121 protein-coding genes (2 of these 121 cut by a window edge) are annotated in these 108878 nt (G+C 60.3%); 43 read left to right on the top strand and 78 right to left on the bottom strand.

Annotated elements, in window-relative coordinates; translation table 11 throughout:
* Window positions 1–410, bottom strand: partial view of a nitroreductase family protein gene (locus ACGKZZ_RS02935; RefSeq protein ID WP_411222197.1) — the 5' portion only. The gene continues 280 nt to the left of window position 1, outside the view; 410 of the gene's 690 nt are visible here — the first part of the coding sequence; its start codon is at window positions 408–410; its stop codon lies off the left edge, out of view.
* Between the two features lie 263 nt (window positions 411–673).
* On the opposite strand from ACGKZZ_RS02935, the gene pnp reads away from it, so the two are divergent.
* Both pnp and ACGKZZ_RS02945 read left to right on the top strand, forming a co-directional pair.
* A complete protein-coding gene (gene pnp, locus ACGKZZ_RS02940) occupies window positions 674–2815 on the top strand; it encodes a polyribonucleotide nucleotidyltransferase (RefSeq protein ID WP_411221935.1) in 2142 nt (713 codons plus the stop codon).
* Between the two features lie 80 nt (window positions 2816–2895).
* Entirely contained in the window at window positions 2896–3435 is a 540-nt protein-coding gene (locus tag ACGKZZ_RS02945; RefSeq protein WP_411221936.1) for a CIA30 family protein, read from the top strand.
* Between the two features lie 178 nt (window positions 3436–3613).
* On the opposite strand, the gene ACGKZZ_RS02950 is transcribed toward ACGKZZ_RS02945, so the two are convergent.
* Entirely contained in the window at window positions 3614–4300 is a 687-nt protein-coding gene (locus ACGKZZ_RS02950) for a response regulator transcription factor (RefSeq protein ID WP_411221937.1), read from the bottom strand.
* A 160-nt stretch (window positions 4301–4460) separates the two neighbouring features.
* On the opposite strand from ACGKZZ_RS02950, the gene ribA reads away from it, so the two are divergent.
* From ribA to ACGKZZ_RS02970, 4 genes are read left to right on the top strand one after another with little or no spacing between them, the layout of a single operon-like run.
* Window positions 4461–5549, top strand: a complete 1089-nt coding sequence (gene ribA, locus ACGKZZ_RS02955; RefSeq protein WP_411222198.1) for a GTP cyclohydrolase II — start codon at window positions 4461–4463, stop codon at window positions 5547–5549.
* The gene (locus ACGKZZ_RS02960; RefSeq protein ID WP_411221938.1) at window positions 5546–6076 is read left to right on the top strand and encodes a L,D-transpeptidase family protein; all 531 of its coding nucleotides are present in this window, start codon (window positions 5546–5548) and stop codon (window positions 6074–6076) included. The genes ribA and ACGKZZ_RS02960 overlap by 4 nt, the downstream gene beginning before the upstream one ends.
* 1 nt (window position 6077) lies before the next feature.
* Window positions 6078–6659, top strand: a complete 582-nt coding sequence (locus tag ACGKZZ_RS02965; protein WP_411221939.1) for a uracil-DNA glycosylase family protein — start codon at window positions 6078–6080, stop codon at window positions 6657–6659.
* Entirely contained in the window at window positions 6656–7447 is a 792-nt protein-coding gene (locus ACGKZZ_RS02970; RefSeq protein ID WP_411221941.1) for an SseB family protein, read from the top strand. Before ACGKZZ_RS02965 ends, ACGKZZ_RS02970 begins: the two co-directional genes overlap by 4 nt.
* Window positions 7448–7480: 33 nt before the next feature.
* Here ACGKZZ_RS02970 and ACGKZZ_RS02975 read toward each other — a convergent pair whose 3' ends face one another.
* From ACGKZZ_RS02975 to ACGKZZ_RS03025, 11 genes are all read right to left on the bottom strand, one after another.
* The gene (locus tag ACGKZZ_RS02975) at window positions 7481–8482 is read right to left on the bottom strand and encodes a P1 family peptidase (protein ID WP_411221942.1); all 1002 of its coding nucleotides are present in this window, start codon (window positions 8480–8482) and stop codon (window positions 7481–7483) included.
* 67 nt (window positions 8483–8549) lie between these two features.
* Window positions 8550–9290 (bottom strand): SDR family oxidoreductase, encoded by a 741-nt coding sequence (locus tag ACGKZZ_RS02980; RefSeq protein ID WP_411221943.1) that lies wholly within the window; start codon window positions 9288–9290, stop codon window positions 8550–8552.
* Window positions 9291–9302: 12 nt separating this feature from the next.
* On the bottom strand, window positions 9303–10748 hold the full coding sequence (locus ACGKZZ_RS02985; RefSeq protein WP_411221944.1) for an aldehyde dehydrogenase family protein: 1446 nt from the start codon (window positions 10746–10748) through the stop codon (window positions 9303–9305).
* Window positions 10726–12339 carry an ABC transporter ATP-binding protein gene (locus tag ACGKZZ_RS02990; RefSeq protein ID WP_411221945.1) on the bottom strand — a complete coding sequence of 538 codons (1614 nt, stop codon included), beginning with the start codon at window positions 12337–12339 and terminating at the stop codon, window positions 10726–10728. The genes ACGKZZ_RS02985 and ACGKZZ_RS02990 overlap by 23 nt, the downstream gene beginning before the upstream one ends.
* A complete protein-coding gene (locus ACGKZZ_RS02995) occupies window positions 12336–13151 on the bottom strand; it encodes an ABC transporter permease (RefSeq protein WP_411221946.1) in 816 nt (271 codons plus the stop codon). Before ACGKZZ_RS02995 ends, ACGKZZ_RS02990 begins: the two co-directional genes overlap by 4 nt.
* Window positions 13148–14095 (bottom strand): ABC transporter permease, encoded by a 948-nt coding sequence (locus tag ACGKZZ_RS03000; RefSeq protein ID WP_411221947.1) that lies wholly within the window; start codon window positions 14093–14095, stop codon window positions 13148–13150. The genes ACGKZZ_RS02995 and ACGKZZ_RS03000 overlap by 4 nt, the downstream gene beginning before the upstream one ends.
* Before the next feature lie 85 nt (window positions 14096–14180).
* Window positions 14181–14471 carry a 4a-hydroxytetrahydrobiopterin dehydratase gene (locus ACGKZZ_RS03005; protein WP_411221948.1) on the bottom strand — a complete coding sequence of 97 codons (291 nt, stop codon included), beginning with the start codon at window positions 14469–14471 and terminating at the stop codon, window positions 14181–14183.
* Window positions 14468–15628: a GNAT family N-acetyltransferase gene (locus ACGKZZ_RS03010; protein WP_411221949.1), complete on the bottom strand. Its 1161-nt coding sequence runs from the start codon at window positions 15626–15628 to the stop codon at window positions 14468–14470. Before ACGKZZ_RS03010 ends, ACGKZZ_RS03005 begins: the two co-directional genes overlap by 4 nt.
* A gap of 85 nt (window positions 15629–15713) precedes the next feature.
* Window positions 15714–16469, bottom strand: a complete 756-nt coding sequence (locus tag ACGKZZ_RS03015) for a glycerophosphodiester phosphodiesterase family protein (RefSeq protein WP_411221951.1) — start codon at window positions 16467–16469, stop codon at window positions 15714–15716.
* A complete protein-coding gene (locus ACGKZZ_RS03020) occupies window positions 16466–16927 on the bottom strand; it encodes a RidA family protein (RefSeq protein WP_411221952.1) in 462 nt (153 codons plus the stop codon). Before ACGKZZ_RS03020 ends, ACGKZZ_RS03015 begins: the two co-directional genes overlap by 4 nt.
* A gap of 86 nt (window positions 16928–17013) precedes the next feature.
* The gene (locus ACGKZZ_RS03025; RefSeq protein ID WP_411221953.1) at window positions 17014–19197 is read right to left on the bottom strand and encodes a transglycosylase domain-containing protein; all 2184 of its coding nucleotides are present in this window, start codon (window positions 19195–19197) and stop codon (window positions 17014–17016) included.
* Between the two features lie 331 nt (window positions 19198–19528).
* Here ACGKZZ_RS03025 and ACGKZZ_RS03030 point away from each other — a divergent pair, with 331 nt between their 5' ends.
* Window positions 19529–20803, top strand: coding sequence for an ammonium transporter (locus ACGKZZ_RS03030; RefSeq protein ID WP_411222199.1), 1275 nt, complete (start codon window positions 19529–19531; stop codon window positions 20801–20803).
* A 35-nt stretch (window positions 20804–20838) separates the two neighbouring features.
* On the opposite strand, the gene mbfA is transcribed toward ACGKZZ_RS03030, so the two are convergent.
* Window positions 20839–21813: an iron exporter MbfA gene (mbfA, locus tag ACGKZZ_RS03035; RefSeq protein ID WP_411221954.1), complete on the bottom strand. Its 975-nt coding sequence runs from the start codon at window positions 21811–21813 to the stop codon at window positions 20839–20841.
* Window positions 21814–21980: 167 nt separating this feature from the next.
* On the opposite strand from mbfA, the gene ACGKZZ_RS03040 reads away from it, so the two are divergent.
* The 3 genes from ACGKZZ_RS03040 (at window position 21981) to zapE (ending at window position 25220) form a co-directional block, all read left to right on the top strand.
* Window positions 21981–23648, top strand: a complete 1668-nt coding sequence (locus tag ACGKZZ_RS03040) for a Y-family DNA polymerase (protein WP_411221955.1) — start codon at window positions 21981–21983, stop codon at window positions 23646–23648.
* Window positions 23649–23778: 130 nt separating this feature from the next.
* Complete coding sequence (locus ACGKZZ_RS03045) at window positions 23779–24120, top strand: DUF2794 domain-containing protein (RefSeq protein ID WP_411221956.1); 342 nt, start codon at window positions 23779–23781, stop codon at window positions 24118–24120.
* 41 nt (window positions 24121–24161) lie between these two features.
* Window positions 24162–25220 carry a cell division protein ZapE gene (gene zapE / locus ACGKZZ_RS03050; RefSeq protein WP_411221957.1) on the top strand — a complete coding sequence of 353 codons (1059 nt, stop codon included), beginning with the start codon at window positions 24162–24164 and terminating at the stop codon, window positions 25218–25220.
* 484 nt (window positions 25221–25704) lie between these two features.
* Here zapE and ACGKZZ_RS03055 read toward each other — a convergent pair whose 3' ends face one another.
* The 12 genes from ACGKZZ_RS03055 to ACGKZZ_RS03110 form a co-directional block, all read right to left on the bottom strand.
* A complete protein-coding gene (locus ACGKZZ_RS03055; protein ID WP_411222200.1) occupies window positions 25705–26943 on the bottom strand; it encodes a bifunctional folylpolyglutamate synthase/dihydrofolate synthase in 1239 nt (412 codons plus the stop codon).
* A 35-nt stretch (window positions 26944–26978) separates the two neighbouring features.
* On the bottom strand, window positions 26979–27905 hold the full coding sequence (gene accD, locus ACGKZZ_RS03060) for an acetyl-CoA carboxylase, carboxyltransferase subunit beta (protein WP_411221958.1): 927 nt from the start codon (window positions 27903–27905) through the stop codon (window positions 26979–26981).
* 66 nt (window positions 27906–27971) lie between these two features.
* Complete coding sequence (locus ACGKZZ_RS03065; protein WP_411221959.1) at window positions 27972–28886, bottom strand: DMT family transporter; 915 nt, start codon at window positions 28884–28886, stop codon at window positions 27972–27974.
* A gap of 66 nt (window positions 28887–28952) precedes the next feature.
* Window positions 28953–29330 (bottom strand): hypothetical protein, encoded by a 378-nt coding sequence (locus tag ACGKZZ_RS03070; RefSeq protein ID WP_411221960.1) that lies wholly within the window; start codon window positions 29328–29330, stop codon window positions 28953–28955.
* A 9-nt stretch (window positions 29331–29339) separates the two neighbouring features.
* Window positions 29340–30113: a DUF6478 family protein gene (locus tag ACGKZZ_RS03075; RefSeq protein ID WP_411221961.1), complete on the bottom strand. Its 774-nt coding sequence runs from the start codon at window positions 30111–30113 to the stop codon at window positions 29340–29342.
* A 60-nt stretch (window positions 30114–30173) separates the two neighbouring features.
* Entirely contained in the window at window positions 30174–30866 is a 693-nt protein-coding gene (locus tag ACGKZZ_RS03080; RefSeq protein ID WP_411221962.1) for a dihydroxy-acid dehydratase, read from the bottom strand.
* The gene (gene ilvD / locus ACGKZZ_RS03085; RefSeq protein WP_411221963.1) at window positions 30863–32626 is read right to left on the bottom strand and encodes a dihydroxy-acid dehydratase; all 1764 of its coding nucleotides are present in this window, start codon (window positions 32624–32626) and stop codon (window positions 30863–30865) included. The genes ACGKZZ_RS03080 and ilvD overlap by 4 nt, the downstream gene beginning before the upstream one ends.
* 78 nt (window positions 32627–32704) lie before the next feature.
* Window positions 32705–34027, bottom strand: a complete 1323-nt coding sequence (locus tag ACGKZZ_RS03090; protein WP_411221964.1) for an NAD(P)/FAD-dependent oxidoreductase — start codon at window positions 34025–34027, stop codon at window positions 32705–32707.
* Entirely contained in the window at window positions 34024–34842 is an 819-nt protein-coding gene (locus tag ACGKZZ_RS03095) for an ABC transporter permease (RefSeq protein WP_411221965.1), read from the bottom strand. Before ACGKZZ_RS03095 ends, ACGKZZ_RS03090 begins: the two co-directional genes overlap by 4 nt.
* Before the next feature lie 106 nt (window positions 34843–34948).
* Window positions 34949–35839, bottom strand: coding sequence for an ABC transporter permease subunit (locus ACGKZZ_RS03100; protein WP_411221966.1), 891 nt, complete (start codon window positions 35837–35839; stop codon window positions 34949–34951).
* Window positions 35840–36964: an ABC transporter ATP-binding protein gene (locus ACGKZZ_RS03105; RefSeq protein ID WP_411221967.1), complete on the bottom strand. Its 1125-nt coding sequence runs from the start codon at window positions 36962–36964 to the stop codon at window positions 35840–35842.
* A gap of 62 nt (window positions 36965–37026) precedes the next feature.
* Window positions 37027–38091, bottom strand: coding sequence for a polyamine ABC transporter substrate-binding protein (locus tag ACGKZZ_RS03110; RefSeq protein WP_411222201.1), 1065 nt, complete (start codon window positions 38089–38091; stop codon window positions 37027–37029).
* Window positions 38092–38291: 200 nt separating this feature from the next.
* On the opposite strand from ACGKZZ_RS03110, the gene ACGKZZ_RS03115 reads away from it, so the two are divergent.
* Window positions 38292–38963: a GntR family transcriptional regulator gene (locus ACGKZZ_RS03115; protein WP_411221968.1), complete on the top strand. Its 672-nt coding sequence runs from the start codon at window positions 38292–38294 to the stop codon at window positions 38961–38963.
* Between the two features lie 64 nt (window positions 38964–39027).
* Window positions 39028–40431 carry an aspartate aminotransferase family protein gene (locus tag ACGKZZ_RS03120; protein ID WP_411221969.1) on the top strand — a complete coding sequence of 468 codons (1404 nt, stop codon included), beginning with the start codon at window positions 39028–39030 and terminating at the stop codon, window positions 40429–40431.
* 43 nt (window positions 40432–40474) lie between these two features.
* Here the strand turns inward: ACGKZZ_RS03120 and ACGKZZ_RS03125 are convergent, their stop codons facing one another.
* From ACGKZZ_RS03125 to era, 7 genes are all read right to left on the bottom strand, one after another.
* Complete coding sequence (locus tag ACGKZZ_RS03125; RefSeq protein WP_411221970.1) at window positions 40475–41245, bottom strand: FCD domain-containing protein; 771 nt, start codon at window positions 41243–41245, stop codon at window positions 40475–40477.
* A 58-nt stretch (window positions 41246–41303) separates the two neighbouring features.
* Window positions 41304–41750 carry a molybdenum cofactor biosynthesis protein MoaE gene (locus ACGKZZ_RS03130; RefSeq protein ID WP_411221971.1) on the bottom strand — a complete coding sequence of 149 codons (447 nt, stop codon included), beginning with the start codon at window positions 41748–41750 and terminating at the stop codon, window positions 41304–41306.
* A 2-nt stretch (window positions 41751–41752) separates the two neighbouring features.
* Window positions 41753–41998 carry a molybdopterin converting factor subunit 1 gene (moaD, locus tag ACGKZZ_RS03135; protein ID WP_411221972.1) on the bottom strand — a complete coding sequence of 82 codons (246 nt, stop codon included), beginning with the start codon at window positions 41996–41998 and terminating at the stop codon, window positions 41753–41755.
* Between the two features lie 4 nt (window positions 41999–42002).
* A complete protein-coding gene (gene pgsA, locus ACGKZZ_RS03140; RefSeq protein WP_411221974.1) occupies window positions 42003–42662 on the bottom strand; it encodes a CDP-diacylglycerol--glycerol-3-phosphate 3-phosphatidyltransferase in 660 nt (219 codons plus the stop codon).
* A 108-nt stretch (window positions 42663–42770) separates the two neighbouring features.
* A complete protein-coding gene (gene recO, locus ACGKZZ_RS03145; RefSeq protein ID WP_411221975.1) occupies window positions 42771–43508 on the bottom strand; it encodes a DNA repair protein RecO in 738 nt (245 codons plus the stop codon).
* A gap of 9 nt (window positions 43509–43517) precedes the next feature.
* Window positions 43518–43850, bottom strand: a complete 333-nt coding sequence (locus ACGKZZ_RS03150) for a DUF1491 family protein (RefSeq protein WP_411221976.1) — start codon at window positions 43848–43850, stop codon at window positions 43518–43520.
* A gap of 39 nt (window positions 43851–43889) precedes the next feature.
* Window positions 43890–44795, bottom strand: a complete 906-nt coding sequence (era, locus tag ACGKZZ_RS03155) for a GTPase Era (protein ID WP_411221977.1) — start codon at window positions 44793–44795, stop codon at window positions 43890–43892.
* Window positions 44796–44953: 158 nt separating this feature from the next.
* Between era and ACGKZZ_RS03160 the strand changes: the two genes are divergently transcribed.
* On the top strand, window positions 44954–45787 hold the full coding sequence (locus ACGKZZ_RS03160) for an alpha/beta fold hydrolase (protein WP_411221978.1): 834 nt from the start codon (window positions 44954–44956) through the stop codon (window positions 45785–45787).
* 3 nt (window positions 45788–45790) lie between these two features.
* On the opposite strand, the gene ACGKZZ_RS03165 is transcribed toward ACGKZZ_RS03160, so the two are convergent.
* The 10 genes from ACGKZZ_RS03165 to folK form a co-directional block, all read right to left on the bottom strand.
* Window positions 45791–46666: a DMT family transporter gene (locus ACGKZZ_RS03165; protein WP_411221979.1), complete on the bottom strand. Its 876-nt coding sequence runs from the start codon at window positions 46664–46666 to the stop codon at window positions 45791–45793.
* Window positions 46663–47349: a ribonuclease III gene (gene rnc / locus ACGKZZ_RS03170; RefSeq protein ID WP_411221980.1), complete on the bottom strand. Its 687-nt coding sequence runs from the start codon at window positions 47347–47349 to the stop codon at window positions 46663–46665. Before rnc ends, ACGKZZ_RS03165 begins: the two co-directional genes overlap by 4 nt.
* The gene (gene lepB / locus ACGKZZ_RS03175; RefSeq protein ID WP_411221981.1) at window positions 47346–48182 is read right to left on the bottom strand and encodes a signal peptidase I; all 837 of its coding nucleotides are present in this window, start codon (window positions 48180–48182) and stop codon (window positions 47346–47348) included. The genes rnc and lepB overlap by 4 nt, the downstream gene beginning before the upstream one ends.
* Window positions 48183–48253: 71 nt before the next feature.
* Entirely contained in the window at window positions 48254–48652 is a 399-nt protein-coding gene (acpS, locus tag ACGKZZ_RS03180; RefSeq protein WP_411221982.1) for a holo-ACP synthase, read from the bottom strand.
* Window positions 48649–49104, bottom strand: a complete 456-nt coding sequence (locus ACGKZZ_RS03185; protein ID WP_411221983.1) for a hypothetical protein — start codon at window positions 49102–49104, stop codon at window positions 48649–48651. The genes acpS and ACGKZZ_RS03185 overlap by 4 nt, the downstream gene beginning before the upstream one ends.
* Entirely contained in the window at window positions 49101–49853 is a 753-nt protein-coding gene (locus tag ACGKZZ_RS03190) for a pyridoxine 5'-phosphate synthase (RefSeq protein WP_411221984.1), read from the bottom strand. The genes ACGKZZ_RS03185 and ACGKZZ_RS03190 overlap by 4 nt, the downstream gene beginning before the upstream one ends.
* Before the next feature lie 39 nt (window positions 49854–49892).
* Window positions 49893–50534: a DUF2062 domain-containing protein gene (locus ACGKZZ_RS03195; protein WP_411221985.1), complete on the bottom strand. Its 642-nt coding sequence runs from the start codon at window positions 50532–50534 to the stop codon at window positions 49893–49895.
* A gap of 20 nt (window positions 50535–50554) precedes the next feature.
* Complete coding sequence (locus ACGKZZ_RS03200) at window positions 50555–52693, bottom strand: RelA/SpoT family protein (protein ID WP_411221986.1); 2139 nt, start codon at window positions 52691–52693, stop codon at window positions 50555–50557.
* 39 nt (window positions 52694–52732) lie between these two features.
* Entirely contained in the window at window positions 52733–53086 is a 354-nt protein-coding gene (gene rpoZ, locus ACGKZZ_RS03205) for a DNA-directed RNA polymerase subunit omega (RefSeq protein WP_411221987.1), read from the bottom strand.
* A 76-nt stretch (window positions 53087–53162) separates the two neighbouring features.
* On the bottom strand, window positions 53163–53726 hold the full coding sequence (gene folK, locus ACGKZZ_RS03210) for a 2-amino-4-hydroxy-6-hydroxymethyldihydropteridine diphosphokinase (protein ID WP_411221988.1): 564 nt from the start codon (window positions 53724–53726) through the stop codon (window positions 53163–53165).
* Between the two features lie 153 nt (window positions 53727–53879).
* Here folK and ACGKZZ_RS03215 point away from each other — a divergent pair, with 153 nt between their 5' ends.
* Both ACGKZZ_RS03215 and ACGKZZ_RS03220 read left to right on the top strand, forming a co-directional pair.
* The gene (locus ACGKZZ_RS03215) at window positions 53880–54452 is read left to right on the top strand and encodes an NYN domain-containing protein (RefSeq protein ID WP_411221989.1); all 573 of its coding nucleotides are present in this window, start codon (window positions 53880–53882) and stop codon (window positions 54450–54452) included.
* 24 nt (window positions 54453–54476) lie between these two features.
* Window positions 54477–54914, top strand: a complete 438-nt coding sequence (locus ACGKZZ_RS03220) for a YqaA family protein (protein ID WP_411221990.1) — start codon at window positions 54477–54479, stop codon at window positions 54912–54914.
* On the opposite strand, the gene ACGKZZ_RS03225 is transcribed toward ACGKZZ_RS03220, so the two are convergent.
* On the bottom strand, window positions 54895–56148 hold the full coding sequence (locus tag ACGKZZ_RS03225; RefSeq protein ID WP_411221991.1) for an MFS transporter: 1254 nt from the start codon (window positions 56146–56148) through the stop codon (window positions 54895–54897). The two genes, ACGKZZ_RS03220 and ACGKZZ_RS03225, sit on opposite strands and share 20 nt — an antisense overlap.
* A gap of 64 nt (window positions 56149–56212) precedes the next feature.
* On the bottom strand, window positions 56213–56674 hold the full coding sequence (locus tag ACGKZZ_RS03230) for a c-type cytochrome (RefSeq protein ID WP_411221992.1): 462 nt from the start codon (window positions 56672–56674) through the stop codon (window positions 56213–56215).
* A 143-nt stretch (window positions 56675–56817) separates the two neighbouring features.
* Between ACGKZZ_RS03230 and ispH the strand changes: the two genes are divergently transcribed.
* Entirely contained in the window at window positions 56818–57768 is a 951-nt protein-coding gene (gene ispH / locus ACGKZZ_RS03235; RefSeq protein ID WP_411221993.1) for a 4-hydroxy-3-methylbut-2-enyl diphosphate reductase, read from the top strand.
* On the opposite strand, the gene ACGKZZ_RS03240 is transcribed toward ispH, so the two are convergent.
* Window positions 57765–59882 carry a DEAD/DEAH box helicase gene (locus tag ACGKZZ_RS03240; protein WP_411221994.1) on the bottom strand — a complete coding sequence of 706 codons (2118 nt, stop codon included), beginning with the start codon at window positions 59880–59882 and terminating at the stop codon, window positions 57765–57767. The genes ispH and ACGKZZ_RS03240 overlap by 4 nt on opposite strands.
* Before the next feature lie 109 nt (window positions 59883–59991).
* Here ACGKZZ_RS03240 and ACGKZZ_RS03245 point away from each other — a divergent pair, with 109 nt between their 5' ends.
* Genes ACGKZZ_RS03245 through ACGKZZ_RS03265 form a run of 5 tightly spaced genes read left to right on the top strand, consistent with a single transcriptional unit; the run spans window position 59992 to window position 62770 of the window.
* Window positions 59992–60606, top strand: a complete 615-nt coding sequence (locus ACGKZZ_RS03245) for a LysE family translocator (RefSeq protein ID WP_411221995.1) — start codon at window positions 59992–59994, stop codon at window positions 60604–60606.
* A 38-nt stretch (window positions 60607–60644) separates the two neighbouring features.
* On the top strand, window positions 60645–61097 hold the full coding sequence (locus tag ACGKZZ_RS03250) for a DUF3429 domain-containing protein (protein ID WP_411221997.1): 453 nt from the start codon (window positions 60645–60647) through the stop codon (window positions 61095–61097).
* Window positions 61094–61684 carry a class I SAM-dependent DNA methyltransferase gene (locus ACGKZZ_RS03255; RefSeq protein WP_411221999.1) on the top strand — a complete coding sequence of 197 codons (591 nt, stop codon included), beginning with the start codon at window positions 61094–61096 and terminating at the stop codon, window positions 61682–61684. The genes ACGKZZ_RS03250 and ACGKZZ_RS03255 overlap by 4 nt, the downstream gene beginning before the upstream one ends.
* On the top strand, window positions 61677–62150 hold the full coding sequence (gene rnhA / locus ACGKZZ_RS03260) for a ribonuclease HI (protein WP_411222000.1): 474 nt from the start codon (window positions 61677–61679) through the stop codon (window positions 62148–62150). Before ACGKZZ_RS03255 ends, rnhA begins: the two co-directional genes overlap by 8 nt.
* Window positions 62147–62770 carry a trimeric intracellular cation channel family protein gene (locus tag ACGKZZ_RS03265; protein ID WP_411222001.1) on the top strand — a complete coding sequence of 208 codons (624 nt, stop codon included), beginning with the start codon at window positions 62147–62149 and terminating at the stop codon, window positions 62768–62770. Before rnhA ends, ACGKZZ_RS03265 begins: the two co-directional genes overlap by 4 nt.
* 71 nt (window positions 62771–62841) lie before the next feature.
* Here ACGKZZ_RS03265 and ACGKZZ_RS03270 read toward each other — a convergent pair whose 3' ends face one another.
* Window positions 62842–64020: a MalY/PatB family protein gene (locus tag ACGKZZ_RS03270; RefSeq protein WP_411222002.1), complete on the bottom strand. Its 1179-nt coding sequence runs from the start codon at window positions 64018–64020 to the stop codon at window positions 62842–62844.
* Between the two features lie 109 nt (window positions 64021–64129).
* On the opposite strand from ACGKZZ_RS03270, the gene def (ACGKZZ_RS03275) reads away from it, so the two are divergent.
* From def (ACGKZZ_RS03275) to ACGKZZ_RS03290, 4 genes are read left to right on the top strand one after another with little or no spacing between them, the layout of a single operon-like run.
* On the top strand, window positions 64130–64648 hold the full coding sequence (def, locus tag ACGKZZ_RS03275) for a peptide deformylase (protein WP_411222003.1): 519 nt from the start codon (window positions 64130–64132) through the stop codon (window positions 64646–64648).
* Window positions 64645–65142 (top strand): peptide deformylase, encoded by a 498-nt coding sequence (gene def, locus ACGKZZ_RS03280; protein ID WP_411222004.1) that lies wholly within the window; start codon window positions 64645–64647, stop codon window positions 65140–65142. Before def (ACGKZZ_RS03275) ends, def (ACGKZZ_RS03280) begins: the two co-directional genes overlap by 4 nt.
* A gap of 2 nt (window positions 65143–65144) precedes the next feature.
* A complete protein-coding gene (gene fmt / locus ACGKZZ_RS03285; protein WP_411222005.1) occupies window positions 65145–66056 on the top strand; it encodes a methionyl-tRNA formyltransferase in 912 nt (303 codons plus the stop codon).
* A gap of 2 nt (window positions 66057–66058) precedes the next feature.
* A complete protein-coding gene (locus ACGKZZ_RS03290; protein WP_411222007.1) occupies window positions 66059–66319 on the top strand; it encodes a hypothetical protein in 261 nt (86 codons plus the stop codon).
* 40 nt (window positions 66320–66359) lie between these two features.
* Here ACGKZZ_RS03290 and ACGKZZ_RS03295 read toward each other — a convergent pair whose 3' ends face one another.
* A complete protein-coding gene (locus ACGKZZ_RS03295; protein WP_411222008.1) occupies window positions 66360–68006 on the bottom strand; it encodes a mechanosensitive ion channel family protein in 1647 nt (548 codons plus the stop codon).
* A 377-nt stretch (window positions 68007–68383) separates the two neighbouring features.
* Here ACGKZZ_RS03295 and ACGKZZ_RS03300 point away from each other — a divergent pair, with 377 nt between their 5' ends.
* On the top strand, window positions 68384–68575 hold the full coding sequence (locus tag ACGKZZ_RS03300) for a hypothetical protein (RefSeq protein ID WP_411222009.1): 192 nt from the start codon (window positions 68384–68386) through the stop codon (window positions 68573–68575).
* Window positions 68576–68741: 166 nt separating this feature from the next.
* Window positions 68742–69731 carry a glutathione S-transferase family protein gene (locus tag ACGKZZ_RS03305; protein WP_411222010.1) on the top strand — a complete coding sequence of 330 codons (990 nt, stop codon included), beginning with the start codon at window positions 68742–68744 and terminating at the stop codon, window positions 69729–69731.
* Here the strand turns inward: ACGKZZ_RS03305 and ACGKZZ_RS03310 are convergent.
* Together ACGKZZ_RS03310 and smc are read right to left on the bottom strand one after the other, a co-directional pair.
* On the bottom strand, window positions 69713–70075 hold the full coding sequence (locus tag ACGKZZ_RS03310; protein ID WP_411222011.1) for a response regulator: 363 nt from the start codon (window positions 70073–70075) through the stop codon (window positions 69713–69715). The genes ACGKZZ_RS03305 and ACGKZZ_RS03310 overlap by 19 nt on opposite strands.
* A 371-nt stretch (window positions 70076–70446) precedes the next feature.
* Entirely contained in the window at window positions 70447–73902 is a 3456-nt protein-coding gene (smc, locus tag ACGKZZ_RS03315; protein WP_411222012.1) for a chromosome segregation protein SMC, read from the bottom strand.
* 229 nt (window positions 73903–74131) lie between these two features.
* Between smc and ACGKZZ_RS03320 the strand changes: the two genes are divergently transcribed.
* Window positions 74132–75349 (top strand): TsoY family (seleno)protein, encoded by a 1218-nt coding sequence (locus tag ACGKZZ_RS03320; protein WP_411222013.1) that lies wholly within the window; start codon window positions 74132–74134, stop codon window positions 75347–75349.
* Between the two features lie 67 nt (window positions 75350–75416).
* Here the strand turns inward: ACGKZZ_RS03320 and ACGKZZ_RS03325 are convergent, their stop codons facing one another.
* The 14 genes from ACGKZZ_RS03325 to ffh form a co-directional block, all read right to left on the bottom strand.
* The gene (locus ACGKZZ_RS03325; protein WP_411222014.1) at window positions 75417–76226 is read right to left on the bottom strand and encodes a division plane positioning ATPase MipZ; all 810 of its coding nucleotides are present in this window, start codon (window positions 76224–76226) and stop codon (window positions 75417–75419) included.
* Window positions 76227–76393: 167 nt separating this feature from the next.
* Window positions 76394–76615 (bottom strand): 50S ribosomal protein L31, encoded by a 222-nt coding sequence (rpmE, locus tag ACGKZZ_RS03330; protein ID WP_411222015.1) that lies wholly within the window; start codon window positions 76613–76615, stop codon window positions 76394–76396.
* Between the two features lie 11 nt (window positions 76616–76626).
* Window positions 76627–77010: a 50S ribosomal protein L19 gene (gene rplS, locus ACGKZZ_RS03335; protein WP_411222016.1), complete on the bottom strand. Its 384-nt coding sequence runs from the start codon at window positions 77008–77010 to the stop codon at window positions 76627–76629.
* 277 nt (window positions 77011–77287) lie between these two features.
* Window positions 77288–78100 carry a tRNA (guanosine(37)-N1)-methyltransferase TrmD gene (gene trmD / locus ACGKZZ_RS03340; protein ID WP_411222017.1) on the bottom strand — a complete coding sequence of 271 codons (813 nt, stop codon included), beginning with the start codon at window positions 78098–78100 and terminating at the stop codon, window positions 77288–77290.
* Window positions 78101–78156: 56 nt separating this feature from the next.
* On the bottom strand, window positions 78157–78651 hold the full coding sequence (locus ACGKZZ_RS03345) for a hypothetical protein (RefSeq protein ID WP_411222018.1): 495 nt from the start codon (window positions 78649–78651) through the stop codon (window positions 78157–78159).
* 164 nt (window positions 78652–78815) lie between these two features.
* The gene (locus tag ACGKZZ_RS03350) at window positions 78816–79610 is read right to left on the bottom strand and encodes a hypothetical protein (protein ID WP_411222202.1); all 795 of its coding nucleotides are present in this window, start codon (window positions 79608–79610) and stop codon (window positions 78816–78818) included.
* 2 nt (window positions 79611–79612) lie between these two features.
* Window positions 79613–80119, bottom strand: coding sequence for a ribosome maturation factor RimM (rimM, locus tag ACGKZZ_RS03355; RefSeq protein ID WP_411222019.1), 507 nt, complete (start codon window positions 80117–80119; stop codon window positions 79613–79615).
* A gap of 76 nt (window positions 80120–80195) precedes the next feature.
* Window positions 80196–81017, bottom strand: a complete 822-nt coding sequence (locus tag ACGKZZ_RS03360) for a MipA/OmpV family protein (protein ID WP_411222020.1) — start codon at window positions 81015–81017, stop codon at window positions 80196–80198.
* Window positions 81018–81260: 243 nt separating this feature from the next.
* A complete protein-coding gene (gene rpsP / locus ACGKZZ_RS03365) occupies window positions 81261–81641 on the bottom strand; it encodes a 30S ribosomal protein S16 (protein WP_411222021.1) in 381 nt (126 codons plus the stop codon).
* A gap of 39 nt (window positions 81642–81680) precedes the next feature.
* Window positions 81681–81977 carry a chorismate mutase gene (locus ACGKZZ_RS03370; RefSeq protein ID WP_411222203.1) on the bottom strand — a complete coding sequence of 99 codons (297 nt, stop codon included), beginning with the start codon at window positions 81975–81977 and terminating at the stop codon, window positions 81681–81683.
* Window position 81978: 1 nt separating this feature from the next.
* Window positions 81979–82584: a GNAT family N-acetyltransferase gene (locus ACGKZZ_RS03375; protein WP_411222022.1), complete on the bottom strand. Its 606-nt coding sequence runs from the start codon at window positions 82582–82584 to the stop codon at window positions 81979–81981.
* Complete coding sequence (locus ACGKZZ_RS03380; RefSeq protein WP_411222023.1) at window positions 82584–83108, bottom strand: GNAT family N-acetyltransferase; 525 nt, start codon at window positions 83106–83108, stop codon at window positions 82584–82586. The genes ACGKZZ_RS03375 and ACGKZZ_RS03380 overlap by 1 nt, the downstream gene beginning before the upstream one ends.
* Complete coding sequence (locus ACGKZZ_RS03385) at window positions 83105–83677, bottom strand: GNAT family N-acetyltransferase (protein WP_411222024.1); 573 nt, start codon at window positions 83675–83677, stop codon at window positions 83105–83107. The genes ACGKZZ_RS03380 and ACGKZZ_RS03385 overlap by 4 nt, the downstream gene beginning before the upstream one ends.
* 76 nt (window positions 83678–83753) lie before the next feature.
* Window positions 83754–85250 (bottom strand): signal recognition particle protein, encoded by a 1497-nt coding sequence (ffh, locus tag ACGKZZ_RS03390; protein WP_411222025.1) that lies wholly within the window; start codon window positions 85248–85250, stop codon window positions 83754–83756.
* 329 nt (window positions 85251–85579) lie between these two features.
* Between ffh and ACGKZZ_RS03395 the strand changes: the two genes are divergently transcribed.
* Together ACGKZZ_RS03395 and ACGKZZ_RS03400 are read left to right on the top strand one after the other, a co-directional pair.
* Window positions 85580–86467: a LysR family transcriptional regulator gene (locus tag ACGKZZ_RS03395; protein WP_411222026.1), complete on the top strand. Its 888-nt coding sequence runs from the start codon at window positions 85580–85582 to the stop codon at window positions 86465–86467.
* Between the two features lies 1 nt (window position 86468).
* Window positions 86469–87413: a DMT family transporter gene (locus tag ACGKZZ_RS03400; RefSeq protein WP_411222027.1), complete on the top strand. Its 945-nt coding sequence runs from the start codon at window positions 86469–86471 to the stop codon at window positions 87411–87413.
* On the opposite strand, the gene ACGKZZ_RS03405 is transcribed toward ACGKZZ_RS03400, so the two are convergent.
* Complete coding sequence (locus ACGKZZ_RS03405) at window positions 87369–88358, bottom strand: TraB/GumN family protein (RefSeq protein WP_411222028.1); 990 nt, start codon at window positions 88356–88358, stop codon at window positions 87369–87371. The two genes, ACGKZZ_RS03400 and ACGKZZ_RS03405, sit on opposite strands and share 45 nt — an antisense overlap.
* Window positions 88359–88444: 86 nt before the next feature.
* Between ACGKZZ_RS03405 and ACGKZZ_RS03410 the strand changes: the two genes are divergently transcribed.
* From ACGKZZ_RS03410 to ACGKZZ_RS03430, 5 genes are all read left to right on the top strand, one after another.
* Window positions 88445–89110, top strand: a complete 666-nt coding sequence (locus ACGKZZ_RS03410; protein ID WP_411222029.1) for a DUF2161 domain-containing phosphodiesterase — start codon at window positions 88445–88447, stop codon at window positions 89108–89110.
* Between the two features lie 282 nt (window positions 89111–89392).
* Window positions 89393–89680 (top strand): co-chaperone GroES, encoded by a 288-nt coding sequence (locus ACGKZZ_RS03415; protein WP_411222030.1) that lies wholly within the window; start codon window positions 89393–89395, stop codon window positions 89678–89680.
* A 51-nt stretch (window positions 89681–89731) separates the two neighbouring features.
* The gene (groL, locus tag ACGKZZ_RS03420; protein WP_411222031.1) at window positions 89732–91375 is read left to right on the top strand and encodes a chaperonin GroEL; all 1644 of its coding nucleotides are present in this window, start codon (window positions 89732–89734) and stop codon (window positions 91373–91375) included.
* A gap of 139 nt (window positions 91376–91514) precedes the next feature.
* Window positions 91515–92294: an esterase/lipase family protein gene (locus ACGKZZ_RS03425; protein WP_411222032.1), complete on the top strand. Its 780-nt coding sequence runs from the start codon at window positions 91515–91517 to the stop codon at window positions 92292–92294.
* Complete coding sequence (locus tag ACGKZZ_RS03430) at window positions 92284–93432, top strand: alpha-D-ribose 1-methylphosphonate 5-triphosphate diphosphatase (RefSeq protein WP_411222033.1); 1149 nt, start codon at window positions 92284–92286, stop codon at window positions 93430–93432. Before ACGKZZ_RS03425 ends, ACGKZZ_RS03430 begins: the two co-directional genes overlap by 11 nt.
* A gap of 47 nt (window positions 93433–93479) precedes the next feature.
* On the opposite strand, the gene ACGKZZ_RS03435 is transcribed toward ACGKZZ_RS03430, so the two are convergent.
* The 3 genes from ACGKZZ_RS03435 to ACGKZZ_RS03445 all read right to left on the bottom strand — a co-directional run bounded on the left by ACGKZZ_RS03435 (window position 93480) and on the right by ACGKZZ_RS03445 (window position 95334).
* Window positions 93480–94550: a 5-(carboxyamino)imidazole ribonucleotide synthase gene (locus ACGKZZ_RS03435; RefSeq protein ID WP_411222034.1), complete on the bottom strand. Its 1071-nt coding sequence runs from the start codon at window positions 94548–94550 to the stop codon at window positions 93480–93482.
* Window positions 94547–95047 (bottom strand): 5-(carboxyamino)imidazole ribonucleotide mutase, encoded by a 501-nt coding sequence (gene purE / locus ACGKZZ_RS03440; RefSeq protein WP_411222035.1) that lies wholly within the window; start codon window positions 95045–95047, stop codon window positions 94547–94549. Before purE ends, ACGKZZ_RS03435 begins: the two co-directional genes overlap by 4 nt.
* 62 nt (window positions 95048–95109) lie before the next feature.
* Complete coding sequence (locus ACGKZZ_RS03445) at window positions 95110–95334, bottom strand: YdcH family protein (RefSeq protein ID WP_411222036.1); 225 nt, start codon at window positions 95332–95334, stop codon at window positions 95110–95112.
* A gap of 161 nt (window positions 95335–95495) precedes the next feature.
* Here ACGKZZ_RS03445 and ACGKZZ_RS03450 point away from each other — a divergent pair, with 161 nt between their 5' ends.
* Window positions 95496–95909: an Hsp20 family protein gene (locus ACGKZZ_RS03450; protein WP_411222037.1), complete on the top strand. Its 414-nt coding sequence runs from the start codon at window positions 95496–95498 to the stop codon at window positions 95907–95909.
* Window positions 95910–95912: 3 nt separating this feature from the next.
* The gene (locus tag ACGKZZ_RS03455; protein ID WP_411222038.1) at window positions 95913–96140 is read left to right on the top strand and encodes a DUF1150 family protein; all 228 of its coding nucleotides are present in this window, start codon (window positions 95913–95915) and stop codon (window positions 96138–96140) included.
* A gap of 72 nt (window positions 96141–96212) precedes the next feature.
* On the opposite strand, the gene gdhA is transcribed toward ACGKZZ_RS03455, so the two are convergent.
* From gdhA to trxB, 4 genes are all read right to left on the bottom strand, one after another.
* Window positions 96213–97553, bottom strand: a complete 1341-nt coding sequence (gene gdhA / locus ACGKZZ_RS03460) for an NADP-specific glutamate dehydrogenase (protein WP_411222039.1) — start codon at window positions 97551–97553, stop codon at window positions 96213–96215.
* A gap of 77 nt (window positions 97554–97630) precedes the next feature.
* The gene (locus ACGKZZ_RS03465) at window positions 97631–97753 is read right to left on the bottom strand and encodes a hypothetical protein (protein ID WP_411222040.1); all 123 of its coding nucleotides are present in this window, start codon (window positions 97751–97753) and stop codon (window positions 97631–97633) included.
* A 28-nt stretch (window positions 97754–97781) separates the two neighbouring features.
* Complete coding sequence (locus ACGKZZ_RS03470; RefSeq protein WP_411222041.1) at window positions 97782–99497, bottom strand: bifunctional sulfate adenylyltransferase/adenylylsulfate kinase; 1716 nt, start codon at window positions 99495–99497, stop codon at window positions 97782–97784.
* A 197-nt stretch (window positions 99498–99694) separates the two neighbouring features.
* A complete protein-coding gene (gene trxB / locus ACGKZZ_RS03475) occupies window positions 99695–100699 on the bottom strand; it encodes a thioredoxin-disulfide reductase (protein ID WP_411222042.1) in 1005 nt (334 codons plus the stop codon).
* A gap of 208 nt (window positions 100700–100907) precedes the next feature.
* Here trxB and ACGKZZ_RS03480 point away from each other — a divergent pair, with 208 nt between their 5' ends.
* Window positions 100908–101408 carry an Lrp/AsnC family transcriptional regulator gene (locus ACGKZZ_RS03480; protein ID WP_411222043.1) on the top strand — a complete coding sequence of 167 codons (501 nt, stop codon included), beginning with the start codon at window positions 100908–100910 and terminating at the stop codon, window positions 101406–101408.
* A 6-nt stretch (window positions 101409–101414) separates the two neighbouring features.
* Here the strand turns inward: ACGKZZ_RS03480 and ACGKZZ_RS03485 are convergent, their stop codons facing one another.
* The 5 genes from ACGKZZ_RS03485 to lgt all read right to left on the bottom strand — a co-directional run bounded on the left by ACGKZZ_RS03485 (window position 101415) and on the right by lgt (window position 105428).
* Window positions 101415–102194, bottom strand: coding sequence for a Hint domain-containing protein (locus ACGKZZ_RS03485; protein ID WP_411222044.1), 780 nt, complete (start codon window positions 102192–102194; stop codon window positions 101415–101417).
* Window positions 102195–102423: 229 nt separating this feature from the next.
* On the bottom strand, window positions 102424–102576 hold the full coding sequence (locus ACGKZZ_RS03490) for a hypothetical protein (protein WP_411222045.1): 153 nt from the start codon (window positions 102574–102576) through the stop codon (window positions 102424–102426).
* A gap of 142 nt (window positions 102577–102718) precedes the next feature.
* A complete protein-coding gene (gene pgeF, locus ACGKZZ_RS03495; RefSeq protein WP_411222046.1) occupies window positions 102719–103474 on the bottom strand; it encodes a peptidoglycan editing factor PgeF in 756 nt (251 codons plus the stop codon).
* Window positions 103471–104547 carry a class I SAM-dependent methyltransferase gene (locus ACGKZZ_RS03500; RefSeq protein ID WP_411222047.1) on the bottom strand — a complete coding sequence of 359 codons (1077 nt, stop codon included), beginning with the start codon at window positions 104545–104547 and terminating at the stop codon, window positions 103471–103473. The genes pgeF and ACGKZZ_RS03500 overlap by 4 nt, the downstream gene beginning before the upstream one ends.
* Window positions 104544–105428, bottom strand: coding sequence for a prolipoprotein diacylglyceryl transferase (gene lgt, locus ACGKZZ_RS03505; RefSeq protein ID WP_411222048.1), 885 nt, complete (start codon window positions 105426–105428; stop codon window positions 104544–104546). Before lgt ends, ACGKZZ_RS03500 begins: the two co-directional genes overlap by 4 nt.
* A gap of 94 nt (window positions 105429–105522) precedes the next feature.
* Between lgt and ACGKZZ_RS03510 the strand changes: the two genes are divergently transcribed.
* The 5 genes from ACGKZZ_RS03510 to ACGKZZ_RS03530 all read left to right on the top strand — a co-directional run bounded on the left by ACGKZZ_RS03510 (window position 105523) and on the right by ACGKZZ_RS03530 (window position 108721).
* Window positions 105523–105768 carry an accessory factor UbiK family protein gene (locus ACGKZZ_RS03510; protein ID WP_411222049.1) on the top strand — a complete coding sequence of 82 codons (246 nt, stop codon included), beginning with the start codon at window positions 105523–105525 and terminating at the stop codon, window positions 105766–105768.
* Window positions 105769–106090: 322 nt separating this feature from the next.
* On the top strand, window positions 106091–106591 hold the full coding sequence (locus ACGKZZ_RS03515) for a YbjN domain-containing protein (protein WP_411222050.1): 501 nt from the start codon (window positions 106091–106093) through the stop codon (window positions 106589–106591).
* A 36-nt stretch (window positions 106592–106627) separates the two neighbouring features.
* Window positions 106628–107443: a pyrroline-5-carboxylate reductase gene (proC, locus tag ACGKZZ_RS03520; RefSeq protein ID WP_411222051.1), complete on the top strand. Its 816-nt coding sequence runs from the start codon at window positions 106628–106630 to the stop codon at window positions 107441–107443.
* The gene (locus tag ACGKZZ_RS03525; RefSeq protein ID WP_411222052.1) at window positions 107436–107774 is read left to right on the top strand and encodes a tRNA-binding protein; all 339 of its coding nucleotides are present in this window, start codon (window positions 107436–107438) and stop codon (window positions 107772–107774) included. Before proC ends, ACGKZZ_RS03525 begins: the two co-directional genes overlap by 8 nt.
* Complete coding sequence (locus ACGKZZ_RS03530; protein WP_411222053.1) at window positions 107768–108721, top strand: 2-hydroxyacid dehydrogenase; 954 nt, start codon at window positions 107768–107770, stop codon at window positions 108719–108721. Before ACGKZZ_RS03525 ends, ACGKZZ_RS03530 begins: the two co-directional genes overlap by 7 nt.
* Here the strand turns inward: ACGKZZ_RS03530 and ACGKZZ_RS03535 are convergent.
* A protein-coding gene (locus tag ACGKZZ_RS03535) for a hypothetical protein (RefSeq protein WP_411222054.1) crosses the window boundary here: on the bottom strand, window positions 108712–108878 show its 3' portion. It continues 115 nt past the right edge of the window; the window shows 167 of its 282 coding nt (coding positions 116–282); the start codon falls outside the window, past its right edge — the gene reads right to left on this strand; its stop codon occupies window positions 108712–108714. The two genes, ACGKZZ_RS03530 and ACGKZZ_RS03535, sit on opposite strands and share 10 nt — an antisense overlap.

The raw sequence follows: 108878 nt of genomic DNA on the forward strand, positions 1-108878 counted from the left end.
CGCTGGGCGAAGACGACGATCAACCAAGCGGCATCGGTCAGATGCGGCTTATCGGCTGTCGTGCCGATCGGCTCAAGCGCCTTTAGCCATTCGTCACCGCCCCCACCGGCGTAGAATTTTTGCTCCTCTTCTTCGGCGGCTGCTCGGATTTGGGCCTTGATCGCCGGGTCCGAGATCGCCACGAAATGCCATGGCTGGTGATTGGCCCCCGACGGTGCGGTTCCGGCGGTGCGGATGCAATCTTCTATCACAACGCGGGGGACGGGGCGCTGTTCGTAATCACGCACCGAATGACGGGTTTTCATGTGTTCATAGAACGCTTTGGCCGCAGCGCGCATGGCAGCGTCGGTCAGGTCTGACCGGTCCGGCAGGTCAATGGCTTCATGTGCGATCTGGTCGCGTGCAAACATGGTGGTCCCTATCCTCGATAGTGCAATAAATGGCGTTGGTTTTTTCCTATCACGCAATGTTGCGGACAGGCGAGACGTGGTTTTACGACGCCAGAGTTTAACGTGGTTTCCAAAGCCGCCCAAATCCTGTAAGGCGCGTGCATCTGAGACGTGACGCTTCGATCCCGGCGCATGACAGGATGAAAGGGATCGGCGGCAATGGGGCCGCCATGTGATATCGGGAGACCCGGAGGGCCGGGAGTGCTCCCTAACAGGAAACGATGATGTTCAAAACGACAACGAAGACGATGCAGTGGGGCGAAGAGACGCTCACATTGGAAACGGGCAAGGTGGCCCGTCAGGCCGATGGCAGCGTGATCGCGACCCTCGGCGAAACCTCGGTGATGGCAAACGTGACGTTCGCCAAACAACCCAAGCCCGGTCAGGATTTCTTTCCGCTGACCGTGCACTATCAAGAGAAATACTATGCCGCCGGTAAGGTGCCGGGCGGTTTCTTCAAGCGCGAGGCGCGCCCCACCGAAAAGGAAACGCTGACCGCGCGTCTGATCGATCGACCGATCCGTCCGCTGTTCGTGCCGGGCTTCAAACACGAAGTTCTGGTCATGTGCACCGTTCTGTCGCACGATCTCGTCAACGACCCTGATGTTGTCGCCATGATCGCCGCGTCTGCCGCTTTGACCATTTCGGGCGCGCCCTTCATGGGGCCGATCGCATGCTGCCGTGTCGGGTATTCCGAAGGCGAATACATCCTCAACCCCGATGTCGAGGATATGGATCAGCTGCGCAACAACCCCGATCAGCGGCTTGATCTGGTTGTCGCGGGCACCAAAGACGCCGTGATGATGGTGGAATCCGAAGCCTACGAGCTGACCGAGGAAGAGATGCTCGGTGCGGTGACCTTCGCGCATGAGCAGATCCAGCCGGTGATCGACCTGATTATTTCGCTGGCAGAAGAAGCCGCGAAAGAGCCGTTCGATTTCCAGCCGCCGGATTACGCGATCCTCTATGCGGATGTGAAAAAGTATGGCGAAGACAAGGTTCGCGCGGCGTACGCGATCAATGACAAGCAGGAACGCACCGCAGCGGTGGCGCAGGCCAAGGCCGATATCAAGGATGCCCTGAACGAAGAGCAGCTTGAAGATCCGAACCTCGGTGCCGCACTCAAGAAGCTTGAGGCAGAAGTCCTGCGCGGCGACGTCGTCAAGAGCGGCAAGCGCATCGACGGCCGTGCCCTCAACGAAGTGCGCGATATCGTGTGCGAAACCGGTTTCCTGCCCAGGACACATGGCTCGGCACTGTTCACACGTGGTGAAACGCAAGGCCTCGTCGTGACCACTCTGGGCACCGGCGACGACGAGCAGATTATCGACGCGCTGCACGGCAATTACCGGTCGAACTTCCTGTTGCACTACAACTTCCCTCCCTATTCGGTTGGCGAAGCGGGTCGCGTGGGCCCTCCGGGACGTCGCGAGATCGGTCACGGCAAGCTGGCTTGGCGTGCCCTTCAGGCGGTTTTGCCGGCTGCAACGGATTTCCCTTACACCATCCGCGTCGTATCCGAGATCACTGAATCCAACGGATCCAGCTCGATGGCGTCGGTCTGCGGCGGGTCGCTGTCGATGATGGATGCGGGCGTTCCGCTGAAATCCGCGGTGGCCGGTGTTGCGATGGGTCTGATCCTCGAAGAAGATGGCTCTTACGCGGTTTTGACCGATATCCTTGGTGACGAAGACCATCTGGGCGATATGGATTTCAAGGTTGCGGGCACCGAAAACGGCATCACTTCCTTGCAGATGGACATCAAGGTCGCGGGCATCACACCCGAGATCATGAAAAAGGCGCTGGCTCAGGCGAAAGAGGGTCGGTTGCACATTCTTGGCGAGATGAACAAGGCGCTGACCGGTGCTGCGGACTTCTCGGTTCACGCGCCGCGCATCGAAACGATGCAGGTTCCAACCGACAAGATCCGTGAAGTCATCGGCTCGGGCGGCAAGGTGATCCGCGAGATCGTGGAAGTCTCGGGTGCCAAGGTCGACATCAATGATGACGGCATCATCAAGATCGCGTCCCCCAACGGCGAGGCCATCCAGAAAGCCTATGACATGATCTACTCGATCGTGGCAGAGCCAGAGGAAGGCCAGGTCTACAAGGGTAAAGTCGTGAAGATCGTCGATTTCGGCGCGTTCGTGAACTTCTTTGGCAAGCGTGACGGACTGGTCCATGTCAGCCAGATCGAGAACCGTCGCTTGAACCATCCGTCGGATGTGCTCAAGGAAGGTCAGGAAGTCTATGTGAAGCTTCTGGGCTTTGACGACCGTGGCAAGGTACGCCTTGCGATGAAGATGGTCGATCAGGCGACTGGCGAAGAAGTAGCGCCAGAGACCAAAAAAGAAGACGCCGAGTAAGGTTTTGCTCAGCGGTTGATCTCAAGGGTGTCCCGTCGGGGCACCCTTTTTTGTTTCTGGAGCAGCACTAGGTTTGGTGCATGAAACGGATTTTGGCGATTTTGATGGCGACATTCATGGCGGAGCAGGCGATGGCAGAGGTATTTGACGATTTCTCCGGCGAGGCAAAGGGCCGGTGGGATTTCGTGGCGGACGGCGTGATGGGGGGCGTATCCGATGGCGGAGCGACGATTTCCGGAGATGGGAAAGACGCTGTCCTGCACCTTACAGGTCAGGTCAGTACCGACAATAACGGTGGCTTCATTCAGGTGCGGCGGCGGTTTTCCGACGCGTGGCCGGAAGATGCCAAGGGCGTGTCCCTATCGGTGAAAGGCAACGGAGAGCGCTATTATGTGTTCTTGAAAACGCCTGACCTGTCCCGCGTTTGGTATTCGTATCGCGCGAGTTTTGTCGCCGGGAAAGACTGGACGCAGATACGGTTGCCTTTTGCCTCTTTCACTCCATCGCATGACAGCATGCCGCAATCCTTTTCACCTTCAGACGTCAACAGTATTGCAATCGTTGCCTATGGCGCGGACTTCGAGGCCGCGGTGTCTGTTGGAGAGATCAGGCTATACTGATCGGCGGTTTCCGCCGCGATTTGCGGCCTCTGTCAAAAAAAGACCCCGGAGCATTGTCCGGGGCCAAGTCCAACAGGGAGGTACATATGATGACCCGCATATGCGACGGGATTCCATGTGATCTTCGCTAAGGGTTTGTGTCCCCTGCATCTTTGATCTGGGTCAAAAACCCACCGTGTCAAGAGACCAGGCGATATCCACCGGATTCAGTCACCAACAGACGCGCGTTCGACGGGTCGGGTTCGATCTTTTGACGCAGACGGTAAATGTGGGTTTCGAGCGTATGGGTGGTGACACCCGCATTGTAACCCCAGACCTCGTGCAACAACGTATCGCGCGCGACCACACCGTCGGTTGAGCGGTAGAGGAATTTCAGAATATTCGTCTCTTTCTCGGTGAGGCGGATCTTCTTGTCGTCCTCGGTGATAAGCAGTTTCATCGACGGTTTGAAGGTGTAAGGCCCAAGCGTAAAGACGGCGTCCTCGGATTGCTCGTGCTGGCGCAACTGGGCGCGAATACGGGCCAGCAGGACGGGAAACTTGAACGGCTTGGTGACGTAATCGTTTGCGCCGGCATCCAAGCCCAGAATGGTGTCGGAATCCGAATCATGTCCGGTCAGCATGACAACCGGCGATTTGACACCTTGCTTGCGCATGAGGCGGCACAATTCGCGCCCGTCCGTGTCGGGAAGGCCGACATCGAGGATGACCAGATCGAAGAGCTGCTCTTTGACGCGCCCCATCGCGGCGGTGCCGCAATCGGCTTCGAACACTTCGAAATCTTCGGTCATCACCAATTGCTCGGCCAAGGCCTCTCGCAAATCGTCGTCGTCATCGACCAAAAGAATGTTTTTCAACTGTGCCATGCGGATCGTGCCTCCCTCGCTTTATCGTGACATGGTCCGTGCGTTGCACGGCGGCAAGAATTGCTGCAAGTGTCTCACGGCCTCGTGTATGCAGGGGGCAAATGTTTCATGATTTGGCACCTTTTGTTGCAATGGGGCCAGTGGAGAATTCATGTCGACCATGACGCTTGCTCCTGACATTACAGAACTTCTGGCGCGCGCGCGGGCGGATTTGCGCATGGGCGTGCCTGTCGTTCTGGGCGCGGCGACCGGGCTTTTGGTGCTGGCAACCGAAACCTTGAGCGCCCCGCGATTGAGCGCGCTGATGGCGTTGTCCGAAGAGGCCGATCTGGTTGTTACCGGTCGGCGGGCGGAAACGCTGAAGGCGCGCGCCTATGACGGCGATGTGGCGCGGGTGGCCTTGCCCAAGGATGCGACCGTTCGCTGGGTCCAGGCGCTTGCTGATCCGGCCGATGACTTGGCGCATCCAATGAAGGGACCGTTGACCACGCGCCGGGGCGGAGATGCCTCGCTGCACCGGATTGCGGTGACGCTGGCCAAATCGGCGCGGCTGTTGCCCGCGGTGATCGTCGTGCCGTTGGACGATCCGGCAGGGTTCGCGGCGGCGAACGGATTGACGTGCCTGAACGCCGGGGCGGTTCAATCGCGCATCGGAGCGTCTGTGATCTATGACGAGGTGGTGTCGGCGCGGGTGCCCTTGCGCGCCGCGCAGGACGCCCGCCTGCATGTGTTTCGACCCGAAGACGGATCGGAAGAGCACTACGCGATCGAGATCGGGCGACCAGACCGCGATGCACCGGTGTTGGCGCGGCTTCACTCCGCCTGTTTCACCGGTGATCTGCTGGGCAGCCTGAAGTGTGATTGCGGTCCACAACTGAATGCGGCTCTCGCCGCGATGGGCGCCGAAGGAGCGGGGGTTCTGCTCTACCTCAACCAAGAAGGACGCGGCATCGGGCTTGCGAACAAGATGCGCGCCTATGCGCTGCAAGATCAGGGCTTTGATACGGTCGAGGCCAATCACCGCCTCGGCTTTGAAGATGACGAACGGGATTTTCGCATCGGTTCTGATCTGTTGCGCAAGCTCGGGTTCACGTCGGTGCGGTTGATGACGAACAATCCGGCCAAGATGGCAATGATGTCCCGATGCGGTATCGACGTGACCGAGCGTGTGCCGCTCAAAGTCGGGGAAAATCCGCACAACACCGGATACCTGAAGACGAAAGCGCGCAAATCGGGGCATTTGTTGTGACGCCTGCCGATATGGTGCTGACGCATCGTGGAATCCGCTTCATGGGCAGGGACTGGCCTTGCACCATCGGACGTGGCGGTCTTTCTGCGGACAAACGTGAAGGCGACGGTGCTACGCCGGTGGGGACGCATCAGATCGTCGGAATGCTGTACCGCCCCGACCGCATGGCGCGTCCGGCGGATTGGGCGCGGCCGATCAGACCGGGCGATTTGTGGTCTGATGCCAGCGGGCAGGCGCAGTACAATTCGCTCGTGCGCGCGCCCTACGAGCATAGCCACGAAGTCCTGCGGCGGGCTGATCCGCTTTATGATCTGGTGATGCTGACAGATTGGAACTGGCCGGATGCACAGGCTGGAATGGGGTCAGCCATCTTTCTGCATCGCTGGCGCCGGCCCGGCTATCCGACGGAAGGTTGTATCGGGTTCCGCCCTGATCATTTGCGCCACATTGCCCAAATGGTGCAATTCGGTACGCGTTTGATCGTTCCCGCCTCTTTGGTTCGAGCGCACGCCGCCTACATCAGATGACATGAGAGTTCAGGATCGCCTTTCTAAATGCACGCTATGTGCAGACCGCTTTGCCGTCACCGCCACGCGCCATGCGCCCAAACCGGTCGTTTGGTTCCGCCCCGGCGCGCGCCTGTTGATTTGTTCGCAGGCACCGGGGATGCGGGCACACACCAGCCGCATACCGTTCGATGACCCGTCCGGCGACCGCCTGCGCGACTGGCTCGGGCTGGACCGCGATGCATTTTACGATCAGAGCCGGGTTGCCATCGTGCCGATGGGGTTCTGTTTTCCGGGCTATAACGCCGCCGGGTCCGATCTTCCACCGCCCGCGATCTGCCGTCAGACATGGCACGACGAGGTTCTGGGGCATGTTGGTGATGTGGCCTTGAAACTGGTGATCGGTGGCTATGCGCAGAAATACCATCTGGGTGTGAAAACGGGTGTGACCGAGACCGTTCAGGCGTGGCGCGACCATTGGCCGGGGGTTCTGCCCTTGCCGCATCCCAGTTGGCGCAATACGGCTTGGATCAGGAAGAACCCGTGGTTCGAAACCGAGGTGTTGCCCGCCTTGCGTGCGCGGGTGGAAGAGGTGATGGCATGACTGAGCAAACTCCGTTGGACCGCGCGCATACCGCGATGGAGGCTGCGCCCGATGACAGCACCGCGCGGTTGCGTTTTTACGATCGTCTGGCCGAAGCCGAACTGTTCCTGATGCTCGCACAGGAAGCTGACGGCGATCAGGCCGTGCCGGAACTTTTCGAGGTTGAGGATGCGCGCTACGTGCTGGTCTTTGATACCGAAGACCGCCTGAGTGCATTCGCGGGGCGCGCCGTGCCCTATGCGGCACTGTCAGGGCGCGCTGTGTCAGGAATGTTGATGGGTCAGGGCATCGGGCTGGCGCTGAACCCCGACATTGCGCCGTCGGCGATCCTGTTGCCGGCCGAGGCGGTTGATTGGTTGGCCGAAACCGTGCGCACCGCTCCGGTTGAGGCTGAAGCTCGTCCAGAGGAGTTTCGCGCGCCATCGGGGTTGCCGGACGGGTTGCTGGAAGCAATAGATGCGAAGCTGCGCACGACCACTGGATTGGCGCGGCGGGGGTATCTGGCCGAGGTTGTCTACGACAGCGGTGTGCGTGGCCATTTGATCGGTTTCACCGGCACCGTGCCAGGTGCTGAAAGCGCATTGGCACGCGCGATCCAGGAAGCCTTGGTGTTCTCCGGTCTGGAGGCCGCCACGCTTGACGTGGTGTTCCTGCGCGACAGCGATCCGGTAACGGCACAGTTGGCGCGTGTCGGGTTGCGTTTCGATTTGCCAGAACCTGAAATCCTAGAGCGGCTGACGCCGGTGGCTCCGGGAAGTGATCCGGCCAAGCCGCCGATCCTGCGCTGACGAACGTCGTGGTGCAGCGGGTTGTCGGCCACCTTAGCTTAATGAGTTGCGGAAGGTCGGCAAGGCATCCCCGTCGCTTGGAGTGGCTTCCCAGATCGCGCGGGCAATAGCGCGTGACAGGGAGACCGCCGCGTAATGGCCAAGAAGCGGGGCGATGTCCTCGCTTGGCGGGCGCCGTCGTGCGGTGCTTGACGCAAATACGAGATCGCCATCGAACGGAGTGTGCGCTGGCACGATGGCACGGGCCATGCCATCATGCGCCGCCGTCGCAAGCCGTTTGCACCCCGCCTTGTCCAGCATCGCGTCGGTCGCGACGATGGCAATCGTGGTGTTGGCATGGCTGGCCATCGCCTGTGCCTTGCGGCTCGCGGGCAACGGTTGCAGTCCGATTTCAGGATCAGGCCCGAGGCCGCCGAACTCCCCTCTGACCTCGAACGGAGCCGCCCAGAAATGTTTGCCCGAGGGTGTGGTTGCGCTGCCCAGAGCGTTGACAGCCACCAGCGCTCCGATGGTCGTGCCATCCGCCAACCTGAACGAGGCTGAACCGAGCCCGCCCTTGTGCCGCGCGTCGGTGGCACCGGTGCCGGCACCTGCGGTCCCGATCCGGAAGTCATGACGCGCATCGACCAAGGCGGCGCGCCCCAGGGCGGGATAAGGGTTTTCCGTCCAGTTCTTGTCGCCATGATTGAGCAGATCAAACAGGATCGCGGCTGGAACGATTGGAACTCGGGCGCTGTGAACGGCGAAGCCCCGGCCTTGCTCTGCCAGCGCGTCCATCACGCCCTGTGCGGCGGCAAGACCAAAGGCCGATCCGCCTGAAAGCACAAGCGCGTCGACACCGGGAACGGTTTTATCAGGTTCCAGCAAATCGGTGTCGCGGGTGCCGGGTGCACCGCCCATGACGGCGTAGCTGGTGGTCATGGGGCCGTCTTCGGACAAGAGAACGGTGGTGCCCGATTTCAGGCCGTCGTCCTGAGCGTTGCCCACTTTGAGGCCGGCCACGTCGGTGATGAGATTGCGTGGACCGGGTCTCATGCCGCGACAGGCCGGGGGGCCAGCCCCCCGGACCCCCCGGGATATTTCCGGCAAGAAGAATGAGAGATCATATGCAGCGGCCTCCGTCGACTTCCATACATACGCCGGTGATCATGCTGGCCTCGTCCGAGCAGAGAAAGGCGGCGGCATTGCCGAGATCCTCGGGCTGCGAAAAGCGGCCGAGGGGGATCGTCGATAGAAATTTGGCCCGTGTTTCCGGCGTGTCTTCGCCCATGAAGCTTTTGAGCAGCGGGGTTTCACCAGCCACCGGATTGAGCGCGTTGACGCGGATACCCTCAGGCGCAAGTTCGACCGCCAGTGTGCGTGTCGCCGTGATCACCCAGCCCTTTGAGGCGTTATACCAATTCAGCCGGGGTCGCGGCGACACGCCTGCGGTGGAGGCGATATTCAGGATCGCGCCGCTGCCGCGATGTTTGAAATGCGGAACGATGGCGCGGGCGGTCAGGTAGACGGATTTGCAGTTGACGGCAAAGACGCGGTCGAAATCTTCCTCGCTGACTTCTTCAAGCGGAGTTGGCAGATGGGTGATCCCGGCGTTGTTCACGAGAATGTCGATGTGACCCATCTCTGTCAGCGCGCTTTCGATCATATCCGAGACCTGATTGCCGCTCGAGACATCACACCGATAGGCGATGCCGCCGATCTCATCGGCGATGTTGTTTGCGTCCGGTTCATTGAGGTCAACCACCATGACTCGCGCCCCGTCGGCGGCGAACTTACGCGCGATTCCTGCGCCAAAGCCCGATGCGGCGCCGGTGACGATGGCGGTTTTGCCTTTGAGTTTCATCGTGATGTTCCTTTATCCATGTCGCGCGGCGACGGTCTTGAGCGTGGAGAACCCGTAAAGTGCCTCGAACCCTTTTTCCCGGCCGTGGCCGGATTTCCCGACGCCGCCAAAGGGCAGTTCAACCCCGCCCCCCGCGCCGTAGTTGTTCAGGAAAACCTGCCCGCTTCTGAGCGCTTTTGCCAGACGCATTTGCCGCGCGCCGTCCTGCGTCCAGACGCCAGCGACGAGGCCGTACTCGGTGCCGTTGGCAATCTCGAGCGCGTCCGTCTCCGTGTCAAACGGGATCAAGACCTGCACCGGTCCGAAAAGCTCGTCCTGGGCAAGCGGATGATCCGGCGGCGTCGGGCCGTAAAGCCGTGGTTGTACGTAAGCACCGCCTTCAGGAAGGTTTTGCGGCATGGGAGTCCGGGCAATGCAGGTCAGGTCCTGTGCTGCGCGCAGGGTCGTTTCCAGACGCTCTTTCTGGCGGATCGAAATCAGCGGGCCGATATCAGGATCGTCGCAGGCCGGGGCGATGGTCTTGGCCCGGTAAGCGTCCGCCATACGGTCCGCGACCTCGTCATAGACGTTTTGCTGGATCAGAATACGCGATGCGGCAGAGCAGGTCTGACCCGCGTTTTGCAGCCCTGCATTCACGAGAAACGGTAACGCGGCGTCGAGATCGGCATCGGCGAACACGATCTGGGGGGATTTGCCGCCCAACTCCAACGTGACCGGCACCACGTTTGCAGCGGCGGCGATCTGGATCGCCTTGCCGGTTCGCACCGAGCCGGTGAAGCTCAGATGCTGGATTCCGGAATGGCGAGCCAGCGCGGCGCCGGCTTCGGACCCGAGGCCCGGAATGACGTTCAGCGCGCCGTCGGGAAAGCCTGCCTCTTTGGCGAGATGGGCAAAAATCAGCGCGGTCAGGCACGCGTCTTCGGCAGGCTTCAGAACGCAGGCATTGCCCATGGCGAGGGCGGCACCGACCGAGCGACCGATGATCTGCATCGGATAATTCCACGGCACGATATGGCCTGTCACGCCGTGGGGTTCGCGCAGGGTATAGACGGTGTAGCCGTCGAGATACGGGATCGTCTGGCCGTGTAGCTTGTCGGCCGCGCCGCCGTAAAATTCGCAATACCGTGCAAGCGCAACGGCGTCGGCATGCGCCTGTGATAGCGGCTTACCCACATCCAGTGCTTCGAGCGTCGTGAGCAGATCGGCGTTGTCCAGCACCAGCTGACCAAGCCGGGTCAGGCAACGGCCCCGTTCAAGCGCGGTCATCCTGCCCCAGGTGTCTTCCAGTGCAGATCGTGCGGCGATAACGGCGGCGTTCACGTCGTCTTCGAAACTGCGTGCGATGTTGCACAGGGTTTCGCCCGTGGACGGATTGATCAGCGGCAGGGTGGCATTTGTGGCGCGCCATGTGCCGTCGATCAGGCAATGGCTTGGGTCAAATGGAAGGTTGGGCAGCATGAGTGGCCTCCGCAAACGCGGGCAGTCGCGGCGCCGCGTCGATCAGGGTGCGTGTGTATGGATGGCTTGGACTGTCGAACAGGGCGTCAGTCGGACGATCTTCAATGATTTCTCCGGCGCGCATGACCAGCACGCGATCGGTGATCGAACGTACGACGCTCAGGTCGTGACTGATGAACAGATACGTCAGACCGTAATCTCGGCTGAGCTGCGCCATGAGGTCGAGAATTTGAGCGCGTACCCGCACATCGAGGGCCGACACCGCTTCGTCGAAGATGATAAGTTGCGGCTTGATGATGAGGGCGCGGGCGATGGCGATCCGCTGGCGCTGACCACCGGAGAAGGCGTGGATGTGCTTGTCAGCGTCGCCCGGCTCAAGACCGACTGCCGTCAGCGCCTCCGCGATAGCTCTGGCGCGTTTCGCACCCGTCGGCGGGGTCTCGAGCAGGTGAAACGGCTCGGTGATGAGGCGCGCGACCTTGTGGCGGGGATTGAAGCTGCCATAGGGATCCTGAAACACCACTTGCATCTTGCGGCGCACGGATACATTCGGTCCGCTCGTCCAGACGGGCGTGCCATCAAGGGTGATCTGGCCGTGTTGCGTGGGCTCCAGTCCGAGGATGGCGCGCGTGAGGGTGGATTTCCCGCAGCCGGATTCGCCGACCAGCCCAACCCGTTCACCACGCTTGATTTCAAAGCTCACATTGTTGACGGCGCGAAACGTTTGGCGCGGTCCAAAGAGGGATTGCCGGGTGAGGGGATAGTCGCGGGTGACGTTTTGCACTGACAAGAGCGGCGCGTCGGCCTTGGATGCGCTAAGATCGGCCTTATGGCGCGAGGCTTCGAACAACTGGCGCGTATAGGGGTGGCGCATGTGGCGCAGAACTTCGCGTGTCGGGCCGCTTTCCACGATGTCGCCACGGCGCATGACGTGCAGTGTATCGGCCATCTCACTGACCACCGCGAGATCATGCGTGATCATCATCAGCGCCATGCCGTTTTGCCGGGCCAGCGCTTTGAGGAGATCGAGGATTTGCGCCTGAGTCGTCACGTCAAGCGCGGTTGTCGGTTCGTCCGCAATCAACAGGCGCGGGCGCAGGGCGATGGCCATGGCGATCACGACGCGCTGGCGCTGACCGCCGCTCAGTTCATGCGGATATCGGCCAGGCGGTACACGATCCGGTGGCAGCCCGACGCGAGCGAGGACGTCGCGGGTCCGGTCGGTGGCTTGATCGGGCGGCATTGCATTGTGGATCAGGATGGTTTCGCGCACTTGCGCTCCGATGGTCTGCACCGGATTGAGCGCTGTCATGGGCTCCTGAAATACCATGCCGATCTCGCGGCCGCGCAAGTTGCACAACGCGGACTCCGGTTGCGTGAGCAGGTTCTTTCCGTCGAACGTGATCGCTCCGCTGGTTCGGGTGCTTCTGGGCAGCAGACCCATTGTCGCGAATGCGGTCATTGATTTCCCGGAACCGCTTTCGCCCGTCAGCGCGGTGATTTCGCCTTTGGATATGTTCAAGGAAATGCCGTTCAGGATCGGCTTGTGAAAGATCGACACGGAGAGGTTTTCGATACGGAGAAGGGTCATGCACGCACCACCCTGAGGCGCGGATCAAGCGCATCGCGCAATCCGTCGCCCAGCAGATTCAGGCCCAGCACCATCGCCACGATGGTCAGACCGGGGATCAGGGCGACGTGCGGAGCGAGCGATACCATCGTCTGCGCATCCGCCAACATGCGCCCCCAACTGGGTGTGGGCGGCTGCGCGCCAAGGCCGACATAGCTCAGCCCCGCCTCGGCGAGGATACCGAGCGAGAACTGGATGGTGCCTTGCACGATCAACAGGTTGGCAACATTCGGCAGTATGTGTTCCGCGCTGATACGAACATGGCCTTTGCCAGCCACTTGCGCGGCCATGATGAATTCGCGCTTCCACAGGCTGAGCGCGGCACCACGGGTGATGCGGGCAAAAACCGGGATGTTGAAGATGCCGATGGCGATGATGGCGTTTGTGGCGCTGGGGCCGAACACGGCAGTGATCAAGATCGCGATGACCAATGAGGGAAAGGCGAAGATGAGGTCGTTCATGCGCATGATGACCTCGTCAATCATGCTGCCGCGTCTGGCCGCCGCCGCGAGTCCTAGCGGCACGCCAAGGCCCATGCCGATGCCCACCGCCACAAGCGCCACGGCAATCGACGTGCGCGCGCCGACCATGAGCATCGAAAGGATGTCGCGGCCGAAATGGTCAGTTCCAAGTAAATTGGTCGAGTTCGGCGGAGTGAGGCGACCGGCGATGTTCATCGTCTCAACACTCGCGGGAGTCCAGACGAAGGAGATCAGGGCGGCAAGCACAAACAGTGCAGTCAACGCGCCGCCGATGGCCAGATTGCGGGTCACGAGCGCGATCTCAGTCGTGGATCGACGATTGCGTAGGCCAGATCGACGAGGAAGTTCACCATGATGACCGCAAAGACCAAGAGCATGACCACCGATTCCACGACGATCAGATCGCGTTGGGTGATGGATTGGAAAATCAGCCGCCCGAGTCCCGGCAGAAAGAACACCTGTTCGATGATGATTGCTCCGGCCAGAAGAAAGGCGAATTGCAGTCCCATGATCGTCAACACCGGGATCAGCGCATTGCGCAAACCGTGGCGCCACAACGCCTGTTGCGCCGAGAGACCCTTGGCGCGGGCCGTGCGCATGAAATCCTCTCCCAGAATATCGAGCAGCGACGAGCGCATCACGCGCGCCAGGATTGCCGCCTGCGGCAACGCGAGCGCGATGGCCGGCAGCGTGAGCGCCTTGATCCCGGCCCAGAAACCCGGATCCCAGCCGGGAAACCCACCGGCGCTGAACCAGCGCAGGTTGATGGCAAAGACCAGCACAAGCATCATCGCAAACCAGAAGTTCGGAATGGCGACGCCCAATTGCGTTGCGCCCATGACCGTCAGGTCGCCCGGCCCACCACGCCGCGCAGCGGCAAAAATACCGGCAGGGAAGGCGATCAGCGTCGACAGCGCAAGCGCATAGAGCGCAAGGGGGAGCGACACCCAAAGGCGGTCCGCAATCATGCGCGCCACCGGCGCCCGGTAGGTATAGGAGGTGCCGAAATCGCCCGACAGCATGCCGGTGACCCAGCTCAGATATCGGTCGGGTCGGGATTGATCGAGGCCCAGTTCGGCGCGTAAGGCCGCGACCGTGTCAGGTTGCGCGTTGATGCCCAGCATAAAGCTGGCCGGATCGCCGGGCGCGACCTCTACCACGACGAAGATCACCATCGACGCGACAATCAGGCTCAGCCCGAGAGAGAGCAATCTTTTGAGAACATAGCGCACCATTGCGCGCAGGTTAGGCGAAGCGAACCGGCAAGGAAACGCCGAAATTCAGCGGTATGCGCGTGCCTTGGCTTGGAAATTCCGGCCCCTACAGCCCGTCCATCTTGCGTGCCAGTTTCGCGTCCAGCGCAGACAGGCCGTCCACGTCATGCGTGGTCAACGTGACGTGCACCTTGTTGTAAACGTTGCGCCACTCGGGGTGGTGGTTCCATTTTTCGGCATACATCGCAGCACGGGTCATCCAGGCAAACGCCTCGGTAAAATCCTGAAACGAGAAGGTTTTGCAGATGGCATCTCGGTCCGTATCGAGTTCCCATCCGGCCTCGAACAGGGGTTCCAGAACGGTTTTTCGGGCGGTGTCGGACAGTTTTTCGGTCATTGTTGATCCTCAATCTGAGCTTTTCGGAACGGACCGTAGCTGGTCAGCACCTCGATATCATCGTCCACCGCGTCGGATTCGGCTTCAAGGAAACGCGCAACGGCGTCCGCAAAGCCGGCGTCTGCGATCCAGTGCAGCGAATGGATCGGCACCGGAAGATACCCGCGCGACAACTTGTGATCACCTTGTGCGCCAGCTTCGACACGAGTGTGGCCGTGCGCGATGGCATAGTCCATCGCCTGATAATAGCAGAGTTCGAAATGCAGGCAGGGATGATCTTCGGTGCACCCCCAATAGCGCCCGTAAAGTGTGTCTCGACCGATCACATTGAGGGCACCAGCGACCCACGCACCGTCACGCTGCGCCATCACCAACAGGATGTCGTTGCGCAACGTGTCCTGCGCAATATCAAAAAACCGGCGTGTCAGATAGGGTGTGCCCCATTTCCGCGCGCCGGTGTCTTGGTAAAACTCCCAGAAAGCATCCCAGTGTTCGGGGCGGATGTCATCGCCGCTGAAGTGATGTATCGTGCCGCCAAAGGCCTGCGCGCGTTGGCGTTCCTTGCGAATGGCCTTGCGCTTGCGCGAACTCAGGTCTCCCAGGAATGCGTCAAAGCTGTCGTAACCGCGATTCTGCCAATGGTATTGCTGCGTGCGACGGCGCAATAGGCCGATCCGCTCGCCGGCAATGGCTTCGGCTTCGGTGCAAAACGTGACGTGCAGCGAGGACAAATCGTTCTCTGATGCAACCTGCACCGCGCCTTGGATCAAGGCGCTCATGCCTTCGACCTCGTATCCCGGCCGGGTCAGAAAGCGCCGCCCTGTGGCGGGGGTAAAAGGAACGGCGATCTGGAGCTTGGGATAGTACCGCCCTCCCGCCTGTTCCCAGGCATGCGCCCAGTTGTGATCGAAAATGTACTCGCCCTGGCTGTGGCCCTTGGCGTAAAGCGGTGCGCAGGCGATGATCTGGTCATCCATTTCGGCGGTCAGGTATCGCGGCTCCCAACCCGTTCCCGGGCCAACCGACCCGCTCTCCTCCAGGGCCAAGAGGAATCGATGCGTCGTAAACGGATCATAGGGTCGTCCTCCGTCGGACGTTTCCGGACATGCGCACTCATCCCAATCCACCGCAGCGATCTGCGCGATGGAGGGGTGCATGGTAACGGAGAGTGTAGGCGCTTGGGCCGGTTGCGGCATGGTGATCCCTCGTGACCCTAAAGACTTGGGCCGCTTTCGGCAGGGTTCAAGCGGCGTAGCCCTCAAAGGTGATATTGTCGGCGATCTTGCGCACCTCACGCTCCTGTTCGGGGCTGCGCACGGTCCAGCACAAGATCGGGAATCCGTTGGCCTTGATCTGTTCGACGCGCGGCGACTTCAGGTCTTTCACATCGTGGCTGATAAAACTTGCGCCGACGCGTTCGAAATCGGGAATGCCGACCAGCCTGGCGCGTGTGTCGACCGGCACATGGGGGTCGTTTTCCTTGTGCCATGCCGAGCTGATGATGCCGCGCGGCACATGCGGACACAGCGTCTGAAGTCGGGCAACCATGTGAGGGTTGAACGACATCAGCGCCACCGGGCCGCTATAGCCGTTCAGCGCCTCCGCCGTCGCAACTTCCAGCGTCCCGTCGGTTTCGCCCATTTCGCCGTGCTGGTCCTTCAGTTCGATCAGCAGCGGTGCCGCTCCGTTCACCTGATCCAGCACTGCGTCGAGCGTCGGGATCATGTCGGCCCCACCGCTCAACCCGATGGTTTGCAACGCGCGTGCATCGCGGTCGCGCACCGGGCCGGTCTGATCGGTAAGGCGGTCCAGATCGTAATCGTGGAACACCATCGCCACACCGTCGCACGACAGTTGCACATCCATTTCGATCCCGTACCCGGCCGCGATCGCGGCGGCAAACGCGGCCGGGCTATTTTCGATCCGGCCAGCGGTCTTGTCGTGATAGCCGCGATGCGCAATCGGGCGGGATAGAAACTCGGATGGCAGCCTGGTCATTTGATCTCGAAGATGCCTTCGATCTCGACCGCAACACCGAACGGCAGTGCGCCTGCGGAAACGGCAGATCGGGCGTGACGGCCATTGTCGCCCAGAACCTCGACCATCAGGTCCGAGGCGCCGTTCACGACTTTGGGCTGCTCTTCGAAGTCAGGGGTCGAATTGACGAACCCTACCAATTTGAGCACACGAATACGCGATAAGTCGCCATCCGCAGCCTTGCGCGCCTGCGCCAAGAGACCCAGAGCACAGTATTTGGCCGCTTCGGCACCGGCGTTCACATCCAGCTCTGCGCCAACTTTCCCTTTGATCAATCCGTCCGGTCCATTCGGCAACTGGCCGGAGACGAAAATCTGATTACCGGATTTCACGAACGGCACATAATTGGCGGAAGGCGCTTGCGCGTCAGGCAATGTCAGGCCGAGTTCGGAAAGGCGGGCTTCGATGGGGTTGGTCATTTTATCCTCCGGAGTGATGTTGATTTGACGCTATTGCGCCATGTCTGAAATGGAAAGGGGCGTCGGGCCTTTGGGGTGTCGATACGTCAGTTGCCGCCAAGGATGTCGCGTAAGAGTTGGTTGAGTGCGTTTTCCAGCGCATTGCCGCTTTGCGGTTGGCGTTGCGGGGCTTGTTGCTGTGGCTGCTGGGGTTGCACGACCTGACGCGGTGCGTCCGGCTCTGTCATGGGCAGGGGATGGACGGGCAAGCCCTGATGTACGCGCACCATCGCTTCGCGCCAGATCTCGGCAGGCAATCCTCCGCCGGTCACGTCGGTGAGCGGCGTGTTGTCGTCATACCCCATCCAGACACCCGCGACATAGTCCGCAGTGAACCCGATGAACCACGCATCACGGGCGGCCTGCGTCGTGCCTGTCTTTCCCGCGGCCTGCCGGTCAGGTAGCTTTGCCCGGCTTCCGGTCCCGTTCGAGACGACTTTCTCCATCATCCAAATCAGTTGCCGCGCTGCGTCTTCGCGGATCACTCGTTCGCCGATACCGCCGCCAGCGCCCATCATCGGCGTGTCCTCACCCTTCAGCCGCAATTCGCGCAACCCGTACGGTGTGACCGAAGAGCCGCCGTTGAGGATGCCGGCATAGGCCCCTGTCATTTCCAGCAAGGAGGCTTCTGACGCCCCGAGAGCCAGCGCCGGCGTGTCGGTCAGCGTGCTGTCGATCCCGAAATCCTCGGACACCTTGCGCACCAGATCGCGGCCCACCGATTCCGAGATTTTGACCGCCGGCACGTTCAGGCTTCTCCGCAGAGCGTCGATCAAGGTCACCGGTCCGTCATAGACCCCGGCATTGTAGTTTTCCGGGCACCATTTGCCGGAGCCGGGAATGTTCATGCAGAAGGGCGCGTCCTCGACCGTATCATACGGGGTGTAACCCAGTTCCAGCGCCGTGGCGTAGACAAAGGGCTTGAACGCCGATCCCGTCTGTCGTTTCGCCTGCGTGGCGCGATTGAAGACGCCCGAAACATTGGTCTTGCGTCCCCCCACCATGCCGCGCACGGCACCGTCCGCCGACATCACTACGATTGCCGCTTCGGCTTTGGAGCTTGCGCTCACCTTGGTGGAAAAGATCGCCTTGATCGCGTCTTCGGCTGCTTTCTGGATGCGCTGGTCCAGCGTGGTCAGGATGATGACATCCTCGGTCGTGTCGCGGGTAAAGAAATCCGGGCCGGACTGCATGACCCAATCCGCAAAATACCCGCCTGTCTTGGTCTCCGCCTCGGTTGACAGCGTGGCCGGATTGGCTTGGGCGGCCTTGGTTTCCGCATCGCTCAGATAGCCCTGATCGTTCATCAACCGCAGCACCGTCGCCGCGCGCGCTTGCGCGCGTTCGAGGCTGGATGTCGGCGCAAGACTGGACGGGGCCGTCAGCAAACCCGCGATCATTGCCGCTTCCTGCGCTGTCAGGGCCGAGGCCGGCTTGGAGAAGTACCTCTCTGACGCTGCCGATGCACCATAGGCTCCGCCGCCCATATATGCGCGATTGAGGTAGATCGAGAGGATTTCATTCTTGGTGTATTTAACCTCCATCGCCAACGAATAGACGGCCTCCTTGGCCTTTCGGGCCAGTGAGCCACGGCGGCAATCGGCGATGTATTCGGCTTCGTTCTTCCAGTTGTTCGGATCGTATTTGACCCCAAGGCACAGCAGCTTGGCGGTCTGTTGCGTGATCGTGGACCCGCCGTGACCCGATAACGGCCCGCGCCCTTCGGAGAGGTTGATGCGCACCGCTGACGCGATGCCGCGCGGAGAGAGGCCGAAATGGGAGTAGAACCGTTTGTCTTCGGTCGCGACCACCGCGTTCTTGAGATGGGGCGACACTGACTCTGCCGTGACCACGCCGCCGAACTGGTCGCCCCGCCAGGCAAACGCCACACCGTCCCGGTCGAGCAGTTGGACCGACCCGCGCGCACGCCCGTCAAGCGCGGCGGAAACCTCCGGCAATGTCGTGTAAGTATACCCCACGAAGGCCGCGAGGATCAGCGCGGCGACAAGCCCGGCGCGGATGAACAACCGAAGGAAGAACCTGAAGATCAGGCCGATGATGCCGGTGAAGAACCCGACAATACCCCGTCTTGGCTTTGAGCCTGCGGCCTTGCGCTTTGCCGGTGCCGGTTTGCGCGGTTTGGCGGCCTTTCGCGGCTTGGCCTTGGCGGATTTGCCGGGATACCGGCGGTCCGCCACCAGTCGGCCTTTGCCACGTCGTGAATCAGTCATGTCGACCGCCTGTAATGCTGCTCGTTTTCGGCAATTTAGTGGGTTTTCACGACGATGTGGACCGTCGGCACCGGACACGCAACTTTATTTTTAGTCTAAAAATTAATCAAACCTAGAAAATTGTGCAAAAATTGTGCAACTTTGTCGTTCGTGCGTCCGAAACCGGTGCCGCGCGGACTTTCCTTTCCGTGACCCGCTTGCGTCTTCTGACGGGGCAACGCGTTGGCCCACAGGCGCCAACGTCGGGATACACAACGAGGAAACCACCATGATAAAAGTCTTCAAACCCTTTTCGGTTGCAGCCGCGATTGTGCTGCTGCCAGCGACAGGCATGGGCCAAGAAGGCCCTGTGGCGGGGGCTGCGGCGTCAACGGATAGCGTCTTCATCCTCAATTCCCTGCTGTTTCTCGTTGGCGGGTTTCTGGTGTTCTTCATGGCGGCCGGGTTTGCGATGCTCGAAGCCGGGCTGGTGCGTTCCAAGAACGTGACGATGCAACTGACCAAGAACATCGCGCTGTTTTCGCTGGCGTCGATCTTTTATTACCTCATTGGCTATAACCTGATGTACCCGCTGGGAACATGGCTGAGCGAGGGTGTGCTTTCGGGCGTCTGGGGTCCGGCTGTACTCGAAGCGGTTGGCGTAACGGCTGAGAACGCCGATGATTATGGTTACGCCGCCACCGGGTCCGACTATTTTTTCCAACTGATGTTCTGTGCGGCAACCGCTTCCATCGTGTCGGGCGCATTGGCCGAACGGATCAAGCTGTGGCCGTTTCTGGCCTTCGTGATCGTGCTCACGTCGGTCATCTACCCCTTGCAGGCATCCTGGAAATGGGGCGGCGGATTTCTTGATCAGGCGGGGTTTCTTGATTTTGCGGGGTCCACGGTCGTGCACTCGGTCGGCGGCTGGGCGGCTTTGGTGGGAGCGATCATTCTCGGGCCGCGCATCGGCAAGTACAAAGGCGGCAAGACCGTGCCGATGCCCGGCTCCAATCTGGCGCTGGCGACCTTGGGGACATTCATCCTCTGGATGGGGTGGTTCGGTTTCAACGGCGGGTCGCAACTGGCGATGGGCACCGTTGGCGATGTGGCCGACATCAGCCGTATCTTTGCCAACACCAATGCGGCGGCAGCCGGCGGCGCGATTGCGGCACTGTTGCTGACGCAGGCACTCTACAAAAAACCAGACCTGACGATGGCCCTGAACGGCGCTTTGGCCGGTCTTGTCTCGATCACCGCAGAGCCGCTGATGCCGACCTTGGGTATCGCGACGCTGATCGGCGGCATCGGCGGAATGATCGTGGTTCTTGGTGTTCCGTTGCTCGACAGGCTCGGGATCGACGATGTGGTCGGTGCCGTACCCGTTCACCTCTTCTGCGGTATCTGGGGGACGCTCGCTGTGGTTCTGACCAACCCGGATGCGTCACTTGGCGTGCAGCTCTACGGGATTTCGGTTGTCGCGATCTTTGTCATCGTGACGTCCGCTGCGATGTGGATGCTGCTCAAGGCAACGCTCGGCATTCGCGTTACCGAAGAAGACGAGATCTACGGGCTCGACATGGCGGAGCTTGGCATGGAGGCCTACCCGGAATTCTCCAAGGGCTGACATTGCCTCTGGCCTCGGTTGCTTGCGACCGGGGCCTACCCGCTGCCGATCAGAACACCGGCGGCAAAGACCAGTGCGCCGCCCAGAACGACCTGCATCGCGGCGCGGAAAAACGGCGTGTCCATATACTTGTTCTGAATCCACGCAATCGCCCAAAGCTCGATGAACACCACGACAAAGGCGATGATCGTTGCGGTCCAGAAATCGGTGATAAGGTAAGGCAAGGCATGTCCCAACCCGCCCAGCGTGGTCATGATGCCAGAGGCGAATCCGCGCTTGTAGGGAGAGCCGCGCCCTGACAACTGGCCATCATCAGAGGCCGCTTCGGTGAAGCCCATCGAGATGCCCGCCCCCACAGAGGCCGCCAGTCCGACGAGGAACGTCGTCCAGGTGTCATGCGTGGCGAACGCGGTGGCGAATATCGGCGCGAGGGTCGATACCGACCCGTCCATCAGACCGGCAAGACCGGGCTGCACCCATGTCAGCACGAACTGACGGCGGGCGTTGTTTTCCTCGCTGGTGCGGGAGGCGTGATCCAGATGTTCGGCTTCGAGCTGTTCGGCGGTCGTCTGATGCCCGGCCTCGGCAGCGGCCAGATCCCCCAGCAACTTGCGCGTCGCGGCATCTGTCGTGCGTTTGGCGGCGGCGAGATAGAATTGCTCGGCGTCATGCTCCATCGCCTCCGCTTCGGCGCGCACACGCTCGATGCCAAGGTTCTCGATCAGCCAGACCGGCTTGCGGGCGTAAAACCCCGCCACATGCTCGCGCCGGATCAGAGGAATGGTGTCACTGAACCTGTCGCGGTGCAGTTCCACGAGACTTTGGCGGTGGCCATCTTCTTCGCGGGCCATGCCTTCGAAGATCGCGGCGGTTGCCGGGTATTCGGATCGCAGGCGTTCGGCATAGCTGCGATAAATGCGGGCGTCGTCTTCTTCCGAGGAAATGGCGAGCGCCAGAATTTCCTGTTCGGACAAATCGGAAAAGCGGCGGCGGTTCAGCGAAAAGCGCATGAGGCGTCCTTGTGGCATATCAATAGGTCATTTTCCTGCATCATGGCGTTTGCGGGCAGCGATGTCAGTGTGACGAATCCCCACTTTTGAATACGACCTTTTCCTCGACTCGTTACCGCGCAGAGGTGTATTGGAACAAAAGTAGAACATTTGCTGCCGCGAGTCTCATGCGAAATCGACGTATCCTGTCCATCTGGTTTCCCAGGCTGGCCGCCGAACGGCATATCCGCCGCGATCCCAATCTGGGAGAGGTGCCGTTTGCGGTGGTCAAGGACGTGGGGCAAGCGCAGGTTCTGGCGTCTCTCTCCGTCGCCGCGCAAGCCATCGGGTTGTACGAAGGCCAGCCATTGCGTGACGCCCACGCGATGAGCGCCGATCTTCTGACACGCCTGTCCAACCCCCATGCAGAGGCGGCGTTTCTGGGGGTGTTGCACCGCTGGGCGGGCAAGTTCTCACCCTGGGTGGCGCAAGAGAAACCCGATGCTCTGGTGATTGATCTGACGGGATGTGCGCATCTTTTCGGCGGCGAGGACGGCGTGGCGCGGCAGATCGAGGACGACTGCACCGGGCTTGGCCTGTCGGTGCAACTGGGCATTGCCGACACGCTGGGTGGCGCATGGGCGCTGGCGCGGTTCGGTGGGACGCAGGCGGCAGGACATCACCGCAGCGGTGACGCTATTGACCAGGAGGCGCGCGCGACGCGGGCGCGGGCTGGCAAGCGGCGGCACTGGGAGCGTGGTGGCGCGGCACCGGCGGTAAGCGTGTCTGCCGACCAAGCCAATCTGCGCATCGCGGCCCCCGGAGAAACCTACCGTGCGCTCGCGCCGCTGCCGCTTGCGGCGTTGCGGCTGGAGGCGCATTCGATGGCGCAACTGTCCCGGCTTGGCCTGCGACGGGTGCAAGACCTTGTCGAACAACCCCGCGCCGGATTGGTGCGACGGTTCGGTCGGGGGCTGGTGGCCCGCATGGATCAGGCGCTGGGCAGTCTGCCCGAACCGGTCAGCGCCGCTCCGCCGCCGGACCGTTTTGCCACGCGACTCAGCCTGCCCGACCCGATCGGTCTGGAGGACGACGTGATGGCGGCGATCGACCGGATGCTGCCGCGATTGTGTGAATCGTTGCGTGCCAAGGGGCAGGGCGCGCGGACCCTGCGGCTTGAGGCGTATCGCAGCGATGCCACGATGCAATGGATGACCGTGACACTGGCCAAGCCCTCTGACGATCCCGACCATATCCGCCCGCTGTTGCGGCTCAAGATCGAGGATCTGGATGCCGGTTACGGCATCGACATGATGCGGCTTGAAACCGTGTTGCACGAGCCGATCCAGTTGCGCACCCGCGCCGGCCATCTTGAAGCGGCAGAAGACGGGCGGGCGCGCATGGCGGGCGGCAAGAGAAAGTCTCTGGACCGATTGATCGGGCGTCTTGGGACACGGTTGGGAATGGACGCGATCACCCGTCTGCATCCGGCTGACAGTCACATTCCGGAAAAGAACTGGGTTACGGTGGCGGCTGCGTGGTCTGAACCTGCAAAAGCGTGGCCGCCGCGAACACGGTTGCGCCCGCTGGTCATGTGGCCGCCAGAGATGGTGATAGCCCCGGATGCACCACGACTTCCCGAGGGGTTTCGATGGCGCGGGCGTGATTACAAGATACATTCCCTCAGGGGGCCGGAACGCATCGCGCCGGAATGGTGGCTTGACGATCCGGCCTGGCGCAACGGGCTGCGGGATTACTGGGAGGTCATCACCAAAGACGGCCATCGGCTTTGGTTGTTTTATGCACATGGAGCATCAATGTCGTCGGGATGGTTCTGTCAGGGGGCGTTTGCGTGATCGGTCAGCATAGTTGACCCATTGTTTCGCATGCGAAACAATGTGGCCGAAGCGGCCCTAAATTCCACAGCCGAACCGCACATCTGCCAAAATGCTTGATTTACGCAAACGCCTGCACACATCATGTGGTATGAACAGCCTGACTCCGTTTCCCACCCCATATACCGCGCCGCAGCAGATCGCGTTTCACCGGACCGAACTGGGTGTCATTCTGTCGCTTTACGGGCGGATGGTGGCTGCCGGTGAATGGCGCGATTACGGCATTTCCACCTTGCGAGAGGTCGCGGTGTTTTCGATCTTCCGGCGCTCAGCGGAAAACCCGCTTTACCGGATCGAAAAGCGGCCCAAACTGCGCAACAAGCAAGGACAATACGCCGTGATCGGCATTGACGGTCAGGTGCTCAAGCGTGGCAACGATCTGAAAACCGTGCTGCGCGTGCTGGAGCGCAAATTGATCCGCGCCGTCGAATAACCCCTCTCCACAATTGTCCAAGGACGGGATAACCGGCGCATATGCCAACGCTGCCCGAAATATACGCCGCGCGTGTCGCTGATGGGTCGCTGACCCCTGATCGGGCACAGGAAGCGGTGTTGCCCGAATTCGAACGCATCCGCGCCGCGCTTGCCGATCCGGCGCGCAAGAAGCTGTTTCGCAAGGCACCGGAACCCCCCAAGGGTCTTTACTTGTGGGGCGGGGTCGGGCGCGGCAAGTCGATGTTGATGGATCTGTTCGTTGCCAGCCTTGATGTGCCTGCACGCCGGGTTCATTTTCACGCCTTCATGCAGGAAATTCAGGCTGCCATTCACCAGGCACGCAAAGACGGGGTCGAGGATGCGATCAAGCCGGTTGCGCAGTCGGTGGCCGACTCCGTCAGGCTCTTGGCATTCGACGAGATGCAGATCACCGACATTGCCGATGCGATGATCGTGGGCCGGTTGTTCGAACGGTTGTTCGCGGCGGGCGTGGTGGTGGTTACGACATCCAACCGGGTGCCGGATGATCTTTACAAGGACGGTCTCAACCGACAAATATTCCTGCCGTTCATCGACATGCTGAAAGAGCGGATGGTGGTGCACGAACTGCGTGCGGACAAGGATTACCGGCAGGATCAACTGGCCGGTGCGCAGGTCTATTTCACACCCAACGACGCCGCGGCCAAGGCCGAGATCGACCGTATCTGGCAGGACTTGACCGGCGGAGAACAGGACAGTCTGACATTGTTCGTGCAGGGCCGCGAGCTGGTGTTGCCGCGCTATTACAACGGTGTCGCGCGCGCCAAGTTCTACGAGCTTTGCGGTACGATGCTGGGGCCCGCGGATTATCTGTCGCTTGCGGATGCGGTGCGGGTGCTGATCATCGAAGACATCCCGCGTCTGAGCCGTCAGAACTTCAACGAGGCAAAGCGGTTCGTCACCTTGATCGACGCGCTTTATGAGGCCCGCGTGCGGGTGATCGCGTCGGCGGCGGCAAGTCCGGAGATGCTTTACGTCGAAGGGGCGGGAACGTTTGAATTCGAACGCACGGCCAGTCGCCTGCGCGAAATGCAAGCCGAGGATTGGGGCCAGAGATAGAACAAAAAAAGAGGTCCCGAAGGACCCCTGAGACTGCTCGAAGTTTCTTCTGCCTGTGTTCAGGTCCTTGCTATGCCGTACGTCTTTGGCGCGAGGGAGCGCCGGAGGTTGGGTCGTCCTGGAGTGGTCTGGCGATAGGTTTCAGACCATGCGCCCCGGATGCCGGTGTCGGCAAATCGGTGTGCATGCACGTGCCTGAATTCATCATCAATTCCCCCCGTTTCGCACCTGCCTTTTGACAAATCGCGAAAACTTGATTCGTTGTGCCACAGCGAATCACACCGGTCAACATTTAGCTGAGCTTGAGGGGAACTTTTCTAAGGATGGGGCGTTCCGCCAGATGTTGTGGTCTTTTGATCCATCCGACCTAAGCTGGAAATAACATCGCGCTGACCCGGTGCGGATACCGAAACGCACGAAACCCAACACGCAAAAACACTTGCACCCCTAGTGTCCACCCTTACCGTCCGCTTGCGCGCTCAGGTCAGGTGAATTCGCGCAAGACATGCCCGGCAAGATAGAGCGATCCGCAAATCAGGACGCGCGCATTGGGGGTTTGCTCGGCTATCTGACGCAGGGCCGCTTCGACATCGTCGGCCACGCTGGCCGACATGCCCACATCACGCGCCGCGATGGCAGTGTCCTGCGCGCTCAACGTATTTGCTTCACCGGGGATCGAGATTGCGGTGAGTGCCGTTGCGATATCGGCCAATGGAGCAAGGTAGCCGCGCACGTCCTTGGTGTTGAGCATGCCGCATATCAGATGCGTCGGACGGTCTGGCAGTGTTTTGAGATGTGCCGCAAGCGCGAGTCCAGCCGCAGGGTTATGGCCGCCGTCAAGCCATATGTCAGCATCGGGCGCCAATGCGTTGAGCGCTGTGGAGCGCAAGTTCTGCAAGCGTGCCGGCCAGTCCGCGTTTCCAACAGCGCCATCAAAAGCGGCATCCGACATTTTTAGATAACGCAGAGCGGCCAGTGCCATCCCGGCGTTTTCAATCTGATGTGGTCCGGGCAGATTGGGCAGATCGAGATCGAGCAGACCGGTGTCGTCCTGATACACCAACCGCCCGTTTTCACGTCCGACATGCCAGTGCTGGCCGAAGGCCAAAAGCGGCGCGCCCAGCTTGGCAGCGCGGGTTTCGACCACAGCGAGAGCTTCGTCAGGTTGAGGGCCGACAATGCACGGCACGCCGCGCTTGATGATGCCCGCCTTTTCGCCGGCAATCTGCGCGAGCGTATCACCAAGATAGCTTTCGTGATCCATCGAAACCGGCGTGATGATCGTGAGCGCCGGCGCGTCGATCACGTTGGTCGCGTCCAGACGCCCGCCAAGCCCAACTTCGAGCAAGGTGTAATCGGTGGGCGTACGGGAAAACGCCAGAAGCGCGGCGCAGGTCGTGATTTCGAAATAGGTGATGTTCGCGCCATCATTGGCCGCGTAACACTCGTCAAGCACCTGCGTCAGCGCGTCTTCGGTGATGAGCTCTCCAGCCAAGCGGATGCGCTCGTGAAACCTTGCCAGATGCGGAGACGTATAAGCATGCACGGTCTGGTGCGCCGCTTCGAGACCGGCGCGGATCATGGCTTGCGTCGACCCTTTGCCGTTGGTTCCGGCGATATGGATGACGGGCGGCAGTTTTCGTTCGGGATGATCGAGCGCGTCCAGCAAGGACCAGACGCGATCAAGCGTGAGGTCGATCACCTTGGGATGCAGCGACATCATCCGTTCGAGGATGGCATCCGAACCGGTGGGCGGGGTCACGGGGCCGGGTCGGTGCTGACGGATGCATCGGGCTTTTCCACATCCGGCGCTGGCAGTTCACCAGCCACGGGCGGTGGCAAATGCATCAGCATCCGGATGATACTGACCAGCTCATCGCGCAGCTCGCGCCGGTCGGTGACGCGGTCCAGCATTCCGTGTTCCAGCAGATATTCGGCGCGTTGAAACCCTTCGGGCAACTTTTCGCGGATCGTCTGTTCGATCACGCGTGGACCGGCAAAGCAGATCAGTGCATTGGGTTCTGCGATATGGACGTCGCCCAGCATCGCATAAGACGCGGTCACGCCGCCTGTCGTGGGGTGGGTGAGCACGACGATGTAGGGCAGGTTCGCTTCCTTGAGCATCTGCACGGCCACGGTGGTGCGCGGCATCTGCATCAGGCTCAGGATACCTTCCTGCATCCGTGCACCTCCGGCGGCAGAGAACAAGACCAGAGGGCGACGCAGCTCGACCGCCTTTTGTGCAGCGGCGATGATGGCGTTGCCGACATACATGCCCATGGAGCCGGCCATGAAGCTGAAATCCTGCGCTGCGGCCACGACGAGCGTGCGCCCGATTTCGCCGGTGACAACCAGCATCGCCTCTTTCTCGCCGACGGATTTCTGGGCGGCTTTCATCCGGTCGGGATATTTCTTCTGATCGCGGAAATGCAGCGGATCAGCCAGCGGTTCGGGCACCGAAATCTCGTTGAACACGCCGCCGTCGAACAGGCCGAGAAACCGGTCGCGCGGGGTGATCAGCATGTGGTGATCGCAATTGCTGCAAACGTTCAGGTTGTCGGACATTTCGCGGTGAAACAGCATGGTGCCGCATTCGTCGCATTTGACCCACAGGTTCTCCGGCACTTCGCGGCGCGAAAAGATCGAGTTGATCCGGGGGCGGACGTAATTGTTGATCCAGTTCATCGAAGTGCGGTCCCGTCACCTTTGCAGCGTTTGTGGTGATCTAAGCCGGACAGCACTGAATTGCAATCAGCCCTGCGGCGTCAGGTTTGACCGCGCAGGTCCGCGTTTGACGCCCAATTGGCGTTCGCGCCAGATGATCAGACCGCCCGCGCCGATGATGACCACCGAGCCGACGATCGTTGACACCGTGGGGATTTCATCGAACACGGTGTAGCCGATGATCAGTGCGAACAGGATCGAAGCATAATCGAACGGTGCCAGAAAGGCGGCTTCGGCATGGCGGTAGGACGACGTCAGCAGGATCTGGGCCACTCCACCGAACACGCCCGCGCCGATCAGTTGCGCGGCGGTGAGCGGATCGGGCAACACCCAGCCAAAGGGGGATGTGAGAAGCGACAGGCAAGACGATGTGAGCGCGAAATAAAAGACCACGGCAGAGGTTGTCTCGTGCTGCACCAGCTTGCGAATGTGCACATGCGCCAGTGCGCGCAACGTGGCCGAGACGAGAACCAGAACAACACCCCAGCGGGCCGCGGTGCCAAGCTGTTCGTTGCCAAGCTGCGGTAGCATGACGATGACAACTCCGATCAGCCCCAGAGCGACGGCAAACATGCGCACAAGGCGGATGCGTTCGCCCAGAATCATGGCCGCGAATATCACCGTCAGGATCGGCGCGGCATAGCCCAGGACGGTCACCTCGGGCAGCGGGAGCAAACCGAGCGCCGCAAATCCCGCGCCCATCGCGCTGACGCCGAACATGCCGCGCCACAGATGCCCGAGCGGGTTTCTTGTACGCAATCCGGTTGCGAGTTCACGGCGAAAGGCGAGCCAGCCAAGAATGATCGGAATGGCAAAGAAGGACCGGAAGAAAACGGCCTCCCCAGCGGGCACGACATCGGCACTGGCTTTGATCAGTGCGGCCATGATGACAAACAGAAAGACGGCGCTGAGTTTCAGCGCCATGCCACGCAACGGGGACATAGGTTCTCCGGGGTCCGGTTTTCACGGACTGTGCCTGCCTGACTTGTGAACGTCAATCAGAGGCGGTCAGGCCGTGTCGCGGCAGTGCCTGCGGAACGAGCGTTTGAGCATGTCGAGCTCTGCGCGCAAGAGCGCCATTTCCGACCGGATGTCTTCGCCTGCGGCGTCGCCCGCGATGATCGAGAAGTCACCCAGAGGCTGGCCCAGCGTTGCCTCGGAAATCACAAAGGTATGCACTCCATCGGCGATCATGTTGGCTGGCACCGGCACCTTCAGATGCCACGATGCCGGGTCTTCCAACGGCTCCAGCATGATGTCTGGTACAGCGCGGTCATGTACGCGCACGTCGATATTCGGGGTTGGCGCATCATCGGAATTTCCGGCGATCACACCTTCCCAGACGCCTTCGAAGAAACGGGATTTGGACAGCGAATAGGCGGTCATTGCATGGCCTTACAGTTCGGCGCGGGGACGGCGGCTAAAGTACAGGTCGCGCAGGATGACCTGGCTCATTTCGGGGTTCTCGAAAATCAAGTCGATCCAGACCTTCTCGACCCGCTTCTCATTCAACTTGGTGTAGGCCAGATCGAACTCCAGCACGAGGTTGCGGTCGTTCAGAGGCAATTCGCGCACGATCTGTTCGGTGTTTGGGCCATGCTGCACATTGAGGCGGCCAAAGATCTCAAGCGGACGTTCGAGTTCAACAATCGCATCAAGCCGGATCAGATGGTTGCGTTTCAACCCGTGTGCGGCGCTTGGCGGAAGATCGACGACCAGCGACAGGTAGGAGCCATCGAAGCGAAACACATCGAGCCGCAGCCCATAGGCCGCAAGGTCATCGACGCTGGTGTTGCGAAGCTGGCGCAGCGTGAGTTCGGAATGTTGGCAGTCGTGAAACAGGGTCACTTCGCGGCCAAGCATGGATTTGCTTTGCACCGAAGAGACACCCTGCGTGGCGAGCGGACCGCACCAGAGCTCCGGACGCCACGACCAATCGGCATCGTAGGGAACCGGCACCGCCTGATTGCCGACGACGGGCAGGGCCAGGCGGTTGTCGGCCACATGGATCAGTTCATCGAGATAGTATTTCATGCGACGCGCAGCGGACCGGTTGCGCCGCAATTCGCGCAAGTCGTCACTCGGCGCGGTTTCGGCCCATCGGCGGAACCGTTTGAGCGCCGATTGCTGCATCACGCGGTCAAACAGACCGGGCTTCATCTCTGACATGAGCTGCTCGCTCCTGCATCTTGTATATGTCCGGCGCTTTGGTGCGCCGGTTCATCCACTTTATTGCAGATCGCCGGCTTCAGATAAACGATCAAATTGCGCCGCGAGGGCACCGGTCGAGGGTTGCGACAGTTCTGCACTGGTTGCGGGTGTTGGAGAACTAGCGCGAATTCGTGAAGAAACCGTATTCAGGAACGCCGCTCCCTGCGATCCGACCAGCGGGCTGCCCTTCGGAGCATAGAGCGCCAGACCGACCATCCACTCGCCCAGGACGAAAGCTCCCCTCCAATGGCGCGGATCACTGCCCTGAAACGCCGACTCTCCGCCCGACGCCATCAGGCCGACGTCCACGGCGCTGAATTTGCGGTTTTGCAAGAGTTGCGTGTTCAGCGCGGCTGCCAGATCGCTTGGCGCTGGTACATCTTCCGGAGCGCGGCTGACGGTAATGGTCACAAGTCCGGGCTCGACCATCGGGCCGTCACGCCCACCGGAGAGGATCGAGCAACTGGCGATGGCGGCAAAGCCCCCTGCGTCAGAGTTGCGCAAGGTTTTGGCATCGACACAATATCCGCCTGGCCCCGAGACAACAACCGCACCACCCGCAAGGCTTGCCGCAGCCAACGGAGCCGCCGCACCTTGCGATCCGGTCTCCAGCAAGGACAGACTGCCGGGCATGGCGGTCGGGTCGCATCCCGCAAGCACGAGCGTCGCGCCCATCAGCGCGGCGCTCAGAGTGGTGCGTATGCTTGTCATAAGTCCCAATACTGGTGCTTTTCGCCCTTTGCCCCCGGATGCGTGACCGCTCCCTTGTAGGTCGGGCCGACGAGTTCGGCGAATTTCCAGATCGCACCGGAGGTGTAGATCGTCTCGCGCGGACCGGGCCAGTCGGCCTTGCGCTGTGCCAGTTCATCGTCGGTCAAATCGACGCTGAGTGATCCCTTGACGGCGTCGATGGTGATCATGTCACCGTTCTTCAGCAATGCGATCGGGCCGCCATAAGCCGATTCCGGCCCAACGTGGCCGACGCAAAAGCCGCGTGTGGCACCAGAGAAGCGGCCATCGGTGATCAGCGCGACCTTCTTGCCCATGCCCTGACCGGAAAGCGCCGCAGTGGTGGCCAGCATTTCGCGCATGCCGGGGCCGCCAGCGGGGCCTTCATTGCGGATGACAAGCACCTCGCCCTCTTCGTAGGCGCGCTGCTTGACCGCTTCGAACGCGTCTTCTTCGCATTCGAACACGCGGGCGGGGCCGGTGAACACCTGACCTTCGGCAGGGATGCCCGCGACCTTCACAATTGCCCCTTCGGGCGCCAGATTGCCCTTGAGGCCGACAACGCCGCCGGTCTTGGTGAGCGGGGCGTCGATGGAATAGATCACCTTGCCATCCGCTTCGCGCTCGATCAGATCAAGCTCTTCGCCGATGGTGCGGGTGGAGGCAGTGATGCAATCCTCGTGGATCAAACCCGCCTTGCGCAGTTCCTTCATCACCACCGGGATGCCGCCGGAATCGTAGAGATCCTTGGCCACGTACTGACCGCCCGGTTTCAGATCGACGAAATAGGGTGTGTCGCGGAAGATGTCGCAGACATCTTCGAGGTAGAACTCGATCCCCGCCTCGTTGGCGATGGCAGGCAGGTGCAGACCGGCATTGGTGGATCCGCCGGTGCAGGCCACGACGCGCGCGGCGTTTTCCAGCGCCTTGCGGGTGACGACATCGCGCGCCTTGATGTTTTGCTCGATCAAATCCATCACCGCGCGGCCCGACGCTTCGCCATAGGCATCGCGGGATTCATAGGGTGCGGGCATGCCGGACGAATTGAACAGGGCAAGGCCGATCGCCTCGGAGACACAGGCCATTGTGTTGGCGGTGAACTGGCCACCGCAGGCCCCCGATGACGGGCAGGCCACGCGTTCCAGCATATCAAGCGCCTTGTCCGACATCTCGTGGTTCTGGTGGCGGCCGACGGCCTCGAACATGTCCTGGACAGTCAGATCGCGGGTGCGGAAATCCTCGGGGATTTCGTCAACCTGCGGTGCGCGACCGGGCAGGATCGATCCGCCATAGATGAACACCGACGGCACGTTCAAACGCACCATCGCCATCATCATGCCGGGCAGCGACTTGTCGCATCCGGCCAGACCGACCACCGCATCGTAGCAATGGCCGCGCATCGTCAGTTCAACCGTGTCGGCAATCGCCTCGCGGCTGGCAAGCGACGAGCGCATGCCCTCATGGCCCATCGCGATGCCGTCGGTGACGGTGATGGTGGTGAATTCACGCGGCGTACCCATCGCCTGTTTCACGCCCATCTTGACGGCCTGCGCCTGACGGTTGAGCGCGATGTTGCAGGGCGCGGCCTCGTTCCAGCAGGTTGCAACGCCAACGAGAGGCTGGTGAATTTCCTCTTCGGTCATGCCCATCGCGTAATAGTACGAACGGTGTGGCGCGCGCTCGGGGCCTTCGGTTACATGGCGGCTGGGCAGTTTCGACTTGTCGAACGGACGCTTGAGCATGACGCTCCTCCCTGGAAGGTGTGGTTGATCCCGGAATAGCGAAGCGTCTGGCGGTTCACAAGATTGAACCGGGCCTGCCTAGCTGTCCCAAAGTGCCGCGGCTGCGTAGGCCGGGGCCAACAAAGCGCGGCGCATCGGACCGAGGGGAAAGCGCTTTGGCGGAGTTCCAAGGAAGGCTGGTAACGGTCCTTGCTGCGGGCGTTGGAGAACCGTGTCGGCCAGTCGCGCGCCAAGATAGCTTCCCATCGCAACGCCGTTGCCATGATACCCCATTGCGGCAAATACGCCGGGCATGTCCGGCACCGCTCCGGCGAATGGCATGAAGCTGCGCATCAGACATAACAGGCCAGACCATTCATGCGTGATCTCCACGTCGTGCCATTCGCGGAACATGGCGTGGAAATCGGCACGAATTTTACGCGACAGTGCCGCTTCGGCCTTTGGCGTGGCCCGCAGCCCGCCACGCATTCCGAACAGGAACCTACCATCCGGCATCAGACGGAAATAATGCAGGAGCGTGCGACTGTCGTAGCACATCTGCGTACTGGTCCAGCCCTGACGGGATTGCGCATCTGTGCTGATCGGGCGGGTGACAATGACCGAAGACTGCACCGGAAGATAGCGCGCCCGCAGCCAGCGCGGCACGTCCTCGGAAGAATAGCCATTGGTGGCAAGGATGATCCGGTCGGCGACAATTGTGCCTCGCGGGGTTGTAATGCGCCAGCCTGCGCCGTATTGCGCCAGTGCCGTTGCCGGGGTTTGGCCAAAAGTCTGGACGCCATTCTCCATCGCCGCATCATGCAATCCCGCATGATATTTGGCAGGATTCAGCGCAAAGCCGATTGGCGTCGTCATGCCGCCGTGAAATGCGCCGTTCAGGCCAAGCTCGGGCAAATCTTCGGCGGTGAAGACATGCGGCGTGACGCCGTATTCGGTCGTTACGTTAACGGCGGTTCTCTGAATGTCGCGCATGGACTTTGCGTTATGAGCAAGCAATGTCTCGCCGGTAGAATGACAGTCGGCGTCGATGCCATATGCCCTCAGGAGCGCCGCCACATGCTCCACCGCGGCGCGTTCGGCGGCTTGCCACTCGCGGCGCGCATCTTCGCCATGCCGCTTGGCGATGGTGCTGGCGGGAAGTTTCGCCCCCCCGAGGCAGCAGAACCCGCCATTGCGCCCCGACGCGCCCCAGCCCGGTTGCTCCGCGTCGATCACCGTTGCCTGAACGCCGGATTGCGCCAGCATCAACGCTGCATTCAAGCCGGTAAAACCGCCGCCGATCACCGCCACTTCGGCGCGATGTTCACCGTGAAGTTCGGGGCGTGGTTCAGGTGAAACGGTATCATGCCACCAACAGCTTGCCGGTGCCTGATAGGCGGCTGGTTCGTAAATCCGCCTCATGCGGGGCGTTCGGCCAGCCGTTCATCGCGTGCCTGCCGCACCGCGGCCTGCTTGGTGAGAAGCGACGCGGCGATGACGCCGACCGTGACGACGGCGATCATAAGTGTGGAGAGCGCATTGATCTCGGGGCTGACGCCAAGGCGCACGGCGGAAAAGATCTTGATCGGCAGCGTGGTGGCTGACGGACCGGTGGTAAAGCTGGCGATCACCAGATCGTCAAGCGACAGGGTGAAGGCCAGAAGCCAGCCGGAAATCACCGCCGGAGCGATGATCGGCAGCGTGACGAGGCGGAAGGCTTCGAATGACGAACAACCGAGATCGAGCGCGGCCTCTTCCAGCGACTGATCGAAGGTCACAAGCCGAGACGACACCACGACCGAGACATAGCACATCGAAAAAGTGGTGTGCGCCAGCACGATGGTCAGAACACCACGGTCCAGGCCAATGCCGATAAAGAGCAGTAGAAGCGACAGGCCGGTGATCACTTCGGGCATTACCAGCGGCGCGTAGATCATGCCAGAGAACAGCGTCCGACCTGCGAACCGCCCGGCGCGAACCAGGACAAGCGCCGCCATGGTGCCAAGAACAGTCGCCAGGGACGAGCTGAGCACGGCCACCTTGATGGTGACCCATGCGGCATTGAGGAATTCCTCGTTGCGCAAAAGCTCTCCGTACCACTGGGTCGAGAAGCCGGCCCAGACAGTCACCAGTTTGGATTCGTTGAAGCTGTAGACGACGAGAATGATCATCGGCACGTAGAGAAACGCAAAGCCAAGCGTGAGCGCCGTCGCGTTGAACCAGGAGAAGCGTTTCATGGTGCACGCTTTCCGGTTTTGCCAACGGACTGGGGCAAGCGGTCGGGGGTTTCACCCCCGAACCCCCAAGGTATTTTGGGCCCAAAGAAGCCTGTGCTGCGACGCATCATCCGTCAGCCTCGCGTTGTTTCTGTTCGTTACGTTGGAAGAGGATGATCGGGATCACGAGAATGAGCAGCAGGATCACCGCGACCGCCGAGGCGACCGGCCAGTCCCGGTTGGAGAAAAATTCTTCCCAAAGAACCTTGCCGATCATCAGGGTGCCGGATCCGCCAAGCAGCGACGGAATCACGAATTCACCGATCACCGGGATGAAGACCAGGAAACAGCCCGCGATAATGCCGTTTTTCGACAACGGCACCGTCACCCGCCAGAACGCCGAAAGCCGCGAGCAGCCGAGGTCTTCGGCGGCTTCGAGCAGACTGTCATCCATTCTTTCGAGCGCCGAGTAGATCGGCAGGATCATGAACGGCAGATAGGTGTAGACGACGCCGATGTAGACGGCGGTGTTGGTGTTCAGGATTGTCAACGGCGCGCTGATGAGGCCGGTCCAGAGCAGGAACTGGTTGAGCAGCCCTTCGTTCGCGAGGATCCCCATCCAGGCATAGACACGGATGAGGAAGCTGGTCCAGAAGGGAAGGATCACCAGCATCAGCAAGGTCGGCCGCCATTCGGGCGCGGCGCGGGCCATGGCATAGGCGATCGGATAGCCCACCAGCAGAGTGAAACCGGTGGACAGGGCTGCGATTTTCAGCGAGCTGAGATAGGCTTTCCAGTAGAGATCATCGGTCGCGAGAAATTTGAAGTTTTCGAAATCAAGCGCGGCGAAAAAGGAGACAATGCCATCCCATCCGGCAGAGAGATCGAGCTGCGGCAGATAGGGTGGTCGCGCCATGGCAACGTCTGACAGCGAAATTTTCAGCACGATCACAAACGGGATCAGAAACAGCGCCACCAGCCACAGATACGGCACCGAGATCAGGAAAAAGCGGCGCATCTAGCGATCCAGCACGACACCGGCGGTGTCTGTCCAGCTTAGCCAGACCATATCTTCCCAAGTGATATGACGGCGGGAGATACGGCGGGTGTTGGCGGTTTGGGCCTTGATCACGTGGCCGGTCGGCAATTCCACATGATATGTCGAGATATTGCCGAGATAGGCGATGTCGAGAACCTTGCCTTGCAGCTTGTTGCCAGCCTCTTGCGGTTCGTCAACGCTGATGCCGACTTTTTCCGGACGGATGGCGAAATGCACCTCTTGGCCGGGTGTGATGGTTTTAGGCGTGCTGCCCAGAATGTCTGGCTGGCCCTCGGCCCAGGCGATTGCGATCTTGTCGCCTTGTGGCGTGGCGCGGCCCGTGATGATGTTCACGTCGCCAATAAAATCCGCCACATAGACGGAATTGGGGGCTTCGTAGATTTGGTCGGGTGTGGCCACCTGAATGATCTGTCCCTCGTCCATCACCGCGACACGGGAGGCGACGGTCATCGCTTCTTCCTGGTCATGGGTCACGATGACGAAGGTGGTGCCGGTCTTTTCCTGAATGTCCATCAACTCGAACTGAGTGTCCTGGCGCAGCTTCTTGTCAAGCGCGCCCAGCGGTTCGTCGAGCAACAGCAGCTTGGGCGCTTTGGCGAGCGAGCGTGCAAGCGCGACGCGCTGGCGCTGGCCGCCCGAGATCTGGTGCGGCTTGCGTTTGGCAAACTTGCTGAGGCGCGTGAGGCGCAGCATTTCGTCGACGCGGGCGCTTATCGTGTCCTTGTCCTTGCCCTCGCGTTTCAGGCCGAAGGCAATGTTGTCCCAGACCGACAGGTGCGGGAACAATGCGTAGGATTGAAACATCATGTTCACGGCGCGCTTGTTGGGCGGCACGCGGGCCATGTCCTGACCGGCGATGAGGATTTGGCCTTTGGTCGGAGCCTCGAACCCTGCAAGCATCCGCATCATCGTCGTCTTGCCGCAACCCGAGGGACCGAGCAGGGCAAAAAACTCTTTCTCGTAAATATCCTGTGTCAGATCATCTATCGCAGTGAAATCACCGAAGCGTTTGGTGACGCCCTTGAACTGGATAAGGGGCTTTTGGTCCGGGTCGGACCAAGGCGCGAAAACGGTTTGTGACATTGATCTATCCGAAAGGTCAGGTTCCGCCCCCGGCGTGCGGGGGCGGTCAGCGTCAGAGCCGGTCAGGTGCCAGACTTGATCTTGGTCCAGAGCCGCGTGACGGTGCGCTGTACGCGCGGATCAAACGGCGTTGTGGTAAAGAGGTTGTTCATCGCCTCCTCGGACGGATAGATCGCGGGATCGCCTATCACGTCTTCGACCAGATGCTCCTGGGACGCCTTGTTGCCATTGGCGTAATAGACGTAGTTGGACGCCGCCGCAGCATTTTCAGCTTCCATGATGAAGTTCAGGAACTTGTGCGCGGCATCGGGGTTGGGCGCGTCAACCGGAATGGCCATCTGGTCAAACCACATCTGCGCGCCCTCTTTCGGCGCGTTGAAGGCGATATTGACGCCGTTGCCGGCCTCTTCGGCGCGGTCGCGCGCCTGAAGGATATCGCCGGACCAGCCAACCGCCACGCAGATATCGCCATTGGCCAGCGCGTTGATGTATTCCGAGTTGTGGAACTTCTGGATATAGGGCCGGATCGCCATGAAAACGGGTTCTGTCTTGGCGATCACGTCAGGATCGTGGCTATCGGGGTCTTCTCCGATGTATTTCAAAGCGGCCGGAAATGTTTCGGCCGGAGCGTCCAGCATATGGACGCCGCAATCCGCCAGCTTGGAGAGGTTGTCGGGGTTGAAGATCAGTTCCCAGCTGTCGATCGGGGCATCCTCGCCCAGGATCTCCTTTACCTTATCGACATTCACGCCAATGCCGGTCGTGCCCCACATGTAATTGATCGAATAGGCATTGTCGGGATCGTACTGGGCGGTCCGCTCGGTGATCAAATTCCACATGTTGTCGAGATTCGGCAGTTTTTCAGGATCGAGCCTCTGAAATGCACCGGCCTGAATCTGGCGTTGCAGAAACGTTCCGGTGGGAACAACCACATCATAACCGGACCCGCCGGCGAGCATTTTGGTTTCCAGAAGTTCGTTGCTGTCGAACACGTCATAGATCAGGTCGATGCCGGTTTCTTCTTCGAATTTACTCAGCAAATCTTCGTCGATATAGTCGGACCAGTTATAGACCCGCACCTCGTCCGCATGGGCCAATGAGGCCATCAATGCGGCGCTTGCAGTCATCGTCAGCAGTTTCGTTTGCAATTTCCGTCTCCCGTTGATCCCGAAGCACTTGCGGCCCCGTCGATTTGAATTTGATCAAATGTTGCCTGATCTGGCAATAGCTGTCATGTTTTCACGCCATGAATGATCGCGCAAGTTAGCATCGCCGATCCTTTGAAACGGCAGTTTGAAGGTAGTGCTCTGGAGTTTGGAGTTTCACGATGACAGGGTTTGTTTCACCTGATCTAGACAGGGGAACGGCGGGCTTGCCGACGCATGAGGTGGTGTATCGCCAGTTGCGGGATCAGGTCTTGTTCGGAGAACTGGAGCCCGGTCAACCCGTTACGATCAAAGGGTTAACCGACGCGCTGGGCGTTGGCATGACTCCTGTTCGCGAAGCTTTGCGGCGGCTGACCGCGGAAGGCGCGCTGGCGTTTCTGGGCAACCGGCGCATCGCCGTGCCGGTGTTGGACGTCGCGGCAATCAACCAATTGACCATCGCGCGCAAGGCGCTGGAGCCGGAACTCGCTGCGCGTGCGGCGCGACATGCCCGATCGGACGATATTGCACGTCTGACGGAAACCGATCTACGGTTGGATCGCGCGATCCAGCGCGGCGACGTCGGCCGCTATCTGGTCGAGAATCATCGCTTTCATGCCGATCTTTATGCCTTGGCACAGGCCCCGATCCTGACCGAGATGGTGGATCGGCTGTGGCTGCGGTTCGGGCCATCCTTGCGGGTGGTGTGTGGTCAGGTCGGAACGCGAAACCTTCCGGACAGACACAAGGATGTGTTGGACGGGCTTGCCGCCAAGGACGAGGCCAGGGCCGCATCGGCGATGGAGGCGGATGTCGTGCAGGGAATGGAGCAGATCCGGAACGGTCTTTCCTGATTCGATTGACTCCAAATAATTTGATCATATTTTGATGCCAACCTTTCTGAGAGGACCAAATCCTATGGCGATGATCTCTAACCAACTGCCGACCGACGAGTTGCAGGCGCTGGACGCCGCGCATCACATGCATCCGTTCACACATGGCGGTGAGCTTGCGCAAAAAGGCGCGCGGGTGATTACACGGGCCGATGGCGTGTGGCTGAATGACAGCGACGGCAATCGGATTCTCGACGCCATGGCCGGGCTCTGGTGTGTGAACATCGGCTACGGACGCTCGGAACTTGCGCAGGCGGCGGCGCGTCAGATGGAGGAATTGCCGTATTACAACACGTTTTTCCAGACGACCCACGTGCCTGCCATCGCGCTGTCTCAAAAGCTCGCCGAGCTGGCGCCAGACGGGTTCAATCAGGTGTTCTTCGCCGGGTCGGGTTCCGAAGCGAACGACACCAATCTGCGCATGGTGCGCACCTATTGGGCCGCCAAGGGCCAGCCGGAGCGCAACGTCGTCATTTCCCGTTGGAACGCCTATCACGGATCGTCCGTCGGATCGGGCAGCCTTGGCGGAATGAAGGGGATGCACATGCAGGGCGGATTGCCGATCCCTGATATTCACCACATCGACCAGCCCGATTGGTGGTCTGAAGGCGGCGACATGACGCCCGAGGCGTTTGGCCTTGAGCGCGCGCGCCAGCTTGAGACGGCGATCAAGGAGCTTGGTCCCGAGCGTGTGGCGGCGTTTATCGCAGAGCCGATCCAAGGCGCGGGCGGCGTGATTATACCGCCCGACTCGTATTGGCCCGAAGTTCAGCGCATCGTGGACAAATACGGCATCTTGCTGATCGCGGATGAGGTGATCTGCGGTTTCGGTCGCACCGGCAACTGGTTCGGAAGCCAGACCGTGAACATTCGACCCCACATCATGACCGTCGCCAAGGGGTTGTCATCCGGCTATCAACCCATCGGCGGGTCAATCGTTTGTGATGAGGTGGCCGAGGTCATAAATTCGGTCGAGTTCAACCATGGCTACACATATTCCGGGCATCCGGTTGCCTGCGCCGTGGCGCTCGAGAATTTGCGCATCCTTGAAGACGAGCAGATCGTCCAGCGTGTCGCGACGGAGACCGGCCCTTACCTGAAAGAGAAGTTTGAGGCATTGGCAGACCATCCGCTGGTGGGTGAAGCCAGGATTGTCGGGCTGATGGGATCGCTCGCGCTGACACCTGACAAGAAAACGCGCGCGGCATTCGAGGCGGATGCGGGAACGGTCGGCTTCATCTGTCGCGAACGGTGTTTTGCCAATAATCTGGTGATGCGCCATGTCGGTGACCGAATGATCATCTCGCCGCCGCTCGTGATTTCGAAAGACGAAATCGACATCCTGATAGAGCGCGCGCGTAAGTCGCTGGACGAGTGCCTGGAACGGTTGAAGGCGGACGGGCTGATGAAGACGCGGGTGGCAAGCTAGGCAAGCGATGTTTCGCGGCGGGGCTGAAACGCATTCAGACGTTTCAGCCCTTTGCCAGGGTCCGTTCGTATCGCTGCCGCGCGACGGCCTCGTGCGCTTCGGCCTTTCGGTCCTGCGTTAGACAGGTTTCAACGTAAGTCAGATGATCCACCACGGCTTGCCGCGCTGCCGAACCGTCGCGTGACTGAAGAGCGTCGTTGATCGCGCGGTGCTGATCCAGCAGCATGGTTCGGGTGATGTTTTGGCGGAACATGATCTGGCGGTTGTAGAACACGCCTTCGCGCAGAAGCTGGTACATCGACCGCATCATGTGGAGCATGACGACGTTGTGGCTGGCCTCGATGATGGACAGGTGAAACTCGGCGTCCAGCGCCGCTTCATCCTCGGGATTGCGTTTGTGGTGTGCGGCCTCCATGCGGGCAAACACCGTGGCGATGACCTTCAGGTCGGTGTCCGACCCAAGGCGCGCCGCGCGGTCCGCCGCCAGACCTTCCATGTCGCGACGAAAGGACAGGTAATCAAAAACCGCCTCGTCGTGATTGGCGAACAACTGTATCAGCGCGTCGGAAAAGGCCGAGCCCAGGACATCGGCAACGTATACCCCGGCACCGGCGCGGCTCGTAAGCAAGCCGCGCTGTGACAGATCGGCGATCGCCTCGCGCAGCGACGGGCGCGACACCTGAAGCCTGTCGGACAGTTCCCGTTCCGAGGGCAGACGCTCACCCGGTCGCAGGATACCGCGCAGGATCAATTGCTCGATTTGACGCGTGACCGCGGTCGAGAGCTTCTCGGGTGTGACGGGATGAAAGGGCATGGCACTCGATGCTGCGTAAATTGGTCAAATGATATGACCAAAGCCGTGCCCGTTCAAGCTACCAGCGGGTCAGCGCGTCTTCGTCGGCATCCTTGGCAGCCACCCAATCGGTCTGACCGGAGCGCGCATGTTCTTTCTTCCAGAACGGCGCGCGGGACTTGAGGTAGTCCATGAGATACTCCGCGGCCTCGAACGCATCCTTGCGGTGCGGTGCAGCAGTCGCCACCATCATGATCTTTTCGCCGGGTTCCATGTGACCAAAGCGATGGATCACAAGCACATCGCCCAGAGACCAACGCGCGACCGCTTCGGCGGCGATTTTTTCAAGCGCATTTTGGGTCATCCCCGGGTAATGCTCGATTTCCATCGAGCTGAGCGCATTTTTACCAGTGTCGCGCACAACTCCGGTGAAGGTGACAATCGCGCCCATGTCGTGCCGCCCGCTCGCGAATGCCTCGGCCTCTGCTCCGAAATCAAACGGAGCGTCTTGCACCACGACCCGCATATTCAACCGCCGGTCATCGGTGGGAAGAACGCAACTTCGCGCGCCCCGTGCAATGGCGCATCGAAGTCTGTCAACTCCTGATCCACCGCGACACGCAACGCGCTCAGATCCGAAAATGCCATTTCATAGCGTTCTTCTCTGGTGCGCAATTCCTCAACGAGCTCGGACACGGTCGTCGCGGCCGTCTCCACCGTTTCCTTCGGCAAGCCGATCCGTTCGCGGACCCAGGCGAAATAAAGAACATCCATCAGATCAATCCTTCAAGAAGGGCAACGCTTTGCGGAAATAGTCCCATCCGGTGATCAGAGTCAAAAACGCTGCCACCCACAACAAAACGATGCCAAGGTTCCCGGCCCAGACCATCCCGGCGTGTTTCCACCAAAGGCCGTAACGGTCCTCGATGTCACCGTCCATCACGCCCTGAAATGTCTCGGGGCCCATGTCGATGACTGATATTCCCAAGTAGTGTTCGAACACGCCCTGAGCGAACAACACGGCAATCGCCACCATCTGCAACGTTGTTTTCCACTTGGCCAGCGGCGTAACCTTGAGCGTGCCTGCGGTATCGCCCAGAAATTCACGCAACCCCGAAACGAACACTTCGCGAAACAGGATGAATGTCGCTGGCAGCACCAGCCAGGGCGACATTGACGAATAGCCCACAATCACCATCAGGGCAATGACGACCATCGCCTTGTCGGCAATCGGGTCAAGCATCGCACCAAGCTTGCTTTCCTGTTTCCAGGCGCGCGCGAGATAGCCATCGAACCAATCGGTCACGGCGGCCAGAACGAACAGGATGAGGGCGAACCAATCCGCAGCCGGGCGCGAGAAATAAAGGAACATCAACGCCAGTCCAGGCGCCGCCAGAAGGCGCAGAACCGTGAGCGTATTTGGCAACTTCATGTTCATGTCTTCTGTCTAGCGCGCATGTGTCAGACTGAAAAGACGGTGTGACGTTGTTTTCGACCGGCGCTCTTGGGAAAAACCGGCATGTGCGGGCAGGTCGGGCTGTCGCCGCTATCCGGCGGTTCGCGCACGACGGTCAAGCGCTTCCAGAAATCGCGCACGGGCGACAGGCAGGGGTTTGCCGATTTGCCCCGCAGCCAGTTTGTGCTCGAGGAAATAGCCCGTTGTCCCGAGCGCGTCGATCACCTCACGGTCTGTGGCGTCTCCCTCGCCCTTCAAAGCGGCGGGAAGTGGCAGCAAGCGATCTATCCACTCTCCAGCACCGGCTTTTGACACAGCTCTACCGCTGTTAGGGGATACGAAAACGAGATCGTCCTGAGATCCCGTCACCGCACATGTCGCAAGGTTGAGCGCATATCCCATCTCATCCAGAAGCGCGGTTTCCCAGCGCATGTAAGCCAGCGGCCAGAGATCCGGTTGATCGAGCAGATCAAGAAGCGCCTGACTGTGCGCGTAAAGCGCCAGATGCGGTTCGCGTTCCGGTAAGGTGAACGCCAAAAGAGCAACGACAGCGTTCAATCCTGCCAGCGCCACGCGGTCACTCATCGCAATCGCGGCGCGTGAGCGCTGTAGTTCGACCGTATAGCTGCCGATATGATCTTCGAGACGCGCGCGCCATCTCAGATCGAGCTGTGCGCCGGGTTGCAGGACCGGCGCGATCTTTCGCGACGCGCCGCCGCGCACGATACCGGCATGACGTCCGCGCTCCGGTGTGAAGACGTCGATGATCATGGCATTTTCGCCGTGACGGCGGCTGCTCAGCAAAATTCCGGTGTCGCGCCAATCCATGCGCTAATCCTACTCCGACAGCCCGTCTTCATCCAGAAGATGCCGGCCAGCGCGATCCTCGACTTCAATGACCCAAAGATCGCTGTCGAAACTGCGTTGCTTGTCGATACTGTCATCCACATCCGCCTCGGGTCCGTCTGCCAGAATCTGCCACGCACGATGTCCGGTCAGCAAATCGAACTGGCGCACAAAGGCTTTCGCCTGTCCGTCCAGCGTATTGAGCTTGACCAGAACAGCGCCCGCGGTGTTGTCGCCATGCGCCGTCACGAAGGCGGGAATGTCAAACAGGGACAAGCGGCGCATGTAGGCATGCACCCAGAATTCAGCCGTCAGGCGGGTCATCTGCGCCAAGCGTGCATCACGAAGGGATGCGAACAGCTTTTAGTTTCCATCCTTGAAATTCAGCCCCATCTCCGAATAGCGCTCGGCTTCATCCAGCCATTTTTCACGCACCTTCACCTGCATGAACAGGTGAATGCGACGACCCAGAAACTCTTCCAGTTCTTCGCGCGCGGCCTTGCTGATCGCCTTGATCGTCTCGCCCTTGTTGCCCAGTACGATGCCCTTGTGACCATCGCGCACGACATAGATGATCTGGTCGATCCGCGCCGATCCGTCGTCCCGTTCCTCCCAGCTTTCGGTTTCGACGGTCAGTTGATAGGGCAATTCCTGATGCAGCCGCAGCGTCAGTTTCTCGCGCGTCATCTCAGACGCAATCATCCGCAGCGGCAAGTCGGCGATCTGGTCCTCGGGGTAGAGCCACGGGCCTTCGGGTAAATTGCTCGCCAACCATTTACGCAGGTCTTTGACGCCGTGTCCTTTCTCGGCCGAGATCAGAAAGGTCTCGGTGAACGGAAACTTCTCGTTCATCTTTTGCGTCAACGCCAGAAGCTTTGGCGCCTCCACGCGGTCGATCTTGTTGATGGCCAGAGCAACAGGGCGCTTGCCGACGACTTCGCCAAGGTTCTCAAGGATCGCCTCGACGCCTTCGGTGATGCCGCGATGGGCCTCGATCAGAAGCACGACGATGTCGGCATCCGACGCGCCCGACCACGCGGCGGCGACCATCGCGCGGTCCAACCGGCGGCGCGGCTTGAACAGGCCCGGCGTGTCCACCAGTACGATCTGTGCCTCGCCTTCAATGGCGACGCCGCGAATACGCGCGCGGGTGGTCTGGACCTTGTGGGTGACGATCGACACTTTCGCGCCGACCATCTGATTGGTCAACGTGGATTTGCCCGCGTTGGGCTCTCCGATCAGGGCGACGAAACCAGCGCGTGTGGTCATTGGAATTCCTTTGAATGAGACGCCCGCGCATATCCGAAATTCCCGCGCTTGACCAGTGATCCCGTGCGCGCGTTGGCAGTTCGGAACAATCGCATCGCGCAGCGGGTTTAATCCAGAAGACGGAGTGTACCGTCTGATTGAACCAAGGAGATCCCATCATGGCAAACGCAGTTGAGCTATACGTCGAGGAGCGACCGAATTCCGGCCGCCCGGTGATCCTGATCCATGGTTGGCCTCTCTCTTCGGCTGCGTGGGAGCACCAGATCGATGTACTGGCAGACGCCGGATATCATGTCATCGCCTATGATCGGCGCGGTTTCGGCAAGTCTGACCGGCCCGGCGAAGGGTTTGATTACGACACGCTCGCCGCCGACCTGTCGCATCTGATCGAAACGCGCGATCTCAACGACGTCACATTGGTAGGTTTCTCGATGGGTGGCGGAGAAGTCGCCCGATATGTCGGCAACCATGGTCAGGACCGCATCAAGAGCTTGGTCTTTGCGTCGGCAGTGCCGCCCTATCTCTTGCAGACCGACGACAACCCCGATGGGCCGTTGACGCAAAAGGCGGCGGATGAGTTCAAATCGGCTCTGACGTCGGACCGTGACGCGTTCTTCGAAGATTTCACGAAGGATTTCTTCAGCGCCAATGACGAATTGAAAGTCTCGGAAGAAGAACGCCAGAAGGCGCTGGCGCTTTGCAAGACGTCCAGCGAGGAGGCTGCGCTTGGCTGCATGAAAGCCTGGGCCACGACCGATTTCCGCGAGGATCTCAAGAAGATCAAATCACCGACACTTGTCATTCACGGCGATGCCGACGGCATCGTTCCCATCGAAGGCTCGGGCAAGCGCACGCACGAGATGGTCGCGGGTAGCCAGATGCACGTTCTGAAGGGGGCTCCGCACGGCTGCAATGTCAGCCATGCCGAGGAATTCAACAAAGCGCTTGTGACATTTCTGGAAGAAACCGGCGAACGGTCCTTGCCGGTCTGACGTTCAGCGCGCACGGACGCGCCCGCTGCGCACCAACGTATAGGTCCCGCTGCTCACGATCAGAGCCGCGCCAAGATAGGTGAGCAGATCGGGACGCTCGCCGAAGATGATGTAGGCGACGATCAGTGCGACCAGCAATCGTGAATAACGAAACGGCGCGACGACCGACACTTCGCCGGTCCGCATCGCCTTGGTCAGCGCGCTGTAGCCCATGACGCCCGCCAACCCGGTGCCCATCAAGAGCGCAAGCGCACCGGGATTGGGCGCGGCGAACGGGGCTGACTCAAACACGCTGATGACGCAACCGGCGATGAACACCATGACAAACCCCAAGATGCCCAGTTGCGTCGCCGTCACTTCAGGAGGGCTTGCACGCGTCATGAGATCGCGTCCGGCAAACCCGATCATGCCCAAGATGGCAAAGATCGATGTCGCATCGAACCCCGATGGCGTTGGGCGAACAATAAGCAGAACCCCGAAAAATCCGACCATCATGGCGCTCCAACGGCGAACCCCAACGGGTTCTTTCAAAACCAACGCCGCCCCGAGAGTAACCACGAGCGGAGCGGCCTGAAGGATCGCTGACGTTGTTGACAAGGGTGCAAAGGTCAATGCGAGTGCAAAGAACAGGCGGCCCACAATTTCAAAGGATGAGCGGATCAGCAGTGGGCGCTCCACATATGAGCGGGTCCAAACCCGCTCCCGCATCCAGAGCGACCGCAGGATGAAAAATGTTGTACCGAACACACCGAACAATAGTGTTCCAACCCCGGCGGACACACCAAACCCACCTGTCGCGCTTTTGAAGAACGCGTCCTCGATGGCGAATCCCAGCATGGCGAGGCACATGAACAAACTGCCACGCAGGTTGTCGCTCAAGACTGATCCTCAAGCCTGTCGAGCAGAGACTTGGCCGCCGCCTGTTCAGCCTGTCGCTTTGATCCGGCTTTGGCTTGCGCCGACGTTCCGCTCTCCAGTTCCACGGAAATGGTAAAGCTCGGCGCGTGGTCCGGCCCATCGCGCGACAATTCGACATAAGCGGGCGGCTGCATGCCGCGCGCCTGTGCCCATTCCTGGAGCGCCGTTTTTGCGTCCCGCGCGTCCTCCTCGACCGATCCGATGCGCTGCCCCCACAATCGCAACACCAGATCCTTGGCAGCCTCGAACCCCGCATCAAGATAGACCGCAGCGATGACCGCTTCCAAAGCATCGCCCAGCAACGCCTGTTTGCGCCGTCCTCCGGACAGCATCTCGGATCGTCCCAGCTTGAGGGCTGCGCCCAGATCGATCTCGCGCGCCACGTCGGCGCAGGTCTCTTTGCGCACCAGCGCGTTGAACCTCGGGGCAAGCTGGCCCTCGCTTGCCGCCTTATCGCTCGCCAGCAATGCTTCGGCCATGACAAGGCCCAGAACGCGGTCGCCCAGGAATTCCAGCCGCTGGTTGTCGTCGCGGTTGGCCCCGGCGCGCGAAGAATGAGTGACGGCGCGCACCAGCAGGGCAGGGCGTTCGAACCGATGCCCCAACCGCTTGGACAGTGCCTGAAGATCCGCCGAGAGCTTCACTCGATCTTCTCGAAGAAACGATCCCCGCGCCATGTCCAAAAGAACAGCATCGACGATCCGGCAGAGGAGAACACCACGCGATTTGCTTTGCCGACGAAGTTCTCGAACGGTACGAACCCGACACCACCGGCGACGCTTGGCACGCGGCTGTCCGAGGAGTTGTCACGGTTGTCCCCCATCATGAAGTAATGGCCTTCGGGCACGGAATAGACCGGCGTGTTGTCGGACCCCTGATTGCCGATATTGAGGATCGAATGGGTCGTTCCTCCGGGCAGGGTTTCAAGAAACCGCTCTTTCACGCAGACGCCGCCGGTTCCGACCGCGCCATTGGCGCAGCGAGGGCGCAACCCCTGCGGGCCTTGCGGCGCGGCGGTTTCCTCAAAATCGGGCTGCGGCTCGATCTTGACGGGTTCGCCATTGATATGAAGCACGCCGCGGATCATCTGGATCTTGTCACCGGGCAGGCCGATCACCCGCTTGATGAAGTCGCGCCCCGAGACGGGATGGCGGAACACCGCCACGTCGCCGCGTTCCGGCTCTGAACCGAACAGGCGGGAATTGTCACCGTCCGCCCAGCCGCAAATGTCGCTGGCGTCAATGTCGATTCCCAGATTGGGCAGGTAAAGCGAAGGGCACGATGCGTAGGAATACCCATAGGCCATTTTATTGACGAACAGGAAATCACCGATCAGGAGCGTGTCCTTCATCGACCCCGACGGAATCCAGAAAGGTTGGAAAAACAGCGTGCGGAAAATGCCCGCAATCAAGAGCGCATAGACGATGGTTTTGATCGTCTCGACGATGCCGCCGCTCTTTTTGGTTTCTGACGCCATGTTCGTTGCCCCTTGCGCGATGATCCGCGCTACATGAGCGGGGGCGACGCGGGTGTCAAGCAATGCGCAGCTTACTTGGGCCGCGCCTCGATCAAGACCGTTGCCTGTGCCCAAGGATGATCGTCGGTCAGCGTGACATGGATGATCGCCTCGTGGCCGGGCGGTGTCATCGCATCAAGGCGTTCCTTGGCCCAACCTGTGACCTCCATCACCGGCTGACCGGTGTGAAGGTTGTGTACCGACATGTCCTTCCAGGCGATGCCCATGCGCAAGCCCGTCCCGAGCGCTTTCGAGCACGCCTCTTTCGCGGCCCATCGTTTGGCATAGGTTCCGACGGTGTCGCGGCGGCGTTCGGCCTTGCGCTGCTCGGTGTCGGTAAACACACGGTTGCGAAACCGGTCGCCGAACCGGTCAAGCGTACCGGCGATCCGGTCGATATTCGCAAGATCGGTGCCGATGCCCAGGATCACGGCAGGTCCGTCCGAACGGTTACGACGCCACTTTGCTGATTGACGTTGACCGCGATTGAGAGGCGCGTGTCTTGGATGCCGTCGATATACTCGATCACAGGGACCGAAACCGTGAGGCCGATGGCCGGGTCATAGAGAGCAGTTGCCTTTTCAAGCAGAATACCAGCCCATCCCAACGAACCGTCATTTGAAATGAGAGCGCACAATCCCCCCGGATCTTCGGGCGCTGGAAAGAGCACCATGAGATGCGCGGAACAACAGACCGGCTCACCGCCGGTATCGAGCGCGATGAGGCGGATGTCGCCATTGGCAAAGCTTCGCGTGTTCTGTTCGACCGGGAACATCAGATTGCGGGCGTTGGCTTCGAACGTGTCGCAACTCCGAACGACCTGAGGCGTCGCCGACGTGGCGACACCTGCGCAGAGCAGTCCGGCATAGACGGCGAATTTCACGCCCGAGACTCATCAATCAGGCGGCGCATTTCCGCGATTGCCGGTTCAAGCCCGCGAAACACGGATTCGCCGATCAGGAAATGGCCGATATTCAGTTCCATCACCTCGGGGAAGGCGGCGACGGGTTTGACCGTTTCATAAGTCAACCCATGCCCCGCATGCACCTCAAGTCCCAGCGCGTGGGCGTGTGCCGACATCTTGCGCAGAGCGTCCAATTCGCGGTCGCGATCCTCGAGTCGCCCTTCGGCGTGAGCGTCGCAATAAGCGCCAGTGTGCAATTCGATCACCTCGGCACCGATACGGTGCGCTGCGGCGATCTGGCGTTCGTCAGCGGCAATGAAGATCGACACCCGACACCCGGCCTCGCGCAATGGTGCGATAAAATCCGCCAGTTTGTTTTCATCACGCGCCACGTCGAGGCCGCCTTCGGTGGTGCGCTCCTCGCGTTTCTCGGGGACAATGCAAACGGCGTGAGGTTTGTGGCGCAGGGCAATGGTTTGCATCTCTCGGGTCGCGGCCATCTCGAAATTCAGAGGTATGCCGATTCCGTCGATCAGCCGGTCGATGTCGTCATCGCGGATGTGGCGGCGGTCTTCGCGCAGATGGGCGGTGATGCCGTCTGCTCCGGCACGTTCGGCCAATTGCGCCGCGCGGAGCGGATCGGGAATATCGCCGCCGCGCGCGTTGCGCAAGGTTGCCACATGATCGATGTTCACACCCAGCCGCAGCGGGCCCGCAAATTTGCTCATCTTCGCCTCCGTCTCTCAGGATCGAACCTAGCCCGTCCTTTACCCGTCGTCAGCCTGTTTCGTCTTTTTCTTCAACGCCGCAAGTTTTGCCTTCAAAACGCCCATACGGCGGTTCTGATAGGCGCGGATGAGGGGCACCGACAGGTAATAGCATATCAACGCGGTGATGATTCCGGGGATCACCCCGCCCACAAGCCACGGAAAAAACACTTCGTGATAAAAGAGGGTCAGGCTTGCCCAGTCGGCCTCGGTATCATTGAACAACGTTCGGAAATTGCGCCAGAGGTCCTCGCTCGCCTTGGCGAATTTATATGGCACGCTGCCATGCTGTGGCGCGTCTTTGCGCAGGCCAAGCAACCAGTATCCTGTTTGCAACGAGGCAACGCTGATCGGCACATATGTCAGGGGATTGCCGAAGAAGGTCGAAAGAAGCGAGGCGATGATGTTGCCACGCATGACCCAGGCCAAGAGACCGGCAACCACAAAGTGCAATCCGAAAAGCGGTGTGAAGGTGGTGAACACTCCGGCAAATATGCCGCGTGCGATACGTTCGGGTGGGTCGGGCAAACGGTTCAGGCGATGCTGGACATAGCGGGCGGCACGTCCCCACCCGCCACGCGGCCATAACGCCTCGCGGAGGGTGGCCCATATCGACCGCCTGTCCCGCCGTTTGAATACCAAGTCCCTTCCCTTCGATCTTCCTATTCGGCGGCCGCTGCGCGTTGTGCCAAAGCCGGATCCCGGCTGCGCAGTACGGACGCCACATCGCTTTCCGCTTCCAATACCGACATGACCGCATGCAAATGGTTTGCGTCGCTCACGTCTATGTCTACGACCAACCTGTAAAAATCAGGTTTGCGATCGACAAATTTCATATCCGAGATATTGGCCTTCTGTTCGCCGATCAATGTGCAAATCCGTCCCAGCACTCCGGCGTCATTGCCGATGGTGAGCTCAAGCGACACTGTGTAAACCGGAGGATGGCTCCCGATCGCCCAGCGCAGATCGAGCCAGCGGCTTGGCTGGTCTTCAAAGCTGGCGAGCGCTCCGCAGTCGATGCTGTGAACGATCACACCCTGCCCGCGCTGCGTGATGCCGACGATGCGTTCGCCGGGCAAGGGCTGGCAACAGGGTGCACGGTCGAACGCCTGACCCTGATCCAGACCGATCACGGCGCGTTGCAATTCCACGAATTCCAGCGGTTCGGGTGCGAGGTCCGGAAACACCGCCGCGACGACATCGCGCGCTGACATTTCGGCGCTTCCCAATCGCGCCAGCAGTTCCTGCGCGTCCGGGATGCGCAGGTTGCGGGCGGCCATTTCAAGCACCTTATCGCTGGCTTTCTTACCGACATTCTCAAAGGCAGAACGCGCCAACTCGCGGCCAAGTTGAGCAAACCGTTCACGTCCGGCTTCGCGCAGCGCCCGACGGATTGCGGACTTGGCCTTGCCGGTGGTCGCGATGTCGAGCCACGTGGATTGCGGCGATTGCCCTTCCGCCGTGATGATATCGACCGATTGCCCGTTCTTCAGCCGAGTCCATAGAGGCACGCGAATGCCGTCGACCTTGGCGCCGACGCACCCCGCCCCGATGCGCGTGTGGATCGCATAGGCAAAATCCAGTGGCGTCGCGCCGCGCGGCAATTTCACGACATCTCCCTTGGGCGTGAAGCAGAACACCTTGTCGGGATACATCTCGAGCTTGACCGCCTCGAGGAAATCCTCGTGATCGTCCTCGCCGATAAATTGCTCTGTCAGCGAGGCGACCCATTTGGCCGGGTCCACGGCAAACGGGTTCTCGCTGCGCACACCGTCGCGATAGGACCAGTGAGCGGCGACGCCCGTTTCCGCGACATCATGCATCTGGCGGGTGCGGATCTGGACCTCGACCCGTTTACCGTCGCGGCCGGAAACTGTGGTGTGGATGGAGCGATACCCGTTTGATTTCGGTTCGCTGATGTAATCCTTGAAACGCTCGGGAATGGCCCGCCAGCGTTGATGAATCACGCCCAGTGTGGTGTAGCAATCGGCGATCGAATGGGTGATGATGCGAAACCCGTAGATGTCGGAGAGGCGGGAAAACCCGATCTCCTTTTCCTGCATCTTGCGCCAGATCGAATAGGGTTTCTTGGCGCGGCCGAACACATCGGCATCAACACCGGCCTTGTCCAGTTCCATGCGCATGTCGCCGGTGATCTTGTGAATGACATCGCCGGTTTCCCGCTGAAGGGTAATGAATCGACGTATGATACTGGCCCGACCCTCGGGGTTGAGGACGCGGAAGGCGAGGTCTTCAAGCTCTTCTCGCATCCACTGCATCCCCATGCGACCGGCCAGCGGAGCATAGATATCCATCGTCTCGCGGGCCTTCTGCACTTGCTTGTCGGGGCGCATCGCCTTGATGGTGCGCATGTTGTGCAGGCGGTCGGCAAGCTTTACTAGAATGACCCGCATGTCCTTGGACATCGCCATGAACAGCTTGCGGAAATTCTCGGCCTGCTTGGTCTCGGAACTGGAAAGCTGGAGGTTGGTCAGCTTGGTGACGCCATCGACCAGCATCGCGACTTCGGCACCGAACTGTTTGGCCACTTCGGAATAGGTGGATTTGGTGTCTTCGATCGTGTCATGCAACAGCGCCGTGATGATGGTGGCATCATCTAGCTGCTGTTCGGTCAGAATTGCCGCTACGGCGACAGGGTGCGAAAAGTAGGGTTCACCCGAATGACGCGTCTGACCCTCGTGCATCGCCCGGCCATAATCATAGGCCGCACGAATCAACGCCTCGTTGGTTTTCGGGTTGTAGTTGCGCACCAGCGCAACAAGGTCGTCTGCCGCGATCATCGGCGCCTCATTCTCATGCGGCCCGCGTCACGGGACGCGTCAGCCTTGGCCTTGCGCTTCCATCAATGCGCGAAGCAGCTTTTCTTCCGACAGATCGTCGTCGGCAGGTTTGTCAGGTTCGCCACCCATCAACAGCGCCATTGCGTCTTCTTCGGGCTCGTCGACTTCGATCTGGGTCTGGTTCGATTCGATCAGGCGCTCGCGAAGTTCGTCTGCCGATTGCGTTTCGTCCGCGATCTCGCGCAGGGCGACGACCGGGTTCTTGTCGTTGTCACGATCAACGGTGATCGCAGCACCGCTCGCGATCTCCCGCGCACGGTGCGCGGCAAGCATCACCAGTTCAAAGCGGTTCGGAACTTTATCAACGCAATCTTCAACCGTCACGCGGGCCATGACACACTCCAATTCATCGGGCAGCCTATAGAGAATCCGTTATTTATCGTTCGGGTCGCGCGAATACAACCCGTCATCAGGCATCAAGCACAACAATCTCCGCCAGAAGGTCTGGCGAGAGCGCGTCGCACATCTCGGCTACCGTGCGATCCAGAACCGGATGCCGCCACTGTGCCGCAATATCGCGCAGTGGCACAAGAACAAATGCGCGATCCTGCAAGCGCGGATGTGGCAGGATCAACTGATCAGGAGCAGCCTGACGCTGAGCCTCAAGCGGCAAATCGCGCCATGCGATATAGGTTGCACGATCCGGCAACACCCGGTCACCGCTTGCAATCAGATCAAGATCGAGTGTCCTCATCCCCCATCGATTGTGACGTTCCCGGCCGAAGAACGCTTCGATCTTGTGCAGGCGCGCCAGCAGATCCTCTGGTGACAGCGCCGATTGCAGATGCGCGGCGGCATTTACATAGTCGGGTCCGGCACCGGCTGGAAAACACGGTGTTCGGTAGAATGCGCTGACCGATTGCACCTTGAGATCTGCATTTTCAAGCATCTCGAGTGCCGCACGTAAAGTCACCTCCGGCGGACCTTCGGTTGACGAAAGGTTAGCTCCCAATGCGATGAAGAAATCGTTCATATTAAGCTCATATCAGAAAGGCTGACCGGAAATCGTACCTTGTAGTGAATTTCTGAGCCATTAAATCACGCAACGCGGCTTTGCCATGAGGCTTTGAGGGCGCTGGTCCTTGAATGTGTGCAAAAGCCAAAAGATTTTTGAAAGGCCCGATTCATGTTTTACAAAGACGAGCGACTGGCGTTGTTTATCGACGGCTCGAACCTCTATGCCGCTGGAAAGTCACTTGGATTCGACATTGACTACAAGCTTCTCCGGCAAGAGTTCCTGCGTCGCGGAAAACTGCTTCGCGCATTCTATTACACCGCGCTGTTGGAAAATGATGAGTATTCTCCGATCCGCCCCTTGGTGGATTGGCTCCACTATAACGGCTTCAATATGCGCACCAAGCCGGCCAAGGAATATACCGACAGCCAGGGGCGACGTAAGGTCAAAGGCAACATGGACATCGAACTTGCCGTCGATGCGATGGAACTTGCGGATTATGTCGATCACATTGTCTTGTTTTCGGGCGATGGCGATTTCCGGCCTTTGGTGGAAAGCCTGCAACGCAAAGGCGTCCGGGTGTCTGTCGTGTCGACGATTCGAAGCCAGCCGCCGATGATTGCGGATGAGTTGCGGCGCCAAGCGGACAATTTCATCGAACTCGACGAGCTGCGCGATGTCATCGGCCGCCCACCGCGCGATCCGATGCCCGAGCGTGAGCCTGCCGACACCGAGCAGACGTGAAGCTGACCGGATAGTATCCGCGCGATGTGGAATGAAGCCCTCTCGCTTGGCGGGCTGTTCATCGCCGCCTTCGGCGCGGCGACGATTTTGCCGTTCCAATCCGAGATCGTCTTTATCGCTTTGCAATTGCGCGGAGACATCCCGATCGCTTGGATCGTCGTCGTGGCCAGCATCGGCAACATCCTTGGATCCGGCCTGAACTATGGGCTGGGCCGGGTGCTGGAGCGATATCGCGGTCGCCGCTGGTTTCCGGTGTCGCAAAAGCAGTTGGACCGTGCGCAGGACTGGTACGCCAAATGGGGTGTGTGGACGTTGCTCCTCAGCTGGGCACCGCTGGGTGATGCGTTGACGATCGTTGCCGGCGTGATGCGGACGAATGTCTGGGTGTTCTTTGCGCTGGTCGGAATCGCCAAGATCGTTCGCTACGTCATTGTGGCCTGGCTCACTGCGATGACGTTCTGATGACCGCAGTCTCTGGCGTTCGCGGCAAGTCTCGCGCGGCGCGTCCAATGCCCCAGATCATCAAGCCCGTCGTTACGACGAAGTAGCCCGCAACGCTTAGGAACTGCGTCTCGATTCCGACGCCCCTGTCGATCAGAAATCCGGTCAGACCGGGGCCAATTGCTGAACCCAGAACCATGACCGCCGTCGCCGTTGCCTTGATCGCGCCGATATGGGCGGTGCCATAAAATTCCGCCCAGAAGGCGTTTGGCAAAGTGCTGTTGGCACCGGATGTGAGCCCAAGGAAAATAAACCCAACGGCCAGTCCGAGAGCGCTGTGCGTCAGTGCAAAGATGAGGAACGCTGCAACCATCGGGAGTTGATAATACGGCGTCAGTCGCGCCGTGCCGAACCGGTCGAGCGCCCAACCGGAGAGCACCATGGCGGCGATTCCGGTGACTGTGTAGACGGGGAACAGCGCAACGAAGCCCAGATGCTCGATCTCCTTGACCTCGGCCAAGTGGACCTGATGGAAGAAAAAGGCAGTGTTGAAGGCTGACGGCCCGAGAACCGCCGGAACCATGCACCAGAACTGCGGATGCCGCAGCACCTCGCCGCGCCGCCATTGCCGCCCCAGCATACCAAGGGACACGTCGTCATTTGCCATCGAGGCGGGAGTGCGCTCCTGCGCAAGAAGGCGCGCCAGAACGGGTATGGCAAGCAGCGATACACCGGCTGCGATCAGCCACAGGTTCTGCCATGCCATCATTGTCATGGCGGCGACGATGATCATGGGCATCAGCGCTTCACCGACAGCAAAACCAAGCGCGGCGATTGACAGCGCCCGACCGCGTGTGGCGATGAACCACCGCGCCATCGCGATCACGGCGACATGTGAACACATGCCCTGACCAAAGAGCCTGAGCGCAAATACCACAAACGGCAGCGCCCAGACCCAGGGATTGAACGCCATTGCCACGCAAGCCAGTGCCAATCCGGCCAGTACCAGAGGGCCAAGAACGCGAACGCGAAAGACATCCGTCAATACGCCCGCCCAAACCATCGTTAGAGCCGACGCCATCGTGCCAATCATGTAGATGCCGCCCCAGCTTCCGTGACTCAGGCCGAATTCCAGCCGGATTTCACCGGCAAAAAGCGAGATGAAATAGGTCTGGCCAAAAGACGACAGAAAGGTGAGCATCACCCCGGTGGTCAGAAACGGTGCATTGCTGCGAAGAAAGTCAGACAGGTGCATGTCGTTGCCATGCCCGCCCGCGTTCGGAGTGACAAGCCGCAAATGCCAGCCCGGCAGCGCAAGTTCAGTTGCGCGCGTTGATCTCGCTATGGATCTCCTGAACCTCGGTTGGCCAGGTGCTTTTGATGAAGGCGAGAACGTTCAGAATTTCATCATCGCTCAACACGTCACCAAACCCGATCATGGTCGATTTGTAACCGTTGCCGACAACGGCCTCACTGCCGACGGTGACGATCCGGATCAAAAGAGAATCGTCGTGGTGCCAAGTGTGTCCGCTTGCATCATGTGGCGGGGCCGGCAGGTAACCGTCTGCATTGGGAGTCTTCCAATCGGCTTCGCCTTCAAGGTTCGCGCCGTGACAGCTTGCACATTGAGCGTCGTAGATTTTTGCACCTTCGGCCACGCTGGCGGGATCGGTGTAGGGCAACGCACCGTCCGCGCTTTGGGCGCCGCTCGATAATACCACACTCAGGCCGAGGCCAAGAGCCAGGGCGGTGGCCACACCGATTGCAACAGTTTTTTTCATTCCACGTCTTCCCGTCATCAGTCCGAAGGCGTGCAAAGCACATTCCCGCACTGGAAGGTCAAGTCACCGCTTTGTGAGGTCCGGTCCTAGACCCCGAGGCCGATTCACCTTACCTCTCGCTCAGATACGGAGACACCGCACCGATGACGAAACCGCCCCTTACACTCTATCTCGCCGCGCCGCGCGGCTTTTGCGCTGGTGTCGACCGGGCCATCAAGATTGTGGAGATGGCGCTTTCGAAGTGGGGCGCGCCGGTCTATGTGCGCCATGAAATCGTCCACAACAAATTTGTCGTCGACAGTTTGCGCGACCAAGGTGCGGTGTTTGTCGAAGACCTGGACGAATGCCCGGATGATCGTCCGGTGATCTTTTCCGCCCATGGTGTGCCTAAGGCGGTGCCCGCCGAGGCCGCGAAGCGTGAAATGATCTATGTCGATGCCACCTGCCCACTGGTCAGCAAAGTGCATATCGAAGCCGCGCGGCATCACGAGAACGGTTTGCAGATGGTCATGATCGGCCACGAGGGCCACCCGGAAACCATCGGCACGATGGGGCAATTGCCCAAGGGCGAAGTGCTGCTGGTCGAAACGGTCGAGGATGTGGCGACGGTCGAAGTGCGTGACCCCGAGCGCTTGGCATTTGTCACACAAACGACGCTCAGCGTTGACGACACAATCGACATCGTCGCCGCTCTTAAATCGCGGTTTCCAGCCATCGTCGGGCCACACAAGGAAGACATCTGTTACGCCACCACCAACCGTCAGGAGGCGGTCAAGGCGATGGCCCCGCTGTGTGACGCGATGCTGGTGGTGGGTGCGCCGAATTCGTCAAATTCGCGGCGTTTGGTCGAAGTGGGGCGCAAGGCGGGATGCAGCTATGCGCAGCTGGTCCAACGCGCGACCGATATCGACTGGCGCGCGTTGGATGGAATTGCAAGCATGGGCATCACCGCCGGCGCCAGCGCGCCGGAACAGCTCATCAATGAGGTGATTGACGCATTTCGCGCGCGCTTCCACGTCACGATGGAAGTGGTGGAAACCGCCGTCGAGAACGTCGAGTTCAAAGTGCCGCGCGTGCTGCGAGAGCCTGCCTAGCGTTTCCCTCCGGGTTTTCCGCCCGGTTTTCCCTTGAATTTCGCCCCTGGCTTGCCTGTGGGTTTGCGGGGCTTACCCATGCGTTGCGAAGGATCGCCTGCATTGGCGCGCGCGACGTTCTTCCTGCTGTTCGGCTTGCCTTCGGGTGGCGGCGGGCCTTTGGGCTTGCCCTTGTAAGGCGTGGCCTGCATGCCGTCATCGCGATCCCTGCGCGGCGGGCGGTCGCCACCGGGCTTGCTGCCGAATTTTCCGGTAGGTTTGCCGCCCGTGGGCTTCCGATCGGACGGTTTCGGCTTTCGCACGCGGGGCGTCGGCGCATCGTTCCAGTCAATCGGCTTTGCCGGTTTCGGAGCGGACGTGGCCGCGCGTTCCGGCTTGGCTCCGGTCTCGGCGGGTGGCGCTAACTCGGTACTTTTAGAGGCGGGCTTTCCATCCAACTTTGCCCCGTCGCCATAGGATTTCCGTTCCGGCTTCGGTCCGTCCCTGTAGGGCTTGCGCTCTGGTTTTGACCCACCTTTGCCACCTGGCCGCGCGCCGCGTTCGAATTCAGGGGCGTGATCGAGCCGGGTCAGCGTGACGCCTTTTTCCAGTTCCATATCGGGCCCAACCGCATTCAGGAATCGCGCAACGGCGGATTCCTTGATTTGCACCAGCGAGTGATCCTGCTGGATGCGAATGGCCCCGACATCGTCCTTACCCAGATCGCCTGCGCCGCAGACCATCGGAAGGATACGTCGCGGCTCTGCATCGGCGGCGCGGCCACCGGAAACTGCAAACCAGACACTTGGCCCGAACTCTTGACGTTTCTCGGGCTTGGCACCGGGATCGGACAGCTCTTCCGGCGCGGTGTGCTGTTCGCGGAACAGACGCAGATAGGCAGCGGCGATCTGCTCGGGAGTCTTCTCATCCACCAAGCGCGCGACAACCGAGGTTTCGGATTCCTCGACAGGAACCGCCCAGCCCGGATCGGCGAACATCCGATCCTCGTCCTTTGCGAGAACCTCATCGGCAGAGGGCGCGGGGCCCCACTCGGATTTCAGCTTGGCCATGCCCAAAATTCGCTCGGCCTTCTTGCGCACCTTGGGCGTCACGATCAATGCGCTGACCCCCTTGCGCCCTGCGCGACCCGTCCGGCCGGAGCGGTGCAGCAGGGTTTCGTGGTTGGAGGGCAATTCCGCATGAACGACAAGATCGAGGTTTGGCAAATCAATGCCGCGCGCTGCCACGTCGGTGGCCACGCAAACCTGCGCGCGACCGTCGCGCATCGCTTGCAGCGCATGGGTCCGCTCGGTTTGAGATAACTCGCCCGACAACGCCACGACCTGAAAACCCCGGTTCGAAAGGCGCGTTGTCAGCCGGTTCACCATCGCGCGCGTGTTGGCGAAGACGATGGCATTCGGCGCTTCATAGAACCGCAACGTATTGATCACTGCATTGTCGGTGTCGCGGTCGGCCACCGTCATCGCGCGATAGGCAATATCGGCGTGCTGGCTGGTTTCGGATTTGGTGACCACCCGGATCGCATCGCGCTGATAGCTTTTCGCAAGGTTGGCGATCTGTTTCGGCACAGTGGCGGAAAACAGCAACGTCTGGCGGTCTTCGGGTGCTTCGCCCAGAATGAACTCCAGATCCTCGCGGAACCCGAGGTCGAGCATTTCGTCCGCCTCGTCGAGCACGACGGCGCGAATCTGGCTCAGATCAATCGAGCCGCGCATGATGTGGTCGCGCAAACGCCCCGGAGTGGCGACGACGATGTGGGCCCCTCGATCCAGCGCCCGGCGTTCATCGCGCATATCCATGCCGCCGACGGTCGAGGCCATGACGGCGCCTGCCTGCGCATATAGCCATGCCAGTTCGCGTTTCACCTGCAAGGCCAGTTCCCGCGTCGGGGCAATCACAAGAGCCAGCGGCGCGCCCGCCGCGCCAAAGCTCTCGTCACTTCCCAGGATGGTGGGCGCAATGGCAAGTCCGAAACCCAGCGTTTTGCCCGACCCGGTTTGCGCCGATACCAGAAGGTCTGCACCGGTATAGCCGGGGTTCAGAACCGCCTCTTGAACAGGGGTCAGCGTGTCGTATCCACGCGCGTCGAGGGCGTCTTGGAGGGCTTTTTTCACTTGCGTCGTCTTCTTTGTGTCAGCGGCCCAACAGCGGGCCAAAGCGCGCACCTAGATCATACAGGCACAAATGTATAGCGTCATCGGCATACACCACCGAGGAGCTGCCATGCTGTCACTGCAATTCCTGCTTACCGCATTCGTCGTTGTCGTCGCGCCGGGAACCGGGGTGATCTACACGCTCGCCATCGGATTGGAGCAGGGGCGGGCAGCGTCAATCTGGGCCGCGCTTGGCTGCACCTTCGGGATCGTGCCGCACCTGTTGGCAGCGACTTTGGGTCTGGCGGCAGTGCTGCATACGTCGGCAGTGTTGTTCAACGTCGTGAAATTCGCGGGCGTCGCCTATTTGCTCTGGTTGGCCCTCCAAGCCCTGCGCACTGGCGGCGCGCTTGCAGTGTCGGCGGACAAGACGGCCGAAAGCGGTTTGCGGATCGCCCGTCGCGGTGCGTTGATCAATATCCTGAACCCCAAGCTGTCGATCTTTTTTCTGGCCCTCTTGCCGCCGTTCCTGTCCGGCACACCGACCAGCGCAACCGCTGAAATGGCGATCTTGGGGGCGGTCTTTATGGCGATGACATTCGCGGTTTTCACCCTTTACGGTTTCTTTGCAGCCGCAGCCCGCAGATGGCTTTTGTCGAGCGAACGCGTCATGCTGTGGCTCAACCGGTCGTTTGCGGGCATCTTCACCGCTCTCGCCGGCCGGTTGGCGCTGGAGCGCGCCTGAGCTATGTCGCGACAAAGCCCCTCAGCATCGGATACGTCATGATTCAGATCCCTCGCTCTGTCCTCGTTCTCGGCCTTGCCGGCGTCATCCCGTTTGCATGGGGCGCGCTGACGCTGCTGTCCGATTCGGCCGCGCAATGGGGGCTGGACACGCTTGGCCCGCGTTTCATCGGCCCCTATGTGCAACTGTCCTACGGTATGGTCATCCTCAGTTTCATGTCAGGCGTGCTTTGGGGGTTCGCCACCAAGACGGAAGGTGGACAGGCCGCGACGGGTTATGCGCTCTCGGTCATTCCCGCACTTTGGGCGTTCTTCATGACGGGTGGCGGGCCGGTTTCGGCGGGCACAAACCTGATCTTCGGATTTCTGGGCGTTCTGGTTCTGGATTTCGCGTTCTGGCGCTGGGGTCTCGCTCCGAAATGGTGGATGCAGCTTCGCATCTTGATCACTGTCATGGTCGTGGCGTGCCTGTCCGTCGGAGTGTTCCGGTGACTGATCGCGATACCATTGCAGTCTATGACGCGCGCGCCGCGGATTATGCGCAGATTGATCCGTCGTGCAGCCGGAGCGCCACCTTGGCAGCCTTCATCGATGCGTTGCCCAAGGGCGCTCGTGTGCTCGATCTGGGGTGCGGACCCGGCACATCCGCTCGTCACATGGTGGCGGCGGGATGTCGCGTCGATGCGCTTGACGCATCAGCTGAAATGATCGCCCTCGCTTCTGCCATTGACGGTGTCTCGGCAAGGCAAGCCACGTTTGACGACATCTCGGGCGATGGCATTTATGACGGGGTCTGGGCGAATTTCAGCCTCTTGCACGCGCCCCGTACAGACATGCCCCGCCACTTGGCCGCAATCCACACCGCGCTCAAGTCAGGCGGTCTTTTCCACATTGCCGTCAAGGTAGGGCGCGGCGAATCGCGGGACAGCATCGGGCGCCTTTACACCTATTATTCCGAGGCCGAACTGAAGGCGCTCTTGAAAGATGCGGGTTTCACGCCCGGTGCCACTCGACGTGGACGCGACAAGGGGCTAAGCGGCGAGGATGCTGACTGGATATCACTGACCGCCCATGCCTGACCTTTACGCCTATACCGACGGAGCGTGTTCCGGGAATCCCGGACCGGGAGGCTGGGGCGTGCTGATGCAGGCCAGGGACGGTGACGCGATCGTCAAGGAGCGCACCCTATCGGGAGGCGAGGCCAACACGACCAACAACCGCATGGAATTGCTGGCCGCCATTCATGCGCTCGAGACGCTCTCGCGCCCGTCCTCGCTCACCATCGTCACCGACAGCGCTTATGTGAAGAACGGAGTCACCGGCTGGATTCACGGCTGGAAGCGCAACGGCTGGAAGACGTCGAACAAGAAACCGGTGAAGAACGTAGAGCTTTGGCAGCGGCTGGACGACGCGCAAGCCCGGCACGATGTGACGTGGGAATGGGTCAAGGGCCACGCCGGTCATCCCGAGAACAAACGTGCCGATGAACTGGCACGCGCCGGGATGGCGCCCTTCAAACCCTCCGCGAAACCCGCCGGACCATGACCATCATCGCCATGCTCGACTACGCGGCGGTTTTGGTGTTCGCGTTGACCGGCGCGTTGGTCGCTAGCCGGGCGCAGCTCGATATTATCGGCTTTTCCTTTCTTGCGATCCTGACCGGCGTCGGTGGCGGGACGTTGCGTGACCTGTTGCTTGACCGACATCCGGTATTCTGGATGGACGATCTTACCTATCTGGGCGTCGCCGTCACGGCGGCCTTTGTCGTGTTCTTCACCGCGCATCTGCTTGAAAGCCGGTACGCCGCGATCCTGTGGCTCGATGCGGCAGCGCTTGCCTTTGCCGTGGCAGCAGGCGCGCGCATCGCCGCGGCGCAAGGTGAAAGCGCGGTGATCGTGCTCGTGATGGGGGTGGTCACGGGCTGTCTGGGTGGTCTGATGCGCGATGTCGTGGCCAACGAAGTGCCCTTGGTCCTGAAGCGCGGCGAGCTTTATGTGACCTGCGCCGTGGCAGGTGCAGGCGTGTTCGCGTTGGCGCCATTGGTCGGATTGGGCGAGATGGCGACCGTACTGGCGTCGGGCGCACTGACCTTTGGGCTGCGTGCCGGGTCTCTGGGGTTCGGATGGCGGTTGCCGGTCTATAGATCGCGCCCGCCGCGAGCCTGATGTCGGTGAGGGGGCTTTGCCCCCTCGGCCTTCGGCCTCACCCCCAAGGTATTTCCGGCCCAAAGAAGCCGTTATTGCAAGTCCTTGAAGGCCTCCTGCAGACGCCGCCCGGCCTCTTGCACGCGCGCGATCTGAGTGGCCAGGTTGAAGCGCAGGAACGTCTCGCCGCCTGGGCCGAACTCCGGGCCGGGGCTGGGGGCGATCTGAGCTGATTTGCGCACCCGATGGCTGATCTCGTCATACTCCATCCCCGTGCCGCTGAAATCGACCCAAGCGAGGTATGTCGAGGCCAGAGGCAGCGAGCGCACGCCGGGGATCGAATTGACGGCCGCATCGAAGATCATGCGGTTGCCTTGCAGATGCGCCATTTGTGCGTCCACCCATTCTGCGCCTTCCGGAGAATAGGCAGCGGTCACCATCTTGAGGCCCAGCGCGTTGGGCGAATAGTCGAGAGCACGCAGGCGCTGCATCATCTCGGCGCGCAGGGTGTCGTCGGGAATGATCATGTTGCCGGTCTTCTGGCCGGCGATGTTAAAAGTTTTCGACGCCGCCGTCAGCACCACAAGCCGGTCGCGCGCCTCCGGAGCGGCGATGTCGAAGGACACAAAATCCTGTCCCGGATAGACCAGGTCGTGATGGATTTCGTCAACGATCAGGAGCAACTCGTTGCGGGCGGCAAATTCGGCCACGGCTTTCAGTTCTTCTGCCGTCCAGACCCGGCCCGACGGGTTTTGGGGCGAGCAGAAGATCAACATTTTCTCGCTCCCGTTCAGCCGCGCTTGTGCGTCGTCGAGATCAAGATGGTAGGTGTCGCCGACCCGCGTCAGCGGGCATTGCACGGGAACACGTCCGGCGCGTCGGAGCTTTTGTTCAAACTCGTGATATACCGGGTTGAAGGTGACCACCCTGTCACCGGGCTTGGTCCAGACGTCGATACACAGCGCGATCGCGTTTCCCAAGCCTTGTGCTGTCAAGATCCAGTCCTGCTCTATATCCCAGCCGTGGCGGGTTTTCATCCACCATTGGATCGCGGCGTTGTACTCGGAAAGGTCCGCGAAATAGCCGAAAACGCCATGATCGACCGCGTCCTGCACCGCTTTCAGAACGCACGGCGCGGTGGGGTAATCACTGTCGGCTGTCCACATCGCCAGACCGGTATCGGACGGAACGTCGAACATCTGTTCCAGCAGATCCCATTTGGATGAATGTGTGCCGCGCCGCTCGACGGGTTGGTTGAAAAGATCACGCATGACAGACAGTCTCCGGTTCGGTCGGTTTTGCGGGACGCTACCCGAGTTCTCGGCAGGCGCAAGCCCCCGTGCTATTGCCCTTGGGAAAGGGATTCCCTAGATCAATCCCATGAAACTGCCCATTCTCCTCCACCCGGACCCACGTCTGAAGAAAAGCTGCTTGGCGGTCCCCGATCTGTCGGACGATCTGCGCGCCTTGGCTGATGACATGCTCGAGACCATGTACGACGCGCCGGGCATCGGCCTTGCCGCGCCACAGGTCGGCGTCTTGTCGCGCCTGATCGTGCTGGACTGCGAAAAGGATGAAGACGCGGCACCGCGCCCGTTGGTGATGTTCAATCCGGAAATCCTTTTGGCGTCGGATGATCCGAATGTCTACGAAGAGGGGTGCCTGTCGATCCCGGATCAATTTGCAGAAGTGACCCGGCCCGATGCCGTCAAGGTGGCTTGGATCGACCAGAACGGCAACCCGCAGGAAGAAGAGTTTGACGGGCTATGGGCGACCTGTGTGCAGCACGAGATCGACCACCTGAACGGCAAGCTTTTCATCGACCACCTCAAGCCGCTCAAGCGCCAGATGATCACCCGCAAGATGGTAAAGCTGAAACGCGAACTGGCGCGGGCATGACGGTGCGGCCAACCCTGTTGTGGCCGAACACCGCTCTGCGCAGAAAAGCCGCGCCGGTCGATAAGATTACCGACGAGACGCGCCGCATCTGGGACGACATGATCGATACGATGGAAGCGATGCCCGGTGTTGGACTCGCGGCCAACCAGATCGGTGTGATGCAACGTCTGGCCGTCGTTGACGCGTCGCAGGAGCGCGGCCGCGCGGTGCGTATGGCCAACCCGCAAGTCCTCCACGCCTCGGTGCAATTGCGCACCCACGAGGAAGCGAGCCCGAACCTGCCGGGTGTGTCGGCCAAGATCGAGCGGCCGCGTGCGGTGACGGTGCGGTTTCTTGGTGACGACGGCACCATGCAGGAGCGCGATTTTGTCGGGCTTTGGGCCACCTCGGTTCAACACCAGATCGACCATCTCGATGGCAAAATGTATTTCGACCATCTGAGCAAGACAAGGCGCGACATGCTGCTGCGGCGGTCAAAGAAGCTGAAGGGGTAGCCATGCGGATCGTCTTTATGGGCACGCCGGAATTCTCGGTTCCGATCCTGGATGGGTTGATCGACGCGGGCCACGAGGTTGCGGCGGTTTATTGCCAGCCACCGCGCCCGGCCGGACGTGGCAAGAAAGAGCGTCTGACGCCTGTCCATGTGCGCGCCGAGGAACTGGGGTTGGAGGTGCGTCACCCCAGATCGTTGCGCTCGGAAACTGCGCAGACTGAATTTGCGGCCCTGGCTGCGGAGGTTGCCGTCGTGGCGGCCTACGGCTTGATCCTGCCGCAAGCGGTTCTGGACGCGCCAACGAAGGGCTGCCTGAATATCCATGCATCGCTCCTGCCTCGCTGGCGGGGGGCGGCGCCAATCCATCGGGCGATCATGGCAGGGGATGCCGAAACCGGCCTCTGTATCATGCAGATGGATGCTGGTCTGGATACCGGCGCAGTGTTATTGCGCGAAGCGACACCGATCGGAGCAGCAGAGACGACCGGAGATTTGCATGACCGACTGAGCCGGATGGGTGCGCGCCTGATTGTCGATGCCTTGGCGCGTTTGCCGGAACTGACTCCGCAGAGCCAGCCGGAGGATGGGGTCACCTATGCGCGGAAGATCGACAAATCCGAGGCTGAGATTGATTGGACGCGATCCGCGGCCGAAGTGGACCGCCATATTCGAGGGTTGTCGCCATCTCCGGGTGCGTGGACCACGTTTGACGGGGAGCGCCTGAAGCTGTTGGGAAGCCGTGTCGCCGAAGGAACGGGCGCCACCGGAACGGTGCTGGACGATGCATTCACCGTTGCCTGCGGCACCGGTGCCGTTAGGGTCACGCGGGCTCAGCGGGCCGGCAAAGGCGTGCAGGAGAGCGATGTCTTCCTGCGTGGAAAACCGGTTCCGAAAGGGACCCGACTGGGAGACTGACCATGTTCATGGTTTTGATGGGAACTGTCGTGATCGCCGGGATCGTTGGGTACGTGGCCGAGAAATCGGGATTTACCAACAATGGGGTATTGCAGAGCATCATCATCTGCATCGGCGGTGCATTTCTGGCGTATTTTGTGCGGATCATGTTCGGAATCGGCTTCAACTCTCCGGGTCTGAACGCCATCGCGTCATCGTTGGGTGCGCTCATCATCGTGCCGACCCACTGGCGCGCATCGGTGCGTGATCGACGCCGGCGGTAGTCGAATCGTGCGGCGGATGTCGTGCCTTCATTCGATACGTCTAGGGCGTGTCTGCCAGACTGACTTCCGGGAAGATTTTCGTCCCGTCCTTTTCCAACTTCTGCATGTGCCGGATCAAGGCTTCGCGAACGTTGCACGACACGGTCCATGACGTATTCGGGTTCGCGCACGCGATGCAGAAGGTCACGATTTGTCCGTAAATGTCCTGCGACGTGACCACGACCTGATGTTCGCCGTCCTTGACCAATTCGACTTCGTCGATTTCGTCCAGCACCGTCTCCAGAAGATCGCGCAGAGTCGACACATCGGCGGTGTGCGCGACCCGGATGTCGATTTCCCGGATCATCTGTGGTTCCTTGATCGACCAGTTTTCGAAGGTTTCCGACACGAACTCGGTCACCGGGACCACAAGCCTGACACCTGTCCAGACCCGCAGCAGCACGTAGGTGAAATTAATCCGTTCGACGTTACAGATGTTGCCCTTGTAGACGACCTTGTCTCCAATACGGGCCGATTGGTTGAGCGCGATTTGCATCGACGACATGATGTTGGACAACACTTCTCGTGCGGCGAAACCGAGGATCAGCGTGAGCGCACCGGCAGAGGCCAGAAGGGAAAAGCCGAAGGTGCGAAAAACGTTGGCCTCGGCCAGAACGACGCCAAAGCCGACCAGAAAGATCACCACGATCATCATGCGACGCGCCAGCGAAACCTTGGTCGCCATTGCGCGGCGGCCGTCCTTGCCCATCTGTTTCAGGTCTTCGTCGTCCCATTCGACAAGTCGGTCGATCATCCGGTCAGCGACATTGACCATGAAGATTAGCGCCGACATCACGTATCCCAACGCGATGGCCGGTGAGACGAGCCGAGACACCGGCCCTGAGAAAACGAAAACCTGACTGATCAAGGAGACGACCAGAGTGATGACGAAAAGAACGGCCGGAAGGCGCGCAGCTTCTATCACACGTGATATGTAAAAGCGGTTCGCGTTCGCGGCGGTGCGCGTCAGGGCAAAATGAACGGCCCAGCCAATGACGCCCGCAAGCGCCAGCATGATCGGGACACCGATCACTTCCCACCACATCAAGTTCCAAAAGGCATCCTTGCGCAGCCAGTCGGGCAGTTCGCGCTCCAGTTCCGTCGGACCGAACCGATCATAGAGCTTGTCGATGTTGACGACGGAGCGTTCGGAAAAGACCCAGACCGGGTTCTGGTCTGCAACCTGAACACGGTCGAGGCGGATTGGATAGGGACGATTGTCAATCGTCATGATCCGCAACAGAATGGATTGACGGGGCTGCCCCGCAACCGCGCTTTTCGACGTTTGATTGGCATCCAGCCCATCCGGTCGGTCAAGCAGATCGGACCAATCGATAACCACCTTGCGGTCGATCAGAGTGTATAGTTTTTCCGCCAATTGCGGCCCCACAGACGATTGCCTTTCAGGCGGGACGCGATTGAGATTGAGAAGATGCGCGGCCGTCTCCAGATCGTTTGCTTGAACCAGATCGAGAAGCGCTTCCATCGTGGCTTGGGGAGAGCTGCGATCAAGTGATTTCGGCGCCTCTGGCAGTCCGACGTTGAGTTCCTCAATCGAGAAAGTGGCATCCTGGGCCGTGGCGCTGACGGTGATAAGCAGCAGAAAAGCAAAAGCGGCGGCGCAGAATCGTTTGACGTCACAAAGCATCTTTTTTCCCGGAGATTCGTTTCATGCGCGTTAAAGAAAGTTAAAGAAACAAGCCCGGATCGTGCGCTTTTGTTCCAAAAAATGCGTTTCGAACAGGTTTGCCGAAGCGATCGTGCGCGTTCGGCAGCTTATGGCCTAATCTGCCGGAGGTTGATCTGAATCATTGTCCGAGAATGTTGCATGCCGTAAGGTCAATTTGCACGATGCGGATCAGGGAGGAGCGCTCGTGCGGATGTCTGGGCAACGCCAAAGGATGGGTTTGATGCGTGTTTTTCCAAGAGTCATCAATCCGAATTCCGGCGCTGTCGAGTTTGTGTGATCCCCTGGCGGATTTGCGAATTCATATCATTGACACGTCGTCCCGAAGTGAGGCTGCCATGAATACCAAGACACTCAAAAACCATCAGAAGAAACTTGATCAGCATGATGATGTTACCAACCATGCCAATCAAGGCCGTGTTGCTCATCCGCTAAGACGGATGGCCGAAGTTACAACCCGGATGCCAAAGGCCAAGCGGAAGCAAGTTGTCTGGGATGTCGAGGCGATGTTCGACAACGTTCCCGTATAACGAGCAAGCGCGCGCACCTTTTTCAGAATTACATCGTGATAGCGCCCCTTGCGAGCCGCTGGGCCGTTCTGTGCGCGAATCTGCGAGGGTGTGCGCGACCGCGGGCGTTTTTCGGAACGCGCAATCGTTCTATGTGTTCTTCCAAACCTAGATCTGGAGGAAAGACATGGGACTTTTGGTAGATGGCGAGTGGCAAGACAAATGGTACGACACTGCCAGCACTGGCGGTGCGTTCAAGCGCAGCACGGCCAAATTCCGTAACTGGATTACTGCGGACGGGTCTGCCGGGCCAAGCGGCGAAGCTGGCTTTCCGGCAGAGAGCGGTCGGTATCATCTATATGTCAGCCTTGCCTGCCCCTGGGCGCATCGGGCGCTGATCTTTCGCGCGCTCAAAGGGCTGGACGACCATATCGGCGTCTCCGTCGTGCACCCTGAGATGCTCGGCGATGGATGGACATTTGACGAAGATTTTCCGGCTGCCACTGGCGATAAGCTTTATGATCTGAAGTATGCGCGCGACATCTATCTCAAGGCTGATCCGAATATCTCGGGGCGGGTGACGGTGCCGATCCTGTGGGACAAAAGCCGCGAGACCATCGTGTCGAATGAAAGCTCCGAGATCATTCGCATGTTCAACAGTGCGTTCGATGCGCTCACCGGCAACACCGACGACTACTGGCCCGAAGAGATGCGCGATGCCATTGAAGAGGTGAACGCGCGGGTGTATGACACGGTCAATAACGGCGTCTACAAAGCCGGTTTCGCGACCGAGCAGGACGCGTATGATGCCGCGGTCGTGCCGCTATTTGACAGCCTTGACTGGCTGGAAGAGCGGCTGTCAACGCGCAGATACTTGATGGGCGACACCATCACAGAAGCCGACTGGCGTCTGTTTACCACGCTCGTCCGTTTTGATTCCGTTTACCATCTCCATTTCAAGTGCAACCGGCGCCGGATCATCCATTACCCGAACCTTTGGGGATACACGCGCGAATTATACCAATGGCCCGGTGTCGCAGAGACGGTGAATTTCGATCACATCGTGCGCCACTACCATTACAGCCACGACACCATCAATCCGAACCGGATCATTCCGATCAATCCCATTCTTGATTTTGAGGCGCCGCACGAGCGTGATCAGATCGGCTTGGCGTAATGCTCTACCATCGCGGCCAGATCATCGGGTTGGGTCGCGATGGGCACGAAAGCACAGGCGTTGGAGCAGAGTTGAAAAATTGATCCGTCCGAGAAAAAGCTGCTGTTGGTGACGAAGATCACCTTCGCGTTCGGGTGCCGATAGCTGGCGTAATCGGCAACGGCGATGGCACTGCCATTGTTTAGAACAACATCGAGAATGATGATCGGATAGAACTTTTCCGACAGCATTTCGATCGCCGCATCCTGATCTATGGCTATGTCCGCAACATGCCCGTGCCGGTGCAGATGACGCTGCCACATCTGGCCAAGCGTGGGTTTGTTCTGAACAATGAGGACATTCATAGACGGCATACAATCTGCAGAAGCGGTGGACGCGTTTTTCAGACTCGCTCTGATAATGATAATAAAAGGTTAATAAATAGGTAAGGTTTGTTTTTGTACCAACCATATGAGCGGAAGACAGCTTATCGGTCGAAATTTCTCGCGTGCGTCGCGCGTTTGGCGGAACGCGCAGGCTGTTGGAACGTTCGGCGAACAGCCTCATCATCGGGGAGCATATGGTGAAACCGGTTGTGATCTTTACCGCCATTGCCGCAACTTTAACCAGTCCGGTGCCTGCACAGAGCGACACAGCTGGTGACCAGGTGACCGGAACCAGGCCGTCGAGCACTTGCGTCAGGAATCCCCCAAGCGGGCCGCGTCGTGCATGAAGGTCATGCGACCATGCGTTCCGCTTTCTTCAGGTCCACCGAGACAAGCTGGCTTACACCTTGCTCCTGCATCGTAACTCCGAACAAGCGATCCATGCGCGACATCGTGACGGCGTGGTGTGTGATGATCAGAAACCGCGTCTCGGTGCGGCGGCACATTTCATCAAGCAAGTCGCAAAACCGTGTGACATTGGCATCGTCAAGCGGCGCATCGACCTCATCCAGCACGCAAATCGGGGCGGGATTGGCGAGAAACACCGCGAAGATCAGCGCCAGAGCAGTCAGCGTCTGTTCGCCGCCCGACAAGAGCGACAGCGTAGAAAGTTTCTTGCCCGGCGGCTGGCACATGATTTCCAGTCCGGCTTCGAGTGGATCGTCGCTTTCGACCATCACCAGATTTGCGTCGCCACCGTTGAACAGGTGGGTAAAAAGCAGCGAGAAGTTGCTGTTTACCTGCTCGAACGCGGTCAAAAGCCGTTCACGCCCTTCGCGGTTCAGGCTGGCAATGCCGGAGCGCAGCGTCTTGACCGCCTCTTCGAGATCAAGCTTTTCGCTCCGCAGGGTGTCGTGCTCCTCCTGCACCTCGCGCGCGTCTTCTTCGGCGCGCAGGTTTACAGCGCCCAGTGCGTCCCGCTGCCGCTTAAGCCGGTTGATGTCGGCCTCTATCGCTTCTGCGTGGGGAAGGTTGTCGGGGTCAACATCGAGTTTCTGCAACAACGCGCTAGGACGTGTGTCCTGTTCTTCGGCGATCCGTTCAGCCGCGTTGTTCACCGCATCGCGAGCGGCTTCGGCACGGGCCTCGGATCGGGCGCGGGCCTCTCGCGCCTCGGATGCAGCCCGCTCGGCCTCGCGTTCAGCTTGATCCGCTGACCGCAAGGTTCCCTCGGACGTCGAGAGCGCGTCATGTGCCGCGGCGTTTCTGGCCTCAGCTTCGGAAATGGCATGGCCGAGCGCCTCACGCTTGGCGGCCAGTTCTGCGGGTGAATTTGCAGCCGCGTCCAGCTCCTGCTGCGCAGCGTCGCGCCTCTCGGCCAATTCCGCGCTGCGCTTTTCGGCAGTCTCGAGACGATGGCGCCAGCCACTCAGATCCTTGGTGACCTGTTGCGCGCGTCCTTTCCGGGCATCGCCTTCGCGGCGCAACTCGTCATGTTCCGAGCGGCGTGACATCATCGTCATGCGGGCGGCCTCGACCGTCATCTTCAGGTCTTCCACCTCGGCACGGGCGTCATCCAGGTTTTCAAGGTCTCCAATACCGCGCTCGGCGTCGATCATTTGCGCGCGCGCTGCGGTGGCCTCGTCTTCATGGCGCGAAAGGGTCAGAGCAAGGCTTTCCAGTTTGCCTTCGGCCATGTCCCGGTCGGCCTCGGCCCGGCTCAGTTTTCGGGCCGCGTCCGTCACAGCTCCATCAGCGTCGCGTCGGGCCTGACGCGCTGCTTTCTCGGCTGAACTCAATTCGCTCAGCCGCTGTGTCAGGCTGTTATGGGCGTCTCGCGCGCCATCCGCGCGGGCGGAGGCGCGCGCGGTTTCCTGCTTCAGTGCCTCGAGCCGGTTGAGTTGCTCAAGCCGCAAAGCAGCAGCCGACGGCGCGTCTTCTGCCCAGGCCCGATAGCCATCCCATCGCCAGAGATCACCTTCAACGCTGACGAGACGTTGACCCGGCAACAACAACGCTTGCAGACGCGCCGCGTCATCGGCGTCAATGAGGCCGATCTGGGCCATACGGCGCTCCAGAACCTCCGGGACCGACACATGGTTTGTGAGGGCTGTCACGCCTTCGGGAAGCGATTGCGTGGCGTCATAATCGGGCAAACTGGTCCAGCCGGTGGGGCCGTCGCCTTCCACCTCTGGCGCGCGCAGATCGTCGGCAAGCGCCGCACCGAGCGCCTTTTCGAACCCCTGTTCGACTTGCAGGCGATCGAGTATCTGGCCGCCCTCTGCGGTGTCTCGGTCAAGCAGACGTGCCAATGCGGTCGTTTCGGCGGATAGCGCGTTTAACTCGCCTTCGGCTTCGGAGCGGGTGGCGCGGGCGTCCGCTTCGCGCGATTGGGTCTCTGCGCGAGCGGCTTCGGATTCGGTCAGCGCCTGATCGGCGCGCTCAGCCAGGTCTCGCGCGGCGGCCTGTTCCTGAGCCGCAAGTTTGGCTGTTTCCTTTGCATCGCTCAGTGTCTGCTTTGCCGTCGCCATCGCACCCCGCGCGCGGGCGGTGTCCGCTTCGTTCCGCTCCAGCGTCTTGCGACTGTCGGCCAACAGACGATGCGCCGATTGATGGCGCGCGGACAGGCGAGCGACGTCTTCTGTCTTTTGGCTCAGGTCAGCTTCGCGGGCTTGCAACACCGCGCCGGCTTCACGGGCAGCGTTGGCGGCACGAGCGAGCTTGTCGTCATGCCCCTCGGCGGCTTTGTCCAACTCGCGCGCTTCCCATTCAAGCTGTTGAATGGTCTCGCCTGCATCGCGGTTAAGCCCGGCTTCACGGTCAATATCCTTGGTCAGTTGTTCGATGCGTCCCGTCAGCGTCCGGATCGTGTCTTCAGCGCGGCGCTCTTGTTCGGAGAGAGTATCGCGCTGATGGGTCAAACGCTGCACTATGGCGGCGGCGATGGCGGCTTCTTCACGCAGGGGCGGCAAGGCGGCGTCGGCGGCTTCGCGCGCCTTGGTTGCTTCGCGGGCGGCCGTCTCGGCTTTCGATGCCTCGGTTGTGCGGTCGCGCAATTGGGCGTCTGCCTCGGCGCGGGTGGCGTCAGCATCTTTCCAGCGGCGATAGAGCAGAAGTCCCTCGGAATGGCGTAAATCTTCACCAATGGCGCGATAGCGGGCTGCTTGCCGAGCCTGACGTGCGAGTTGTGCCAGTTGCGCGGCGAGCTGTTCGATCACGTCGTCAACGCGCAACAGGTTCGCCTCTGTGCTCTTGAGTTTCAGCTCGGCTTCGTGACGGCGTTGATACAGGCCCGAGATGCCTGCCGCTTCTTCGAGGATGCGGCGGCGGTTTTTCGGCTTGGCGTTGATCAGTTCGCTGATCTGTCCCTGGCGCACAAGGGCGGGCGAATGCGCGCCGGTCGATGCGTCGGCAAACAGCATTTGCACATCGCGCGCACGGGTATCCTTGCCGTTGGCCTTGTAGGCGCTGCCGACGTCGCGGGTGATGCGACGCACGATGTCAAGCTGGTCCTGGTCATTAAAGCCAGCGGGGGCAAGCCGGTCGGAGTTGTCAATCTGGATCGACACTTCGGCGAAGTTGCGCGCCGGGCGGGTGGCGGCGCCGGCGAAGATCACATCTTCCATGCCACCGCCGCGCATCGCGGTGGGACGGTTTTCGCCCATCACCCAGCGCAACGCTTCGAGCAGGTTCGATTTTCCACAGCCGTTCGGCCCGACAACACCGGTCAGACCATCCGCGATGATCAGATCGGTCGGGTCGACAAAGCTTTTGAAGCCTGTGAGTCGAAGCTTGGAAAATCGCACCTGTAATGCCTGCCTGATTCCTCGATTGACTGACACTGTGTCGCGGAGAGTGCAAGCGTGTCAATGGATAGGCGGCCTATGTGGTTGTTACACTGAATTTATCCACAAGATATAGGCAACGCGCGGTGATTTCTAAGGGCTTTATGCGCTTACTCACTCGCGAAATATCTTTACATTCCAGAATTTGAATATAATGATATTCTGAAATTGGAATGTAAGGAGTCACGCGATGGATCATTCCCTCACAAAGCCCGCTGACAGCTATTCACCGCTTTACTTTCTTGCGTCCGTTGGCGCAGGGGGCGTGACTGTCAGCTTTTTCATGTTCCTGATGTTCTGGATTCCGCATCCCGGACAAGGTGTTCCGGTGTTCGAGGATCTTGTTCGCGCATTCGGGAGCGGTTCGCTATGGATGCAAGCAGCCGTCGTAGTGGCGCTGATCGGCATCGCGGTGTTCGCGACGCTGAACATCAAATCCTTGCTTTGGAACCTCAAATCCCTGAAAACGTTCAAGCGCACCGACGCTTACGAAAACCTGTGCAAGACAAATGCCGAAGCGACATTGTTGGCCATGCCACTCGCCTTGGCGATGACGGTCAACGTCTTGTTTATTGTCGGATTGGTTTTCGTGCCCGGACTTTGGAGCGTCGTCGAATTTCTGTTTCCGCTCGCGCTGATCGCCTTTTCGCTGATCGGAGCGTTGGCCTTGCGGATGCTGGGCGCGTTTCTTGGGCGTGTCTTGTCGCAAGGTGGGGTGTTCGATGTCACCGCGCACAATTCGTTTGCGCAGCTTCTGCCGGCGTTCAGTCTGGCAATGATTGCCGTTGGTTTTTCCGCACCGGCTGCAATGAGCGGGACTACGGCGACCGTGGCCGTTGCACTGGTGTTGTCGACGCTGTTCGGCGTGGCGGCGATCCTGTATTCTGCGATCGCGGCCGTCACGGCGTTCACGTCGATGTTGCAACACGGGACGGCGCGGGAATCCGGACCGACCTTGATGATCATCGTGCCGCTGGTCACCGTTCTGGGCATCATGTTCCTGCGTCAGGACCACGGCTTGCATGAGACGTTTGCTGTTCAGGCACAGGCGGGTGAGATGATGATCTTCCTCGCACGGCTGCTCTCGATCCAGGTGGTGTTTTTGCTGCTGGGTGCGGTTGTGATGCGGCGTCAGGGCTATTTCAGCGATTTCGTACTTGGCTCCAAAACCTCGCCGGGATCGTACGCCCTTGTGTGTCCTGCGGTGGCGTTGTCAGTGATGCTGCAATTTTTCGTCAACACTGGGTTGGTCGGGGCCGGCGCGATCGAGAAATTCGGCGTGGCCTATTGGAGCGTGACCGCTGTCGCCTTGATAGCACAGGTTGTGGCGGTCGCGCTGGTCTTCCGCCTGAACCGTCAACACTTTGCGCCTCGCCCCGTGGTGAGTGACGCGATCCCGGCGGAATAAGCTCACAAGGAAAAAGCCCGGATGATCCGATCCGGGCTTTTTGCTATCTGGCCGACGGTATGGTCGATCAAAAGGTCACTGTCACACCTGGCAAATTCAGCGATTTGATAAGATCGCGCAGTTCCTGACGCGCGGCAATGTTCGAGATGTTGAGTTGTTTCACTCCGACATCCTTGAGGTCGAGCAGCGTCAAGCCGCGCGGGAACAATTCACGGAAGATGACCCGCTCGTTGAAGCCCGGTGCCACGCGAAATCCGATGCGCTTTGACAGCCGGTCGAGCGCTTTTTCCATCTTGGCCTTGTTCACCATCTGCTGCGCGCCCAGACGGTTGCGCAGGACCACCCAGTCAATCGGAGGTAGCCCAGCCTGCGCACGCAATTGGCGCGCGTTCCAGACCATCTCGGAATAAACCGACGGGCCTTCGATCTTTTCACCGGTGGAGTCGGTGTGCGCCAGCAGGTCGAAATCCACGAAGCTATCGTTAAGCGGTGTAATCAGAGTGTCGGCCAGCGAATGCGCCACCTGACTGAGGCGCGTATGGGAGCCCGGGCAGTCGATCAGGATGAAATCGCTGCCGGGTTCGAGTTCGGCAACCGCCGCCGAGAGGCGATGATCATAGATATTTTCTCCCGGTTGCAAGCTTTCGGGATCAATTTCAGGCAGGTCCAGATAGCGCGGAGTGGGGAGGTCAAGCCCCTCTGCCTCCAGCATTTTCATCCGGTTGGTGACATAGCGCCCCATCGTGCGTTGCCGCAGATCAAGGTCGAGCGTGCCGACGCGGTGGCCCATACGCGACAGCGCGGTTGCCACGTGCATCGACACGGTCGATTTGCCCGCTCCGCCTTTTTCGTTACCGACAACAATTATATGCGCCATCTGTCCGCTCACCCCGAGTTTGAGCAAGCTATGGCCCGAAGTGGCGGCACGTTGCAACGGGGCGCGATGCGATTTGCCAGCGATTGCGGCGATGAAGACTCAGGGGGGAAACGAAAAAGCCACGCCCGAAGGCGCGGCTTTAGAAATCTTCGAAAAGGGTGGGAGATTTAGAAGCCCAGGCCTTCGTACTTTTTCTTGAACTTGGACACACGGCCACCGGTGTCGAGCAGGCGCGAGTTGCCGCCTGTCCAGGCCGGATGCACGGTCGGGTCGATGTCGAGCGACAGCGTGTCGCCTTCTTTGCCCCAGGTCGACCGCATTTCAAGCATGGTGCCGTCGGTCATCTTGACGTTGATGACGTGGTATTCGGGATGGATGTCTTTTTTCATCTCGGCAATCCTTACGCGTCTGCGCCCTTGCGGGGCTTGTAGGTGGAATCTTCCGCGATACGGGCCGATTTGCCGCGACGCGAGCGGAGGTAGTACAGCTTGGCGCGACGGACGCGGCCACGGCGTACAACCTCGATGCTGTCGATATTGGTGGAATAGAGCGGGAACACACGTTCCACACCTTCACCGAACGAAATCTTGCGAACCGTGAACGAACCGGCGATGCCGTCACCCTGACGGCGGCTGATGCAGACACCTTCATAGTTCTGCACACGGGTGCGGGTGCCTTCGGTCACTTTATAGCCAACGCGGATGGTGTCACCGGCTTTGAAATCGGGAATGTCTTTCCCGAGGGCGGTGATCTGTTCCGCCTCCAGCTGAGCGATCAGGTTCATCGCTTCTCTCCTAAACTGCTTGCGGTTGCCCCGCAAAGGTGTGTGCGCCTCAGAGCTCTTGGTCTTCGTCCGGGTCCGCAACTGCGCCCGCCAGAGATCAGGTCGACATTGTCTTTTCACGTTCGGGATGGGTACGGTTTGCCCTTGTGCGAAGTCCACACGGAATCACCGCACCGGGCTTACACCCGGAACAAGCGCCGTAAATCAGATCGCGGCCTTTGGATCAAGCGGGAAAGGCTGTTTCAGACGCGTTCTGCGCCGATGACAGGGCAATTTGTCATTCAGAAAGTTCCTTGGCGCGATAAAGCGTCCAGAGATCGGGGCGGCGCTCTTCGGTCAGCGCTTCTGCCTGTGCACGGCGCCATTTGGCGATTTCACCGTGGTGACCGGACATCAACACATCCGGGATCGGCAGACCGCGCCATTCGGCGGGGCGGGTGTATTGCGGATGCTCCAGAAGCCCGTCGGCAAAGCTTTCCTCTTCCGTCGAGGCCTCATTGCCCAGCACGCCCGGCAAGAGGCGCACGGTGGCGTCAATCATGGCCTGTGCTGCGATTTCGCCGCCAGTGAGGACGAAATCGCCAAGACTGACTTCCAGGATGCGGTACTGGTCGATCACGCGCTGATCAAGACCCTCGAACCGCCCGCAGATCAGTGTCGCGCCGGGGCCGGTGGCAAGCGTTTGTGCCATGTCTTGCGAGAACGGCTTGCCACGCGGGCTCAGGTAAACGAGCGGTGCCGCCGGTGCGATCTGCGGTCGGGCATGGTCGATGGCAGCAGCCATGACATCGGCACGCAGCACCATGCCAGCACCGCCGCCGGCGGGTGTGTCATCGACGTTGCGGTGCTTTCCCTCTCCGAATTCGCGCAGGGCGATGGTTTGCAACTGCCACAGCCCGTCCTTGAGCGCGCGCCCCGTCAGGGAGTGGCCAAGAATGCCGGGAAACGCTTCCGGCAGCAGGGTGATGACCTGCGCCTTCCAGACATGCGCCAAGTCGGGAGTTTCCTCCATCAAAGCGCGCGGCTGCAAGGTCGGGCGCATGGTCTTGCGGCCGTGTGATTTCTGTGGCGCGGTTTTCGTGTCTTCCATGTGCCTGCCCTTGTCTGACCTGACGGCTTTAGCCAGTTATTTGCAGGAATGCCAGTTCAGGCCGCGCCGGTCTGCGCCACGCGATCGCGCATGGCAAGCATGGCTTTGGGGTTGGAAAAGCATGCGGAGAGTTCGCCTGCCTCGGCCGGACTGGCACGCAGAAGGCGCTCAATCAACCATAGCTCGCGCGCCTGATCGTCGCTCAGGTGCATCGCATCCGTCTCGCCCCATCGTGCCATGATCTGGGCAAGGATCATCGCGATGTGATCGTCTTTGGTGACAAAGGCATCAGCACCGGCGGAGGGCGTGATGAAATCCTTGATGTGAACGCGAATGAGCACCGGAGTCGGGCTTTGCGATGCCAGATCGCCAAATGCAGATCGCACCAGAAGCGACGGGTATCGCGTCTTGGGTTTGGCATCGGCCATCACGGTTTGGTTGATCTTGGGCGATACCGCGATGGCAGCCGCCGCAACGCTGAGCGCGCCGGTGATGCCGAGCAACATGATCGCCAACGACACGGCAATCTCCTGAAACGTAATCGCGACCATACCCGGAGAAAATGCGGCAATACTCAACAAAAATCGACGCAACACAGTGTTCACCAAAACCACGCTCCCAGAGCAGTGATCCGTTTGTAATCAAACGCAATGGCGAATTGCCGCCGGGAAGCGGGCAAAGGAAAGGTCATAATCTGGCAATCAGGTGTTCGCGATCAGCCCGTCGCGCGCGCGGCCATCTTGCGTATGCTGCGCTTGGCTGATTGAACATCCTTGTCCGGCAAACAGCTTCGATTGAGGGCCAGGAACACTTGATCGATGCCGATATCCGGCTGCACGTTCTCCGGCGGCAAAACGGTCAGCAGGGAGCGATCAAGCCGGGGGAGGGTGAGCAGATCGAGCAGAGGTGTCAGCGGACCAAGCGGCAGGGTTTTGGATGCCTCAAGCGCATGAGACACCACCTTGGCCGGTGCCACGTCCTGTTCAATTTCGATCAGAATTTCCGCTAAAGACCGCGCATCGGCGAATTGCGCAGTGTAGCTGGCGAAATCACGGTCAAGTCGGGTACTGCGCAAATTCTGCCACCAGGTACTGCGCAGCCACGCATCACGGTTGCGGGTCGAGAAATAGAACGTCAGATCAAGGCCATCGCCAAAGCGGGCGAACGCGGCATCGGCAATGGATTTCATCACCAGCCCGGCGCTATCGTAACATTCAAGCCCATGCCGCCCCGGCATGTGACCGGAAAGATCCTCTGATGACATCAAGACAGGACGCTGGTCGGTGGGGTCGAGGTCGGCAAAAAATGCCGTAGAGGCTTTGGCGACATGCGCCAATGTTTTCTCGTTCGGAGCGATCGAAAAGCTGCGTGCCTTGGAGGTCAGCGTGGAAAAGCCGTCTTTCAACAGGACGCGCAGATGCGGGGACAGCCGGTCTGCATTCTCGCGCAGCATGGCCTGAACACTGGTGGTTCCGGTTTTGTGAAATCCTGCATGAATGACGATTTGCATCGTCACGAAAACAGTCCCTCCGGCGGGTCCGCTACGATCCGTCGCTGGGCCAGATCGACGGTTGGGACGATTGCCTTTGTGAACGGCAAAAGGACCGATTGCTTTTGACCCGGTGCGCTAAGCTCAAGCAGATCATCGGCACCATTGTTGAGAACCGACAGCACTTTTCCAAGCGACGTGCCGCCGGTGTCGAACACGTCAAGCCCGATCAGATCGGCATGGTAGAACTCGTCGTCCGGCAGAGATGGAAGGCGCTCTCGAGGCACGAAAAGCTGGGTTCCGCGCAGCGCGTCGGCGGCTTCCTTGGTGGTAACGCCCGACAGGCGCGCGGCCAGGCCGTTATTGACCTGACGGGTGATCTTCACGTCAAAGCTTTGCGCGCCATCTTCGGTCTCGAGCGGTGCGTAATTGGCGATTTCGCGTGGTTCGGCGGTAAAGCTCTTGAGGCGCACTTCACCTTTAACCCCGAAGGCACCGGCAATCGCTCCGACGCAGATTTTCTCACTCACCGATCAAGCCTCCCGGTCGCTCTGCGCGAAGGAATAGACCAGACCGGTGGGCAAGGGCAATCGCCTGCGGCGCAGTTTAGCCGCCGATGCTGAAGACGCGGGTGAGGCCGATGCGCGCGCCCCACTGCTCGTCGGAGCCTTGCTTGACAATCGGGCTGTCGAGCGCGTCATCCTGGAATGTTTCCCAGGTGACGGCACCTTCGACGCCCCAGACATCGTTGATCTGGTAGCGCGCGCCAAGTTCCACACCGGCAGAGACAAGCCCGCCGTCCGGGTCATAGGCGGAAAGTGCAGCGCTCGACTCGGCCGGAGTGACGCCGAAATAGGTGTCGGAATACTCGTCATCGCCAAAGAAAAGACGCGGACCAAGCGACAGGCGCAGGCGATCGGTTGGCCGCAGAATGGCGTCTGCGCCCACTTCACCAACCCAGCCCTCATGGCCGCCAAAACCCCGCCGCACATTGCCGAAAGCTGCAAAATATTCGGTGCCATAGCGCATGGAAACGCCCAGTTCGACCGTCGCATCGACATCGTCAAGCCCGGCGAGTTCATCGAAATCGCTGGTGTCACGCTCCTGAATGAAGCGCAGCGATCCGCCAAAGCTCAGGCCCGGGTTCTCGGCCCATGCGTCGGGATTGCCAAAGCTGCCGCTTTTGCCAAGCGAGACGTGGTTGAGGCGGAAGCCCAGATCGGCACCAGCCTTGTAATCGTCAGAGCCGAAATATTCGGGCATGGCCGACACGCCGCCGCGCAGGGTGAACACCAGCTTGGGCGTCGCAGGAGCCGCTGTGGGCGCCATTACGGCCGTCTGCTCGATGGTGTCTGACGGGCCTGCCGCAATGGCGGGTGCCGCAAGAGCGAGGGCGAAGCTGGAGGCGATGGCGGTGCGGGCGATCATGGCAGATGGTCCTTTGAAATAAGAGACTCGGTCAGGTTGTATGGTCTCGGTATAGCGCGAAATGGAGCGGTGCGCCGCATCCGTCAAGCGCGCACGTCTGCGCACGGGCCACCTGAGGCACCGATTGTGTGGTCGATGGCCTGCGTTGTGACAATAATAAAACAGTGGGGGCACGGCCCGATCGCATTCAGGCACGGCGCGCAGACGGCCGGGTGGGCCGGCCGTCTGCTTGGGCATCCGCAATTATTCTGCGGACGCCTCGTCTGCTGCCGGAGCGGCATCCGCTTCGGCTGCTTTGGCGGCTTTCGACTCGGCGCGTTCCTGGGCGTTCTTTCCCGGTACGGCCTTCTTGGGGTTATTGCGCTCTTTCTTGTCAACGACACCCGCCGCTTCAAGGAAACGCGACACGCGGTCGGTGGTCTGTGCACCTTGCGCCATCCAGTATTTGATACGCTCGACATCCATTTTCACGCGCTCTTCGCTGTCTTTGGGCAGCAGCGGGTTATAGGTGCCGAGTTTCTCGACGAAACGGCCATCGCGCGGCATACGTGTATCGGCGGCGACAATCTTGTAGAACGGGCGCTTCTTGGAACCGCCGCGGGCGAGACGAATTTTGATCGACATAAGTCTTTCTCCTGAGTGTTAGATTGACGGAAGAAACCGTCAGGATTGGTGTTGTTTGTGGTGTTGGATCACTTCCTGAATGATGAAATTCAGGAATTTCTTGGCGAACGCAGGGTCCAGATTGGCCTGCGCCGCAAGCTCTTCGAGCCGCGCGATTTGTCGGTCTTCCCGCGCGGGGTCTGAGGGCGGCAGGTCGTGCTGGGCTTTGAGCCGCCCGACGGCCTGAGTGTGTTTGAACCGTTCGGCCAGCGTGAACACCAAAATGGCATCCAGCCGGTCGATGCTGTCGCGGTGTTCCTTGAGCAGGTCAGCCGCGCGGGCCACGGGATTGGTCATGTCAGTCAATGGCCCAGCCTTTCGGTTTGAACAGGGGGTCTTGGTAATGCGCGATCTCCATGTCGATGCCATGCGCCAGCTGAGTACCGCGCAAGGCGTCGGGGGACGGGTGGCGGTAGCACACGTCAGAGCCATCGACAGTCGGCGCATCGTGGTCTTTCTTGGCGCCCAGACGCTCGGCCAGGCGAATGCTGTCGAGGTTCTTGGGATCGAGATAGCTGACTGCGGTGGTCCATCCCTTGTCATCATAGAAATACCGCCGCACCCGGTTCGCCGCTTCCAGAGCGTAGCCCTTGCCGCCCTGATCGGGCCAGATGATCCAGGCGATCTCGCGCTCGGGCCATTTCGCAGGCGACCAGCCACCCGCCATGCCGACGGTTTCCTCGGTGCCCCTGAGGTGGATCATCCACATGCCGAAACCACGAATTTCCCAATGCCCGATTTCGGCGGCATAGAGCATCCAGGCCTCGTATGCGTTGAGAGGTCCGCCCATGAAGCGCGAGCGATAAGAGGCAAAGGTGGCCTTGAAGTCGGGATAATCCTCGGGTTCCGGGCCGCGCAATTGCAGGCGTTTCGTTTCAAGGAGGGGGATGTCACGATGTCCCATTAGACCGCCTCCGGTCCGGGGTGACGGTACAGCATGTCCTCGCCCATATAGGCGTTCTGATAGGTGCGCTCGTACTTTGCACCCATGCGTTCCGCCAGCCGGATGGAGCGGGTGTTGCCCGGCACGATGTTGGAGGTCAACGTCGTCAGACCAAGGTCTTGATACGCCCAGTCGCGCGCACAGAGCGCGGCTTCATAAGCGATGCCTTTGCCCTCGTAGCCCTCAAACACCACCCATCCGAGTTCGGGTTCGGGCCAGCCATCGGGGTTCCAGATGCCGCTGAGTCCGGCGGGCTGGCCGGTGACATTATCTTCGATGGTGAAATACCCGTAGCCATGAATATGCCAATGCCCCACATTCAGCGCAAACCAGCGCCATGCGTCGGGACGATTGTCATAGGCACCAAAGCCGCCGGCACGGTCCTGATCCATGAGAAACGCGATCACGGCATCCGCGTCGCGCGTTTCCGGACCGCGCAGGATCAGACGTTCGGTCATCAGGGTGGGGGCGTTGGTCAGGCTCATGCGTAAGCCTCGGGATTGCCGTCGCTGTCTGGGCGGTGGCGAAAGACAAGTGTTTCGCGCAGGGTTTCCCCGTCCGGCAGCGCGGCGTCGGGATCATGAGTCGCGCCCAGCCGTTTGGCGAGTGCGATGGAACGGACGTTGTCGGGATCAATATAGCTCACCAGCGTATCAATGCCCTGCTCCCAAGCCCAGTCGAGTGCGACCAAGGCAGCTTCGGTGGCGTATCCCTTGCCTTGCGCAGGCGCGAACAACGTCCAGCCGATTTCGCGCTCGGGAAAGTGCGGCGGCTGGGTGATGGCGATCTGGCCGATAAAATCACCCTCGGCGGTATCAATGGCCCAGGCGCCATGACCCATCCAGCCCCATGATACGATTTCTGACGACAGGCCAAAGAACATCTGCGTGCGGGTCTTCGGCGCGCCGACAAATTCCGCGCACGGCGTTTGGTAGAAGGCCCAGAAGGCCTCCATGTCGTCCATACGGTGCGGACGTAACGCCAGACGCGGCGTTGTTATGAGAGGTGCATCAATCACGCAGCACTTCGGACGCGCTGATGCGCGACTGGACACTGGAGCGTATGTCGCGCGCAAGGCAGTTGGCCCGTGGCGGATGGTTCCTGAGCATATTTGGAAAGAGAAGGAGTCATCATTTCTTCTTTCCGAAACCGCTGAGGCCGGGGGGCAGGCCGCCGCCGCCCATGCCGGGCATTCCGCCCATGCCCATCTGCTTGGCAGCCGCCTCCAGCGCCTTGGGATCCATCTGGGACGGATCCAGACCTTCCGGACCGCCACCTTTGCCGAACATGCCCTTCATGGCCTGTTTCAGCATCCCGCCTTTGCCCATCTTGCCCATCTTCTTCATCATGTCGCCCATCTGGCGCTGCATCTTGAGAAGCTTGTTGAGTTCGGACACTTCCATGCCCGCGCCCTTGGCGATGCGTTTCTTGCGGCTGGCTTGAAGCAACTGCGGGTTGGCGCGTTCTTTTTTGGTCATCGAGTTGATGAGGGCGATTTGCTGGCGCAACATCCGGTCGTCGATACCCGCACCGTCCATCTGCTTTTGCATCTTGGCCGCGCCCGGCATCATGGCAAGCATACCTTCCATGCCGCCCATCTTCATCATCTGTTCCAGCTGCATCTTGAGGTCGTTCATATTGAACTGACCCTTCTGGAAGCGCTTCATCATGCGCTCGGCCTGTTCGACCTCAAGCGTCTGTTGCGCCTTTTCCACCAGCGCGACGATGTCGCCCATGCCGAGGATACGGCCCGCGATGCGGTCAGGCTCGAAGGTTTCGAGCGCGTCCATCTTTTCGCCAAGACCGACAAAGCGGATCGGTTTGCCCGTGACCGCGCGCATCGACAGAGCCGCACCACCGCGTCCGTCACCATCCATCCGGGTGAGGACAACGCCGGTGATGCCGATGCGCTCATCGAAGTTTTCGGCTGTATGGACGGCATCCTGACCGGTCAGGCCATCGACCACCAGCAGGGTCTCGCGCGGGTTGGCGACGTCGCGCACCGCCTCGACCTGCGCCATCAGCTCTTCGTCGATGGAAAGACGGCCCGCGGTGTCGAGCATGTAGACGTCGTAGCCGCCCAAAGACGCCTGCGTCTTGGCGCGCTTGGCGATGGCGACCGGGTTCTCGCCCTTGACGATGGGCAAGGTGTCGACGCCGATCTGCATGCCGAGGATCTGCAACTGCTCCATCGCGGCAGGGCGATTGACGTCGAGCGAGGCCATCAGAACCTTCTTGCCCTCGCGCTCTTTCAGGCGCTTGGCGATCTTGGCGGTGGTGGTGGTTTTGCCGCCACCCTGAAGACCGACCATCAGGATCGGTGCAGGCGCGTTGTCGATCTTGAGCTTTCCGGGGTCTTCGTCTCCGGTCAGGATGTGCTTGAGTTCGTCATGCACGATCTTGACGACCTGCTGACCCGGCGTGATCGACTTGGTGACGGCCTGACCGGTCGCCTTGGATTGCACCGCTTTGATGAAGTCGCGGGCTACGGGCAAGGACACGTCGGCCTCCAACAGCGCGACGCGCACTTCGCGCAGGGCTGTCTTGACGTCATCCTCGGACAGCGCGCCCTGTTTGGTGAGCCGGTCAAAGACGCCTGACAGGCGGTCGGACAGATTTTCAAACATGGGCTTGCGCCTCCTTTGCCGCTGGGATTGGTCCTGATGTAAGGGCCAGCGGCGCATTTACCAAACGTGTCGCCCAAAGGGGCGCGAACAAACAGTTTTGCCCCCACGGGCGTAACACGCTGGTGGGGGGCGATCCCGGACATGGGTCCAAGGGACCGGAAAGCTGGACTTTCCGGAGTTGGAGCGCGTTTAGGGGAAAACGGCACGAATTGTCAAGTCCGGGGTGTTTGGCATGGCGGTGCAGCCGGGTCGGCTCGAATAGACTTGCATTCGCGCACGACTTTGATGGATGTCAGCTGAAGCTGTTGATTTTTGCACTTGGGGTCGCGATGGAACACTGGGACGAGGTGCGCACCGCTTATCAGGTCGCGCGGCAGGGCACCGTGAGCGGTGCGGCCGATGTGCTGGGCGTCCATCATGCGACTGTCATTCGGCACATCGACGCGCTGGAGCGGCGGCTTGGCGTCAAGCTGTTTCAACGTCATGCGCGCGGATACACGCCAACCGAATCCGGTCAGGATCTGGCGCGCGTGGCGCAGGCAACCGAGGATCAGTTGCAGCAGTTGGCGGGCCGCATTCGGGGCCGCGGTGCGGATGTCAGCGGCGAATTGGTGATCACGTCGATTATCGAATTGTCGGATTTTCTCGTGCCCGTTCTGGCGGATTTCAAGGATGAATACCCGGAAGTTATCGTGCGCTATCTGACCGACGCGCGCGTATTCCGCCTTGAATATGGCGAGGCGCACGTCGCTATTCGTGCAGGCACCGTGCCTGACGAGCCGGACAATGTCGTGCAACCGCTCGTGACGCTTTCCGTCGGGCTTTACGCGGCGCGTCGCTATGTCGAGCGTTACGGGTTGCCGGCGGGCCCCGGAGATTTCGCGGCCCACAGGTTCGTGGCGCATGACAATCCCGACATCCGCGCGCCGTTCCAGAAGTGGCTGCGGGCGCAGGTTCCGTTCGAACGTGTCGTCTTCCGCACGACGGATTCGCGGAGCATGGCGACGGCCGTGAAAAGCGGCGCCGGTATCGGCTTCATGTCCAAGCGCATTGGCGACGCCGATCCCGACCTGATCGAAGTCATGCCGCCGCGAGAGGAATGGGGCCCACGCCTGTGGCTGGTCTCCCATGTCGATCTGCATCGCACGGCCAAAGTGCAGGCACTGTTGAGCCACCTCAAGGCCGCCATCAAGTCGGTCGAGGGAACCGGGATTTGAGATGACGGAAGCAGGCCGTGGACACTTGGCGATGCTGGCGTTCTCGGCGCTAGTGGCGGGGTCTTTCTCGCTCGGGTCGATGGCGGCGCCTCACATCGCGCCGCAAGCCCTGAACGCTGTGCGCTTTGTCATTGCTGCTGTCTTGATGTTCGCACTGGTCATGTCGACAGGCGGGGTGACTCGCGCAGCCTTTGTTGCGCCGTGGCGATACTTCGTGCTGGCCGTGTTCTTTTGCGCCTATTTCGTCCTGATGTTCGAGGGGCTGAAAACCGGAGCGCCGGTGTCGATGTCGGCGGTCTTCACGCTCACCCCCTTGATGGCAGCGGGGTTCGGCTGGCTGCTTTTGCGCCAGATCCTGACGCCGCGTATGGCGCTGGCGCTTGCCATCGGAGCGCTGGGCGCGCTTTGGGTGATTTTCCGGGCTGATCTGAGTGCTCTGCGAAGCTTTGAAATTGGGCGCGGCGAAGCGATCTTTTTCGTCGGCTGTTTCGGGCACGCGATCTACACGCCACTGGTTGCAAGATTGAACCGCGGTGAACGCCCGGCAGTGTTTACCCTTGGAACGCTGATTGCCGGATCGGTGCTGCTGCTGCTGGTTGGCTGGCGGTCGATGGTGGCGACGGACTGGGCGGAATTGCCCGCCGTCGTTTGGATCGCCATCGCCTACACCTCGGTCTTCGCCAGCGCGACAACCTTTCTCCTGTTGCAATATGCCAGCTTGCGCATCCCGTCGGCCAAGGTGATGGCCTATACCTATCTGACGCCAAGCTGGGTGATCTTGTGGGAAATGGCACTGGGCCGTCCGATGCCACCGCTCCTGATCCTGGTCGGTGTTGTAATGACGGCAGGTGCGCTTTGGCTGTTGCTCAAGAATGACAGCGAGGTGCGCGGGCGCGGGGTGTCAGAACGCGAGACGCTCAAGCGCGAAACCCTCGGCGGCGAGTAAAGCCAGAACACCATCCTCGCCCGGAAGATGGGCCGCGCCAAAGGCGGCGACAACAACATCGTTTTCAAGCGACGCATTGGTAAGAACCGGAATCCACGCGTGATTTCGGTCAATCAGCAGCTCTTGTTCGATCGTGGCGAAAATATCGGCGGCAATGTCCGGGTCTATCGGACTGTAGCGCTGGGCAAGAAGTTCCGAAACGGCCCAACCTTCGGCCGTCGCCTCGTCGAAATAACTGGCCAGCAGGGTGGCAAACAAGTCCTCGCTCACCTTGGGTTCGACAAGCGCGGACAGCATCATGTTGATCTGCGTCTGGCGGGGTTGCTCTGCAAAGCTGGCAAAGATCGTCTCGACATCCTCCAGCGCGGCGCGCGGTACGCCGGCGCCTTGCGCAATCTTTTCGATCAAGGCGTCCATACCCCCTTCGGCCAGTTCGGGCGTCGCAGCACAGGGCGGAATGGCCAGCAGGATCGACACATACCAAGGCTGGAACCGCGCTGCCATGAACGGCGGCATGCCGCGCGCCGTCAGTGCCTCGGTCATCTTAGCCCAGTCTTCTTCCGACAGGATCTCCGGCAGTGTCGCATCAGGCATCAGCAACAGGTCCGGATCGGAAGCCAGACGCGTCTCAAGCGCTGCTTCGTCCTCCTGTGTCATTTCCAAAAGCAGCAAATCGGCGCTCTCGACGATGGGCCGCAACCGTTCGAGTGGCGCGGCGAGGCGTGGATCGGCCAGGTGCATGGTGCCGATGAGGTGGATCACCTTGTCACCGCGCGTCGCGCGCCAATGGTTGCCGTCCGCATAAGGCGCCCCGTCAAGCGCCGCTTCGATGCGGGCCTGCTCGGCAGGCGTCAACGTCTCGCGCAGATCCGATCCGGAACAGGCCGCGAAGGCGGGGCCGGCCAGCGTAACGAGACAGAGCGCGTGAAGCATTCGAATGATCATGGTTACGGGCCTTTGACATATGACGGAGTGATCCAAAGCTAAGCGCTGAGCTTGCCAGCGGCAAGGCAGTCGCGCATTCATGTGCCATGCAGCGCGAAGCCGATCTCTATCCTCATGTCAAAGCCTATCTCGAAGCGCAGGGGTATCGCGTCAAGGGCGAGGTCGGCGCGGCCGATCTGGTTGCCACGCGCGGTGACGACGAGCCGGTGATCGTGGAGTTGAAGCTTCGACTGAACCTCACGCTTTATCACCAGGCGGTTGCGCGCATGGGGGTGACCGACCTGGTGTATATCGCGGTGCTCAAACCGACAGGGCGCAATGCGCGTCGTGCGTTGCGCGACAACAGGATGATGTGCCGTCGGTTGGGTCTCGGGTTTTTGACCGTGCGGAAAGATGGCATTGTCGAAGCACAGTGCGATCCGGGGCCGTATGCGCCGCGCAGGAACAAGCAGAAACGCGCCAGGCTTCTGCGCGAGTTCGATCGACTTGAGGGCGATCCCAATGACGGCGGCGCGACCCGGCACGGGATTGTGACCGCCTATCGGCAGGATGCGCTGCGTTGTGCAATTTATCTGGCCGAAGCCGGAGCCGAAAAAGGCTCTATCGTGGCCAAGGCGACGGGGGTCGCGAACGCTACGACACTGATGCGGGACAACCATTATGGCTGGTTCTGCAAGGTTGAAAAAGGCGTGTATTTCCTGACGCCGCAAGGGCAACAAGGGCTTGTCGATTGGGCTGGAAGCCTTGGTTAGGGCCGTCTGTGCGGCTTGAGAAGTAGTTAAAACCGATCCCGTCAGAAGCTCGCAAAACCGTTCCGGGCAGTCTCTTACCGCAAAACCCTGCCGAAGAGACGGGCAGGAGCAGACCCGGATATGATATTCCGTCCATTTCGAATGAAAATGTCGAGATGGTGTGTTGACTCGTATCAGCCGCATGCCTAGCTAAGCGCCGTTAGCACTCGAACAAAGAGAGTGACAACAGTTCGTCGGAGAGCGACGGACTCAAGTTGAAACTTTGAGCTAGGAGCATCAAAGATGGCATTCAAACCGCTTCATGACCGCGTGCTGGTGCGTCGCATCGAAAGCGACGAAAAGACCAAAGGCGGTCTCATCATCCCCGATAGTGCAAAAGAAAAGCCCGCCGAAGGCGTGGTTGTTGCTGTTGGCGCGGGCGCACGCGACGAAGACGGCGACCGCATCAAGCCGGATGTAAGCGAAGGCGACAAAGTTCTGTTCGGCAAGTGGTCGGGCACCGAAGTCACCATCGACGGCGAAGAAATGCTGATCATGAAAGAAACCGACATCATGGGCATCATCGCCTGAACGGCGCGCCCCGGTTCTTCTTTCCTTTCGAACGCACAGGAGTAATCTGACATGTCTGCAAAAGACGTAAAATTCGATACAGATGCCCGCAACCGTATGCTCAAGGGCGTGAACGTCCTTGCCGATGCGGTGAAGGTAACACTTGGCCCCAAGGGCCGGAACGTTGTTCTGGACAAATCCTTCGGCGCTCCGCGCATCACCAAGGACGGTGTGTCTGTTGCCAAAGAGATCGAGCTTGAGGACAAGTTCGAGAACATGGGCGCGCAGATGGTCAAAGAAGTGGCCCAGCGCACCAATGATGAAGCCGGCGACGGCACCACAACTGCGACGGTTTTGGCGCAGGCCATCGTCAAGGAAGGCCTCAAGTCGGTTGCTGCCGGCATGAACCCGATGGATCTCAAGCGCGGCATTGATCTGGCAACCACAAAAGTTGTCGAAGCCATCAAAGCCGCGGCGCGTCCGGTCGAGGACAGCGACGAGGTTGCCCAGGTTGGTACGATTTCCGCCAATGGAGAATCCGAGATCGGCCGCCAGATCGCGGACGCGATGCAGAAAGTCGGCAACGAGGGTGTCATTACCGTCGAAGAGAACAAGGGTCTTGAAACAGAGACTGACGTTGTCGAAGGCATGCAGTTCGACCGTGGTTACCTCAGCCCCTATTTCGTGACTAATGCCGACAAGATGACGGCTGAGCTGGAGGACTGCATTGTCCTGCTGCACGAAAAGAAACTGTCGAGCCTTCAGCCAATGGTTCCGCTGCTCGAGCAGGTGATCCAGTCGCAAAAACCGCTGCTGATCATTGCCGAAGACGTCGAAGGCGAAGCGCTGGCAACTCTGGTTGTCAACAAGCTGCGTGGCGGCCTGAAGATCGCAGCCGTCAAGGCACCGGGCTTTGGCGATCGTCGCAAGGCGATGCTGCAGGATATCGCGATCCTGACCGGTGGTCAGGTGATCTCCGAAGATCTGGGCATGAAGCTCGAGAACGTGACCATGGACATGCTTGGTTCGGCCAAGAAAATCCAGATCACGAAAGACGAGACCACCATCGTTGATGGCGCTGGCGAAAAGTCCGAGATCGAGGCGCGCGTTGCCCAGATCCGCAACCAGATCGAGGAAACCACGTCTGACTACGACCGTGAAAAGCTGCAAGAGCGTGTTGCGAAACTCGCAGGCGGCGTTGCCGTCATCCGCGTTGGCGGCATGACCGAGGTCGAAGTCAAAGAGCGCAAGGACCGCGTCGACGACGCGCTGAACGCAACCCGTGCGGCTGTGCAAGAAGGCATCGTCGTTGGTGGTGGTGTTGCTCTGGTTCAGGCAGCCAAGAACCTTGACGGCCTGACCGGCGAGAACAGCGACCAGACCGTTGGTATCTCCATCGTGCGCAAGGCACTTGAAGCGCCGCTGCGTCAGATCGCAGAGAACGCCGGTGTCGACGGGTCCGTCGTGGCTGGTAAAATCCGCGAAAGCGACGATCTGAAGTTCGGCTTCAACGCGCAGACCGAAGAATATGGCGACATGTTCAAGTTCGGCGTGATCGACCCGGCCAAAGTGGTTCGCACGGCGCTACAGGATGCAGCTTCGATTGCCGGCCTGCTGATCACCACCGAGGTGATGATTGCCGACAAGCCGCAAAAAGAAGGCGGCGGCGGCATGCCCGACATGGGTGGCATGGGCGGAATGGGCGGCATGATGTAAGATGGCGTCAGGTGTCCGGCTTTTTCGGCCGGACACCAGCCACTTCTTCATTCTGCAAACAAGGGCGCCTTCGGGCGCCTTTGTCACGTTCAAGACGACAGCACTTCCTTAACCTGCAGACAGCGCGTATCTCATCGCCATGATCCGAATGATTTTCCTCTGTGCCATCGCGGCGTTGACGGTTTTCGCCCCGTCTCGGGGGCGCGCCGATTGCGTCATCCTCTTGCATGGGCTTGCGCGCACCGAGGCGTCGTTCGTCCTGATGCAGTCGGTCCTGGAAACCAACGGATACCGCGTCGAGGCGCCGGGCTACCCGTCGACCACCGCAAGGGTGCAATCGCTGGTCGAAGACACGCTGCCGGCGGCGATGGCGGCGTGCGGCGATGACCGTGTGCATTTTGTGACGCATTCGATGGGCGGCATCCTGTTGCGGTTCTGGCTCAAGGACAATCGTCCGGCCAATCTGGGTCGTGTGGTGATGCTGGCTCCGCCCAATCAGGGCAGCGAGTTGGTGGATGAACTGGGTGGGCTCGAGCTTTTCGAATGGCTGAACGGACCTGCCGGCCTGCAATTGGGAACCGCGCCGGACGATTTGCCCAAATCCCTGCCGCCCGTGGATTTCGAACTTGGTGTGATCGCCGGCTCGCGCTCCATGAACCCTTTTTTCTCCAATCTGATTCCCGGAGAAGACGATGGCAAAGTGTCGGTTGCCTCGACTTATGTCGACGGCATGAAGGCACATCTGACGGTATCGGTGACGCATACCTTCATCATGCAGGCTCCGTCTGTCATCGCGCAGGTGATGCTGTTTCTTGAAACCGGGCGGTTCGATCCGAAACTCGACTGGACGAAAAGCATCAACGCCGAGGAGTTGAAATGCTTGTTCGGTTTCTGCCCGGAGCCACTTGATGCCGATTGACTGCCGACTGACCGGCGCAAATGTTCTGCGGCCAGAGGGGTGGAGCAATGTGCCGTTGTCGATCTTGGACGGGATGCTGGCCGACGAACGCGCACCGCGCGAGGTTGATCTGAGCGGGTATCTGGTATTGCCCGGAATTGTCGATGTCCATGGCGACGGCTTTGAGCGCCACATGGCGCCCCGCCGCGGTGCCTTGCGTGAAGCCCAGAACGGAGTGGTCGCCGTCGCGGCAGAGCTTGCCGCGAACGGCATCACGACGGCGGTTCTGGCTCAGTTCTTCAGTTGGGAGGGCGGCATGCGCGGCCCCGAATTTGCCGAGCATGTGTTTGAAAGCGTCGTCGCGGTAAACCCCTCCGTGCCCGTCGATCTGCGTCTGCAACTGCGGCTGGAGACGCATTTGATGGATGAGTTTGCTCGGGCCGAGGCGGCGATCGAGCGTTTCGAAATCAGATTCGTCGTATTCAACGATCATCTGCCCCACGCGCGACTGGCAGAAGGGCGCAAACCGCCGCGCCTGACCGGACAGGCGCTGAAAAGCGGGCGTAGCCCGGAAACCCATCTTGCGTTGATGCAGGAGTTGCACGCGCGCGGTCGCGAGGTGCCAGCCGCGCTTGATACGTTTTGTGACCGGTTGGTCGCGCGCAATGTGGTGATCGGAAGCCATGATGACACGACGTCGCAAGATCGCGCGATCTGGGCGCGCCGCGGCGCGACAGTCAGCGAATTTCCCGAAACGGTAGAGGCCGCCCGAAGTGCGCGCGAGGACGGCGCGCATATCGTGCTTGGCGCACCGAACGTGGTGCGCGGTGCAAGCCACGCCGGCAATGTGGCTGCCGTGGATCTGATCGCCGCGGGGCTGTGCGATGCTCTCGCGTCCGACTATCATTACCCCTCCCCGATGCGTGCTGCGTTCCGTTTGGAAGAGTTGGGGATGTGCGATCTTGAAACGGCTTGGGCATTGGTATCGACGGGCCCGGCTCAGGTGCTTGGTCTTTCGGATCGCGGTGTCGTGAAAGCAGGTCAGCGGGCGGATTTGGTCGTTCTCGATCCACGGACGCGGCGCGTTGCGGCGACACTTGCGGGTGGTGAGGTTGCGTATATGACGGGCGATGTCGCCGAGCGGTTTTGCGCGCGTTGAGGGGCCAGCCCCTCAAACTCCCCGAGGTATTTTTGAACCAGAGAAGGTCAGGCCCGGATGATGCGGTTAACGTGCCCCATCTTGCGGCCAGGTTTGGTTTCTGCCTTGCCATACAGATGGAGTGCGCAATCGGTGGATTGTGCGAGCTCAGGCACGCGGTCCATGTCGTTGCCGATCAGGTTTTCCATCACCACGTCAGAGTGGCGTTGCCCGTCCCCCAACGGCCAGCCGGTGATGGCGCGGATGTGCTGTTCGAATTGATCGACAACGCAGCCGTTTTGGGTCCAATGGCCGGAATTATGGACGCGCGGCGCGATTTCGTTCACGACCAACCCATCGGACGTCACGAAAAGCTCAACGCCCAGAACGCCGACATAGTTGAGCGCATTGGCGATTTTTGCCGCCATCAGAACCGCATCGGTGCGTTGAGCAGCCGTCAGGCGGGCTGGCACGGTTGTGCTGCGCAGGATGCCCTCGGAATGGACATTTTCGCCCGGATCGAAGGCCGCCACCGCACCGTCCAGGCTGCGCGCGGCGATCACTGAAACCTCGTGTGTGAAATCCACGAACCCTTCGATGATCGCCGGCGCGTTTTGAATCTCCTTCAGTGCGGCTGCGGCCTGATCGCGGGATGCGATGCGCGCCTGACCTTTGCCGTCATAGCCGAACCGGCGTGTCTTGAGGATGGCGGGAGCGCCGATCTCCGCCAGTGCTGCGTCAAGGCTGGCAGCATCGGTGACATCGGCGAATGGTGCTGTCTGGAGGCCGAGATTGCGCAGGAATTCCTTCTCGGTCAGGCGATCCTGACTGACCCTGAGCGCCTCGCGTCCGGGGTGGATCGGGGCTAGATCCTGCAACACGTCAAGCGCTTGGGTCGGGATATTCTCGAATTCGTAGGTGATGATGTCCACCGCATTGCCGAACGCGCGCAAGGCGGCTTCGTCGTCATAGGCCGCGGTTGTCACCTGATAGGCCACCTGTCCCGCGGGCGGGGCGGCGCTGGGATCGTAGATGTGGCATAGAAATCCCAAACGGCTTGCCGCGACCGACAGCATTCGGCCCAACTGTCCGCCGCCAATGATGCCGATGATGGAGCCTTGGGGCAGGGATGCTGTCATGGTGTGTCTTCGTTTGATGGGGTGTCAGGGATCGACGCTGAAAGATCCGCGCGCCACTGTTCGAGCCGTTGCGCCAGTCCCGCGTCCTGGAGCGCCAGGATACCGGCTGCCATCAGGCCCGCATTTGCGGCCCCGGCCGCGCCGATGGCCATGGTGGCGACCGGATAACCGCGTGGCATCTGTAGGATCGAATAAAGACTGTCGACACCGGACAAGGCGCGCGTCTGGATCGGCACTCCGATGACCGGCACACGGGTTTTTGAGGCCATCATGCCCGGCAGATGCGCCGCACCGCCTGCGCCGGCGATGATAACCTGCAAACCGCGCTCCACCGCTGTTTTGCCATATTCCCAAAGCCGGTCCGGCGTGCGATGGGCCGAGACGATCCGGGCGTCGTAAAGCACATCGAGTGCGGTCAGAATATCGGCGGCTTCCTTCATCGTGGGCCAATCCGATTGGCTGCCCATGATCAGGCCCACCTTGATCCTATCCGACATCGCAGTGTTGCCCGTATTTGATTCAGGAGCGCGCACTATAACCGGATCAGAGGCGGGGGCAATCAGGCAATGATATCGGGAAGCAGGCGGTCCTCAATCTGTGCGATCCTGTCCTTGAGAGCCAGCTTTTTCTTCTTCAGCCGTTGCAACGTGAGTTGATCGGCCGTGCCGATCTGCTGCATCGCGCGGATCGCATCATCAAGATCGCGGTGCTCGCGGCGGAATACCTCCAACTCGACCCTGAGCACGTCATCCGTTTTCATCGACAGGTCACTGGGGGCATTCATATTGTTTTTGTTCTCAAAAGTTGCAGCAAACCACAAGATAACCTCAAAGAGCGATTCCGCAAAGCCCTTGCTTTGCCCTCAAGGCCTCCCCATATTTCCATCAGAGCGGTCGCCAAAACGGGGCCGCACCACACTGTCGCTTTACGCATAAGGACGTGTCGATGACGAAATTGACCTTGGGATCCTATCCCCATCTGCTTGGTTTCGAGCAACTTGAACGCTTGTTGGAACGCACCGCAAAGTCGGGCAATGACGGCTATCCGCCGTTCAACATCGAGCAAACCTCTGACGCTTCGTACCGGATCACGCTGGCAGTGGCAGGCTTTCGGGAACAAGATCTCAGCATAACCGTTGAGGACAGACAGCTTGTGATCCGCGGTCGCCAACAAGACGATTGCGATGAGCGGATTTTCCTGCACCGGGGCATTGCCGCACGGCAGTTTCAACGCAGTTTCGTGCTGGCGGATGGCGTCGAAGTCGGCGAGGCCATCATGGAAAACGGGTTGCTGCACGTCGATCTGACTCTGTCTCGTCCCGAGACTGTGGTTCAGACAATCCAGATCAGGAAAGGTTAGACGATGAACACACCATATGACTTCAAGGATGACGACCAGTCCAATCTGGTCTACGTGCGCTCGGTCGCTGTTGCGGATCTGCCGGAGGATGTGCAGGACGAGGTTGGCAACCAAACGACGATTTATGCCGTACACCGCGCCGATGGTGAGCGTCTGGCGCTGGTGAAGGATCGCAAGCTGGCTTTCATGCTGGCCCGGCAAAACGATCTCGCGCCAGTCACAGTCCACTGAACGCGGGAATTTGACGTTGAACGGCGCGCCGGATTTGCCGACGCGCCGTTTTTTTTGCGGCTATAGGCTTTGCTAGATAACGCCAAGCGCGCGCATTGCCTCGGCGACACGGATGAACCCACCGATATTGGCACCGGCGACATAGTTTCCGGGCATGCCGTAATCTTCAGCGGTTTCGGCACAGCGGTCGTGGATCGAGTACATGATCGTTTCCAGCCGCTGTTCGGTCTGGGCAAAGGTCCAACTGTCGCGTGACGCATTTTGCTGCATTTCCAAGGCGCTGGTGGCAACGCCACCCGCATTGCTAGCCTTGCCCGGAGCATAAAGCACGTCGGCTTCGCGGAACTTGCGCTGTGCATCCGGTGTGCAGGGCATGTTCGCGCCTTCGGCAAGGGCGATCATCCCGTTCTTGATCAAGGTGCTTGCAGCCTTGCCGTCCAGTTCGTTCTGGGTCGCACATGGCAGGGCGATGTCACAGGGTACGTCCCAGATGCTGCCGCCTTTGACAAAGCGCGATTTGCCGGCGCGCTCGTCGGCATAGGACGAGATGCGATCGCGGCGCACTTCCTTGATGTCCTTGACCAACGCCAGATCGATTCCGTCGTCATCGACAACATAGCCGTCGGAATCCGAACAGGCGACCACGATGGCGCCCATCGATTGAAGTTTTTCGATGGCATAGACAGCGACGTTGCCTGATCCGGATACGACGACGCGGCGGCCCTCCATCAGCTTGCTGCTGGCTTCCAGCATGCGTTTGAGGAAGAACACCGTGCCATAACCGGTGGCTTCGGTCCGCACGCGGCTGCCGCCCCATCGCAGGCCCTTGCCGGTCAAGACACCGGATTCATAGCGGTTGGTGATGCGTTTATACTGGCCGAACATGAAGCCAATTTCGCGCTGACCGACACCGATATCGCCCGCAGGTACGTCGGTGTATTCCCCGATATGGCGATAAAGCTCGGTCATGAACGATTGGCAGAAGCGCATGACCTCGCCTTCTGAACGCCCCCGGGGATCGAAGTCGGAGCCGCCCTTGCCGCCGCCGATGGGAAGGCCCGTCAGCGCGTTCTTGAAGATCTGCTCGAAGCCCAGGAACTTCACGATGCTGATATTCACGCTTGGGTGGAACCGTAAACCGCCCTTGTAAGGACCAAGCGCCGAGTTGAATTCGACGCGGAAGCCACGGTTCATCCGGACTTTTCCGTTGTCATCAATCCACGGCACTCGGAAGATGATCTGACGTTCGGGTTCGCAAATCCGTTCGAGCAGGGAATCCTTGGCATAGTCGGGATTGCGCGCAATCACCGGCCCCAGGGTTTCGAGTACCTCGCGTGCGGCTTGGTGGAACTCCATTTCGCCAGCGTTGCGGCGTTCGATTTCGGCCAGAACAGGCTCTAGCTTTTCGTCCATCAAGGACCCTCGCATTTTTATTATTCAGAAGCGCCGTCTTTTAGGCCGCTTGCGGCGTGATGAGCAAGGGCACCCGTTCAGTGAACCGTCGCGGCATGGTGATGCACCTGCCGCGACGGGCGCGATATAGTCGATATCAGTTCCAGATTGTCCTCGTAACGCCCGAAGTCCGCTTCGAGTTGGGCATAGGTCTGGTTCATACCGCCGGCGTACTGGCGCGAACCAGGTCTATTGGCCGGCGATCAATCCAAGGGATTCCAGTTTCAGGATCACCTGATGGGCGCAATTGTCCACATCGACATTCTCGGTCTCGACCCGCAATTCGGGTGTCTGAGGCTCGTCATAGGGATCGGAGATGCCGGTGAACTCCTTGATCTTTCCCTCACGCGCCAGCTTGTAGAGACCCTTGCGATCGCGGCTTTCGCAGACCTCCAGACTGGTCGCCACATGCACCTCGATGAAGGCGCCAAACGCCTCGATATCCTCGCGCACGGCCCGGCGGGTGGTGGCGTAGGGGGCGATCGGTGCACAAATGGCGATGCCGCCGTTCTTGGTGATCTCGGACGCGACATAGCCGATGCGGCGGATGTTCAGGTCGCGGTGTTCCTTTGAAAAGCCCAGCTCCGAACTGAGGTTCTTGCGCACGATATCGCCGTCCAGAAGCGTCACCGGACGTCCGCCCATCTCCATCAGCTTGACCATCAGCGCGTTGGCAATGGTCGATTTTCCCGACCCCGAAAGCCCGGTGAAGAACACTGTAAATCCCTGTTGCGAACGTGGCGGGCGCGTCTTGCGCAACTCTGTCACGACTTCGGGGAAGCTGAACCATTCGGGGATGTCCAGCCCTTCGGACAGGCGGCGGCGCAGTTCGGTGCCGGAGATGTTGAGGATGGTCACATCGTCCTTGTCCGCGATCTCGTCCATCGGCTCATACTGCGCGCGTTCCTGCACATAGACCATGTGTTTGAAATCGACCATCTCGATGCCGATCTCGGTCTCATGCTCGCGGAACAGATCCTGGGCATCGTAAGGACCGTAGAAATCCTCTCCGGCGCTGTTCTTGCCCGGCCCAGCATGATCGCGGCCGACGATGAAATGGGTGCAGCCGTGGTTCTTGCGGATCAGCCCGTGCCACACCGCCTCGCGTGGACCAGCCATCCGCATCGCGAGGTTCAACAAACTCATCGTGGTGGTGGATTGCGGATACTTGTCGAGCACAGCCTCGTAGCAACGCACGCGGGTGAAGTGATCCACATCTCCCGGCTTGGTCATGCCCACAACGGGGTGGATCAACAGGTTTGCCTGGGATTCCTTGGCAGCTCGGAAGGTCAATTCCTGATGCGCGCGGTGCAGTGGGTTGCGGGTCTGGAAAGCCACGACCTTGCGCCAGCCGAGTTTGCGAAAGTAGGCGCGCAACTCGTTCGGTGTGTCGCGACGGGCGCGGAAATCGTAATGTACGGGCTGCTGAATGCCGGTTACAGGGCCACCCAGATAGACCGGGCCAGCGGTGTTGTGCAGGTAGTTCACCGCTGGATGCGCATCGTCATCGGCGCCGAATACCTGTTCCGCCTCGCGCGCCTTGTCGGGTGTCCAGCGGTCGGTGACGGTCATGGTCCCGAGGATCACGCCTTCCTGATCGCGCAACGCGATGTCCTGGCCGATCTCGATGCTGTCCGCGAAAGCCTCGGAGACATCGAGCGTGATCGGCATTGGCCAGAGCGTGCCATCGGCCAGGCGCATGGTCTTTACGACGCTGTCGTAATCCTCCTCGCTCAGGAACCCTTTCAGCGGGTTGAACCCGCCATTCATCAAAAGCTCCAGATCGCAAATCTGGCGCGGCGTCAGATCATGGCTGATCAGATCACCTGCTTCCTGTTTCAACTTCTGGGCGCTGTCATACGAGACGAAGAGTTCGGGGATCGGGGCAAGGTTTTGGGGATACATAAATCTGCTCGGACTGAAGGATTTTCGCGGGGATTACGCTTGGTCAGGAAAGGTGTCCAGTGACAAGCCGCCCCAATGGTCAAATCCCGCGCAAGTGCGGGATTTGTGCACAGGGTCGATACGCGTGGGTTGTCAGTGGCGTCGGGGCTTGATCTGCCAACACGCTCGACCATGCCCATAGAGACTAGGCTTGTGCGTCACGCACCCTCTTTCACGGGCGCCCCATAGCCCAGCGGTTCGGACACGTCCTTGCCGGAATCGTCGCCAACCTCCGCCAAAAACCGCTCCGCTTCCAACGCGGCCATGCAGCCCATGCCGGCGCTGGTCACGGCTTGGCGATACTTGTGATCGGTTAGATCGCCAGCTACAAACACGCCCGGAATCGAGGTTTCGGTGCTGTCGGGCTTCGTCACCACATAGCCGCCCATATGGGTTTCAAGCTTGTCCTTGACCAGTTCGTTGGCGGGCGCGTGACCGATGGCGATGAAGACGCCCTTGCAGGGAATGTCGGTAATTTCTCCGGTGTCGACATGCCTGACCTTCACACCCTCGACCCCCTTGGGCATATCCGATCCGTACACTTCGTCCAGTTGGTGATGCCAGAGCGTTTCGATCTTGGGGTTCTTGAACAGGCGATCCTGCAAAATCTTTTCGGCGCGCAATTCGTCGCGGCGGTGAACCAATGTCACCTTCGAGGCGAAGTTCGTCAGGAACAGCGCTTCCTCGACCGCGGTGTTGCCGCCGCCGATTACCACGATCTCCTGCCCGCGATAGAAGAATCCGTCGCAGGTGGCGCAGGCCGAGACGCCGAAGCCCTTGAACGCCTCTTCCGAGGGCAGACCAAGCCATTTGGCGCGCGCGCCGGTGGCGAGGATGACTGCGTCAGCAGTATAAACCGTGCCGCTGTCGGACTGTGCTGTAAAGGGGCGGTTGTCCAGATCCAGCGACGTGATGATATCGCCAACGATCTCGCAACCGACGGAACGTGCGTGTGCCTCCATCCGCACCATCAGGTCCGGGCCTTGCACCTCGGTGTCGCCAGGCCAGTTCTCCACTTCGGTGGTGGTCGTCAACTGGCCCCCCGGCTCCATCCCCTGAACGAGGATCGGCTCCAGCATGGCGCGGCTGGCGTAGACCCCGGCGGTATATCCGGCAGGGCCGGATCCGATGATCAGAACCTTTGTGTGGCGTGTGTTGGACATGGGTGCAGCCTCGCATCGTGACAGGTTTGAAGGGCGTTGATCCTCCATATAAGCGTGCCATCTCCGGTTCGCAAACGCATGCGGCTTGGATGGGCTGTGCCTGGCATCGCGACCTTTTTCATTAATATTGTTGCGCGGTCTTGAAACATAATTGCGCGTGCCTGCGCGAGTGTTATAACAATGGCAAATTAACAAAGGTGCCGCGAAAATGCCGTCACATCGGTTGGATCCAATTGACCGTAAAATACTGGCCGAGCTTCAGGCTGATGGTCGCATGACCAATGTCGAGCTTGCACGCCGCGTCGGGATTTCGGCGCCACCATGTCTGCGCCGTGTGCGCACGCTCGAAGAGCAGGGCTTCATTCGCGGCTATCACGCCGATGTCGATCCGCGTGAATTGGGGTTCGAGGTGCAGGTTTTCGCAATGGTGGGCCTGCAAACCCAGGCCGAAGCGGATTTGCGGGCGTTCGAGGAACTGTGCCGGGGCTGGCCGCTGGTGCGCGAGTGTCACATGCTCAACGGCGAGGTGGACTTCATCCTCAAATGCGTGGCGCCCGATCTGAGCACGTTCCAGAGCTTTCTGACCAGTGATTTGCTGACCTCGGCCAATGTTGGGAGCGTGAAAACTTCACTTGTGATCCGGGGAGCAAAGGATGAACCGGGCGTCCCGTTCGATGTGCTCGAAGCGCGATTGGCCGATCCGAATTAGGCTGGATCAGGCGGCGCGCAACGTGTCGATGACATCGCGTGAGGAGCGCGGAAGCGCGAGACCGCCAAAGCCGTCAAGATCAGTCACGTGCTCGAACATCTTGAGCAGCATCGCGCGCGCTGGCGCTCCGATCTCTGTCTCCGACACACGGCCGGGATGGTAGCTTTCCAGCTCGTGACCATTGGCACGCAGGATTCCATGGCGGCGCAGCGCAAGATGGTAAAGCCGGACGGCACCGGGCGGAGTGATACGCAAGATGCGATCCCCGTCGACATACTCCGAGGCTGGCGCCAAAACTGCATCGCAATTCAACAGCTCGGCAAATTTTTCCTGGCGGATGACCAACCGTGCGGCTGGCCCCAGCAGCAGATCTCCCTGATCCAACCCATCGCCCGGCAGCCGCAAGAGATGCGTCAGCGACGTCGAACCGCTGGCAGAGTTTGGCAGATAGCTGGTGCTGCCCTTCCACAAAAGCGGCTCGGGGCCGCGATGTGTTTGCACCAGATCTCCGGGAATCAAATCCTCGACCGGGATCGGCCCCATCACGGTGGAGATTAGTGTCCCTTGCGCAAACGCGGAGGCGCATGTCTCGAAGGTCGGAGTGGCAGGCACGGTAAAGCTGGATTCGGAAACCGAGCGATCCGGAAGATAGGCGGCAGCCTCGATGGTGCGGGTGAGAGATGGATCGCGTCGAGGCTGCCCGTCGAACGTGGCAACTTGGTCTTTGGAAACCGCATAGGCGTTATAGTCTTCGCCGGAGGGCGTGACGGTCGGGGTCAGAGCCATGTGATCACCTTTCGGTTCGGTCACATCCGCGTTGGCCCCCACCAACAACACCAGAAGGACGGTGCGATTTGTTGATCCTAGATTGGCCGCATTACGAACGATTCGTCAAAATCCAACGAAAATTGGCCGCAACATGCGGCCAATCGGGACGAGTTCTGGAAATTGTCGATGATGGACCAACAGTCAGGCCACAATCATTGCCGAGCTTCAATGGCCGTGCCGTCCAACCTCAGGCGCGCTTGCGCTCGGGCTGCTGCGCGGCCTCGGCCTTGATACGGGCGAACATCGCTTTTCGTGCTGCACCGCGTTGGAAGGGCAGGGTGGGCAACTCTTCTTTCGAGGCTGAGACGACGGATGCGATGAATTTCGATTTGCGCGACATGGGACTGCTCCGGTGTTTGGTCTTGTTGTTTTGTTAACTCTAATAAGCCCCTGCAATGGGGCGCGTTTGTGACCAAACGGGGACAATCCCGGTGTATTCCTGTGATTGATTTGGGCAAAAGGGCGCTGCGGCTGGGAGCCCGTCAAAGCCTGATCGTTGCGATCAAGCGCCCGTAATCCGCCTCGCGCGCATGTGTTGCGCGACGGTACGAGAAGAAGCGTTCGGCGTCTGAATAGGTGCAATGACGTGTCCATTCGGCCTGCACGCCCGCGGCGCGGAGGCGGAACAGCCCAAAGCCCGGCAGATCAAAGTGATACCTGTCGTTTTCTCCATTGACGAAGAAGCGCGCGTAACCGGGATCTTCGGCCAGGAAATCATCAAGAAACTCGGCGCCAACCTCGTACGCCTTTTGGCTGATGCTCGGCCCGATCACGGCGGCGATATTCTCGTGTGTGGCCCCGAGATCGACCATCGCCTCGACCGTCGCCTCAAGCACCCCGTCCAAAGCACCGCGCCATCCCGCATGGGCAGCGCCGATCACTCCGGCTTGCGTATCGGCTAACAGCACCGGCTGGCAATCTGCGGTCAGAATGCCCAAAGCCATGCCTGGCGTATTCGTGACCATCGCATCGGCCTTGGGGCGCGGATCGTCGACGGACGACTCAACCACATGCACGGTGGCGGAATGGGTTTGATGCACGGTGACAAGGTTTTCGATGGGCACCTGCATCGCCTCTGCCACCCGCGCGCGGTTGATTGCCACGATCTCGCGTTGATCCGACGATCCGGTACCGCAGTTCAACCCGGCAAAAACCCCAGAAGATGCACCGCCTCGCCGGGTAAAGAACCCGTGGCGGAGCGGGCTGAGACTGTCGGACGTGATGATTTCCAGCGTCATGGTTCCAGTCCGGGTGGCGGCGATTCACCGTGCGGGTAGAGCCCCAGCACTTTGAATAGGGAACCCATTTCTTTGGGGTGGGTCAACCGTCGATGTGCCGCGATATGACTCTCCAGAGCCGAGGCGCTCAGACCTTGTGCGAGCCCCTGCGCACGTGCCGTAATGCCGAGCCGCTCCAGGAACTCGCCTTGCTTGCACAATGCACTCACCTCACAGCCGAGCGACCTTGCAGCCTTGGCAAGTGGTTCGAAATCCACATGTGCTGTCAGGTCTGCTTTTCCGGGGCGGGCAAACGGATCGACCGGCTTGTGCTCAGCGACCGCCTGAAAGGTATCGCCGTGCGACCGCCATCCGCCATAATCGATGACGAGAGCGAGTCCACCCTGCGCCGCGATCCGCCATGCCAGCGCCTCTATGATCGCTGTTCCATGTGCGCAGGTCTCGACCAATGCGCCTGGCTCTGTGTCGTCCAGCCGGTGGTCGAGCGCGGCAATTGGCACCGCATCGCTTAGCCCGCGCTGCAATGCGCCTTCCCTTGACAGCCCGATCATGACTTCGCGCCAGCCCGCCGCGTCGCGTTGGAATTGCCTGATCGGCAGCGCATCGAAAAATTCATTGGCAATGGCGAAAAGCGGTCGGTCTTCCGGTAGCGACTCGACCGTGTCATGCCACTTTGGGCCGTGCGCCTTGAGCGCTTTGGCCTGAATGTCCCGCAGGCGCGGCGATGCCTCTACCAGATGGAGTTCCATCGCGTCGTGAAACCCGGGCACCCGACGGGTTGCCCGCAGCACATCCACCATCAACGTTCCCCGTCCGGGGCCAAGCTCCGCCAGCGAGAAAGGCTTGGGCGCGCCTTGGTCCATCCACGCTTGGGCCAGACACAGCCCGATCAATTCGCCAAACATCTGGCTGATCTCGGGCGCGGTTGTGAAATCGCCCTGCGCGCCGAACGCGTCTTGGGTGGTGTAATACCCGTGTTCGGGGTGCAGCAAACAGGCCGACATATATTGCGCGACGGTCAGCGGCCCTGTCGCGCTGATCTGGCGTCTTAGAATATCGGCCAGCGCGGTCATGGTCGCCGCGCGGTTGCCCAGAGATAGGCGCCGATCGCGATCATTGGAAGCGACAGAAGCTGACCCATGGTCAGACCGTATCCGCCGACATCCCATGCCAGTCCCAAGGGGTTTTCCGATCCAACGAATTGCGCATCCGGCTGGCGCACAAATTCCACCAGAAACCGAGCCAGGCCGTAACCGGCGATGAACAGCCCGACAATCTTGCCCGGCGCTTTCAACGCCCCGCGCCGGAACGCTAGCCACAGCAGCACGGACCCGAGCAGCAATCCCTCCAACGCGGCCTCATAGAGCTGCGATGGATGGCGCGCGCAGAGCTCGCCGACCGCCTGACCGCAGCTTTGTGCCGCCGGACCCGGAAAGATCACGCCCCAGGGCAGATCGGTCGGACGCCCCCAAAGCTCTGCATTGATGAAGTTCGCGATCCGCCCCAGCAACAACCCCGGTGGCGTCGCCAACGCCATCATGTCCGCGGCTGGCCGCAGCGGAATGTTTGCGCGCAGGCAATAAACCAGCGCCGCGACGATCACGCCGATCAGTCCGCCGTGAAATGACATGCCCCCCTGCCAGACAGCCAGAATCTCGGCCGGGTTCGCAAGGTAATAGGCGGGCTGGTAGAACAGAACAAATCCCAGTCTCCCGCCCAGAATGATGCCCAGGATCACCCAGGTCAGCAGTTCTTCGACCTGTTCGGGGCGCATCGGCGGCGTGCTGTCGGGCCATAATGCGGCGCGCCGCACCGCCGCCACCGCGATCCGCCAGCCGATCAGGATGCCCGCGATATAAGCAAGCGCGTACCAGCGCAGGGCAAAGTCGATCCCGAAAAGCGAGATCGAAAACAGCTCTGGCGAGATGTCGGGGAAGGGCAAACCACTGCTCATGCGCGCTACCTGCCCCGCGTTTCACGGCGAAGTCAACCTTGTGCACATGCGCCCGGCTGCCCATATAAGGCGTCAGTCTAGACCGGAGAGATCAATGCAGACCCGCAACAAAGTATTCGAAGACATCTCGCAGTTGCTGACCAACGCGATGGGTGTGGCTCAGGGCGCGAAAGATGAAGCTGAGACAGCTATGAAATCCATGATGGATCGCTGGCTCGCCGACCGCGACTTCGTCACCCGCGAGGAGTTCGATGCCGTGCGCGCGATGGCGCAAAAGGCACGCGAGGAAAACGAGGCGCTCAAGGCGCGGCTTGATATGTTGGATAACCCGAAGAAATAAGGTTGCTCCGACCCGATGGGGGCTTTGCCCCCAAACCCCCAAGGTATTTGGGGCCCAAAGAAGCCGAAATCCGTCTGCGAGGACGGGGTGTGGCTGGATCGTTCGTGATCAATTGACGCCAGCGTGGGACGATACGCCCGCGCTTTGGCGGTAACTTCTCCACAACTTATTGGCTTCGCCACCGAATTAACGCTTTACGCAGGGCCGTTGCGAAGGCACCCTATGTTGTAGGGGGCCAACGAGAATACGCAGTCCCTAGAGCAGGCACCGAGTGGTTGAGGCCAAAAGGTCCACACCGCTACAGGCAACAGGAGGCGGCGTCATGGCCCTGTCCGAGCACTATCTTGAGGATGATATCCACCCGATCGACCTTGTGGAACACATCGCGGCACATCACGACTGGGAGTTCGACAGGATCGGCGACGACCAGATCGCAATGGCGGTGGAGGGTCAGTGGCGGACCTATTCGATCACGCTGGCCTGGTCGCAATTCGATGAATCCTTGCGCCTTATCTGCACGTTCGACATGGAACCGCCGCCAGATCGTCTGCCGGTTCTGCACGAGACCCTGAATGCCGTGAACGATCAATGCTGGGCGGGGGCCTTCACCTATTGGGCCGAGGCCAAGCTGATGGTGTACCGCTACGGGCTGGTGTTGGCAGGCGGAAACGTGGCGAGTGCCGACCAGATCGACAAGATGATCAACTGCGCCGTGACGAGCGCCGAGCGGTATTACCCGGCGTTTCAACTGGTCGTCTGGGGCAATCGCACTCCCAAAGACGCGCTTCAGGTCGCCATTGCAGAGGCATACGGGCACGCGTAACACTTGGTCCTGACGCACTAAACCGTGGGGACCGCAATGAGCATTTCAGACATTTCCAAACGGGGCCTTGTCCTGTTGGGCTGTGGCAAGATGGGATCGGCCATGCTGGAGGGCTGGCTCGACGGGGGTCTTTCGCCAGATGCGGTCTGGGTCAATGATCCGGCTCCGTCGGAGTGGGTTCAGGCGCAGGGTGTTCACCTCAACCGAGAATTGCCCGAAGCGCCTGCCATCGTTCTGGTTGCCGTCAAACCGCAAATGATGCGCGACGCCTTGCCGTCGTTGGCCCGGCTTGGAAATGGCAGCACGTTGTTCCTGTCGATCGCTGCTGGCACCACCATTGCCATCTTCGAGGACATGCTGGGTTCAAACACCCCGATCATCCGTTCGATCCCCAACACGCCGGCCGCCATCAAGCAGGGTATCACCGCGTTGATCGGCAATGCTGCGGTCGCCGAGACGCACATGCAAAGCGCCGAAACCCTGCTGTCCGCCATTGGTCAGACGGTTCGTCTGGAGACCGAAGACCAGATGGACGCCGTGACCGGGTTGAGCGGCTCCGGCCCGGCCTATGTGTTTCACATGATCGAATGTCTCGCCAAGGCGGGTGAGGCGCAGGGGCTTTCCCCGGCTCTTGCCATGACCCTGGCCAAAGCCACCGTGGCGGGGGCGGGGGCTTTGGCGATGCAATCCAATGAGACCCCAAGCCAGTTGCGCGTCAATGTGACCAGCCCGAACGGGACGACGCAGGCGGGACTTGATGTGTTGATGGATCACGAAACAGGTCTGCCACCGCTCATAGTTCGGACTGTCGATGCGGCAACGAAACGGTCAAAGGAGCTTGCCAATGGCTGAAATCTCTTACGATGACTTCGTGAAAGTCGAGATCCGCGTCGGGACTGTGACGCGCGCCGAGCCGTTTCCCGAGGCACGCAAGCCTGCGATCAAGCTTTGGGTCGATTATGGCGGGACAATCGGGATCAAGAAGTCTTCGGCCCAGATTACCGCGCATTACGATCCTGAAGCGCTTGTGGGCAAAAAAGTCATGGGCGTCGTCAATTTCCCACCGCGCCAGATCGGTCCGTTCATGTCCGAGGTCCTGGTGCTTGGATTCGCGGACGCAAATGGCGACATTGTTCTGGCAGTGCCGGATCAGCCCGTCGAAAATGGAGCGCAACTATGCTGAAACTGTTGATCACACGACCCTTGCCCGACCGGGTGATTGCAAAGGCGCGCGGCTTTTTTGACACCACGGTGCGCGAAAAAACAACGCCTCTCTCCAGAGAGGAGTTGGTGGCCAGTCTGAAAGACTATGATCTCGTGCTGCCCACCTTGGGCGATATGTACAGCGCCGAGGTGTTCGAGGCTGTGTCCGATCCGCGTGCACGCGCGATCGCCAATTTCGGCGTCGGTTATAATCATATCGACACGCAGGCCGCGAATAACGCCGGTATTCCTGTCAGCAACACGCCGGGAGCCGTCACTGATGCGACCGCCGATATTGCGGTGATGCTGATGCTGATGACGAGCCGTCGCGCCGCCGAAGGCGAGCGCATGGTGCGATCGCAAAGCTGGGGCGGGTGGCACCCGACGCAACTGCTGGGCCTGCACATGTCCGGAAAGACGCTTGGGATTGTCGGAATGGGGCGCATCGGGCAGGCCGTGGCACATCGCGCGCATCATGGGTTCGGGATGACGATCAAGTATTTCAACAGATCACCGAAAACCGTCGACATCCCCGCCGAGCAGATCGACAGCTTGTCCGGTTTGGCAGGGCAGGTCGACATCATGGTCATCGCCGTCCCCGGTGGCAATGCCACGCATCATCTGATCAATGCAGAGATCCTGAGCGCAATGCAGCCGCATGCGCATCTTGTGAATATCGCTCGCGGGGACATTGTCAAAGAGGCCGATCTGATCGAGGCGCTGGAAAACGGCAAAATCGCTGGCGCAGGGCTCGATGTTTACGAATTCGAACCGAAAGTGCCGCAAGCACTGATCGACATGGAGAATGTCACGTTGCTGCCCCATCTTGGGACTGCGGCGCTGGATGTGCGTGAAAACATGGGGTTCATGGCACTCGATAACGTGATTGCTGCGTCCGAAAGGAAACCGCTGCCCAATCAGGTGTGATCGTCCGTTTCGCCAGACTGGCGGTTGCTGCTGTCCGGCTTGTAGACACTACGTTTGTGGCCGGATTTTGTGTGAGTGGACCATTCGGGGCCGCGTTCCTTGATGCGCCGGGCTACGATCAGCGCGCTGGGCCATGCCATCAACCAACCGATCAGGG

The sequence above is a fragment of the Marivita sp. S2033 genome, from assembly GCF_046592965.1.
Classification (GTDB): domain Bacteria; phylum Pseudomonadota; class Alphaproteobacteria; order Rhodobacterales; family Rhodobacteraceae; genus Marivita.

What these genes read in the sequence shown, in the direction of transcription:
- ACGKZZ_RS03415 (WP_411222030.1), top strand. Translation starts at nt 89,393, where the DNA reads ATGGCATTCAAACCGCTTCATGACCGCGTGCTGGTGCGTCGCATCGAA.
- ACGKZZ_RS02985 (WP_411221944.1), bottom strand. Translation starts at nt 10,748, where the DNA reads ATGCTGCCCAACCTTCCATTTGACCCAAGCCATTGCCTGATCGACGGC.
- def (WP_411222003.1), top strand. Translation starts at nt 64,130, where the DNA reads ATGAAACTGCCCATTCTCCTCCACCCGGACCCACGTCTGAAGAAAAGC.
- ACGKZZ_RS03200 (WP_411221986.1), bottom strand. Translation starts at nt 52,693, where the DNA reads ATGATCGCGGCAGACGACCTTGTTGCGCTGGTGCGCAACTACAACCCG.
- ACGKZZ_RS03345 (WP_411222018.1), bottom strand. Translation starts at nt 78,651, where the DNA reads ATGGTCGCGATTACGTTTCAGGAGATTGCCGTGTCGTTGGCGATCATG.
- ACGKZZ_RS02970 (WP_411221941.1), top strand. Translation starts at nt 6,656, where the DNA reads ATGACTGAGCAAACTCCGTTGGACCGCGCGCATACCGCGATGGAGGCT.
- ACGKZZ_RS03115 (WP_411221968.1), top strand. Translation starts at nt 38,292, where the DNA reads ATGACAGGGTTTGTTTCACCTGATCTAGACAGGGGAACGGCGGGCTTG.
- ACGKZZ_RS03510 (WP_411222049.1), top strand. Translation starts at nt 105,523, where the DNA reads ATGCAGACCCGCAACAAAGTATTCGAAGACATCTCGCAGTTGCTGACC.
- ACGKZZ_RS02965 (WP_411221939.1), top strand. Translation starts at nt 6,078, where the DNA reads ATGAGAGTTCAGGATCGCCTTTCTAAATGCACGCTATGTGCAGACCGC.
- lepB (WP_411221981.1), bottom strand. Translation starts at nt 48,182, where the DNA reads ATGGCGTCAGAAACCAAAAAGAGCGGCGGCATCGTCGAGACGATCAAA.
- ACGKZZ_RS03375 (WP_411222022.1), bottom strand. Translation starts at nt 82,584, where the DNA reads ATGGGACATCGTGACATCCCCCTCCTTGAAACGAAACGCCTGCAATTG.
- trmD (WP_411222017.1), bottom strand. Translation starts at nt 78,100, where the DNA reads ATGGAAGACACGAAAACCGCGCCACAGAAATCACACGGCCGCAAGACC.
- ilvD (WP_411221963.1), bottom strand. Translation starts at nt 32,626, where the DNA reads ATGCTCAAGCGTCCGTTCGACAAGTCGAAACTGCCCAGCCGCCATGTA.
- ACGKZZ_RS03360 (WP_411222020.1), bottom strand. Translation starts at nt 81,017, where the DNA reads ATGATCGCCCGCACCGCCATCGCCTCCAGCTTCGCCCTCGCTCTTGCG.
- ACGKZZ_RS03500 (WP_411222047.1), bottom strand. Translation starts at nt 104,547, where the DNA reads ATGACCGCGCTGGCCGATATTCTAAGACGCCAGATCAGCGCGACAGGG.
- ACGKZZ_RS03215 (WP_411221989.1), top strand. Translation starts at nt 53,880, where the DNA reads ATGTTTTACAAAGACGAGCGACTGGCGTTGTTTATCGACGGCTCGAAC.
- rnhA (WP_411222000.1), top strand. Translation starts at nt 61,677, where the DNA reads ATGCCTGACCTTTACGCCTATACCGACGGAGCGTGTTCCGGGAATCCC.
- ACGKZZ_RS03100 (WP_411221966.1), bottom strand. Translation starts at nt 35,839, where the DNA reads ATGCGCCGCTTTTTCCTGATCTCGGTGCCGTATCTGTGGCTGGTGGCG.
- ACGKZZ_RS03120 (WP_411221969.1), top strand. Translation starts at nt 39,028, where the DNA reads ATGGCGATGATCTCTAACCAACTGCCGACCGACGAGTTGCAGGCGCTG.
- ACGKZZ_RS03055 (WP_411222200.1), bottom strand. Translation starts at nt 26,943, where the DNA reads ATGATGTCGCTGCATCCCAAGGTGATCGACCTCACGCTTGATCGCGTC.
- ACGKZZ_RS03395 (WP_411222026.1), top strand. Translation starts at nt 85,580, where the DNA reads ATGGAACACTGGGACGAGGTGCGCACCGCTTATCAGGTCGCGCGGCAG.
- era (WP_411221977.1), bottom strand. Translation starts at nt 44,795, where the DNA reads ATGACCACACGCGCTGGTTTCGTCGCCCTGATCGGAGAGCCCAACGCG.
- ACGKZZ_RS03045 (WP_411221956.1), top strand. Translation starts at nt 23,779, where the DNA reads ATGAACAGCCTGACTCCGTTTCCCACCCCATATACCGCGCCGCAGCAG.
- ACGKZZ_RS03325 (WP_411222014.1), bottom strand. Translation starts at nt 76,226, where the DNA reads ATGGCGCATATAATTGTTGTCGGTAACGAAAAAGGCGGAGCGGGCAAA.
- groL (WP_411222031.1), top strand. Translation starts at nt 89,732, where the DNA reads ATGTCTGCAAAAGACGTAAAATTCGATACAGATGCCCGCAACCGTATG.
- ACGKZZ_RS03435 (WP_411222034.1), bottom strand. Translation starts at nt 94,550, where the DNA reads ATGACAGCATCCCTGCCCCAAGGCTCCATCATCGGCATCATTGGCGGC.
- ACGKZZ_RS03090 (WP_411221964.1), bottom strand. Translation starts at nt 34,027, where the DNA reads ATGAGGCGGATTTACGAACCAGCCGCCTATCAGGCACCGGCAAGCTGT.
- ACGKZZ_RS03405 (WP_411222028.1), bottom strand. Translation starts at nt 88,358, where the DNA reads ATGATCATTCGAATGCTTCACGCGCTCTGTCTCGTTACGCTGGCCGGC.
- trxB (WP_411222042.1), bottom strand. Translation starts at nt 100,699, where the DNA reads ATGTCCAACACACGCCACACAAAGGTTCTGATCATCGGATCCGGCCCT.
- ACGKZZ_RS03490 (WP_411222045.1), bottom strand. Translation starts at nt 102,576, where the DNA reads ATGTCGCGCAAATCGAAATTCATCGCATCCGTCGTCTCAGCCTCGAAA.
- rpsP (WP_411222021.1), bottom strand. Translation starts at nt 81,641, where the DNA reads ATGTCGATCAAAATTCGTCTCGCCCGCGGCGGTTCCAAGAAGCGCCCG.
- ACGKZZ_RS03425 (WP_411222032.1), top strand. Translation starts at nt 91,515, where the DNA reads ATGATCCGAATGATTTTCCTCTGTGCCATCGCGGCGTTGACGGTTTTC.
- ACGKZZ_RS03445 (WP_411222036.1), bottom strand. Translation starts at nt 95,334, where the DNA reads ATGAATGCCCCCAGTGACCTGTCGATGAAAACGGATGACGTGCTCAGG.
- ACGKZZ_RS03000 (WP_411221947.1), bottom strand. Translation starts at nt 14,095, where the DNA reads ATGGTGCGCTATGTTCTCAAAAGATTGCTCTCTCTCGGGCTGAGCCTG.
- ACGKZZ_RS03400 (WP_411222027.1), top strand. Translation starts at nt 86,469, where the DNA reads ATGACGGAAGCAGGCCGTGGACACTTGGCGATGCTGGCGTTCTCGGCG.
- ACGKZZ_RS03020 (WP_411221952.1), bottom strand. Translation starts at nt 16,927, where the DNA reads ATGACCAACCCCATCGAAGCCCGCCTTTCCGAACTCGGCCTGACATTG.
- gdhA (WP_411222039.1), bottom strand. Translation starts at nt 97,553, where the DNA reads ATGGACGAAAAGCTAGAGCCTGTTCTGGCCGAAATCGAACGCCGCAAC.
- ACGKZZ_RS03040 (WP_411221955.1), top strand. Translation starts at nt 21,981, where the DNA reads ATGCGAAATCGACGTATCCTGTCCATCTGGTTTCCCAGGCTGGCCGCC.
- ACGKZZ_RS03515 (WP_411222050.1), top strand. Translation starts at nt 106,091, where the DNA reads ATGGCCCTGTCCGAGCACTATCTTGAGGATGATATCCACCCGATCGAC.
- ACGKZZ_RS03025 (WP_411221953.1), bottom strand. Translation starts at nt 19,197, where the DNA reads ATGACTGATTCACGACGTGGCAAAGGCCGACTGGTGGCGGACCGCCGG.
- rpmE (WP_411222015.1), bottom strand. Translation starts at nt 76,615, where the DNA reads ATGAAAAAAGACATCCATCCCGAATACCACGTCATCAACGTCAAGATG.
- def (WP_411222004.1), top strand. Translation starts at nt 64,645, where the DNA reads ATGACGGTGCGGCCAACCCTGTTGTGGCCGAACACCGCTCTGCGCAGA.
- ACGKZZ_RS03310 (WP_411222011.1), bottom strand. Translation starts at nt 70,075, where the DNA reads ATGAATGTCCTCATTGTTCAGAACAAACCCACGCTTGGCCAGATGTGG.
- pgsA (WP_411221974.1), bottom strand. Translation starts at nt 42,662, where the DNA reads ATGAACATGAAGTTGCCAAATACGCTCACGGTTCTGCGCCTTCTGGCG.
- rpoZ (WP_411221987.1), bottom strand. Translation starts at nt 53,086, where the DNA reads ATGGCCCGCGTGACGGTTGAAGATTGCGTTGATAAAGTTCCGAACCGC.
- rplS (WP_411222016.1), bottom strand. Translation starts at nt 77,010, where the DNA reads ATGAACCTGATCGCTCAGCTGGAGGCGGAACAGATCACCGCCCTCGGG.
- pnp (WP_411221935.1), top strand. Translation starts at nt 674, where the DNA reads ATGTTCAAAACGACAACGAAGACGATGCAGTGGGGCGAAGAGACGCTC.
- ACGKZZ_RS03110 (WP_411222201.1), bottom strand. Translation starts at nt 38,091, where the DNA reads ATGACTGCAAGCGCCGCATTGATGGCCTCATTGGCCCATGCGGACGAG.
- ACGKZZ_RS03465 (WP_411222040.1), bottom strand. Translation starts at nt 97,753, where the DNA reads ATGAACCAGACCTATGCCCAACTCGAAGCGGACTTCGGGCGTTACGAG.
- ACGKZZ_RS02980 (WP_411221943.1), bottom strand. Translation starts at nt 9,290, where the DNA reads ATGAAACTCAAAGGCAAAACCGCCATCGTCACCGGCGCCGCATCGGGC.
- zapE (WP_411221957.1), top strand. Translation starts at nt 24,162, where the DNA reads ATGCCAACGCTGCCCGAAATATACGCCGCGCGTGTCGCTGATGGGTCG.
- ispH (WP_411221993.1), top strand. Translation starts at nt 56,818, where the DNA reads ATGACGAAACCGCCCCTTACACTCTATCTCGCCGCGCCGCGCGGCTTT.
- folK (WP_411221988.1), bottom strand. Translation starts at nt 53,726, where the DNA reads ATGAACGATTTCTTCATCGCATTGGGAGCTAACCTTTCGTCAACCGAA.
- ACGKZZ_RS03150 (WP_411221976.1), bottom strand. Translation starts at nt 43,850, where the DNA reads ATGACCCGCCTGACGGCTGAATTCTGGGTGCATGCCTACATGCGCCGC.
- ACGKZZ_RS03130 (WP_411221971.1), bottom strand. Translation starts at nt 41,750, where the DNA reads ATGCGGGTCGTGGTGCAAGACGCTCCGTTTGATTTCGGAGCAGAGGCC.
- ACGKZZ_RS03525 (WP_411222052.1), top strand. Translation starts at nt 107,436, where the DNA reads ATGGCTGAAATCTCTTACGATGACTTCGTGAAAGTCGAGATCCGCGTC.
- ACGKZZ_RS03485 (WP_411222044.1), bottom strand. Translation starts at nt 102,194, where the DNA reads ATGGCTCTGACCCCGACCGTCACGCCCTCCGGCGAAGACTATAACGCC.
- ACGKZZ_RS03125 (WP_411221970.1), bottom strand. Translation starts at nt 41,245, where the DNA reads ATGCCCTTTCATCCCGTCACACCCGAGAAGCTCTCGACCGCGGTCACG.
- ACGKZZ_RS03010 (WP_411221949.1), bottom strand. Translation starts at nt 15,628, where the DNA reads ATGCACCCCTCCATCGCGCAGATCGCTGCGGTGGATTGGGATGAGTGC.
- ACGKZZ_RS03430 (WP_411222033.1), top strand. Translation starts at nt 92,284, where the DNA reads ATGCCGATTGACTGCCGACTGACCGGCGCAAATGTTCTGCGGCCAGAG.
- ACGKZZ_RS02945 (WP_411221936.1), top strand. Translation starts at nt 2,896, where the DNA reads ATGAAACGGATTTTGGCGATTTTGATGGCGACATTCATGGCGGAGCAG.
- ACGKZZ_RS03245 (WP_411221995.1), top strand. Translation starts at nt 59,992, where the DNA reads ATGCTGTCACTGCAATTCCTGCTTACCGCATTCGTCGTTGTCGTCGCG.
- ACGKZZ_RS03065 (WP_411221959.1), bottom strand. Translation starts at nt 28,886, where the DNA reads ATGTCCCCGTTGCGTGGCATGGCGCTGAAACTCAGCGCCGTCTTTCTG.
- fmt (WP_411222005.1), top strand. Translation starts at nt 65,145, where the DNA reads ATGCGGATCGTCTTTATGGGCACGCCGGAATTCTCGGTTCCGATCCTG.
- ACGKZZ_RS03220 (WP_411221990.1), top strand. Translation starts at nt 54,477, where the DNA reads ATGTGGAATGAAGCCCTCTCGCTTGGCGGGCTGTTCATCGCCGCCTTC.
- ACGKZZ_RS03190 (WP_411221984.1), bottom strand. Translation starts at nt 49,853, where the DNA reads ATGAGCAAATTTGCGGGCCCGCTGCGGCTGGGTGTGAACATCGATCAT.
- purE (WP_411222035.1), bottom strand. Translation starts at nt 95,047, where the DNA reads ATGTCGGATAGGATCAAGGTGGGCCTGATCATGGGCAGCCAATCGGAT.
- lgt (WP_411222048.1), bottom strand. Translation starts at nt 105,428, where the DNA reads ATGAGCAGTGGTTTGCCCTTCCCCGACATCTCGCCAGAGCTGTTTTCG.
- ACGKZZ_RS03290 (WP_411222007.1), top strand. Translation starts at nt 66,059, where the DNA reads ATGTTCATGGTTTTGATGGGAACTGTCGTGATCGCCGGGATCGTTGGG.
- ACGKZZ_RS03305 (WP_411222010.1), top strand. Translation starts at nt 68,742, where the DNA reads ATGGGACTTTTGGTAGATGGCGAGTGGCAAGACAAATGGTACGACACT.
- accD (WP_411221958.1), bottom strand. Translation starts at nt 27,905, where the DNA reads ATGAACTGGATCAACAATTACGTCCGCCCCCGGATCAACTCGATCTTT.
- ACGKZZ_RS02975 (WP_411221942.1), bottom strand. Translation starts at nt 8,482, where the DNA reads ATGAGACCCGGTCCACGCAATCTCATCACCGACGTGGCCGGCCTCAAA.
- ACGKZZ_RS03105 (WP_411221967.1), bottom strand. Translation starts at nt 36,964, where the DNA reads ATGTCACAAACCGTTTTCGCGCCTTGGTCCGACCCGGACCAAAAGCCC.
- ACGKZZ_RS03380 (WP_411222023.1), bottom strand. Translation starts at nt 83,108, where the DNA reads ATGAGCCTGACCAACGCCCCCACCCTGATGACCGAACGTCTGATCCTG.
- ACGKZZ_RS03370 (WP_411222203.1), bottom strand. Translation starts at nt 81,977, where the DNA reads ATGACCAATCCCGTGGCCCGCGCGGCTGACCTGCTCAAGGAACACCGC.
- ACGKZZ_RS03455 (WP_411222038.1), top strand. Translation starts at nt 95,913, where the DNA reads ATGAACACACCATATGACTTCAAGGATGACGACCAGTCCAATCTGGTC.
- ACGKZZ_RS03295 (WP_411222008.1), bottom strand. Translation starts at nt 68,006, where the DNA reads ATGCTTTGTGACGTCAAACGATTCTGCGCCGCCGCTTTTGCTTTTCTG.
- ACGKZZ_RS03320 (WP_411222013.1), top strand. Translation starts at nt 74,132, where the DNA reads ATGGATCATTCCCTCACAAAGCCCGCTGACAGCTATTCACCGCTTTAC.
- ACGKZZ_RS03250 (WP_411221997.1), top strand. Translation starts at nt 60,645, where the DNA reads ATGATTCAGATCCCTCGCTCTGTCCTCGTTCTCGGCCTTGCCGGCGTC.
- ACGKZZ_RS03350 (WP_411222202.1), bottom strand. Translation starts at nt 79,610, where the DNA reads ATGCAAATCGTCATTCATGCAGGATTTCACAAAACCGGAACCACCAGT.
- ACGKZZ_RS03095 (WP_411221965.1), bottom strand. Translation starts at nt 34,842, where the DNA reads ATGAAACGCTTCTCCTGGTTCAACGCGACGGCGCTCACGCTTGGCTTT.
- ACGKZZ_RS03470 (WP_411222041.1), bottom strand. Translation starts at nt 99,497, where the DNA reads ATGTATCCCCAAAACCTTGCCCCGATCCCCGAACTCTTCGTCTCGTAT.
- ACGKZZ_RS03015 (WP_411221951.1), bottom strand. Translation starts at nt 16,469, where the DNA reads ATGACCAGGCTGCCATCCGAGTTTCTATCCCGCCCGATTGCGCATCGC.
- ACGKZZ_RS03265 (WP_411222001.1), top strand. Translation starts at nt 62,147, where the DNA reads ATGACCATCATCGCCATGCTCGACTACGCGGCGGTTTTGGTGTTCGCG.
- ACGKZZ_RS03230 (WP_411221992.1), bottom strand. Translation starts at nt 56,674, where the DNA reads ATGAAAAAAACTGTTGCAATCGGTGTGGCCACCGCCCTGGCTCTTGGC.
- moaD (WP_411221972.1), bottom strand. Translation starts at nt 41,998, where the DNA reads ATGGATGTTCTTTATTTCGCCTGGGTCCGCGAACGGATCGGCTTGCCG.
- ffh (WP_411222025.1), bottom strand. Translation starts at nt 85,250, where the DNA reads ATGTTTGAAAATCTGTCCGACCGCCTGTCAGGCGTCTTTGACCGGCTC.
- proC (WP_411222051.1), top strand. Translation starts at nt 106,628, where the DNA reads ATGAGCATTTCAGACATTTCCAAACGGGGCCTTGTCCTGTTGGGCTGT.
- ACGKZZ_RS03075 (WP_411221961.1), bottom strand. Translation starts at nt 30,113, where the DNA reads ATGTCAGAGATGAAGCCCGGTCTGTTTGACCGCGTGATGCAGCAATCG.
- ACGKZZ_RS03450 (WP_411222037.1), top strand. Translation starts at nt 95,496, where the DNA reads ATGACGAAATTGACCTTGGGATCCTATCCCCATCTGCTTGGTTTCGAG.
- ACGKZZ_RS03030 (WP_411222199.1), top strand. Translation starts at nt 19,529, where the DNA reads ATGGGCCAAGAAGGCCCTGTGGCGGGGGCTGCGGCGTCAACGGATAGC.
- ACGKZZ_RS02990 (WP_411221945.1), bottom strand. Translation starts at nt 12,339, where the DNA reads ATGACCCTTCTCCGTATCGAAAACCTCTCCGTGTCGATCTTTCACAAG.
- ACGKZZ_RS03270 (WP_411222002.1), bottom strand. Translation starts at nt 64,020, where the DNA reads ATGCGTGATCTTTTCAACCAACCCGTCGAGCGGCGCGGCACACATTCA.
- ACGKZZ_RS03410 (WP_411222029.1), top strand. Translation starts at nt 88,445, where the DNA reads ATGCAGCGCGAAGCCGATCTCTATCCTCATGTCAAAGCCTATCTCGAA.
- ACGKZZ_RS03160 (WP_411221978.1), top strand. Translation starts at nt 44,954, where the DNA reads ATGGCAAACGCAGTTGAGCTATACGTCGAGGAGCGACCGAATTCCGGC.
- recO (WP_411221975.1), bottom strand. Translation starts at nt 43,508, where the DNA reads ATGGATTGGCGCGACACCGGAATTTTGCTGAGCAGCCGCCGTCACGGC.
- ACGKZZ_RS03005 (WP_411221948.1), bottom strand. Translation starts at nt 14,471, where the DNA reads ATGACCGAAAAACTGTCCGACACCGCCCGAAAAACCGTTCTGGAACCC.
- ACGKZZ_RS03530 (WP_411222053.1), top strand. Translation starts at nt 107,768, where the DNA reads ATGCTGAAACTGTTGATCACACGACCCTTGCCCGACCGGGTGATTGCA.
- ACGKZZ_RS03070 (WP_411221960.1), bottom strand. Translation starts at nt 29,330, where the DNA reads ATGACCGCCTATTCGCTGTCCAAATCCCGTTTCTTCGAAGGCGTCTGG.
- mbfA (WP_411221954.1), bottom strand. Translation starts at nt 21,813, where the DNA reads ATGCGCTTTTCGCTGAACCGCCGCCGCTTTTCCGATTTGTCCGAACAG.
- ACGKZZ_RS03300 (WP_411222009.1), top strand. Translation starts at nt 68,384, where the DNA reads ATGAATACCAAGACACTCAAAAACCATCAGAAGAAACTTGATCAGCAT.
- ACGKZZ_RS02950 (WP_411221937.1), bottom strand. Translation starts at nt 4,300, where the DNA reads ATGGCACAGTTGAAAAACATTCTTTTGGTCGATGACGACGACGATTTG.
- ACGKZZ_RS03080 (WP_411221962.1), bottom strand. Translation starts at nt 30,866, where the DNA reads ATGACAAGCATACGCACCACTCTGAGCGCCGCGCTGATGGGCGCGACG.
- ribA (WP_411222198.1), top strand. Translation starts at nt 4,461, where the DNA reads ATGACGCTTGCTCCTGACATTACAGAACTTCTGGCGCGCGCGCGGGCG.
- ACGKZZ_RS03480 (WP_411222043.1), top strand. Translation starts at nt 100,908, where the DNA reads ATGCCGTCACATCGGTTGGATCCAATTGACCGTAAAATACTGGCCGAG.
- ACGKZZ_RS03225 (WP_411221991.1), bottom strand. Translation starts at nt 56,148, where the DNA reads ATGCACCTGTCTGACTTTCTTCGCAGCAATGCACCGTTTCTGACCACC.
- pgeF (WP_411222046.1), bottom strand. Translation starts at nt 103,474, where the DNA reads ATGACGCTGGAAATCATCACGTCCGACAGTCTCAGCCCGCTCCGCCAC.